The organism is Pseudoalteromonas sp. MMG007 (assembly GCF_018100985.1).
Classification (GTDB): Bacteria; Pseudomonadota; Gammaproteobacteria; order Enterobacterales; family Alteromonadaceae; genus Pseudoalteromonas.
This window is the reverse complement of the sequence record NZ_JAGJEI010000008.1, coordinates 1-115,343: the sequence shown is the minus strand read 5'-3', so window position 1 is coordinate 115,343 and position 115,343 is coordinate 1. Positions and strand designations below refer to the sequence as shown.

The window sequence follows — 115,343 nt, the reverse complement described above, 5'->3', positions numbered from 1 at the left end:
TTAAATGATATTCGTTCTAAAACTTAGAAGGTTTTAGTAGAGTGCTTTCATTGATTGTGTAAATGATAAGAGTTATCATTTTAGTTGTTATCTAATTGCATTCTTCTAGGGACTTTCATGTTTAACCGTACTAATTTGGCGCTCAGTATTGCTGCGTCTCTTTCTGCTTTTTCTAATGTGGCATTTGCTGAACAAAATAACGATATTGAAAAAATAGAAGTAACTGGCCGTGCCCAGCAGTTTTACCTTGAAACCGAAAGTAAAATTGGGACTAAAACGGATTTAGACCTTATTAAATTACCGCAATCTGCACAGGTATTAACCGAGCAACTTATAATTGACCAAGCCGCACGCGATATTACCGATTTATACCGCTCAATAGCAGGGGTGAGTGAGTACAGTTATTCAGGCGTTACTTTTCGTGGTTTTAGAGACGATGCCAATGTATTTTACGACGGTGTACGCGGCGACCCATACTCGGGCTTTGGTGTACCACAATTATTTAATGTAGCACGTGTAGAGGTATTAAAAGGCCCAGCCTCGGCATTATACGGTGGCGGCGAGCCCGGCGGTATGATCAACTACGTAACTAAAAAGCCAAGCTACACACAAAAGCGTGAACTAAAGCTTACTTTGGGTAACTACAACACCCGAGGTGCATCACTTGATATGACCGATGGTTTAAGCGATACAATGGCTTATAGATTAGGTGGTTACTATGAGGAACAAGACAGCTTTCGTAACAATGCAGACTCAAAAAACACCGAGCTAACAGGCGGCTTATTATTTGATTTAAGTGATTCAACAACCTTAACCACAAGTGTTGACTACATTAAACAAGACCTAGGCGGAAATCGCTTACGTGGCGTACCGGTAGACGACAACGGCAATTTTTTAGTTGACCCAAGTTATAACGCTAATGAAGCGGTTGATTATCAAGATATGGAAGCATTGGTGCTTCAAGCCGAGCTAAGTCATTACTTTAGTGATGACTTTTCTGTAAATAGCACACTGCGCTACATGGATAACGAACGTGACCAAGGCTACCATGAGTCACAAAGTTGGGTAGATGTAAACGACGATGGCGTTGCCAATATTGATGACGAAACGATTAAACGCGAATACCGCAAGCAATATCGCGCTAACGAAGAAACAAGCTTAACTACCGACTTTGTTTATAGTTTTGAACATGGCCAATTGGCACACCAAGTACTATTTGGTGGCGACTATCACACCGTTGATACCGAATACGATTATTTGCGAGCGCGTTATGAAGCCGATGGTGTTACTAATTTAAACATATTTGACTTAAATTATGGCGAGACAGACCCAAGCACTTATAACTTTACCGACCTAGACCGTGATGGAATACAAAGCGACCGTTTTGGTATTTACCTGCAAGACGTTTTAAGTATTAACGAGCAGTGGACCGTTATTGCCGGCCTGCGTTACGATCATTTTAAAGAGCTAAATAAAGAAACGGGATTTAGTTATTCAGATAGCGATATAACCCCGCGCGTGGCTCTTACATACCAACCAGCTGATAACACCTCGGTATACATAAATTACTCAGAAAGCTTTAACCCTACCTCCTCAGAGGATCAAGAAGATATAGAGGGCGAGGGGAATTTAACGCCAGAAACCGGAAAACAAACCGAAATTGGCATGAAAAACCAATGGCTGAATGGCAAAATTATGAGCACCTTTGCTGTTTATCAAATTAATAAAGAAAACGTTGTACTAAGTAACCCTAATGACACGGGCGCGGGTGACGGAATTGCTGCACTTATTAATATAGGTGAAGTAGAAAGCCGTGGATTTGAAACAACGCTGGTGGGTGATTTAACAGAGAATTGGACTGTTACCGCTAATTACGCATACAACGACACAATTGTAATAGAAGGAGTCACCGGAGACTCAATTGGAGACACTTACGGTGACGGTACTCGTTTTGCTAATGCCCCACGCCATCAAGCAGGCTTATGGTCGCGTTTTGGCCTTGATAAAATAGACTCTTCGATTGCATTTGGGGTTAACTATGTCAGTGAGCAAGTTAGCCAAGATGGCCAAAAAGTTAAACCATTTACTGTGTTTGATATGAGCTGGACTACCCGCTTTGATGATGTGTTATTAAGTGTAAATATTAATAATGTATTTGACAAAGAATACGCAGTAAGCGGTTTTAGTGAGCGTAATGGTCACTTTCCTGGCAGCCCGCGTGAAATAGTAGGCCAAGTAACCTATAAATTTTAATACTTATTAGCGCGAGATTAATCTCGCGCTTTTTTGAGTATTACCTTATACCTATTTATCACTATTAAAATTAGCAGCTTCTTGTGCAGTGTTAATGGCCGTAATAGGGAAGGGGATCACAATACCTTCTTGGTTATAGCGTTTATGAAGCGCTTTAATAAATGCCGATTTAACCCAAAACCGATTAAAATACTCTTTTGCACGCAGCATTACGGTAAAATTAATGCTTGAGCTATCAAAGGTGTGATACACCACAAAGGTACTGTAATCATCAACGCCCCACTCATGATCAATCAGTACTTGGCGAGCAACTTCAAGCGTTACTTGCTCTACAAATTCTAAGTCTGAGCTGTAATGAACGCTTACATCAACAGGTACACTTAGCTCTTTTTCGAGGTAATAGTAATGAGGGCGTGTTGAACTTTGCGGATTGAAATTTGTTCAATCTAGGGGCGATTAAATCGCGGCGCGAGGTTTGTAACCTAGTGGGCTAAGTAAAAGCCGAGCAACAAAGAGTTTATCGCCCCTAGGCAGAACCCAAAGGGCAGCGCATGTTTGGTATTTATGCTGCGTTATCGCCTATTTATGGGGAATAACCACACTTCATAGGCTCTGCCTTGCCTAAAAACCAAACACGCTGCTGCAAATTCAATCATCAAAGAGCAGCACGCCCTACTAATACGCGATTTAGAAAGCTGACTATTAGGGATAATAATCATATTATTTGGCAGCATTTTAACCCACGTAGAGCGCCAGCCAATTTTTTCTACAAAGCCTTGCTCCTTTGATTCAAGCTCAATAAAATCCCCTACAAGTATGGGTTTATCAATAACAAGTTGTACGCCTGAAAAAAAGTTTTCAAGGGTGGGTTGTAAGGCAAGAGCCACAGCAAGCGAGGTAATACCCAATGAGGCAATAATAGGCGTAATAGAAATACCTAAAGTCCCCATTAAAACTAAAATCCCAACCGATAAAACGCTAACCCTAATAACGCCTTTAATAATACTTTGCGAATTAAAAATCACCGCCGACTCTTTGCTGTAATAATTAATTGTGCCAACAAAAAAGCGATCAAAAAATAAAATAATAGCCACTAAGCCCAGAATAATATTAATGGTCGAAAACGAAATAAAGTGCGGTATAGACTCATTTCTTATTAAAAGGCCTTGCTCTATAATGGTGAGTAGCACAATTATTGTGCAAAGGGTGAGCGGTTTAGAAATTGACTCTATAAATAAACTATCGAATATAAATTTGGTATGAGAGGTCCACTTTTTGAGCCAGTACATTATAAAAAAGCGGATACAAAACAAGGCTATAGTTAACGTAACTAAGCAAATAGCAATAACCACCCAAGGCTGCTCTGTTAGGTTGTAAAACGTATTAACAGACATTACAGATCCCTTTTTTAAAAACTTAAAGGGTAGAGCAGCAAGTTATGTACCTAAACTAATAGTTAGGTTAAGTAACTAAAGAGAGGCTATTTAAATAAGGTTAAACTGGCAAGCTAATACCTGCCAGTTTTAATAAAGGGTAAATCGTTAAGATCATACTTTTTTAGCTATCCACATACCGCCAAGTACGGCTGCAAAAAATAACCAAAACTCCATTTTAAGTGAGGTCAGTTGTACAAGCCCCGGACCTGGGCATATTCCGCTTAAACCCCAGCCCAAACCAAACAATACCGAGCCAGTTATTAGCCGAGGGCTAATATTTTTAACATCACTTAAAGTAAACGTTTCACCAAGTAGTGGTTTATCTTTTTTAGCAACCCAAAACCACGTAAGCATCATTATTCCCATAGCTACCGCCATTACAATAATTAAACTGCCATCCCATTGGTTTTGAAAATTTAAAAAGTTAAGTACTTTGTCAGGATTTGTCATACCACTAATGATAAGCCCTAAACCAAATATAAACCCCAAAATAACATGAATTACTGCTGTCATTTTTTTACCCTACCAGATTTGCTGTAATTATAGCCACGGCCATAAATGTACATGTTGAAACCCAAGAACGGGTAGAAAAGCGCGACATACCACATACGCCATGGCCGCTTGTGCAGCCGTTAGCTAAAGAGGTGCCCATACCAACAAGTAACCCAGCTATAACAATAAGCACCGGTGATAAGTTCAGCTCACTTTCTAATAAAGACGGCGCAAATATACGTACAGCAATACCGGCTAATAATAGCCCTACAATAAAGTATAATTTCCAACGCGACTCAGCCGTTTGCTTATTAAAAACAGATTTAACAATGCCTGATATACCGGCTATTTTTCCGTATAAAACCAGTAATAGTGCGCACGCTATTCCTATTAACGCACCCCCTATAGCTGCCGCTATAGGCGTAAACTCTGTAACCATTTTATATTCCCCAAACAACCGACACACCTAGGCCTGATTGCTCCATTTCAATTGATATTGGTTGATTTGGCGCTAAGCAGTTGGCACCCGATACCTTTTTAGCTGGCGATTAATATCACCGCTTTTAAAACCTACATAGACTCAAGTGTTTTACCACGGGTTTCTGTAATGTATTTAGCCACAAAAAATATGCTAATAAGTGCCGATAACGCGTAAAAGCCGTATGCACCTGCAAGGCCAATATTAGCCAGCATAATAGGGAAGGTCATAGTAATGGCAAAGTTAGCAATCCACTGTGCGCTTGCAGCAACAGCGAGCGCTGCGCCGCGAATACGGTTATTAAACATTTCGCCTAATAACACCCACACAACAGGGCCCCAACTTAAACCAAAAAACACTACAAATAAGTTAGCCATTATGAGCGCAAACGTACCCATGTTATCGCTAAGTGCGAGCTTGCCTGCTTCATCAAGGCCTGCGCTGCCAAATATATAAGTAAGCGTACTTAAGCTAATAAACATGCCAATACTGCCTACTAATAGCAGTGGTTTACGGCCAATTTTGTCAACTAATGCAATCGCAATAAAAGTAGATACAATATTAGTAGTGCCTGCTAATACATTTATAAATAGCGATTGCGACTCGTCAAACCCAGCGGCTTGCCAAAGCTCAGAGCCGTAATAAAACACCACGTTTATACCCACAAATTGCTGAAACACACTCAGCGCAACACCCGCCCATACAATTGGGTGTACTTTTTTACTGCCATCAATAAATAAATCGCGAATACTCGGCTTTTTATCGCTACGCAAAGAGCTTTTAACATCGCTTATTTGCGCATCAACGTTATCGTTCGATATTTTACTAAATACCGTTTTTGCATCGTCCACTTTACCTTGCGCCACTAAATAACGAGGCGACTCAGGAATAAACAACACACCCACTAAAAACAGTATTGCAGGCACAAGCTCAGCCCAAAACATCCAGCGCCAAGCGGCTATATCAAGCATTAAAATATTTTGCGCACTACCTGCTGCATCAGCAATTAAATAGTTACTTAAAAACGCAGCAAATAACCCCAGTACAATAGCGAGTTGCTGTAATGTAGCTAAACGACCACGAAGCGCGGGTGGTGCAACCTCTGCAATATAAGCTGGCGCCAATACCGATGCAGCCCCAATACCTAAACCACCAAATAAGCGGTAAAAAATAAACTCGGCCGAGCTTTCGCTAATGCCCGACCCAAACGCGCTAATAGCAAAAATAATCGCGGTGATGATCATAATTGCACGGCGACCAAACTTATCAGCCAGCGGCCCCGCAGCAAGTGCCCCCACGGCGCAGCCTAATAATACCGAGGCTACGTTAAAGCCCGTAGCCACACTGCTTGAATTGAAGGCATTACCGAGTGCCGACACCGTGCCGTTAATAACGCCCGAGTCAAAACCAAATAAAAAGCCACCAATAGCAGCCACGGCAGAGATAAAAATTACATAAAAAAGAGAGGTGTTTTCAGCTGTGTTGGCTGAGTGGGAAGGCGGTGTGTGCGTTGTCATTGTATGCCCTGAAGTTAAATTGAATATAAAGGAGCATAATATCGTAAAGCGCTATGGCTGAATACATTTGTGCAGGTATAACGATTTAGCGGGGATAAATTAAATTTTTTTTAAAGGCTTTAATTTAAAGGTATTAGTTTAAATGCGTTAGATTCAATACTTTGAAATTAAGTAGCGCCTTTTAAATAACACATGCTAAATTTTGATAAACAATGTGCTTTGTATAGTAAGTGCCTGTTTAGCCAATATTACTGCTCTCACCCTTTTGGTGTGTTTTTGCAATTACATAAACTGATATGAGGTTTAGTAATTGTTTACAAGTGATTATTTGGTGGTTAAGGTGAATGCATTATAAAACGACAAATGTCGTAGATAATTTTGTTAGCAAGCAATTGTACATGGAGTGTAAATGCCTAGAGTTGATAAAAGGGTTCTATTATTAGATTTCTTCAGAGAGAAAGAAAAAGAAGGAAGATCTTTTACTTTTCAAGAAGCAGCTGAAAAAACAGGTTATAGCCCTAAGAGCGTTAATAAATATATATCCGAAAAGTTAAAAGGAAAATTTATATTTAAATCTGAAAAAGGTGGCTGGGTTTCTGAGGGATGTTCTCAGCTATCGAATGACGATTTTGTCCGTTTAATGTCACAAAGTGCCGCTGCAAAAGTACTAACGTCAGATGAGAAAATTTATCAAAAGCTAATAAAACGTAGCCTTGATGCATTTACACTTGCCTTAGAAGTTTATAATCGCCCAAGCTTAAGTAATCGAGTTGAAGCTTTTGCTATTATGATGGTTAATTCTTGGGAGTTATTTTTAAAAGCTGAAGTTTTATATTCATTAGGTCATGAGAAGGTTTTTTATTCCAATGGTAAAAGTATTAGTATCTCAAATGCTTTACCGCTGCGATTACAAAATAATGACCCCGTAAAAAAGAACATTGAAACATTAATTCAGCTAAGAGATCATGCTACTCACCTTCTTATACCTGAGTTACAACCTCAACTATCACGACTTTTCCAAGCTAATGTTTTAAATTACCAAGAACGTTATAAAAATCAAATGGGCAATTCCCCACTATCAGGACAAAGTGTGGGAATGTTGAGTTTAGTCATTGATGGACCAGAACCTGAATTAGGCGTTATAAAAGAATCATATGGTGAATTAACGGCCAAAGAAGTTTTCACTTTTTTAAAACAGTTTGATGAAACTAGTAAAGATGTTGATTCTGATAAATATACAATATCAATCGATTATAAGCTTAAGTTATCTAAAAAAACGGATGAAGCGGATCTCACTTTGAGTACAGGTTTAGACGGGCAACAGGCAGTGATAATCACTACAGCAAAAGATCTGAATGCTACTCACCCGTATACTACTAATTCTGCAATCGAGCAAATCAACCGAGATCAGTCAGAGTTGAAGGTTACGTCTTACTCGTTTCAAGCAGTACTTTTTAAGCATAAAATTAAGGCAAATAACAACTCTGAATATCACAACTACACAGATATCCATCGATATTCTGCTAAATTTGTAAACTGGTTTGTAAATAATCTAGTTAAACAAAACAACTGGTTAAAGAGTGCTGTTGATTCATATAAGAAACGGTGAAGTTACTCGTTTCTCGCTGGCCCCCCAAACTGCGCGGCGATTTAGTTTTGGTGCTTACAAACTATAATCAAATTAGCGCTACGTTTTAGTTGCCCATAAGCGGGCTTTACGTGTTTAGGAGTAAAATTTGACTTTTATATGTATTGGTATAGTTACTTTGATTCTTACTTACTACACTCAAATCAAAGCCGGTGATAAGTGGAACAATTTTTTAGTTTACGTATTTTCTGGTTCAACGTATTTTTGTGCTTATATTTTAATCGACATTGAGGCTAATGTGTTCGACATTGTTTATAGTATTTTTTCGATATTTTTTATATTTTCAACGTTATTTATTACTTTGCTAATAAAACCCGATAAGCCTAGATAAATATTATTGATATAACACATAACAAATAGTTAAGCGTTATCAATCGCTAATCCATAGCTAGCTTAAAAGTATTTTTAGCACTATTCATAGTGCTAAATCTTCCCCAGCCGATGTATTACACCTCAAAGTTATTAAAGTATTCTTTTTGCAATTCTATAGTTAGTGCTTTAGGGCGAATGCCCTGTACTAGGCTGTATACCTCTTCTTTTGTGTAACCTGCCGAATTTAAAATAAGTGCAGCCACCAACCCTGTGCGACCAGTGCCGCCTTTACAATGTATGGCAATGGTTTGTTTTTGCTGTATGGCTTGAAGTATGTCGGTTTTGTGGGTGTTCCAGCTTGATGTAAAAGGCTGTTTGGGTGCTTCGTCGTCATTTATAGGTAAATGAAACCATGTTATACCGTGCTTATTGCACTCACTATTAATTGTTTCTACGTTGTTTTTTTCAAGCTCTTTTTGCGGCATAAGCGAAAGCAGCATGTGAGTGCCAGCCGCCTTTAATGTAGCGATTGAATCCGCTAGGTTTTGCGTTTTTGTGCCTGGGCAAGGGGTAAAAATAATATTTGCGCCGTTATTGAGTGATAAAACATCGTACGGGTGCGCGCTCATGGTAAGTCCTTTATTTTTAATAAATTTACTTTTATATGCTCACTATAGCGTGTTTTAGTTACAAGTTTAAGATTGAATAATAAGCACAAATGCTAGATACTGTTTTTATATACAGTTGTGGCGATGTTATGAAAAAAGAATTACCAGCAAAATACTATTTAGCGCATTTTAGAGAGCTTATTGAGTTTGTAACAAGTAAATGTATGCATTTACTTGAGCCCAAGCACAGCCAATTTATTAGTAAAATTAACCAACTAGATGAGCAAAGCCAATGCATGTTGGCACGCGTGTATTCGCGCAAGCCTTATTTAGTGCAGGCGCAATCGCTCAATTATGAAGAAATAACCTCGCCGCATCAGGCTATTTATACCCTAAAAACAGCGGGTATTTTATATGAGCCAAACGCGCAGCATTACAAGCTACTTATAGCGCATTTAACTAAGCCCATGCTGGTGGAGTTACTCAGTAATTACAGTGAGCAAGTAAGCTTTAAAAAAAGCGCAGCAAAAGGCGAGTTAGTTAGTATTGCGTGCCAATTTTTTAGTGATCGCGCAGATGATCTCGCCCCTTTATATAGCCAGTATGTCATTAATAACCGAGAAGATTATTACGAGTATTTTGAGTTTTTATTTGCAGGGCGCTTAAGTAGTGGCGATGTAAATCATCAAAATCGCTTTGTTATGCGCGATTTAGGGTTAACCGCTACCCGCGAAGGGCACAGCGAGAGCTTGTCGCGCTTTAATACACTCGCTGAGGCGCAATCTAATTATGTTTTAAACCGTTACCGTTTAGCGTTTAAAAACATTGGCAAAACAGCCGGTACTGCAAAAGCTGAAACCTTGGATGACATAACGCCTTACACCGAACTTGCGCATTTAGTTTTAGCGCAACCGGCATATGGCGCACAAGCGCACGATATTAAAAACAAGCTGCTGGTTAGGCTGTATAAACAACTTAAAAATACCGATAGCGAACTTGCCTTTAGCCTACTTGAAGGCTGCACCGATTACGCCGAAGCCCAAGAAATTCAAATAAGAGAGCAATACCGTTTAGGTAATAAAGAGTGGGTAAAAGCGCAGCTAGAGCAAATAATAGAAAATCCGCTCACCGACGACCTACTGTACTTTGCGGACGACTTTTTAATGCGTAAGTTTAATAAACAAACGCGTTCGCGCTTAAGCACTATGCTAGCCGACACCCAATGTGTACTTGAAATTGACGAAATTTACCGAGGGGATGTAGAGCAAGGCGTAAATGAGCATTACACCGCAAAAGGGTTAACGGTTTTTAATACCGAAAACACCTTATGGCAAAGCTTATTTGGTTTAGTATTTTGGCACGAGTTATTTATTGAATCGCCATACCCGCCGTGTAATGAATTTGATATTTACCCGCAAGTTTTGCAGCTTGGTAATTTTTATGAAGCACAAAGCACGCAAATTGACGCACGTTTAAAAAGCTGTAGTACTAATCAGACGCTGCTTAATTTGGTATGTAAACATGCCGCGCAATACTTTGAGCAGCCCAATGGCTTATTTAGATGGCGCAGCAATTTATTAGAGCCACTAGAGGCGCTTATTTTAAACAGCCCGCTTGAGGCGTTAATTGCGCACTTAACGGCCATGAGCAAACAGTATTCACAGCTAAAAGACGGCTACCCCGACTTAATGATTATTAATAATGGCCAAGTACATTTTGAAGAGGTAAAAGCCCCAGGTGATAAGCTTAGGCGCAACCAGCTTACCACCATTGATAATTTAAAAAATGTAGGCTTTACAGTACATATTGCCGCAGTTAAGTGGTTTGTAGACCCTGATCGTGTTTACAGCGTGGTTGATATAGAAACCACGGGCGGCTTAAAAGGTGGTAACCGCATTACCGAAATTGGCATAGTTAAAGTACAGCACGGTAAAGTAATAGATACCTGGACGACTCTTATCAACCCGCAGCGCCATATACCCGGTTTTATTACTAAACTAACCGGCATAAGCGATGGCATGGTTTACAACGCACCTGTATTTGCCGATATAGCACAGCCACTACTAGATAAACTCGCAGGCAGTATTTTTGTAGCCCATAACGTAAACTTTGATTACGGCTTTATTAAAAAAGAGTGCGAGGTTGCAGGGCACTTTTTTAAAATGCCAAAAATATGCACCGTGGTTGAATCGCGCAGAGCGTTTAAAGGGTTAAAGTCGTATTCGCTTGGTAGCCTTAGTGTGCATTTTAATTTAAATTTAACCAGCCATCACCGCGCCTTGGCCGATGCAACGGCTACTGCTGAGCTGTTATTGCTTATTCAGCAATCCTAGAACAATGAATAAACAGTAGTCTTAACGTAAAAAGTAGTATGTACTTTTAAGCACTTAGCTTGTTTTAGCTAAGTGTTTTTTTCGTGGTAAAAACCCAGTAACCAGCATAGTGCCCACAATAACAAATAATGCGCCTAAAAACGTATTTGGCCCTATTTGCTCATCTAAAATCAAATGCCCCCAAAATATGCCAAATAGCGGAACTAAAAACGTAACCGTTAAAGCAGAGGTTGGGCCTATATCGTCAATAAGTTTAAAAAATAAAATATAAGCAAGCGCTGTACACACTACACCAAGGGCTAAAACGCCGAGCATAACGTTGGTGGTTGGCACTTCACGCATTGGCATAAATAAAATAAGGGGCAGTACCATAAAACTCGCTGCCCACATTGAGCCGTGTGCGTTATCGAACGGTGCAAGCTTTGGCGCATTTTTTGTGTAATGGGATGCAATGGCATAACAAAGCGAAGCGCTTAATGCTGCGACTATGGCTATTATTGATTGGCCATTTAATACAAAATGATTTTGCCCAACTAAAATTGCCACGCCTATTAAACCCAACAGCAAGCCTAAAACCATACTCTTAGTAGGCTTGGTTTTACTCCAAATAATACCTACAACTGCGCCCCAAATAGGGGTTGTTGAATTTAAAATAGATAACGTAGATGCGCTAATAGTTTGCGCGGCATAAGCAAAAAGCAAAAAAGGTAGGGCGGAGTTAAGTGCGCCAATTATAAAAAAGTGCTTTGTGTGCTCAGTAAACGCCAAGCGGCGTTTTAAGTACAGCGCCACTATAAATAGTGTGAGTGCCGCAAAGCCCACTCTAAACTCTATTAACACCGCGGGCCCTAAGCTATTCGCGGCCATTCGCATAAATAAAAATGAGGCGCCCCAAATTGCAGCCAGAAAAAATAGCCTAAGTAAACTTGCTAAGCTCATGATAGTATTTTAATTATACAAATTAGATTACAGAATAACAGGCTTTGCAAAGAGTGTAAGCCAGATTCTGTACTTGCATATAAAAATAATAAAGGACTCGTTATGGTTAGGTATTTATCAGTTGCTGCAGTTTTGGCTGTGAGTTTATTAAGTGGGTGTGGGTCGACCCCAGTTAACCTATACAGCGACAATACAATGAAGAAAAAAGAATACAATGGGATTAAAGCGTATAAAAAGGGGCTGTATGAACAAGCTTTTGATGATTTAAAAGAGCCTGCAGCACTTGGGTATAAAAGTGCTCAATATACGCTGGCGTTTATGTTTTTAAAAGGCCAATACTTGGAGCAATCTACTAAACTTGGGATGGGCTGGCTAGGCGTTGCAAAAAAGCGGGGGGTGAAAATTGGTGTGCGCAATACGATGCATTTTACAGTGCAGCGGCTACGCAGTAAAAACAACAAATAGAAGAAACTGTGGCGTTGTATATAACGCAATTTGGCGTTAAAGCGCAAAATATGATCTGTCGTCGTTCAACTTCGCCTAGGCGTACATTTTGCGAAGTTAAAATTGATTTCACTAAGCACGAAGGTAGCGTTACCCAGCACGACATAAAAACAATAGAATAGCGTTATGGCTTTTCTAGCTTTTTTTCAAAGTCGCTTTTTACAATATCGAGTGCTTTTAAAACCTCTTCTGGGGCAACATCATGTTGTTCCAAAAGCATAATTAAATCTACAGCAAGTTTTACATGTGTAGGGGCTTGATCAAGTGGATTGTTCATTTAGATCTTTCTTTTTAGATATTTGACTAATAGCGACATCAATAGCTGTTTGAACGCGCTCTTCCATATGAATTCGCTCACTTTGTGGCAAATAAAAGGCCATATCTACATCGTAGCGAATATAGCGAGGGGGAAGTTGATTGAGCACCGTACAACAAAAGTCGGCCATAACATCTTCTGTGTAAACTTTATCTAGTTTACGTTTGAGGATTTCTTCAACTACTATTTTTTCGTAAAAGTTATGTATGTCTTCATGTAATCGCATCTTACTTCCCTAAACAACCATCGCATTTTATGAGTTTATACTAAGGCTGGGTATAAATCGACTGCAGCTTTAAATAGTTGTTTATGAACATTAACTAGCGAATTTACATTACGCTGATAGCCTCCGCCAAGTGCGCACATGAGCGAAATGTCATTCATTTTACAATAATTGAGTATGTAATAGTCTCGATTGTAAACTCCCTCAAGGGAGACATTAAATAAGCCAAGTTCGTCTTTTTGGTAAATATCTGCCCCTGCGTTATATAAAATAATGTCGGGGTTGTGAATGCGGTCGCAGAATTCGAGTGCTTGTTTAAGGGTGGATAAGTAGTCGGCATCAGTTGTGTTGGCCGGGATTGCAAAGTCGTAATCGGATTGCTGCTTTATGCGCGGAAAGTTTTGTTCACAATGTATAGAGCAAGTGATTATATTATTTTTATTTCGCGTTATTTGTGCGGTGCCGTCGCCTTGATGTACATCGCAATCAAAAATTAAAACCGTATCGGCTTGATTTGTATTTATTAAATGCGCTGCTGCAATAGCAAGGTCGTTAAAAATACAAAAACCGCTGCCATAATCACTGTATGCATGATGATAGCCACCACTTAAATTAGCGCTAAAACCATGCTTTAGCGCGTGTTCGCTACCTTGGATACTTGCACCAACCGATAATAAAGTGCGCTCTACCAATTGATTTGAATAAGGAAAACCCATTTTTTTAATGGCTTTGTTGCTAAGTGACCCGTTTAAAAAGTCATTAATATAAGCTTGATTATGGCTAAGCAAAAGCTGAGCAAGCGTTGCTTTTATAGGCGAAGTAAAGTGATTAGCCGTTAAGCCTAGGTCTTCAATTTCTGCTTTGAGCAGTTGGTATTTTTGAATTGGAAAGCGATGGCGCTCAGGAAGCGTTAAAGCAGAATAAAGCGGGTGGTAAAAAAGCTGCATTAGCGTAGCTGTTGTTTTTCGACTTGTTGAATTTTATCTTCGGTGGCCGAAATTGCTTTACGGCATCTGCCTAATCGAGCATGTGTTGTTAAAATTTCCATATTAAGCTTTTGTGCTTGCGCTGGTGTGGCTTTTTCCATTTGCAGCTTACGCTCTTCAATCATTAATACTAGGCGGCGTTCAAACTCATGGTTTTGTTTAAGTTCGTCGTATAGCTCGTGTGACGATTGCATGATTTTTTGCACCGCTTGTTTATAAACTTTATTTTTTGGACGTGGCTTAAAGTGGCTTTTGTTTTCTTTTGTCCAAATAGGCGTTGATTTAATAACACTAAACACGGCTTGCACTTGATTACCTATTCGCTCAAGAGCGTAAGTATATGCGTGGCGATGTTCGCTGGGTGGTAGGCTTGCTATTTCATCTTCTATTTCTGTTACGTAGTCGGCAAGGTTCATACTTTTAGTACTAAAAACGCCGCGATCAAACAAGCTTGGCTGAGCTTGCATATAACGGTTTTTAGAAAACAATTTAGCTTTATCAAATTGCTCGGCTTGTTGTTTAAGCGTGGCAACTTGTTGGCGTAATTTATCTAACGCGTTTGCTAGCATTTTATAGGTAAGCCTCGTAAATAAGTTTTAATGCTAAAAGTATAACCATAGTATTAAATACCGGGCGTATAAATTTTCCGCCAAAACGGATGGCTGAGTGTGCACCAATCCAAGCGCCGAACATTATAAATAACCCCATAATTAAGCCCAGTAAAAAGTTTACGTGGCCAAGCGCTACAAAGGTTATGAGCGATATAAAGTTAGATACAAAGTTCATTGAGCGAGCTAAGCCACAGTTAAGTAGCAAACTCATTTTATAAAACAGGCTGTTTGATGCAGTCCAAAAGGTCCCAGTTCCTGGGCCTGCTACGCCATCAAAAAAACCTAAAGCTAACCCTTGCAGCCACTGCTTAACTTTTAAAGCGGGGTTTTTTGAAGGTAGTTCGTCGCCTTGCGTGGTACTTAAGCTGCCAAATAAGCTGTAGCATGCCACCATTATAATAATGATAGGTAAAAGCTTGTTTAAAAAATCTATACTTAAGTGATCCACGACCAACGTGCCGATTAGTGCACCTATAGCGGTGGCTAGTATGGAGCTTGCCCAAAACTTAGGACTAAATAGGTTCTTTTTATAATATGTATAGCTGGCCGTTAATGAGCCAAAGCTCGCAGCAAGTTTATTGGTACCAAGTGTTAAGTGTGGTGGTAAACCCGTAGTTAATAGTGCAGGTACTGTAAGTAATCCGCCTCCACCGGCTATTGCATCAATAAAGCCTGCGGCCAGTGCCGCTGCGCACAAAACTGCCAGTGTAGTTGGATCTAAAGCAAGTTCAAACATTAATAATCTATTTGTCTTTTAAAAGGTGGTAAGGTGTCGAGCATGGCTTTACCGTAGCGCTTGGTAATTAAGCGCCTATCGAGAATGGTTATACAGCCTTCATCGCTCTCTTTTCGCAGCAGTCTACCACAGCTTTGTACCAATTTCTTTGCGGCATCGGGCACTGTAATAGACAAAAACGGGTTACCGCCTTTACTTTGTACAAATTCTGCTTGAGCCTCTTCTATGGGTGATGTTGGCACAGCAAACGGAATTTTTGTAATAATTAAATTTTCTAAATATTTGCCAGGTAAATCAAGCCCTTCTGAAAGACTTTGCGTACCAAATAAAATACTGCCTTTACCGTCATCAATATTTTGAGTGTGCTTTTTAAGCAATGCCTCTCGCGACATTTCGCCTTGTACTAATAAGTTAAAACCTTTTGTTCTAAGAAACTTAGCCACATGATCCATTTGCCAGTACGATGCAAACAACACTAGGTTAGCTTTTTTAGTACTTAAATACTCTGGCAGAGTTTGCGCTAAATGGTCGCTAAAGGCTTTATCGGTTGGTTCTATTTTACTAACCGGAATTCTAAGTGTTGCTTGTTTAGGGTAATCAAAAGGAGAGGGGACCTTAATAAACTTAACACCTTCCTCTTTGGCTAAACCACTTTCGTAAGCAAAATGATCAAATGAACCAAGGGCACTTAAAGTAGCAGAGCATAAAACTGCACCTGCGCATTCATTCCACAATTTATCTTTTAGGTAGTAACCTACTTCAATTGGGCAGTCGCTTAATAAATGATCGTGATGGCTTTTATACTCTAGGCGCTTTATCCACCTAGCATGTGGTGCGCCTTCTCCTTTATTTGCATAGCTGTACCAAAGTTTATTTAACTGCTCTAAGCGGTTTATGTATTGCCCGCTTTCGGCTAAGACAGGGTCGGCAACATAGGGTTTTATATCACCATCGCTTACATCTTGGGTGAGGGTGTCGTGCATTTTGTTTAAGCAGCGTAGTGCATCTAGTGTGGCATCGCTTATATCTTTAGCTTTGCTATGCAACGATTTAGGAATTTCGCCATGTTCAAAACGATATGTGTCGTCTTTAGAGTATTCAAAGTCGGCGTTATCGAGAATATCACGTACTACTTTTAAATCTTTATTGGCGTCATTAATGCTGTCGCACAGTTTGAAATTTTGACCAATGGCTTTTTGACCAACGAGTACCTTAGACATTTTGCCACTAAATTTGGTGAGTTTATCTAGCCAGTCTATGGTGCCTTTAATAGTGGCTGCCGCCGATGAAAAGTCACGGGTAATATGCGCTAGGTGATGCGCTTCATCTATTACATAAATAGTATTGTCGGGCTCGGGTAATATTTTACCGCCACCTAAATCTAAATCAGCAAGTAGTAACGAATGATTAATTACCAGTACATCCATTTGCATAAGCTGATTACGAGCCAGCTGAAAAGGACAAGTTTGGTGCGATTTCATTTGGCGCTGACAGGCATGTTTATCGCACGCGATTAAATTCCACACTCTGTCAGGGATGGTGTCGGCCCAGCTGTCCCTGTCGCCTTGCCATTTTTTATTAACGTATGCATCGTATAAATCTTTGAGGCACTTGGTTTCCATATCACTTAATGGTGAGGTAAGTGTTAGCATAAACTCCATTTGCGTTTGGCTATCACCATTAACTGCGTTATGTAGTTTATGGGCGCAAATGTAGCGCTGCCTACCTTTTACCAGGTCAAACTTAAAGTCGAGCCCAGAATGCTTTTTAAAAAAAGGCAGCTCTTTAGCAATTAATTGCTCTTGCAATGCCACGGTAGCCGTAGAAATTACCAGCTTCTTTTTTTGTGCAAGGGCAAGCGGTAAAGCACCTAAACAATAAGCAAGTGATTTACCAGTACCCGTGCCTGCCTCAATTACGCATATACGCTGTTTTTTGTGGTATTCGCCGGCAAGCGTTTTTGCTATTTCGGCGACGAGGTAGTTTTGGCTACTACGCGGGCGATAATCAGTTAGGTTATTAGCCACATGCTGGTGTACTTGCCTAATTGTTTTTTTTAGTGAGTCAGAAAGCATGGGATGATTTGCCTAAACTATGTATATAATTACAGTGCTATGGATTTTAGAGTCATAAGAGTGTAACTACAAGCAACGATGAGATTAAATTAGTAAATAAAGTTTATTAATGTTTATTTAAATTGATTGTATGGCTTATAGAATTTTGAATTAAGTAAAAACTTACATATGTATGTATAAGGTTTATTAATAGTGTATCTAACAGCCGGTTTTATAGTCTCTTCTCACGCTTACGATACTGAAAACGGTATTTGTTACGAGGCGTGGTTTTGCAGCGATAATGGGCCAATTAAAACAGTATCAACAAACGAGAGGGCACTTTTTTTTGTTAAAAGCACAGATGCTGAAAGAGTGAGTGAAATTTTAACGGCTGAATCACTTTATTTTACTATAAAAAACTTACCTCTAAAAAACTTTCAGCAGCAAAGCGTTTCTGCGTGTTATTTTAGTTCACTTAAGCATTTTTACTCAGCAGCTAAAATATTAAAACAATATGGTGTTTTACTGTATGAAGAGGATATTCGCCCGATAGAGCGTTATTTAATGGAGCGTTTTATAAAAGGTGGGGCATGGATAACGGGTAACGCGTTTACTAAAAATGGTTATACGCTAGTAACGGATGCTAAATTAAAAGCGAATAAAGCGTATTCTCCAACTCTTAATAAGCTTTCATTAGATATTGAGTGTAATGAAAGCGGGGTTTTGTTTTCAATAGGACTAGTTGGCTGCGGCTTAGATTGTGTTTTAATGATTGGCGAGCCTAACAATAATGCTGATAAATTAGACTTTGATATTGTTTGGTGTGTAGATGAGGCAGAATTACTCAATAGGCTTGAGCATTATATTCAGCTAAGCGACCCTGATGTAATAGTCGGTTGGAACGTAATAGAGTTTGACTTTGCTGTTATTCATGAAAGAGGGGAAGCCCTCGGTATTAAATTAATGCTAGGAAGAGCAGAGCAACCTTTATATGTAAGAAAAGGGAATTTTACACGGGTGTCCATTCCTGGAAGGTGCGTTATTGATGGCATAGATACTTTAAAAAACGGTACATACAGTTTTGAAAGTTTTTCATTAGCAAACGTTTCAAACGACGTGTTAGGAGAGTCTAAATTAATAGAATCAGCCAATAGCTTACAAGAAATCATCCGGCAATTTAATGAAGATAAACTTTCTTTAGCAAAATATAATCGGCAGGATTGTATTTTGGTAAATAAAATTTTTGATAAATTAAAACTGCTAGATTTTGCTGTTATTCGAACTCAATTAACAGGGCTAGAACTTGAAAAAAAAGGTGGCTCGGTTGCAGCCTTTATAAATATGTATTTACCTTTATTGCATCGCAGCGGCTATATTGCCCCGAATATGGGTGATCACGGTTTAACATTTGAAAGCCCTGGTGGCTATGTAATGGAATCTATTCCTGGGCTTTATAAAAACGTTATTGTTTTGGACTTTAAAAGCCTGTATCCGAGTATTATGCAAACCTTTTATATAGACCCACTTGGGCTTATTGAGGGGCTCAAAGAGCCAAGTGAAAGTGTGCAAGGTTTTAACGACGCTGCTTTTTCACGCGACAAACACCACCTACCGTTACTTATTAAAAGCTTAGCGGCTCAAAGGCAGCTTGCTAAAGATCAGAAAAACTCAATGCTTTCTCAGGCCATTAAAATAATAATGAACAGTTTATATGGTGTATTGGGCTCTAAAGGGTGCCGATTTTACGACCCTAGGTTATCAAGCTCTATTACTCTGCGTGGGCATGAAATAATGCAACAGACCAAAAAGTGGACAGAAGATCTTGGTTACAGTGTTATTTATGGAGATACGGATTCAACATTTGTAAAGTTAAATGATGAACTAACACCAGATGAGTGTAATGAAGTTGGAAAGTTTTTAGCAGAGAAAATAAATACAGCGTGGAAAAACGAGATTAGAAAAACACACAATTTAACAAGCCATTTGGAAATAGAGTTTGAATCTTATTATAGTCCCTTCTTTTTACCTACCATTAGAGGCAAATCTGTCGGATCTAAAAAGCGTTATGTAGGTAAATTAATTAAACCTGACGAATCAAAATTAGTATTTAAAGGGCTAGAAACAGTAAGAAGCGATTGGACCAAATTAGCTCAGCAGTTCCAATTTGACCTATTTACTAGTCTTTTTGATGGAAATCTAAACATAGAGCACTTAATAAAAGATTACACAACGAAATTATTTAAAGGTGAATTTGACGATTTACTTACTTTTAAAAAACGGTTAGGTCAAAACTTAATCGATTATAAGAAAAACATCCCTCCCCATGTGCAAGCAGTCAAAAAGCACCAGAAAAAAAATAGCGAGTTTGTAGTGAATAGAGGCGAATTTGTTACATTCGTTTACACAACTACTGGAGTTGAGCTGTATCAGGGCTCACATAACTATGACTATCAGATTTATATGGAAAAACAGATTGTCCCTCTATTTGAAATGGTGTCTTTTGCATTGAATTTAAATGTTAATATCTTGACTGGATTTCAGGCTAGCCTCCCTATTTAATTTTGTTAATAGCAATTGTTTTATCTGCCCGTTCAGTTTTATAACTAAAATAAAACATTTCCGCCTGTTTTTTGAGCTGAAAGTGTTTTTATTGTAAATTATTAGTAACTTTAACTGGATTCTTTATCAGATTTGTTTATTATTTGTCGTGGTTACTGTTAAATTTATGTAACCTTAAAAATAATTAAATAATAGTCACTACTCATAAGTAGTGACACCAGGGAGAATCAAATGTTAAACAATCAAGTAGCAAAAGCTGTGCGTGTTGCACTCGCTTTTGGAGCAGCTTCAACCGCTGCCTTCTCTGCTAGTGCTATGGCTGCTGAAGGCGCTGAAAAAGTAGAAAGAATTGAAGTAACTGGTTCGCGCATTAAAAGAACTGATATGGAAGGCGCAAATCCAGTACAAATACTATCACGCGATGATTTAGTCGCTTCAGGCATAGGTAATGTTGGTGATATCCTTCAAGAGATCCCTTCAGTTGCTGGTGCTGGTACTAATGCCTCTGTTAACAACGGGGGCTCAGGCGCGGTTCGTGTATCTTTACGTGGTTTAGGTTCATCAAGAACCTTAGTATTATTAAATGGCCGCAGGATGGTTGCGTCGGGTAGTGGTGCTAACTCATCTGTAGATTTAAGCACAATCCCTACCGCAATTATCAAGCGTGTTGAAATCCTAAAGGATGGTGCTTCTGCAATTTATGGTTCAGATGCTATCGGCGGTGTAGTTAACGTGATCACGCGTGACGATTTTGAAGGCTTTGAAGCAACAGCAAGCTATGATGCCTCTACACACGGAGGTGATGGTGAAACAAAAAGCTATGATTTTACAGTGGGTTTAACAAGTGATAAAGGCAGCGTGGTAGCGAGTGCATATTACGTTCAGCAGGGGTCGCAGTCTTCAGGTGATAGAGATTGGTCTAAATTTTCTTTAGATATGGATCACACAGGTGAGCTTACTAAAGGTGGTTCTTCTGCTCCACCATGGGGTCGTTACAACGGTATAGATGGTTCTATTGCTGGCGAAGACTGTTCATCTTTTACTCATGGTGCAGCTAATGGCCCCGGCCAATCTGATCCAAGCGATTTCTCTAACCCAACCGGCTACGACTGTTGGGATTGGGATAAAGACACTTATAATTTCGCACCCGTAAACTTTCACTTAACCCCTGCAGAACGTTACGGTGTGTTTGTTCAAAGCAATTATGAGTTTTCTGACCATGTTCGTTTTTTCTCGGAAGTTAGCTTAAACCGTCGTATCTCAGATACAAAACTTGCCCCTTTACCGCTTGCACCTTTAGCATTTTTTGGTGTAACTGATGCTAATTACTCTGCTGATAACTATTATAATCAGCAATTTGGCCCTAAAGACAGAAATGGTAACTCAGTTGAAATTTCTGATTGGCGCCGTCGTATGGTCGAAACTGGCGGTCGAGATACCCAATTTCGTGTAGATACAGTTCGTGCAGTTGTTGGTTTTGAAGGCGATATCAACGATGATTGGGGCTATGAAGTTTCATATATATTCGGCTCTAGTGATTCTACAACAAAGCGTGAAGGTGGAGTAAATTTTGAAAAAGTGTCACAAGCTGTAGGACCTTCATTTCAAGATGTTGACGGCAGTATTGTTTGTGGGACAGTAGACAACCCAATTCCTGGTTGTACATCATTAAATGTATTTGGTATCCCAGGAACTGATACCCAAGTTACTCAAGAAATGCTGGACTTTATTTCGTTTGAAGCACATGACTTTGGTTCAAATGAGCAGCAAATTATTAGCGGTAGTGTATTTGGTAGTGCATTTGAATTACCAGCAGGTAGTTTAGGTATGGCTTTTGGTCTTGAACACCGCGAAGAAAAAGGTGGTGACTTCCCTGATGCACTAATAGCGCTAGGAATTACATCTGGTTCTAGCCGTCAAGAGACGTCAGGTAGTTATACAGTCGATGAGGCTTATGCTGAGTTTAACGTACCACTACTTTACGATGCGCCTTTTGCTAAGGTTCTTGAGCTAGATCTAGCTATTCGTTATTCTGATTATGATACTTTTGGTGATACTACAAATCATAAAGTAGGTATTAAATGGTCTCCTATGGATGGTCTTATGTTCCGCGGAACTTCGTCTACTGCATTTAGAGCACCATCAACTTCTGACTTGTTCTCTGGTGCATCAGATAATAGTCCTGAAGTTTCAGACCCATGTGCTACAAATCCAACATCGTTCTGTATAGCTGATGGCGTCCCAGCAGCTGGTTTTGAGCCTATCGGTGATCAATTATCTTCTACTTTAGGTGGTAATCCAGATTTACAACCAGAAGAAGCAGATATTTTCACTGTTGGTGTTGTTTATAGCCCAGAGTTCGTTGACGGTTTATCCTTCACAATCGATTACTGGGATATTGAATTAGAAAATGCAATCAGCTCTGTAGGTGAGCAGCTCATTCTAAACAAATGTGCTGAAAGCGGTACTTACTGTGATCAAATCACTCGGTATACATCAGGTATTCTAGCTGGTAACTCAAGTGACATTGATAACAGAAACATAAATGTGGGTGGTGTTGAATCATCAGGGTATGATTTTAACGTTGCGTACGCAACTGATACATCAATCGGTTCATTATCAGCAAGTTTAGATGCAACTTATTATGATGACTATACAATAACCCAAGCTGATGGTTCAACACTTCAAAATGCTGGTTACTACCGAAGAAATAGTGGAGATGGTAACTTCCCTGAGTGGAAAACAAACCTTAATGTTTCTTTAAGTCAAGAAAACTGGTCTGCGACTTATGCTCTGCGTTATATTGGTGAAGTTGAAGAGAACTTTACAAATATTGATCCAGAAGATTTAGCAGATGTTAATTCGTCATTTAGAACAGAGGCCGTGAATATTGGCGGTGTTCTTGATTCTTATGATGTTATTAGAACGGTTGATTCACAAGTAATTCATAATGTACGCTTTAGTTACTTCCTTGATAATTACACAGCTACTGTTGGTATCAATAACTTGCTTGATGAAGATCCTCCGTATGCAGCAACAGGTTTTAATGATAATACTGACCCTCGTACCTACAACACGACTGGTCGTCATATTTTCTTGACTCTTAACGCAAAGTTCTAAATAAAATATAAATAATTTTAAAGCGCTAATACTTTATTAGCGCTTTTATTTTTACGGGAACAAAATGAATAAACTAATTATAATTACTGTCAGCTTACTATTATCATCTGGTTGTAGTTCGCTAAGTGATGACTCTCTGAGTAGTAATGAAAATATGGTATGTGAAAAAAAAGCAGTAACGGGTAGTAATATTAAAAAGCGTACATGCATGTCAAAAGAATTAGCAGAGGAAATACGCAAAAAAAACCAAGAAGCTATGAGGGAAATCAACAAAAGAGGTAACATTTACCAAGATAGAAATTAAGTGATAGAGGGTTTACCTGAGCTTTTAAAGTTTAGATGATTATGAGGTAATCTTAATTGTAAACCCACTTGATTCAAGCAATCAACTTCCCAGCTTTACGCCATACCTAAGGTATTATAATATTATCTCAATGAGTTAGGGCTAACTTTTAGCTTTAATTAACATTAGATATGATCTACTTTTAATCCATTAAAAATAACAACAATACCTTATCTACTAAGCATTACAACTCCTCATTTATGCCGTGCCTAGAATAAAAAATAATAACTTTTATTAATCCAATCGGAAGGTCTTTAGTATACATCAAACCAAGCATTGTTTCACTTACCTGTATATCCATTTAATTTAAAAACTGTAACGTGTTAATTAACTGTTTTTAAGTGATTGTAAATGGATGTATTTATTTGGTTAGCGAGGTGTTGACCTTTTAGTTGTGAGAAATTACTATTCGAGTCGGAATTGTTAATGTGATTAATTATATTACATTACATTTTAAAGTAAAAATAAAAATAGAATTCTAGGGAGAATCACATGTTAAATAATAAGGTTTCAAAAGCTGTTCGCTTAGCGATTGCTTTTGGCGCAGCTTCTACAGTAGCTTTTACAGCAAACACTTTCGCAGCTGAAGATGAGGGCGCTGAAAAAGTTGAACGTATAGAAGTGACTGGTTCGCGTATTAAACGTTTTTCAGAAGTGTCACCTACTCCCGTAACCACAATTACGGGCGAAGAACTATCTAATGCAGGTATTACAAATGTATCTGACTTATTACAAAAATTACCTTCATCGGGTGTAGGCTCAGCACCAACAACGACAACAAACACTATTTTCGGTGCTGGTATAAATACCACTGACTTACGCCAACTTGGAGAAGGTCGTACTCTAGTACTAGTTAACGGTCGTCGATACGTTGGTGCTTCAGTGGATAATCCTGCAGTTGATTTAAATGGTATTCCAACAGAGATGATTGAACGAATGGATATCGTTCATGGTGGCGCCTCTGCGGTGTATGGCTCTGATGCTATAGCGGGTGTAGTTAATATAATCCTGAAAAAGTCGCAGGATACAATTGATTTTAACTACAAAAAATCTATTACCGAGCAAAGCGGCGGTGAAGAAGAGTCTTTTTCATTCACATTTGGTGGTGAAGACGACAAGATTAGTTTCATCACTAGTTTATCATATTCTGAAACTGAGCAATTAGAAGCACAGGATCGTGATTTTTTACGTAACCCAGTTTCTGGAATGCTTAACCCTGACAATGTTTCTGATGACGATGGTATACCACAGAATATTTTAGCTACAGGTGAGTATGCTGGGCTACAAACATTAGGTTATTATGATCGCGCAGGTGATGCTTTTCTTCCTAACGGACATGTTGTATTTGAAGATAATGGTGCATTTAGCCCTGTTACTGTGGGTGGTGTGACAAGGCCTGCCCCGAATAATCAACTAAGATACTTCGGTGATGGCTTTTCAAATGGCTATAAATTTATTGAACATCAAGATTTAGCAACTCCACTAAATCGTTTTAATGTCTTTACAAACGTTGTGAATAATTACGCTGATGATCATTCAATGAACTTTGAAATCTCTTTTTCTAAAGCAAGTGCATACGCAGAAAGCAGCCCAATTTTCCTTGCGGAATCAATTCGCTCTGATAATGCATTTTTACATCCAGATGCTAAAGCACAATTAGATGAGGCAGGTCAAGACTCAGTTACAATTTATAAGTTAGCTTCGGGATTTGGTAATCGTACTTATGAAGATGATCGCACAACGCTAAATACGACACTTTCATTTCAGGGTTTGTTACTTGATGAATTTGATTACGAAGTTTATTTTAGTTATGGACGTAATAAAAACGATACAACATGGAATGGTGAATTCCTATCAGAAAATTTTAATAAGGCAATAGATGCGGTTGAAATTGATGGCGCAATTCGTTGTGCGGATCGTGATTCTGATGGAACACTTGTTGGTGCTCTCGACGGTTGTCAGGCATTAAGCTTGTTTGGTCTAAATGGAGCCTCTCAAGAAGCGCTTGATTATGTAACTACGTCGGCTTCTATTTCGAAAGTTAAGCAACAGCAGGTTATTGGTGGGGTTATTTCAGGTTATGCATTTGATATGCCTGCGGGCGGTGTATCTTTTGCTTTAAGTGCCGAGCATCGTAAAGAAACGGGTTCAAACGAACCTGGTGCGGCTATGCAAAATAACTTAGTATTTGGTAATTTCGTTAAAGCTTGGGATGGTGAGTTTACTGTTGATGAGATTGGTGTAGAAATGTCAGTTCCATTATTAGTTGATGCGCCATTTGTTGACTCACTGAGCTTGGAATTAGCTGCGCGTTACATGGATTATTCTTCGGTAGGTGATAATGTAGCGTGGAAGGTTGGTTTTAACTATGCGATGAATGATCAACTTCGATTCCGTGGTACAAAATCTAAGTCAGTACGTGCTCCATCATTGTCTCAACTATATTCGGCCGGTACCCAGTCGTTTGCATCTTACGGTGACCCATGTGATCAAACGAATATATCTACAGCGACTGATAGTAAGAAAGCAAATTTAATTGCTAACTGTCAAGCTGCCGGTATTCCTAACCCAGGTACTACAGTTGGAGACTGGAGACCATCTGATGATTGGAGAAGTGTTACTCCACCAAGTGTGAATTCAGGGAATCCAAATCTTCAAGAAGAGACGTCTGATGATACTTTGTTTGGTGTTATATACACACCTACAGAAAACATCACTTTAATTGCGGATTACTGGAGCTTTGATGTTGAAGACGCAATTAACTCTCTTGGTGCACAGCGCGTGGTTGATGACTGTTATGAAGCTTCAAGCTTAGATAATAGTGCTTGTGACTTGGTAGACCGAGATCCTATAACCCTTGATATATCTGAAGTCCGAAATGGCCCATATAACTTGGCGTCTTATGCTTTAAAAGGGGTTGATTTAGAAGGTACTTATAAATATGAATCAAGCTACGGATTATTTAATGTTCGTTTACTTGCGAGTTACTTAGAGCACAGAGAGTTTAATACAGATGTTTCAAGTGATGGGTATGAGCCTACACCTACAGTCGGTGAGGTAAGATATCCACGTTGGCAGGGTAATTTAACGCTTGGTTATACTTATGATGATTTATATATTGGTATGATTGGTAAATACCGTCATTCTACAGTTCAAGATAGAGAGTGGACTATTGAAAATAATAATTACAATGATGTTCCTTCTTATACGGAATGGTCATTAAATGGACGTTATAACGTAAGTGAAATGATAGAGGTTAGATTAGGTATTTCTAACTTATTTGATATCACACCGCCAAGAAATCCAGAGACTTATGATGATGGTGAGTTTTTTGATGTATATGGCAGACGCTTTAATTTAGGCTTGAATTTACGTTTTTAAGATTAGCTAACTTTATAAACTAAATTTATAATAAAAAGCCTACTGAACTTCAGTAGGCTTTTTTATTACTATTGTCTCGTCCTGAAATGTTTTTACACATTTCAGGACTTATTTTATGAAAACCACTAAAACTAAAGACGTTAAGCGTACTCAACGCGACTATACATTAGGCTTTAAATTATCCATTGTAGAGCAAGTAGAAAAAGGCGACTTCACGTATAAACAAGTACAAAGTCATTACGGTATTCAAGGTCGTAGTACCGTTCTGGTATGGCTGCGAAAATAGGGTAAATTAGATTGCTCGAAACCAACTTATATAGCCAACATGCCTAAACTGAAAGAAGCCCCAGCACAAATAATTAAACGTTTAGATCGTGAAATAGAAAACTTACGTCTAAAGGATTTAATCAAAGATGAGATGATTAATATAATGGATGAAGAGTACGGAGCAGGCTTACGAAAAAGTACATATCCGAGCTATCACACGCACAAAAGAAAAACAGCAAGTAAAGCTTACTCAGTTATGTCGTGCGTATGGCATAACACGACAAGGTTACTATCAAGCTATGTGTAGAATATATGCTCGCAATAAAGCGTTGAAGTCAGTCAAGGAATTAGTGATATATTGGAGGCTATCCATGCCTCGTATTGGTGGGAAGTCCAAAGCTTTATCGGATGCGCAAGCATCCCAATTTACTAAGAGAATACACGCCTACTGCAGCCGAGGAAGTCTTCGTTAGTGACATTACATACGTACAGTCAGCGCAAGGCGTGCATTACCTATCGTTAGCCAATGATGTTTATAATCGAAAAATAATGGGTTATGGGCTGAGTAATGAAATTAAAGCAACCGATGTAGTCAAAGCATTAGAAATGACGATTAAGCAACGCATATATAAACGTAATGCCATTCATCACTCAGATAGAGGCTTACAGTATTGTTCTGAAGTATATCAAATGCGCAATTAAAAGAGGGGATTAGGCCATCGATGACCGATGGGTATGACTGTTATCAAAACGCATAGCAGAGAATATTAACGGGATATTAAAGCAAGAGTTTTTACTGTATGAATGTCGCAACATGACAGATTTAAAACAGCTCGTTGAAGAATCGATACTTATATACAATGAAATGCGACCGGACTTAACTTTGGATATGAAAACATCAAATCAAGTGCATAAAAAAGACCTGGCGCTTTCGCACCAAGTCTTTCACAAAACCGCCAACCTATTTCAGGACGGGGCATAAAATAGGCAGAGTGAATTTATACAAGTTGATGAAGTATTAATTTTTTTAGTTCAATATAATAAATATGAGAAATTAAACTTATGCTCCACATTATTTCAACACTTTCATTTTGGTTTCAAAGCATTAAATATTTTTTAATATGGTGTGAAATATTAAATTAAATGATAGCTAGCACTTTCTTCTCGTAGCCTATTTTTGAAATTAAGCTTATACTTACAAGGTTATTTAAAATAAGTCTAACCATATAATTTAGCGAGATATAAATGAAAGAAGTCCGATCTTTTGTTAAAACTGCATCGTTAACAGAGCTTGAAAAAGCACAACAATTAATTAGTGATGCAATTGCAAAATATACTGAGCAGCTACAAGCTAAACAGGAAGTGTTGGATCTTTTAAAAGAAAAAGGACTTACGTTAGAAGATTTACAAGATGGCGCAGCCGATAAGCGAACTAAAGTTAAAGCTAAGTATCGCATTGAAGTTGACGGTGAATTCATTGAATGGACTGGCCGTGGGCGCCGTCCAAAAGCATTTGAAGGTGTTGATTTACAAAAGCACTTAGCTTAAAAGTACAAAAGAGATACATTGCTTCTCTTTTGTTTCCTACCGACTGTTATAACTGAACCTTAATAGTTTTAGTCCTTATTTACTGAGTAATCCTCACTCAAATCCAACTTTTCCTATGAGCTATACATTAAGACCTTACCAACAAGAAGCAGTAGAGCGCACTGTTTTACATTTTAGAGCGACAAACGACCCCGCTGTTATTGTACTCCCCACAGGTGCAGGGAAAAGTCTCGTAATAGCTGAACTTGCGCGAATAGCTAAGCAAAAAATATTAGTGCTTGCACACGTTAAAGAGCTAGTAGAGCAAAACTCACAAAAATATAAAAGTTTTGGTTTAGAGGCGAGTATATTCTCAGCAGGCTTAAAAGAGAAATCTTTAAATCATCAAGTAACTTTTGCGAGCGTGCAATCTTTATCAAGAAATTTAAAAAAATTAAATGAGCATTATTCTTTACTCATTATAGATGAATGCCACAGAGTCAATGGTGATAAAAAAAGCCAATACGGTAAAGTTATAAACGCTCTAAAAGAGTATAACCCTCATTTAAAAGTATTGGGTTTAACGGCTACACCTTATAGATTAGGAATGGGGTGGATATATCACCATCATTACCATGGTTTTGTTAAAGGCACGAAAGAAAGCCCATTTAAAAGTTGTATATTTGAGTTGCCGCTCAGGTATATGATCAAACATAATTATTTAACACCGCCAAATGAAGTTGACGCAGCAATTAGTCATTATGATTTTTCGTCTTTAGAGTCTAATGCATTTGGGCAATATACGACTGACGATATGAATGCACTTTTAAAAAATAGTGAACGTGCTACGCAAGCTATATTAAAGCAAGTAATAAAATATAGTGAAGAGCGTGAAGGTGTTATGATTTTTGCGGCTACCGTTATGCACGCCCAAGAGATTTTAAGCTATTTACCTCAAAAGCAAAGTGCGCTAATAACTGGCGATACCCCTAATACTGAACGCGATAAAATTATAAAACAGTTTAAAGCAAAGCAGCTAAAATACTTGGTTAATATATCGGTTTTAACGACTGGGTTTGATGCACCTCATGTCGACTTTATCGCAATTTTAAGACCTACAGAGTCTGTAAGTTTATATCAGCAAATAGTGGGGCGAGGGTTGAGATTATCTGAATCAAAAACCGACTGCCTTGTAATTGACTATGCTGGAAATGGTTTTAATTTATTTCACCCTGAAGTGGGCGATAAAAAAGGCGATAGTGATAACGAGCCTGTACAAGTGCCTTGCCCAGGCTGTGGGTTTGCAAATATTTTTTGGGGAAAAACCGATGCTGATGGCAAAGTAGTTGAGCATTTTGGCAGGCGCTGCCAAGGCCTTCTAGAAGATGATGAAGGTAACAAGGAGCAGTGCGATTATCGTTTTAGATTTAAAGAGTGCGACCAATGCGGCGCTCAAAACGATATAGCAGCCCGTAAATGTCATGATTGCGGAGCAGTAATGGCCGACCCTGACGACAAGCTACGTAACGCACTTAATTTAAAAGACGCGTTAGTACTGCGCTGCAGTGGGTTATCAGTGGTTCAACTTAAAGACGATTTAATTAAGTTAACGTACTTTGATGAAGATGGCGCAAGCTGCGATGAAGTTTATAACCTTGCCAGTAAAGGTGGGCAGTTTGTATTTAATAAGCAATTTGGTATGCGAGTAGGGCAAGGACAAACACCTATAAATTTTAAAAATGCAGAGCAGGTAATCAAAGCGCAGTATGATTTAGTGCCACCCGATTTTGTTATTGCACGCAAAAGTAAAAAATATGGATGGAAAGTGGCTGATAAACTGTTTGACTACAAGGGAGGCTTTAGAAAGGCAAATCAGTTAAACCGTTAAGCTTAACTGATTTTAAAAAGTTAGGCGGCGTCTTCGTCCATTAATCCCCAGCCATCACCATAACCATTATAGCTATTAGCAATACTTTCTAGATATTGCTCAGCTTGCCCTAATAGTGTGTGCTCTGGCACCATTTGAACATGAGTAATTACTTCCCATACGCCAGTATCTTTGCATTTTTCAACATCAGCGCTTTGAACTAATGCATCAGAGATTATTTCTTTAGCAAACTTTTCTGCATCGGCTTGTTGCTCAAATAAAATGAAAAAATCGATTTGGTGCATTTTATTTAAATCAACGCCAGCATCGGCTATTTCGGCTAAAAGTTGGCCGTTATCATCATCAGGGAATTGCATTAAAAACTCGTTTAAAATTAATTTTGTATACGTATACGCTATTGTAACCAAATTATTGTCATTACGCGTACAAATTTTAATTATGCCGATACTTATTCAAAGTTAAATTTACGCGATAGATTGTCACTAAGTTAATGTGTTGCTCATTATGGCTATGCTAATATGCATGTAGTTGACTAGTTATGTATAAGATATTTAAAGTAAGGATATTTACTTGTTTATTAAGTTTTTACGCTGTATGTGTATTGCGGGAGCCTTAATTTCGGCAAACAGCTATGCAGCAGAAAAAGTCATAGAAGATTATGATATTAAAGGTATTAGCGGTGATTTAGAAAATAACGTAGCGCTTTACCTCAAGCAATTAATTGGCGAGAAACCAACGCGTACGCTTCGTCGTTATGCACAAAAACAAGTACAAAATAGTATTAAGGCGCTGGGCTATTATAATCCGTCTGTTGACGTTATATTTGATGACGATGACGGCGAATTAATTGTTGAGGTTGAGCGCGGGCCTGCAACGCGTATTGAAGCAATTAATATTACCTTAAATGGTGAAGGCAAAGACGATACTCAGCTGCAAACGCTAATAAATAACATTAGCTTAAAACAGGGTGATATTTTAAACCACGGGCAATACGACTCCGCACATAAAAAAATTGAATCGATGCTTTTAGAGCTTGGTTATTTTGATGCTAAATGGCCAGTACGAAAATTAGAGGTATCGGTGCAAAAAAATAGTGCCGTTATTATCTTCGTAGTTAATACAGGTGTGCGCTATAAATTTGGCGATATTGAAATTGCGAGTAATACTCCGGCTGAAAAATACATACGTTCTTTGGCTCCATTTGCTCAAAACCAACCCTATAAATCAACACGTATAGCTGATTATAATCTTGATTTATCAAGCACACCTTATTTTGCCAGTGTTCGCGTGTATGCTGATATTGCTGCGCGTAAAAATGGTTTGGTACCAATTAAAGTTGATGTTCTTCCCAAACCAGCAAATAGCTATGAAGTTGGGGGGGGATACAGCACTGATTTAGGTCCAAAAATACGTTTTAAATGGAGCAAGCCCTGGATCACTGAAGATGGCCATTACCTAGAAACGAATTTAAATGTAGCGCAAAAGCAACAAGATATTTCAATGGCTTACACCATTCCTGTTGACGATCCTAATGATGACTTGTGGCGGTTCTCTGTAGGTTACAAATTAGAAGATAAACTCACAAATGATACCTACAGCGAAATACTAACGGGCCAATTACAGCGTCAATGGTTGACCGAAAACAAATGGGTGCGCACAGCTTTTTTGCGCAGAGATCAAGAAACTTACCGTATTGGTGATGAACCTGAAGAAAGTACTGAAATGCTAATGCCGGGTATTAGTTACGCTCGTAAAAAATCAAAAGGCGGGACAACTCCTTATTGGGGAGAGCAGTGGTTGATTTCGGCTGAATTTGGCTTAGATGATGTTCTCTCAAGTACTAATTTAGTAAGAGTACAAATGCAACATGCGTGGCTACGTACTTATTTAGATAAGCATTTGGTGTTTTTAAAAGCAAATGTAGGTGCAATGCTCGTTGATGATATTGAAAACGTACCTTACTCACTTCGCTTTTACGCCGGCGGCGATCAAAGCGTTCGTGGCTTTGCATACCAATCAATTTCGCCAGAAAATGATGATGGCGACCTTATAGGTGGTAAATACTTACTAACCAGTACAATAGAGTACAACTACCAATTTGCTCAAAATTGGCGCGCGGCTTTATTTGTTGATGGCGGTACGGCTACAAATGATTTTTCAGATGATTTTGAGGTAGGTGCTGGTTTTGGTTTTCGTTATTTAACACCTGTTGGCCCTGTACGTATAGACCATGCATGGGGATTAACAAAAGAGAGTAAAAGTACACGCTTGAGTATTACCATAGGGCCAGAAATTTAATGTCAGTATTTAAAAAAATAACAGCCGCCGTAAGTGCTACATTAATCACGCTGCTTGTTAGCGTATTTTGTTTATTATTCACAGCCCCGGGTAATCAATTCATTGCCTACAGTGCAAACAAAGCAGTCGATGGGCTACATATTGAGATTAAAAATGGTCGCTTTATTTATAACGATGCTTTTAATGTTCGTTTTGAAAATAACGGTTTAGATTTTAATGCGCAGCAACTAAAAATAGATTTATTTTGGTGGCAATGTGATGGCATTTGTATTGAAAACTTAAGCGCTAAATCTATAAAATTAACCTTGCCAAAAACAGTCGAGTCGCAGGATGAAGCACCCTCTGAGCCTCTTGAAAAAATCACCTTACCCTTTAATGTTTCATTAAAAAATATAGCGGTGAATGATTTTACATTAAACCATCCTAGTGCAGATGTGAACGTTAATAATTTTAAATTATCAGCTAAAGCTGAAGGTTCAAAACTCACAGTAAAGAGCTTAAATATTCCCAGTATACTTGTTGCTTTAAAAGAGCAAGAACAACCTAATAATGCACAAACGGCTCAAAGCAAAGCCCCACTTACACAATTGCCAGCACTTCCTGATATTGAATTTACATCACCCATTGATTTAGCCATTGAGGCTTTTGATATTGCAAAAGTGACAATTGAGCAGGGCGAAGCACAGCATAATATCGAAAACATTTCTCTGCTATTAAGTGTAGAAGACGCAGCTATTAATTTGCAGGCGCTTTCAGCCACATATGAGCAATGGCAGCTTAATACCCAATTAAATGCAAAGCTTGCAGGTAACTTACCTGTAAAAGGCCAAGTAACTTTGCAAAGTGATGCACACCAAGCAAATTTACAGTTAAACGGTGATTTAGCTGACTTAAATTTAAATTTAGAAACGAGAGGACAGTATCCGCTCACGTTAACCGCGAACGCTAATTTAAAGCAAAAAAATTACCCATTTGAACTAAGCGGAAAAATCAACCAATGGCTTATTGATGCGCAAAGTAACGAACTTAAAGTTAAAAATGTAAGCCTTAACGCAAATGGTAACGCCGATGACTACCAACTCAATTTGCAGGCTAACAGCCAATTAGGTGCTTATCCGGCTGTTGATCTTAATACTCAGCTATCAGGAAGTTTAACTCAAGCCACGCTTAAAACATTAAGTATTAAAGCTAACGAAAGTAGCGCAATCATAAAAGCTAATGTTGATTGGCAACAGGGCATTAAAACGAGTTTTAACGGTACGCTTGCACACTTAAAAGCACAGTATTTCACGGATGCTGCAACCAGTGACATTTCAGGACAGTTTAAGGGGGCATTTACCGCTGAAGCCGGCTCGTGGCAACTAAAAATGGATGATACTAAGTTAAGCGGATTACTAAACGAGGTACCCCTTGAGTTTGCGTCAAACTTTCAGCTTGATGATGCATTAAAAGCCAATATCGATAGCCTTTATTTAAGTAGCGGCACTAATAAATTAGTACTCAGTGGTCAGGTTGATGATACCTGGAAAGTTGACGGTAAAATAACGCTTAAAAGTAATGAAGAGACAAACATGCCATTTATTGCCAACGGCAACGCCAATTTAAAAGTGAGAGGTGAGAGGTTAACGCCTTCAGTTGATTTGGCTTTAATGCTAGATAGTTTTATTTACAATGAAATCAACGTCAATAAATTTAACGTAAAGGGGCAACTAGATACTAGTGCGGATTGGCAAACAAACTTATCCGTGAGTGTTGGCTCTGCGCTGGTGGCTGATCAAAAAATAAATAGCGTAAAAATTGATGCAACTGGAGATAAAACAGATCATCAGCTTATTGCATCGGTAGATGCCGTGCAGGGCAGTGTTGAACTTGAACTAAATGGCAAAATCAATAATGCCACGTGGAATGGTGAGCTTAGTAATGTAACGCTTGGTGATAAAAAGCTCAGTTTTAGCAACACTAAAAATATTGCCGTAATGTTTAACTCTCAAAATGGTGATTTTGATGTAAGTGCACACTGTTGGGCTTCTGAGCAAAGTGAGCTTTGTATAAACACGCTTGCCCAAACTAAAGAGCTTGGCCAGTTAAATGCGACGTTAAATAAGTTAGCGCTTGAAGAGCTTAAACACTTTCTGCCAAAAGATATCCATACTCGTGGTGATTTAACAGGCGACGTGGCACTTAATTGGCAAAGCGGTGCGCTTAAAACACTGCGTACGAATATAAACTCCAAAGATTTAACCGCAATATTAACTTCAGAAGAGGACCGATTTAAATTACCTATAGAAACTCTTAGTGTGAGTGCCTTTTCAGACTCTCAAACAGGGCAGCTCAAAGCTAATTTAGAATCAAGCGTTTTAGGTAAAATTAATGCACAAATTAATATTGATGACATACAAAATACGCAAGCGCTTAATGGTAGTGTTAATATTGAAAAAATATTGCTTTCAGACTTGCAGCCATTTTTAGAAACCCTAGAGGAATTAAAAGGTGATATTAGCGGTAAAGTAGCACTTGCGGGTACGTTACAAGACCCATTATTAAACGGCGAGCTTAACGTAAACGATATCAACCTTGAGGGCGAGCAGCTCCCTATTGCGCTACAAAAATCTAATATAAACATAGTGTTTGATAAAACGACTGCCACAATAGAGGGCAATCTAAACGACAATCAAGGTGGTAAAGTAAAGCTAACTGGCGATGTTGATTGGCAAGGTGAGCAACCAGCAGTAAACGTTGATGTAGCGGGAGAGCAGTTTTTTGTAAGGGCACAACAAGGCGTTACATTTAAAGTATCACCCGACTTAAAAATAGGGTTAGCTAATAATGCACTTAAGCTAGCGGGGGAAGTGGTTGTACCGTATGGTCGTATAATGATTGAAGAGCTTCCAGAGGGAGCGGTACAAGTAAGTGACGATGAAATTATTGTTGACCAACAAACACAAGAGACAGAAAAGGTGCCTTTTGATTACGACATAAACTTAAAAGTGATTGTTAAAAATGACGTAAAAGTAGAGTCGTTCGGGTTAGAGTCTAAAGTGGCAGGGGATTTAGCGATTAAAATGAGCCAAGGTGCGCCTATAATTGCCACCGGCGAACTTAACTTGATAGATGGTACCTATTTAGCATTTGGCCAAGATTTAATAATAAGTACTGGGCAAGTCGGTTTTAGCGGCTCAATTGAGCAGCCATACTTAAATATTAAAGCAATACGTAACCCAGATAACACCGCTAATGATGTAATTGCAGGGGTTACATTAACGGGTAATGTTGAACAACCAACACTTAAAGTGTTTTCTGAGCCCGCGATGGATCAAGCGCAAGCTTTGGCGTATTTACTTAACGGGCAACCATTAGGGGATGGCGAGGGGTCATCTAGTGATGCAATGCTTACACAATTACTGCTTTCTCAAGGTGTTAGCCGAAGTGAAGGCGTGGTCTCTAAAGTGGGCGAAACGTTTGGTCTTTCTGATGTTAGCTTAAGTTCGTCAGGCAGTGGTGATAGTACCAAAGTAGAAATATCAGGCTATATAGCACCAAGCTTACAGGTAAAGTACAGTGTAGGCGTATTTGATTCTTTAAGTGAAGTGGCTGTACGGTATCAATTGCTCTCACAGTTATATATAGAGATAACCAGTGGATTATATCAAAACGTAGATGTGCTATATAAGTTTGACTGGGATTAAGCCTAAACTTTGTATTATAAGGATTATATGAAAGCGTTATATTTAACGGCATGTATTGCAGCATTATCGGGATGTGCTCAGCATGCCAAACCCACTCAAGATGTAGCATTAGCTGTAAGCGCAAGTGATGTATTAAAAAATGCTAAAGCAGACGAATGGCAAACGGTAAGCACACAAAATATTTTAAAAATAACGCTGCCCACAGGCTCAGCTTATATTGAGCTCAATCCTTTACTTGCGCCTAAACATACCGCGCATATAAAACAATTAGCGCGGGAGGGGTTTTATAAAAACACCAGTGTTTATCGTTTCGTTGAAGGTTTTGTAGCGCAGGGCGGCGACGGTTCAGGTAATAAAAAAATACAAACAGCTAATAAAACAGTACCTGCAGAGTTTTATTTAGAAACGATTCAACCTCTTAAAATTACCGCGTTAAAGGGCGATGGTTACGCGCCTGTAACGGGATTTTTAAATGGTTTTGCAGTAGCGCAAAATCAAACACATACACAAACCTGGCAAGTTCATTGTAATGGGGTATTTGCAATGGCGCGCGGGAACGATACCGACAGTGCAAGCACAGAGTTTTTTGTAACCATAGGACAAGGGCCGCGTTACCTCGATAAAAACATTACAGTGTTTGGCCGAGTACTTGAAGGTATGGAGCATTTTAACCGCTTGCAGCGCACACCAACCGATGGTGTTGCATTTAACCCCATAACAAATGTGCAAGTATTGGCTGATGTTAAAAACGATAAAAGTGTATTTAAAGTAATGAAAACAGATTCTGTATCGTTCACACAACTCATTAATGCTCGTAAAAACCGTATTGAGCCATGGTTTGTGCAGTCTTACAATTATGTGGATGTATGTGCGATGCCTATACCAACAAAGCGTATTGATTAGAGTAACACAAACATTAAAAAAGGAGCTTAAGCTCCTTTTTTAATGTTTGTACTTTAGTGTTTAGGGTATTTACTGACGATTAATCTTAACGGCAAACGGTGTATCATTATAGTGCGTTGAACGGTATGGGTTAATGTCTAACCCACCTCGGCGTGTATAACGTGCGTACACTTCAAGTTCTTTAATGTTTAATTGCGTGGTTAAGTCACTATAAATACGCTCTACACATTGCTCATGAAACTCATTATGCGTCCTAAACGATATTAAGTAACGCAGTAGCGATTCACGACATATTTTCTCGCCTGTATATCTAATAATAATGCTCGCCCAATCAGGCTGAGAGGTTATTAAACAATTTGATTTAAGTAAGTGGCTATGAAGTGTTTCTGTAACTACAGTGTCACTTTGTGCTTTTAGAGAGTAAGCGTCAATGTCGTAATTATCTATCTCGATGTCTAAATCATCAATACACTCACCAGGAAGCGCAGTGCAAGGCAGGCAACTGTAATCATCTGGGCTGTATAGCGTTACTTTTACAGGGCTATTAACAGCATTCGATAAATCGTCAATTAAATGCTGCTTAACCACTTCATTACTACTAAAGCGAGTTTGATTAAAGCTATTTAGATAAAGCTTGAACGATTTAGACTCAATAATATGGCTGCTTTGACATTCAAAGGTAAATAAAGCCACTGCAACTTGCGGTTTACCTTTAGCGTTTAACCACGAAAGTTCGTAACCTGTCCAAATATCTTGGCCTTTAAATGGCAGCTCGGCTTCATCAATATTTAGAGCATCACGATTTAGCTTGCGCGCAATAGGGAAAAGCAAGCTTGGCGTATAGTTGTCTACATACTCAGTAGATTGCCCTAATACACTGCCTTTAAGGTCTGGAGAATTGTTGTAATCTGTCATGTTTGCTCTTAAATAGTTACAATAGGAACATTATATCTAATTTAATTGAGTTTCACAGTATGTCTGTTGCATTGCTTTTAGAACAACTTCACCATAAATTTAGCGAAAATACCTTTAAAAAAGCCGCTAAATATCCACTTATAGCGCATGATGAGCAATGGCCGAGCCCCTCTGAGCTTGGAGAGGTTGACGAACAAGGCAATATTCAATGGCAAGGCGTACGCCAGCAGCCAGCAGGCTCATTAAACGATTTAGCTAAGGCATTAGGGCTTGAGTTTCCAAAAGCGCTTAGCGAGCTTTATGGCCATATGTACGGTGGAAGTATTTTGGCAAGTATTGATGGTCATCAAGTTGAGCTATTACAAGCTTGGAATAGTGATGACTTCGACATGCTACAACAAAACATAACAGGTCATGTTTTAATGAAAAGAAAGTTAAAGCAGCCAGAAACAGTGTTTATAGGCTTAACAGATCAAGACGATTTATTAGTCAGTGTTTTAATTCATACTGGGGAAGTTTGTTTAGAGCATGTCGGCAAAAAAACGCACCATGTACTTGCACCAAATTTAGAATCGTTTTTAAAAGCGCTTAAAGTTTAAAATGTAATTAATAAATCAGCTTAGCGTTACCACTAAGCTGATTTTAAAAACGCATTAGTAGTGGCTACTGAAAATCCCACGACACATTAGAGACTAATCCGCACGGCTCACATCTAAAATCAAACAGCCCAAACCAAGGCTCATCTAGTTTCCAATCACTATTACAGCCAGGGCATTTACGTTCAAGTTCAGAGGCTTTATCAACACCGCCAACACGGTATAAGTAATAGTAAACTGGCTTTTTAGTTAAAAAACTAATGCGCTTAGTTATGTCTTTTCCACGACGATATAAATCGCTTTGTGTACTCGATATTTCTTCAAGAGCAGGAAACTCACAGCGTGTTGCGCCATTAATCTGTATTTGATCGCATGCTTGCCAATCTTCTTGCCACTTAATTAGCGTTTTATAATCGCCATTGGCTATAGCGGGTATATTAAATAGTGGCACGGGCAAAAAGTCATCACCACAATAAAGCGGGCTACAGGTGTGCACATAAGTTGTGTACAAGATATAGCTTGATGGCTCCTTACAGCAATCAGCTCCGTTTGAATGAATATCCTGGCCGATAATTTTAACTTTAGGGGCAAGCAAACCAGCAGTATTAAGTAGCTCAATACTGTGTTTTACAAACGGGCTATTATTTAGAGGATGCATGGCATCCTCTGTAGGGCACATTACACGGGTGATGAAGTAACCGTCTTTTAACACGGTTGGGAATTCTTCCCCCATTATTTGGCCATTAAAACGCAGGGCATTTACTAAGCGGTTTATTGCTTGTTCGGCTTGTTCTAGGGTAGTGTCTTGGTAGCAATCAAATGTTAAATCAACAACGAACATTTATACTCTCAAATTATTTTTGCTCTAGCAAAGCGAGTAACCTATCAAGCTTTTGCTCAATTCTATCTAGTTGACTAGTTTTAGGTTCGTTATCGCTGGTTTGCTGTGGGTTCTTCATTAAGTTATGAATAGATTCAGGGTTATTCTTATACTGACTTACTGCGGCAATTATCATAGGCATAGGCACTGATTGTGCTAAACGGCCTTTAGTAAGTGCAACAGTGGGAGTTTTGCCTTCCTCAAGAAGGACTTTAATTGCATCAAATACAACTGAATTCATTAGGTAATAACTCTTTAATATATAAATGCGCAGCACGTAGGCTGCGCGGATGCTATGTTAGCAATAAATAGGGGAGGGCACATTAATTAATGTGCCAAATACGATTAGTTACTTTGTCTAATTCTTACATCAAGCTCATCAATTACTTCGCTCCAGGCACCATCTTCTTCAAGTGACTCCGTTAGGAAGTGCTGCTGTGCTTCATCCCAAAAAGGGGCGTTTTGAAGTAATGTCGTGTCGTCGAGCTTGTGGTTGGCAATAAAATCATCAATTTGCTCTTCAGAATTTGGTAAACCAAGCTGTGCAAATAAGGTGTTTATGTCGTGCTTTGTTGTATCCATAATATAGCTCCATGTAATGATAACAATTTATTAAATGCGCCTTTTAACCAGCCTCAGTAAAAATTGACCTCGTTAAGTCGCTCATAGAATTAATATACTCAATATTAGATTTATCCAACGTTGGAGTACGATTATAAGCTTGGCTAGCTAAACTCTAGCTGAATTGACGCTTTTTTCACTTTAGGTATATAGTTAACTGGTAATTAGGCATATTTAAAAACTTAGCGAAAGAGGAAGTAGGATGACCACAGACACACCAACAGACACTTTTAGCGTACAGCATTTAGCCGCAGAAGATCTAAGTATTGCTGCGAGCCTTATTTACCAGGCTTATCATGACGATCCTATGTTGCAAACGCTGCTTAATTATGACGACAATAACAAATCCGCCTACGAAAAAAAGCTTCGTTCACTTGTTCGCGAAGAGCTTAGTTCCTTTTGGCAAGAAAAACAGCCTTTAATAGGCTTGTACCGTAATGGAAGATTAAAAGCGGTAGCGTGTGTATTTGAGTCTAATAGCCAATTGCAGCCAGAGCGCTATTGGCATTGGCGTTTAAAACTTATGCTCAGTGCTGGTTTTTTGCAAACTAACCAATTAATAGAAAAAGAAAAAACTATACGTGATGCATTAAAAGAGCAGGGTAATTATTACTTTTTAGCATTTATAGCGGTCGATCCACACTTTCATGGCCAAGGACTAGGGCGATATTTATTAAGAGGGTTAGATGACCTTGTAAAGTCAAATTCAACAGCAACAGGCATGGCTGTTTTTGTTACACGTAAAGAGCACTCCAAATTTTTTAAAACCGAGGGCTTTAAAGCACTAAATCAACTTACTTTTAATAAAATCGACGGTGACTTGCTGTTTAAATAATGGTTTAACTGAATAGTTTGTACGATTAATTGAATTTTTAACTATTTATGGTAATTGACTTTCGGATTGAGAATCTCAGTCAGTGGCATCTAGTAGCTTACTTAGTCGTACGTGAGCAGTGAAAAATTGGCTGCCGCTGCGGGTAAGAATTGTTTGCAAAAATCTCATAAAATAGTCCCTGTATGTAACCCTACCAGTGTACTAGTTAGGGTTCGTTTACTACGCAATAACGTCAAACGTAATTGTACGTTCAACTTCATTGCCTCTGTATTAGTAACAAATATGAGCTAGATGAGCAAACTATACTGGAGCTAGAGTAAAAATAGTGGGGGCGTGCATAGAAATAGAGGATCCAAGGCGGGTTTCAGCCTACCGGAAGAATGGTTACCTTCAAGTTGAATTAATTAACCCATTCGACTTCACAAGGAAATACCTAAAATACTGATATTTAAAATAAATCACACATCAACTTGTTATCTTGAAAAAATGTAGAGAAATCAAACCAGTATCATGAAGATTGCAGTTTCCTTATCCAGCTCAAACAACTTTTCAACAATCCACGTAAGTCATAATAGTGCTTTTTTACACTATAGTGTCGGAAATTGTCACTAATAGTGCTTTTTTCCATTATTACGGGTGCCCAATAAATGACCTGTCTAATTGTGCTTTTCTCATTGATGCTGATGATCACCTGAAATTCTAAAAGGCACTCTTTGGAGTTACATATCGGCCACAGAAATAGTGGTTCGATTAATTATTGCCGCAATATCTATTTGCTGATTTTGCGGTATAACTTTTTTAGCAGAGAGTTCAGGAAAAGTGTGAAATATCTGTTTTTTTGTAATGCCAAGAAGTTTAATCGCACTATCAAAAGTAACGATAAATGATTCTATATGTCGATTTGAGCTGGAGGATACTTGTGGTGTTTGGAGAAAGCTAACGTAGCAATTATTTATAGGCCATGCTGCATTGAGGTGTCGTATTAGTAGTGTTAACGGAAAGAATTGAAATTTTTCTGGAAGTTGAGAAAAAGGGCTAATGGCGTCACCTAATCGCTCTATAAATTGGTCATATACTTCTTTGCCACTGAGGAAGTTGAAGCCCTGCTCTAATGCAGTGTTAAAGTCGCTTACCGATGGGTGATGGTAAATGGGTAAAACAGTTGTGTAAGGATTTTGAATAAACAAGCTAGCTAGCAAGCAATCGCAGATTTCATCTATGAATAATTCGTTTATTTGGCTAGATATCGGATAGCTTTTTATTGGGCACAAACACAACTCGTTGGTACAAGTACCTTGTAATAATAAAGGTGACCAAATGAGTTGTTCACCACATTCTTGACAGCTATCGCAGAGCACACAACCGTGCAGCTCACATGATAAATTACCAATGTTTCGCCACTTTTCTTTTAGATATCCTTTGCCCTTTACACAATAGGGACAAATACGAGGCATATCAGTGTGACAATCTAGAAATAGTATGGAGTGCTTTGGTGCTAAGCTTAAGTCGCTAGTGCTCATAGCACAGGGTACGAGTTCACTTAATAGCTGTCGTTGTTTAATGCTAATTGTATTTTTTGTAACCGCACTCCACATTGGTTTATCAAGCCATTCGAGCGGTGAGGTGAACCCATTTCGAAGGCTCAAGCGTAATAGGTAGCTTGCTAGACTTTCATCTGCGATTCGTTTAGGCATTACCGATAACATTAATCAAATTCTCTCGAATCTAAAATCCCAACGATGTCATTATCAGTTAGGGCAAGTGTGTCAAAAGGATTGTAAGCAGATGAATTAACTCCCAACAGGTAAGCATCTTCAAGCTTAGCCAACAGATTCTTACGCTCACTGGTTGAAGCTATAGCAAAAAGCTTCGTTAACAGCCCAATTCTGCCGTCGGTTGCGACATGCAAACGATTAAGTATAGGTTTGTCGTCTAGAGTGAATGGCGGAAATCGAAATTCGGTGGCAAAGTAATTACAGCACAAAAGCCAGCACTCGCAGCGAGAAGGGATTATGTAAAGCTTTTGTTCAGATAGGAAACGGCGGCTCAATTGCTCCTCACCTTTTAATCTGTGCGTTGATTTGCCATATTTAAGCTTCAACAATCGGCTGGCGACTGGCGTTCCCATTAAAATAAGTGAAACTTTTGGGTTGTTATCTAGTAGCGCAGCTATTTGCTTAGCCATTCGCTGACTAGTGATTCCGTCGATATCCGTCAAACATTCCTGTACTTCATCGATAATGATCAGTTGAACGCGATGCGCGGCAAGTAAAACGGCAAGCCTGTCTTGAACGATATGAGCTTTATTGGCATTTTTACCTATGACTGAAGTGAGAGCTTTAACGACCTGTATAAGAAAATCAGTAGCTGTTTTAGTCTCCGTTAACTTTACATAAATGACCGGATAGTGGGTTACTTCGGGAGTACATAAAGTTGGAAAACGTGCTAGATATGTCTTGGCTAAACACGTTTTACCAACACCACTTAGACCTGTTAAAAGTAATCCATAATTTTTACCAAAACTTTGCTGATGAACTTGGTCTATTAGTTCAAGGCACTTGCTCAGACTTGGGTGGCTAAACATTGGCTAGTCCTGCCATAAACCAAGCTGAGCTTCGTTGCGATTAGGGCTTACTTTTCGTTTAATATTTCCTTTATCTGAGGGTGTATTATCCTCTATGGACTTCTTCGACTTTTTGATAGGTTTGTACGCATAACTCTGGTTACTTCGCTCAATGCGCTCTGCCGTAGATAGTCCCTTAGATAAGTTTTCTTTTGCAGTAGCAACTGGCTTGCCACTGCCAAGTGATCTTGTCTTTTGCTTAACTAACTTTGTAATTTTACGACTGAATATATCTCGCCGTTCAGGCGTCCCTGATGTTGTGTTAAGTTCTTCAAATGACAGTGGGTACTCCAATTCACTTCCAGATAGCTTTCGGTTTTCTACAAAATCGAATACTTTAGGGTGGTCATAACATGGGAAGTCTGCGATGACTGTTACCCAACGGCCATCATCTGGGTCAGATTTCACAGTAACCGTCATATCTTGGTTTTTATCGAGAGTTTTTGCATCTAGATAGCATTGCTTTATACGGTCATCCGCAAAAACCTGTTTGTTGACCTGAACTGTACCTCGCTGGCTTAATGAAGGGTTGTGCTCTATATAATGGCAAGCAGCACTGAGCAGTTCTTTATTGACAGGAATGAGAGGCTTTAGAGCAACTGACTCGTTCCATACTTGTTGTGGTGTTTTGTTGTTGAGGCTTGAGTGCTTTGAGTTTACATAGTGAACGAGGTAATCATGCAGTAGCGAGGCAAACTCCTCGACAGGCAAGGAAGCGGCTTTTTTAATGGTTTCTTCAGACGACGGCTTACTTGTTTTGTGGGTGCGTTTGTCTTTATAACCTGGAAGACCTATGGTTATTGTTCCATCAGGTAATTTAAATTCGCCTCCTTTAAAGAATTCTTCCCGCAACGTATTGTTGAAAGACTCAACAAAAGGTTTTCGCCAAGGTTCATTCGATGGAGCTTTGATTAACTCACACCCTAAGCGTTGGGTTATTTGTTTGAACTGCTCAGCTTTATAGCCACTGCCATTATCCACAATAATTTTAAAAGGAATACCACACGCGTTTAGCTGGTCACTGGTTGACTCAAAAATACGCTTAAATGATCGAACAACCCCTTCCGTATCCTCAGAGGTGCCCAGCTCGAATGTAACACTCAGCGGGTAGCGTGAGTGGCAGTCAATGGCAATATAGATGCTGACGTTGCCCGTTGGTTTACCTTCTTCGTCAATAAGAGCCAAGTTAAGTGACATCCGGTCCATTTCTACTCGCTCAAGCACATGAGTGGTTTTTATTTTCTTGGATAATGTACGTAGTGCTTTTTTAACTTCGCTGTAGTTTCCAGAGTTTAAAATGATATTAAATGCATTAAGTCCTTCAATGCGTCTGCTAAACGTTCGTTCGCTAACCTGTTCAATAGCGTCATTTTGCGTCTGAGCTTTTAAAGCTGCTTTAGAATAACTTGAGTAGCCTCTCGCTATGTTTTCAATGTTGCCTTTTACCCAGGTGTCAGTAAAAAATCGGTTGAGGAAGTTTTCCGTGGCCGTATTGGTTCGCTTGGGTTGGCTTTTTCTCGGAGCAATTGACTTTTTGAGATTAAATTCTGCTTCTCGATATTGTTTCCACCAACGTGCAATAGTGCTATTGCCGTGTTTTTCGGTGCCGATGTGGTACTTGTCATGAACAATCTGTTTGAGCTTATCGATGGTCTCGTCAACGGTAGGTTTATAGCCATCATGCACCAATGTTGCTAACTCGGTAATGTAAGGCTCTCGCTTTTTCAGTTCTTTTTTTTGTGATGCTGTCAGCTCGTTATTTTCGTGTGTTATGGCGTATGCTGGTCGTAATTCACCGCTTTCTATTTTCGAGCGAAAGTCATCTTGGGTTAAGTGCAAGCCAGTTTCCGAACCTAACATCGAGTCAGGGTTTAGTAATGCTTGCAGCTCATCATAATATGCTAGATTAAATTTACGCTGTTCAATATCGATGAAGGTGTCACCGACCACAGGTGGCTGATACATTACTTCTTCCTCATCAATGTTGTTTCTGCGTTAAAAGGCTGCGACGTGTCAAAATAAAAGTGTTGTTGTGCGACGAGTGACCAAGCGTGCGCTCGTGAGCCACCAGGCAAATTAGATACTAACTTTTCAAGTCGAGACAGTTTTGTTCTTTTTGGTAAGTTACAGATAACGGGCTGTAAATGATTGACGTCGAGAGTCTTGTAGCCCATGAGTAGTTCGTAGTTTTCAACCTCAATGCTGTCAACATCAAGCTCACTCCTCAGCACCAGTTCAAGCCCTGTTAACATATAAATCACTCGTTTCCTGAGGAAGTGGCGCTCAAAGAATTCATCATTCATATAGTGGGTGTGTTTGATTTCTACATATTCGGCATGGCCGGATTTATATTCCACCAAAAAGTCAGGAGTATAACGTCTTCCATACACACTAAATGATTCTGGTTGGGAAGCATATTGATGGATAGACTCTTCAAATTCGAGCGTTATCCCGTATTTGCGTTCGAGAAACGACTCACACCAGATATGACAACCATTTTTAGCACTGTAAAAGTTAATGGTGTGTTTTGAACGGTGTTTGTTGAATTTTTTTTTACCCTTCATGTTCGCCTCAAAAAAAATTAGTTGAAAATGCCCAAGATTTTTTGGCTAAAAATCAATCTTAGCTATAATTAAAGATTGGGCTTGTATAAATATCAAGTTGATGAATAGATGAAATAGTCATCAAACCTCTCTCTTTTTCAGCACTTTAAAAAAGGTATGAACTACTTGTAAAGCTGTATAGTAAACACTCGAATGTAGTCTTATTTTTATACAGCAACTTTATGTAACTAATTGATAATAAAGAGGGGTAAAAATGAGTTATGTTTTAAAAAGATTTTTTAAATGGTACTCTTTTGTCGTTTTAAATGCTTTTTTTACGGCTTACCTACTTCGCTTTACGAAATAGCGCCGTTTCTTCATGTTTGTTTGAAAACTATTTCAAAATAAATAGTTATAACAACTTTTTACGTCAATTGACGTAAGTGCTGGTATCGATATGTCAGAATCTTCAAGAAAATTTAAAATAAATAGAAAAACTTCAGACAAATACACAGAAATAGCCAATATATTGTGTATTAAACATGCTGACTGGGGGGGCTTTTTAGTGCAACACGAACTTGATTTCTTTAAACGTAACTATTACCAGCTAAGGCCAAACTCACCAATGGTTGCCGCATGGTTTAAGCAGAAAAAGAAAACTTTAGACCAAGAGGGAGTGAACCAGCCTTACTCAATTAGAATGCCGCAGAGTTTAGTTGATGACTTGGGTGGGTGGTGCAAACAATATCGCGTTTCAAAAGAAATGATTGTCGAATACGCCCTTGAAGCCTTTATTCAAAGAGTTGATGTAGGAAGAGCAGCTTATAAAAAGCTTAAACGCCATGAACTGATGCCACTCTTTTTGCTAGAGCATTCTTTTAAAGCTAGGCTTACTGAAACTGAAAAAATTAGCTTTATACGAGAAAACATACTGATACAGGAGCACATGCTGCCAGGTGCTTTTCGCAAAGAGTTTAAAGAATCAAAAAAATAAGCACTGCATGGGCAGTGCTTAATATTTTAATGTGCACGTTATAGGTTTAGCGATTCAAACTTCTGTTTAAATAGCCAATGCTCCAATGCTATGCCAACTAACATCATTGCGCCACCAAATACTAGTGCCAATATTATACGGAAGGTTGATAGCCCTTCTTGATTAACAAATGACAGTATAATTGCTGCGGTTGTCGCAAAGATAAATACGCGACCTAACTCGGTGAGCCAGTGACTGATCACGTGCAGCCCATAACTTACGCCAAATCGGTTTTGTTGAGTGTCTTTCAATTGCTTCTCCTTTTATGATGACCTCAACAATATTTAGAGACCCTGTAAGGGGAATTAATCGCTCTTTGCGGGTTTTAGTTTCACCAACCTCAGACGTTTAGCGAAGTTTTTGCTACCACATATTGCGACGCTAGTTAAAAACGTTTCATCCACATTTTTCTGCTATTTCCTTAAGCTCAAGCTCTTCCATCCGCTGCATAAGTAATGACTTTCCTTCATCAAACCACCCCGATTTTGGAAAGCGCATTACAAACCATAATTTCCAGTCTTCAATATCTTCATTGCCAATCTTTACTGGCAACGCTCTAAGGTGAGGTTCTATGATTTTGGGACAAAACGTTAATGCTCGGCTTTTTAGTTTCTTTAAGGTTGGTTTGTGAGGCTTGCTTTGGATTGCGGCAACGGCTAGCGCTTCTTTTAATAAATTACGAATGTTTTCACCTGATTTATACAGTGAGAACTCTACAGCACTAACATAGTGTTCAAGTGCTTTTTCTATTTCACCACTTAGTAACAGTAATCGTCCCTTGAGCCAGTCTTGATGATATTGCAACTCATCATTCAGGTTATGCTCTTCAATAGATTTTTGTAAGGAAGCTAAGCGTGCTGAATAATCAACAAGGCTGCCCAGAGGTTTAGTTGAAGAGCGTCTTAACAACTTGTGTAGCTTATTACCTTCAGCAGATAGTTTATATAGATTCGCTGAGCTTATCTCATTGATATAAAACTGATGAAATACTTGTCCAAAATCTAATGTAGGCTCTTGATTATGCTGCAACCGCCAAACGACAGCATCTTTTAAATCGTTTACAAATTGATGGTGTGTTTTTCTATGAAATGAATCTATGAACCTTGTCAAAAACAAGGTTTCCTTATCTTCATCAATTGCATCTGAATTTGATAACGATGTCCACTGAGCCAGCAGAGTTAGGTTACCTATATTAGGAAGTTCTTCACCACTTCGCCATTTTCGAACTGTCCTGTCAGTGCCTTCAAAGAATCGCTTTATATCGTTTTCAGGAAGTGTTTGTTGGCTTTCATAAAAAGCGATTAGGGCTTTGATAGGGTAATTATCACAATAAAAGCTAGGCACTGTATTGGTTGGCATTTGATTAACACCTACTTTCCAAATGATACTGGCAAGTGTTTCAACTACTAGGTGCTTATTTAGCATATAAGCAACTTTTTCTTGTGCTACTCCTTCCATTGGCGCACGCTTAATGATCTCGACGTAGTTATTTAACCCCATCCAAATACTGTCGGAGAAAAACTGTGCGAAACTATCTGTAACAACTTTGGAGATTGGTTCATAAAATAAGTGTCGCACTGACTCTCCAATCAGTGTTGGATCTATAGACTTTCTAGATGCTAAGTCTTCTTCCTTGCGAAAACGGCTCTTTCCCTTAGTAGCCAATGACTTGGTGTCGGCAATATCAGCCAGACGATTTAAAACATACCCAATGTTTGGATAAGACTCATTGATAGTCGTCATTAATTTAAACCCTAAAAAATTCCTTTTGAAAGAGGGGCAATGCCCCTCGCCATTATTTACTATTTTTTGCGGCGCTACTAGTTGCTCGTGCCGCAAAACTGCCTTTAGGCACACTGCCGCCATTTGCTCTAGCTGTAGCGCTTTGAATTCGTTGTGCCGCTTGTGGTGTTATTGGTGTTGATGGCTTTGCATTTACTTTTGAAGTCATAATGTTCTCCTAGTTAGTTGTGAATCAACTTCGTAGGCAATAATCGATTAAACCTGAGTTTCGGAACAGGAATCAAGTGGCGCAATTTTTTCAAAATCTAAATATTGAGGTTACACGTTAACCTGTGTGTTAAAAACTTGGCAGTTTTTTAAAGCAAGATCAAATGAATAGTAATTTATTAGTGAATTTTATATCCATTTTATTTATATTAAGACTCTAATTTCTGGAAGTTTTTATGCAGGATGCAAATGAGCGATATAAAGTTATTCCAATTCGACCAAGCAAAAGGAGCTGCACTAGAGCTAATGCGAGCACATGCAAAGCTTGAGAAAGATTTGCAACAACTCGTTGAATCACACATGGAAACCTTCCTGAATGTACAGTTCCTTGCTTCAGAATTTACTACCTCAAACGGTGGCAGAATTGATTCACTTGGTGTAGATGAAAATGGCTGCCCAGTAATCATAGAATACAAACGGCACACCAATGAAAACGTAATTAATCAAGGGCTGTTTTATTACGATTGGCTTATTGATCATAAGGCTGAATTTAAGTTACTCGTAATGGACAAGCTCAGCAGTGAAGCTGCTGACAATCTTGAATGGGAAGGTGCACGTTTAATTTGTATCGCTACTGACTTCACCAAGTATGATGAGCACGCGATAAAACAAATTGATAAGAACATTGAGCTGATGAGATACAAGTATTTCGGAGAAGATTTGTTTTTATTAGAATTGGTAAACAGCCACTCATCTAACCGTTACTTTTCTAACCCCGCAGCTGCCGTACTACAGGAAAAAACAATTCAAGAAACTTCAAAAAAAGAACGGAAGGATTACCATCAGAATCGAATCGCGGCCGCTAGTGAAGACCTTTTAAAGCTTTATGAGCATATTTGTGAATTTGGCTTGTCACTCGGCGATGACGTGCAACGCAAGGAACTAAAGTTCTACACAGCACTGAAGAAAATCAAAAATTTCGCGAGCGTTCAAGTATGGGCACCTTTACAAGATCCTTCATTGAGAATTTATTTAAATTTAAATCCTGAATCGGTAGAGCTTAAAAAAGGTATGGTCAGTGATGTTAGAGGTAAAGGGCATTGGGGGACTGGTGATCTAGAGGTTATAGTCCGAAATATAGAAGAACTGGATATAGCAAAACAATTAATAAAGCTAAGCTTCGAACAAAACTAGGGAGAGTAAAGTTGGTAAATCAAAACGCAGAACAAATAGCGCGCGATAAAATTGATGAGATGCTAAAACTTGCAGGTTGGGCTGTCCAAGATAAAAGCAAAATCAACTTTAACGACGGTATCGGTCAAGCTATTCGTGAATACCAAACAGATGTAGGCCCAGCTGATTATGTTCTTTTTGTTGATAAAAAAGCCGTTGGGGTTATCGAAGCTAAACGGGAAGAAGCAGGTGAGAAAATCACTGCCGTTGAAGACCAAACCGAAGGCTACGCCAACGCAAAGCTTAAATGGGTTAACAATAGTGAGCCACTACCTTTTTTATATGAAAGCACAGGTGTTATCACACGTTTTACAGATGGCAGAGATCCTAAACCTCGCTCTCGTGAAGTTTTTAGTTTTCATCGACCTGAAACGCTAAAAGTATGGGTTGAACAAGGAAACTCTCTTCGTGCTCGTCTTCAAGATATTCCACCGTTAAATCCAGCAAAGCTACCTGCAAAGGACTTAGGGTTGCGTGATTGCCAAGAAACTGCGATAACAAACCTCGAAGAATCACTTCAAAAAGCAAGGCCAAGAGCGCTCATCCAAATGGCAACTGGCGCGGGTAAAACTTATACCGCCATTACATCCATGTATCGCATTCTGAAACATGCCAAAGGTAAGCGTATTCTCTTTTTAGTAGATACTAAAAACTTGGGTGAACAAGCTGAGCAAGAAATGCTTAACTTTACTCCAAGTGATGACAGTCGTAAGTTCACCGAACTACATGTCGTTCAGCGCTTAAAATCAAAGTTTGTGCCTAAAGATGCTGAGGTCTGTATCAGTACGATCCAGCGAATGTATTCAATTTTAAAAGATGAAGAGTTAGACGAAACATTAGAAGAACAAAACCCAGCAGAGCAACTTACCAAACCTAAAGAGCCTGTTCCTGTTGTTTACAACCCTAAAGTACCAATTGAGCATTTTGACTTCATTTTTATCGATGAATGTCATCGTTCAATCTATAACTTATGGCAACAAGTATTAGATTACTTTGATGCTTTCCTGATTGGCTTAACAGCAACCCCCGATAACCGCACTTATGGTTTCTTCAAGCAAAATATTGTCAGTGACTATAGTCACGAAAAAGCCGTTGCTGATGGTGTTAACGTAGGTAATGAAGTTTTTACCATTCAAACCAGAATTACCAAAGAAGGTGAAACGTTACAAGCTAAGCAACAAGTTGAGCATCGTGAACGTGTGACCCGAAGAAAACGCTGGGAACAACAAGATGAAGACGAAAAGTACAGTGCAAAACAGCTTGATAAAGATATCGTAAACCCTAGTCAAATTCGTACAGTCATAAAAACCTTCAAAGAGAGTTTACCTGTCATTTTCCCTGATAGAGAGCATGTGCCTAAAACATTAATTTTTGCAAAAACCGACAGCCATGCCGACGATATTATTCAAACGGTTCGAGAAGAGTTTGACGAAGGTAATTCTTTTTGTAAAAAAATCACCTACCGTGTAAAGAAAGATAAAACAGATAAAGACGGTAATATTATCGAGCAAGGTGAAGATCCTAAATCGGTACTCTCTAGCTTTAGAAATTTATACGAACCTCGCATTGCAGTGACCGTGGATATGATAGCAACAGGTACAGATATAAAACCACTTGAGTGCCTTGTGTTCATGCGTGATGTTAAAAGCCGAAACTATTTCGAGCAAATGAAAGGTCGCGGAACACGCACTTTTGACCATGATGAATTAATCAAGGTAACGCCAGATGCAAAGTCTGCAAAAACGCACTATGTTATTGTTGATGCAATTGGCGTTACTAAATCACTTAAAACAGCGAGTCAGCCTTTAATCACTAAACCATCTGTACCACTCAAAGATTTAGCTATGGGCATTATGATGGGGGCTAGTGATACTGACTCTGTAAGTTCACTTGCTGGCAGGTTAGCACGATTGAACAAGCAGCTAGATGCCGATGATAAGAAGCGAATTGAAAAGGTATCGGGTGGTGTCTCAATTACTCAAATGGTAGTTGATTTATTCTCGGCCATTGATGGCGACAAAGTAGAAGAGCAAGCGTTAATACTGGCAAAACAGCCAAAAGGCACAGACCCAGGCGAAGATAATCGCAACAAAGCTCAGGCTGAGATGGTAAGTAAAGCTGCCAATGTCTTTAACGGCGAGTTAATTGAGCTTATCGATACCATCCGCCGAGACAAAGACCAAAAGATCGATCATGACAACATTGATGAAGTACAAATAGCCGATTGGGAAAAGGCGACCACTGAACAAGCATCAGATATTTGCAAAGAGTTCGTTGAATATCTAGAGCAAAACAAAGATGAGATTACCGCGTTGGAAATATTCTACGACCAACCACATCGTCGTCGTGAAATCACCTTTGATATGGTCAAAGAAGTGCTCGAAAAACTCAAATCAGATAAACCTAAACTAGCCCCACTAAATGTATGGCAAGCGTATGAATTACTCGAAGACCCTGACAATAAAAAAGAACAGGGTAATAAGCCAATTAATGAGTTAACCGCTTTAGTCGCATTAATTCGCCGTGTAGCAGGCATTGATGATAAACTCTCGACCTTTAATACCACCGTCAGCAAGAATTTCCAAACGTGGATCATGAAGCACCACTCAGGTAGCAACCAAAAGTTCACTAAAGAACAAATGGCGTGGCTACATATGATCCGTGAACACTTTGTTAATTCATTCCATTTTGAATTAGATGATCTGGAAATGTCACCATTTGATGCACAAGGTGGTTTAGGCAAGATGTATCAACTCTTTGGTGATGATATGAATAAAATTATAGATGAATTAAATAGTGAGTTAGTAGCTTAGTGAGTGATTTAAATAAAAATAACTTACCTGTTGGTTGGGAGATAGATGACTATGCAAATATAGTTACAACTATTTCTACAAATGGGAAAAAAGTTAATCAGAAACAGTATGAAGTATCAGGGAAATATCCAGTTATAGATCAAGGTAAAGAAGATTGTAGTGGGTATTGTAACGATGAAGAAAAAGTTATAGATGCAAACTTCCCTATCTTGGTTTTTGGAGATCACACTAGGGCTGTTAAATCAATCAATAACCCCTTTGTGGCCGGAGCTGATGGCGTAAAAGTTCTTCAGCCTAGTGGAGCAATTACACCGAAGCTTTTATTTTATTTCACTCAATATCTAGCGATATCAATCAAAGATAAAGGATATGCACGACATTACCAGTGGGTTGCTAAAGAGCTTATTGGCATTCCACCAGAAAATGAACAAATCCGTATTGTTGAAAAAATAGAAGAGCTATTCTCTGAATTAGATAAAGGAATTGAAAGTCTAAAAACCGCTAAGGCACAACTTGCGGTTTATCGCCAAGCGTTGTTAAAACATGCTTTTGAAGGCAAATTAACCGAAGAATGGCGGAAGGATAATGCTGACAAGCTTGAATCGCCGGAACAGCTTCTCCAGCACATTCAACAAGAGCGCGAAGCTCGTTATCAAGAGCAGTTTGACGACTGGGAAAAGGAAGTTGAAAAGTGGCTAGCTAATGGCAAAGAAGGAAAAAAGCCAGCTAAACCGAGAATTCCTAAAAGTATAGTATCTATTGATGGTATAGATATGGCTGGTGCTCCAGGACTTCCAGATGATTGGACATGGGTAACATTGGATATGCTGATTTCTGGATTACCCCGTGCTATGCAAAGTGGCCCCTTTGGCAGCAATCTAAAGCATTCGGAATTCCAAGAAAGTGGTGTTCTAGTTCTTGGTATTGATAATGTTAAAAGCGGAGATTTTTCTCTCGGAAGCCAAAACAGAATATCTGAAACTAAATATAAAGAGCTAGAAAAGTATACCGCTAGACCAGGTGATTTATTAGTAACGGTGATGGCCTCTTTAGGACGTTCTTGTGTTGTTCCACGAGAGCTAGAAAAAGCAATAATTACAAAGCACGTTTATCGTATCTCGATGGAACAAAAACTGTTACTGCCAGAGTTCTACAATCTAATATTGCAGTCTCATACGATCAGTCGTACAAGAATGTTTGAAAATGCACAAGGTCAGACTAGGCCCGGATTAAATAGTACGATCCTTAGAGAGTTACCGATGCCTCTGTGTTGCATAGAAGAACAAAAAGAAATTTTTAATATCTTGGGAGAGAAGCTTTCAATAGTCGCTAAGCTTGAAGAAGAAATCGATTCTAATATTGAGCGTTCTAGCCTTCTAAGGCAGTCTATTTTGAAAAAGGCATTCTCTGGACAACTAGTTTCACAAGATCCTAATGATGAACCAGCTAGCGAGCTACTAAAGAAAATAGAGATTGAAAAAGCTGAACTGGCTGAGAAAGAGAAAGCAGAAAAGGCAGCCGCCCGAAAAAGTAAAAGCAAAGCAAAATCTGCGGCTAAAAAGTAAAAGCATTATATTACGATAGACCACCCTAAGTATGAGTATTCATAAATAGGTGACTATCCCAAAAGAATTAAGTGAAAAAAATGAACGCACAAAGCATAGTATCTAAAGTTTGGAGTTTTTGTACCACCTTACGTGATGATGGTGTTGGATATGGAGATTATCTAACTCAATTAACTTACCTTATCTTCCTTAAAATGGCAGATGAGTATAGTAAACCACCTTATAACCGAGATGTCGGTATACCTGAAGAGTTTAACTGGCAGAGTCTTAAAAATGAAACAGGCTCAGATCTTGAAGTGCACTATGTAACTACACTAAGAGAGCTAGCGAAAAAACCTGGCATGTTAGGGCAGATATTCACCAAGGCCCAAAATTACATTCAAGATCCTTCTAAGTTAAAGCGCCTAGTTGAAATGGTTGATGATGTAAACTGGGTAATGATGGGATCTGATACCAAAGGTACCATTTATGAAGGTTTATTAGAAAAGAACGCTGAAGACACTAAGTCCGGTGCAGGTCAATACTTTACGCCTCGCGATCTCATCAAAACGATAGTTTTATGTATGAGACCAGCGCCAAATCAAACTATAGCTGATCCGGCATGTGGTACGGGCGGATTTTTCTTACATGCGTATGATTTCATTACTGATCCTAATAATTACAAATTAGATAAACAGCAAAAAGCATTTCTTAAAAATGAAACTTTCTTTGGCAACGAAATTGTCGCCAATACTCGCCGCCTATGCTTGATGAACATGTTTTTACATAACATTGGTGAGATTGATGGTGAAAGTCTGGTTAGTGGGGATGACTCGTTAATTTCTCAACCTTCACGTACCGTAGATATGGTTCTTGCTAACCCCCCATTTGGTAAGAAAAGTAGCATGACTTTTACCAATGAAGAAGGTGAACAAGAAAAAGACGACCTAACTTATAACCGTCAGGATTTTTGGGCTACTACTTCAAACAAACAGGTTAACTTCGTTCAGCATATTCGCAGTATGTTAAAAACAACTGGCCGTGCTGCTGTTGTATTGCCTGATAATGTATTGTTTGAAGGTGGAGCAGGTGAAACGGTTCGTAAGAAGTTAATGGAGAGCACTGAGCTTCATACTATTTTGCGTCTGCCAACAGGTATCTTTTACGCAAATGGCGTAAAGGCGAATGTATTATTCTTCGACAACAAACCTGCACAAAAAGACGCATGGACAAAAGACATTTGGTTCTTCGATTATCGTACCAATGTTCATCACACGTTGAAGAAAAAGCCAATGACAATGGCAGACCTTCAAGAGTTTGTTGATTGTTATAACCCTGAGAACAGGCATGAACGAACAGAGACGTGGAACGAAGAAACAAACCCTGAAGGTCGATGGCGCAAATACACTCTCGAAGAAATTTTAGCTCGTGACAAAACTAGCCTAGACATCTTCTGGTTAAAAGATAAATCGCTAACAGACTTAGAAAACCTGCCAGAGCCGGAAGAGTTAGCTGGTGAAATAATTGAAAACATGGAAGCTGGCTTAGACAGCTTTCGCCAAGTATTAGCGTCGTTGAATGCATAGCAGAGAAGCTCTGTTTGATATTTAGGGTGTATTAATGAGATATATTCAAAGGACTGATTATTTTAATCATAGCCAATTAAATTTAGAGAAAGAAAAGTACCTCGAAGAACTAAAAGAATATTTTTCAAAGGAGCAATTTGTCCGTCCTCCAAAATATAAAGGATGGGTTTTAAAAGAGATAAAATATGACCTGTTCAACGAATTTGAACATAAATGTGCATTTTGTGAAACGATAGTAGAAGAAAGCACATCTGTAGTTGAACATTTCCGTCCAATAGGTGGCGCTCGAAGGAAGAATGGACAAGTAGACAATGCTTATTATGCTTGGCTTACACTAGATTGGGAGAACCTTTACCTATCTTGTATTGAGTGCTCAAAATATAAAGGAAATAACTTCTCTGTAGCTAATCCAGGTAAGATTATGATGCCGTTAGAGCGACTGAGGGAAACAGAAAAAGCAGATTTGATTGATCCTTGTTATTTGGATCCATCTCAGCACATTGAGCTTAATGACAAAGGCAAGCTAGAGGGAGTCACAAGAATTGGTCAGGAAACAATTAGAGTTTTGGAGCTTAACCGTCCTAATTTAGTGCGACGCAGATTGAGTAAGATTACTGATTTATTCAATGACGCAAATTTATACGTTTATCAAGGCTCACCAAGATACAAAGCTGAATTGAAAAGTAGAATCGAGGATCTAGTTTCAGCAAAAGGCGAATTCAGTGGTTTGTTAGCTCAATATGCTATGACAAGGCTAAGCGGTGAGCTACGTGACGGTGTTAAATCTTTTCTTAAGTTTCAAGTTTTGCCTCCATCCGTTATTAAAAGAACCCAAAAAAGTTTGGATGAGTCACAGACTTTTAATTCAGTCTACTTTGATTACATACCAATCAGTCAGTTTCACTCAATTTCGCGTATTGAAATTCAAGGCTTTAAAGGAATAAAGAACTTTCGTACTGATGTTCGTATGTTGGAGGGTAAAGGGGCTTGTTATTCTTTTTTAGGCACTAACGGATTAGGAAAAACAACTATTCTACAGGCCATTACATTATCTTTACTAGGAGCTGAGCGGTTAAACAATTTAGATGTGAAATCTAAGAGTCGTCTTGGACTTAATGCAAAAGATATTATTCATCGGAATTATAAAGAAGCTCGGATTAAAGTATCGTTTAGCAATAACGAATTAACGAATGAGCTATTAATCACTAAAAGTGAAAACCAAAGAGTTACCATATTTGGTGACACTGATTTTTCACCTTGTGTACTTAGTTATGGTTCGTATAGGTTAGCAGCGAAATCTCAATTGAAAGATAGCCTCAGTAATGCAATGGGTTTTCGAATTCAATCATTGTTCAATGAAGCTGCTAGACTCAATGGGATTCAAGGTATATTCAAAAGACATAAGAATCGCAAAAGTTTGTTGGCGATAGCTGATATCTTAGGATCAATATTGGGATCAGAGGGTGTCAAGTTCGAAATTAACCAAAAACAAAAGTTACTAATCAAAAGACTGACTAATAATAATGAATTTGAGTACATAAATTTCGACGTTCTAAGTGCTGGTTATAAAACAGTTGTTACTATAGTTTGCGATATATTGGATGTCTTACTTTCTGTTGAGCAAGGAGTAAATTCGCTAGAGTCTACTCAAGCATATGTTTTAATCGATGAACTTGATGCTCATTTACATCCCTCTTGGAGGCTTAAGATACTGCAAGCTTTTAGGGATGCGTTTCCTCTAATTCATTTTTATGTTTCAACTCATGATCCCTTAATATTGAGAAGCTTAAATGGAGGTGAATTATTAATATTAAGGGAAGATCAGGAAGATGGGTTGGTTGCAATCACCGATTATCCATCACTGAAAGGTGCTTCTGTCGATCAGTTACTGACATCTGATATGTTTGGGCTGCAAACAACCCAGGACATTGAAACAGAGAATATCCTTCAAGATTATTATAAAGACCTTGAAAGAGTTGCTAATGAGTCAAGAGATGCTGAACTATCAACCAAAGTAGATAGCTTCGATATACCTAAAGAATTGGAATATATCGGCAATACAGCATTAACAAAGCGAGAGCGAATGTTAATGCGCTTGGTGGATCTTGAAATAGCAAATCACAGAAGAGACCCTAAGTATTCTGAATGGTCACAAGAAACAATAGAATCTCTTTTCGAAAAGGTTAAAGACTTAGGGATGGCTGATGATTTTTAGAGATAGAGCATCGGTTGCAATACCTGCTTCATGCAATGGTCAAGGTTCTGAAGCTGAATTGGAGCTTCAAGAAGCTATAACTTATTATCAAACATATAAGGTTGGTCAAAAGTCATTCTCATTTAAGGTCTACAAAAATGATGATATTAAGGATGCACTTGAAACGCTATTTGAAAAAAAATGTGCATATTGTGAGAGTGAATATTCTCATATCCAACCAATGGAAGTTGAGCACTACAGACCAAAAGGAAGAATAAAAAAAGAAAATATAACAGGGTATATTAGCCCTGGTTATTGGTGGTTAGCAGCTGACTGGGATAATTTGTTACCATCTTGCATTGATTGCAATCGCAAAAGGCAACATAAAACCAAAAATGCTCAAGTTACTCTGGGTAAAGCTGATCACTTTCCGTTGCACCCCGATTCCAATGATTCAAGAACAGAAGCTTCTTTAGTAAATGAAACTCCTTTGCTCATTAACCCATGTAATGAAGATCCGTCACAAAAGTTAATTTTTGCAAATATCAATGATAAGCCTATAGCGATTTCATTAAGTAAAAATGGTTTAAGTAAACTCCAGGTGGATAGTTCAATAAAGTATTATGGCCTAAACAGACCAAACCTGATTGAAGCAAGAGCAAAAACTCATAAAGCATTACTTCGAAGTCTTATGGACATAGAAGAGGATCTTAAGCTGAAAGAAACTGTTGTTTCTCAAAACATACATCGTGCAGCAAAAGACGCAATTCTTGATCCTATTGAAAATCGTCTTAGAGGTAAACTGAAATACATTAAAGATAATTTCTTAGATACTTCAAATCCATATTCATTGTTATCCAATAAAATGTTTAATTATTGGGTAGAGACTTTGAAGTCTAATGTAATTCAAGTGGTTAATAAATAACCGAACTTTTACTGGTTGGGGGGTAAAGAATAGTATGGATTCACTTATAGCCCATTCAAAATAATTACTCAATGAGTTGAACCTTATCATTTCTCTTGGCCCTGCTCAGAACATCAAACGATGGACGGGTAGTTGGGTGATGTTGCAATTGAAAATGCCCACTCTCTTCAGTGCTTAATGAGTATTGGAAACTGTACCTCAGCAATATCGTTATTGAGGCTTCAATTCGACGCATTAACAAGATCTGTATGGCTACTCTGGGGAGTTTTCGAGAAGAAAGTTGAGCGAATTATGCAAGATTTGTCTGTGGATACTGCTAATGCTGATAATGGCCTACCTTCTCATGCTGAAATGATTAAGCAAACTGATGGCAAAGCACCTGCTGAAGCTACTCGAATACTGAGCGAGTTTAGAGATGTCACTTGGAAAGCATCAAGCTCTTATGTTCATGGTGGAATTCATACAATGAAACGACACGACACGACACGGTGAAGGTTACCCTTTACAGTTGTTGGAGCAAATACTGATTAATTCAAATGGATTAGTAATGTTATCAGCAGTCCACCTAGCAACGATGACGAGTAACATGCATGTAGTAAATGACATTAGCCGTATCAGAGAAACTTACCGAAATATCCTACCAAAGCTAAATTTGAAGTAAGAGGTATCTAGGGCCTAGTTCTCAACTGGCTGAGATTCTCATTTCGAATGACAGATACCATTTATGTGTGAGTAATACGCCAAAACGGACATAAGGCCGTGAGATATATCCTACATTGACGTGAGCGTTAATAGATAAAGGCCTGTGATAACAGGTCTTTTTTGGTTTAAGTTACTAATATGTATGGCTTATTTTGTTTTTGCATATTTATTACACTCATTTATTTTTTGTTAAGTGCTATTACCAAACCGAGTTTGCTTTAAACTTTACTTTGTCAAGACGACATAGCTTAACGATTAAGCTACTGCCAAGGATACGGAATAGGCAACATAGCAGGCGCTAGCAGGAAGCACAAAGGACAAGTTAAAACGGATACAAGGATGAATAAGGAAGTGCAAGAGGCACTTAGTAGCTAGGAGTTACTTTAGGATATTCACGGATGAGGCTACAGGAAGTAGCAGGAGCGTTAGTTTACGTAGGATGGCCAAGGCGGCAAGAGGAAAATGCAGGATGCATAAAGTGGCAGAAGCTGCTTAAAAGGATTACTAGGGATGAAGCTACGGTATGTAGCCACGCGTTAGATTACGTCGGTTGACCAGGAAGGTTAAGGATATTGCAGGATGCAATGGGAGGGTAAACAGGGTTGTTTACTCGTTCAGGGGATGATAATACGGATTTATAGATAAAGGATATCTAGCAGGATGCAGTCCAATTGAGGCGTAACTTTAGTTACGCCTTAGTTTTTTGTATTAAATTTGGTTTTAGTATAAAAAAGCGCTTTAAATACTTTTATATTTTATGCAGCGGAACAACCACACTTTTCAAAAACTCATTTTCCATTATAAGCACACCTTGATAAGCATTTTCACCATCGCTTGAAAATTCAAATATAAACTCACTTTTAATACCTGGCTTACCGTTTTTTAAAAAACCAAAACGGCGCTTAGTGCATGCAACACTCATTAGCTGTACTTGCAATTGTTCGCTTTGGCGCTTTGCATGAACGTTCGCTGCTTCAGCAACTTTTCGGTTAAGCCAAAATAAATAAATTACACTACCAATAAGTATGAACGTCCATAAGCTTGCCATTAAGAGAATAACCTTCCAATTGCTCGTGCGAGAGTTTCGCTACGATTTTCTTTTCGTAATAAACCTAATAAATGAGGGCGAATAGTGGGTATTGCAACTAGATCGGCAAACACACTAGGGAACAGCTCCGCTATTGCTTGATGCTGTGCACAATTATCCATAAATATATGTAACCGCTCAGGGTCTTCTAACTGCATAAAACAGCGCCCAGCAATGGTTAAAAGTACATCCGAATCATTACCAAGTGATGAGCTTAATGCTGCATCAACCAGTTGTGTGCTTAGCCCTTGCGCTTGCCCTTTAGACAATGAGCGCAGTGCAGCGGTTAAAGCTATGGTATCGTTATTTTCAATTGCAGCTTGACCATATGTTAATAAAAGCTCACTCAAAGATGTGGGTATTTCAACATGTTCAAGCATTGCGCTAAGTGGTTGTAATACTTCAAGCGGTAAATGCGCCCACGCTTTTTGTAAGTTGTTTAAATTTGCGTCGTTATCTAGGCGTAGTGCAAAATCTGCAATACCTTGAAGTGCAACACTTTGCCAGTTATCAAAGCCAATTTTGCCGCTAAAGTATAATTGTGCGTGTTCGTAATATTGCGAAGCCGGTTGTTTTAATAGCACTTTAAGCTGTGCGTTAAACGCAGCTAACTTATTTGCATTAGGTGTAAAAACATAAGGGTTGTTATCAAGTTTTCCATCAGCCTGCTCACCTGTAATTTCAGTGCCTAAAGCCTCAATAACCATATTAGCAAAATGATCGCGGCTTGCACTTACCAGTTTGCTTTGTTCATCAAGTGGAAACTTTAAAAACCACACGTATGGTTCTTTGCTTGCTTTACTATCCCAAAATTGAATAGCAAGCCATGCATGACCTGCAAGAGGATAAGGGTATGGGATTTGAGCTTGCTCAATGGCTAAAAACTGTTTTTTATCAAGCTTAGTTATATGTCTGCCAATATCAAAAGCACGCCACTGAGTACCTGCACCGTCTAAAAGTTGGCCTAATGTGGCTATGTGTTCGCTCATTGTATTCTCAACTGTTTTTACTGCTAAATTGCCCTAATTATACGCCATAGCGGGCTGTGTGGGAACAGGGTATAATTGCATTACGTATATGAAAGAGGGTGGTTATGTACCAGCAAACCCAAGCTTATTTAAATCAGCTAACAGCTCTTTTAAAAAAGCATCAACTTTGGCAAGCTCAGCCAATAGCCCCTGAGGCATTAAATTCCAGTGTTCCATTTTGTCACGACACGATGGCGTTTGAACAATGGTTACAATTTGTATTTATAGAAAAAGTTCAGTATTTAGTGACTCATCAGCAACCATTGCCTCGTAATTTTGCAATTGCGCCTATGGCACAAATGACCCTTACTAATAAAAACGGTAGTAACGAGATTATTGAATTACTAACCCAGCTTGATGCTTTTTTAGGAGAGCCCAATGAGTGAGCGTCCAGAGCCTGTTGAATACGAAGAATTGGCTATTTTGTATCAAGACGAGAACTACGTAGCCATAAATAAACCTTCGGGTTTATTAGTGCACCGCTCTTTTTTAGATAAGCACGAAACTCAGTTTGCCATGCAAATGTTACGTGATCAGTTAGGGCAACATGTGTTTCCAGTACATAGACTCGATAGACCTACGTCGGGTGTGCTGCTATTTGCTTTAAGCTCCGAAGCCGCGCGTGATATGAATCAGTTATTCATTGAAGGCACTATCGCTAAGCGATATTTAGCGCTAGTGCGCGGGTTTGCCCCTGAATCAGTTTTTTTAGACAAACCGCTAAAAGAAGAGCTGGATAAAATAGCTGACAAGTTTGCTGATCAAGATAAAGCGCCACAAGAGGCGCAAACTCAGTTTAATTGTTTGCACCAAGCTGTATTGCCAATCCCTATTGGCAAATACCCAACCGTGCGCTACTCGTTAGTTGAGTGCTTTCCTAAAACAGGGCGAAAACATCAAATACGTAGGCACCTAAAGCATTTATCGTTACCGATTATAGGTGATGTAAATCACGGTGATAATCAGCATAATCAGTTTTTTAGGGAGCACTTTGCACTTAGGCGTTTGATGTTATTTGCAACGCAGCTTAGTTTTGTGCACCCTTACAGTAATGAATCAATAACAATTAAAGCGCCACTAGGTGAAGACATGCTTAAAATATGCAAGCAGCTAGGTTGGCCAGATCAAGAAAAGGATTATTAATGTCACATATTAGTATTTTTGTGGGCAGTGTTAATGGCGGCGCGGAGCGTTTGAGCGATGAAGTTGCAACCACAATTGAAAAAGCGGGCCATACTGCAAGCGTTATTAGTGAGGCATCTCTTGATGATATTAAAAATGCTTCACATATTTTAGTTGTTACTTCAACCACAGGCCAAGGCGATATACCAAGCAATTTAGCGGGGCTGTACTTTGCTATGAATAGCACGTTTCCTATGCTTACCGATAAACCTTTTGGGGTTATTGCTATGGGTGATAGATGCTATGGTGACACCTTTTGTGGCGCTGGTCGCAGCTTTGATGAGCTATTACGCGACTTACAAGCAAAGCCAGTTGGTAATCGTCTTGAAATAGATGCCTGTGAAGATTTTGAGCCATGGCCCGTTACAGAGCCTTGGTTAAAAGCATGGCTTGAAAAGCTACCTGCTTAATTTAATCCTGAACTTTGAATAGTAAATTTATCTTTAACAGCTATTTTTAGCGTTGAATTTACGTGCAATAGGCCAAATTTATTAAATTTAAAGTATTAAAAAAGGAGCGCATGCGCTCCTTTTTACTTTTATAGCTCTATAAATTAGCTACTTCTTACGTCTACTTTAAGCTTTAACTTTTGGCCAGGTTGTAAATACTTTTGGCCGGCTAAGTTATTCCACTTAATAATCTCGTTAACCGTTAAATTAAACTTAGAAGCAATACGCGCAAGCGAGTCACCACGGCGTACTTTGTAGGTAATGGTACGATTAGTACTTGCGGTTGCTTGTGGTTTACTTGCTGATTTATAGACAGTTAGCTTTTGATTTAATCGCAGTACTGAGTTTTTCTTCAGTTTATTCCACGACGCAAGTTCGTCCATTGTTACATCATACTCGCGGCTTATATCCCAAAGTGTATCGCCACTTTTAACCGTGTGCGATAACTTAGTACGCGTGGCTTTATTTGCTGCTAAACGCATTTGTTTAGGTAAATGTTCGCTATTAATTGCACCATCGGTAAGCGGTACTAACAGTTCTTGGCCTACGCGAATAGTGTTTGATTTTAATTTGTTGAGCGAACGAATTGCACTGCTACTAGTGGTAAACTTTTTAGCAATAACAGAAAGGCTATCGCCACGAGCGACAGTGTATTGTTGCCAGCGTAAGCGATCTTTTACATCAGTAAGTGCAAGTTTTTGGCTAAACTGCTCTGCTTTATCGGTAGGTAATAATAAAAAGTGCGGCCCGTTAGGATCCGTTGCCCAGCGGTTAAAGCCAGGGTTTAACCTGTAAAGCTCAGTAAGTGTCATATCGGCCATATCAGCGGCAAGCGCTAAATCAATCTGAGAGCCTACATCAACCACTTCGACTACTTGTGCATTGATCACCGGTTGCCACTTAACGTCAAACTCATCCGAGCGCTTTAATAAATCGGCAAGCGCTAATAGCTTAGGTACGTACGCTGTGGTTTCGCTTGGTAAATCTAGTGACCAAAAATCGGTTGGTAAATGCTTTTTACGATTCTTTTTAATCGCACGCATCAAACGCCCTTCGCCCGAGTTATACGCTGCAATAGCGTTTAACCAATCGCCTTCAAGGGTTTTATGCAAATACGATAAGTAATCTAGTGCAGCACGTGTCGATTGAACAATGTCGCGACGACCGTCATACCACCAGTTTTGCTTTAAATCAAAACGCTCACCTGTTGCAGGCATAAACTGCCAAATACCTGAAGCGCTTCTATTAGAGTAACCAAATGGGTCAAAGGCACTTTCTACAATGGGTAGTAATGCTATTTCGATTGGCATTTCGCGTTTTTCTACTTCTTCAACAATAAAATGAAGGTAAGGCTCTGCACGTTTAGAAATGCGATCTAAATAAGCTTGATGGCGAGCGTAGTAATTTCGCTCGGTAACAACAGGGCGGTTTTGTGGTACGTCAATAGAAAGCTGGTAACGAATACGTTCCCACACGTCATCAAAAACGGGAGCTTCTTGGTCTTCACTATTAACTTGTTGATATTGTGCGTTTACCATCAATGCATTGTTGATATCGTTAGGGCTTGCGCCTTCAAGCTTTTGGTTTGCTTGAGTAGCGACTTGAGAGTCAGAATCTAAGGTTGTAACCGTTTGACAACCACTTAGCGCAAGCGCCAAGGCAATTAAAAGAGGAGATTTATTCATAAATACCAATACATCGGGTAAAAAACTCGGCGAATACTACCCGTTATGAGTCAACATTGCCACTTAGTGACCACTTTAAACGCGAAGAGAAAATCATGCCCTAATAATAAAGGCATGATTTTAATATAAAATATAGCTAGCTATTAGATTATGCGTTAAAAATTGTCTTTGAACTTTCTCAGACTAGCAAAGTTTTCCCAAGGTTCATTGTTTTTTGTAACTAAAAGGAATTCTTTTGGTAATAATTCAGTAATAGTGGGTAAATCGCTGCGCATAAACGGATTTATTTTAAGCTCTTGCTCAATAGTGCTTGGTAACGTTATTTCATCTTTACTACGAAGTTCATCTACTTTTTTGCTGTACTCGAGTAGCTCAGGGTTACGTGGCTCTACTGCTTTTGCAAACGCTAAGTTAGCCTGTGTATATTCATGAGTGCAATACACCTTACAGCTTTTTGGTAATTCACGCAGTTTATTGAACGAATTCCACATTTGCTCGCTTGTCCCTTCAAATAATCTACCACAGCCACCGCTAAATAAAGTATCGCCAGTAAAAGCGAGTTCGTCGTGGGTATAACAAATATGATCAAGCGTATGCCCAGGCGTGGCTACAATATTAAATGGCACATTAAGTACTTCAATATTATCGCCATCAATTAAAGTATGCGTAATACCATCAAAAGGACTATTGGCGGGGCCGTAAACAGGGATATTTGCAAATTGCTTAACCAGATCTGCTACGCCACCGGTGTGGTCGCTATGATGATGGGTTATTAAAATGCCAGCTAATGATAAGTTATGTTCAGCTAAATACGTAATCACAGGCCTTGCGTCACCTGGATCTACCACCCATGCTTGGTTACTATTATGAGTGGTTAAACACCAAATATAATTATCAGAAAAGGCTTTAATTGCTTTGACTTGCACCATGTTACATTGCTCTATAAAGTGACAGTTAACACATAGTATAACGAGCTCATAAAATGAAACCAGCCCTTAGTTTTCAAGAAGGACCTAAACCGCTGTCATGGCAGCAGTTCCCTCATGGTGACTATTTACGATCTGACATTGAACGCAAAATGGATCAATGGTTACCGCGTATGTTTGGCTATCACATGCTAAAACTAGGTAACTTAAGTGGTGAAATAAATACAAGTGTTAGCACCATTAAGCACCAAGTGTGCGTAGCAGAGCCCGGCCCCTATACAGGTGTTGTGGCCGATATCGACGAATTACCTTTTTACGAGCACAGTGTTGATGCGTGTATTTTAAGCCACTGCTTAGAGTATCATTCAGATCCGCACCATATTTTACGCGAGGCACACCGCACGCTAATACCCGGTGGTTATATTGTTATTACCGGTTTTAACCCCTTTAGCTTATGTGGGCTTGCTCAAATGCTGCCATTTAGTGGTCAAAAACTTCCATGGACAGGGCGCTTTTTTACACCTGCCCGTGTTAAAGATTGGCTTAACTTATTAGGATTTGAAATAGTGAGTGATGAGCGATTTATTTACTCATCGCTAGCAAGAGGTAACAGGTTGTCGCGTTTTGAATTTTGGCGCAGTTTTGCTAAACAATATTTAAAACCTATGGGGAGTGTGTATATGCTGGTGGCACGTAAGCGAGTGGCCCCGCTTACACCTATAAAGCCTAAGTGGCATGCAAGGCCGCAGTTTGCGCCAGTAAAAGGGGCAGGGCTTAGGCAAACCTCAAAGCAGCACTTTAAGCGCTGCGATGAAAAAAATAACAATTAAGGCTGATAACCTACATCTTCAAGTAAATCTTTACTGCCTGCGGCATCACGAGCTAAATCGTCAACTATTTCGTTGTACTTATGGCCACTATGCCCTTTAACCCACTTCCATGTAACATTGTGTTCGCTACAGGCTTTATCTAGACGTTTCCATAAATCTACGTTTTTAACCGGTTTTTTCGCAGAGGTTAACCAACCGCGCTTTTTCCAATTAGCTATCCACGATTCAATGCCTTGCTTAACATATTGGCTATCGGTTGTGAGATTTACCTCGCATTCACGCGTAAGTGATTCTAAGGCTACAATCGCTGCGAGCATTTCCATGCGGTTATTAGTTGTTAATTTATAACCTTGGCTTAATTTTTTTTCGTGACCGTTATAAATCATAAAAATACCATAACCACCAGGGCCCGGATTACCTAAACATGAGCCATCGGTATAAATCTCTACGGTTTTTTGCACTGTTTTACCTTGATATTATGTACAATAAAGTGATTATAGAAAGATACCAGAGTCAGGCTAAATTCGATATGGCACGTAGACAAATAGTTTTAGATACAGAAACCACCGGCATCGACCCTAAACAGGGTCACCGCATTATAGAAATTGGTTGTGTAGAGTTAGTAAACAGGCGCTTAACCGGCAACAATTTTCACGTTTATATAAATCCACAACGTAGTATTGAAGAAGAAGCGATAGATGTTCATGGTATTACCAACGAATTTTTACGTGATAAACCGCTTTACCGTGATATAGCGCAAGAGTTTTTTGACTATATAAAAGGGGCTGAGCTGGTTATTCATAACGCACCGTTCGATGTGGGTCATATGGACAACGAATTTGCGCTGCTTAATCAGGGTTACCCTAATACCCACGATTACTGCCAAGTTCTCGACACCCTTAAAATGGCGCGTGACTTGCATCCTGGTCAAAAGAATAATCTTGATGCTTTGTGCCGTCGCTACGATATAGATAACGCAAAACGTACATTGCACGGCGCTTTACTGGATTCTGAAATTTTAGCCGATGTTTACCTTGCCATGACAGGTGGGCAAACGAAGCTAAACTTAAATCAAAATAAAGACGATGGCAGCGAGCAACAAAAAGGCGGCATAAGACGTTTAAACCCAAATAGGTCACCTTTAGTTGTTTTACGTGCAAATGACGCTGAACAAAGCGCACACGAAGCACGACTCGATCTTGTCAATAAAGAAGGCGGCCAATGTTTATGGCGCGCTGAATAAGGCTACCCAATGAAAACGATATATTTTGTTAGTGCGTTATGCGCCGCCAGTTTGTTCACTGGCAATGCTTATGGCGTTAAGCAAGTAGAAGTGCTCAAACGTGACGGGCATCAAAATGAAATTCCTTTATTAGAAAATCGTTTTCGTATAGATAGTAAAATTGAAGAAATAACTCTGCTGTTTTTTAGAAAGCTTGGCACACCGGCTGTTATTTTAGTTAGGCCGGATGGCAGTAAATACTTTGCAACTGAAGCCGTAAGAAACCCCGACCTCGATTGGTTTGACGAGTTAACCTACGATTTGGTTACAATAAAAAATCCTATGGCTGGTCCATGGCAGGTTATTGGCAGTATTTTGCCTAACAGCCGAATTGTAGTGCTTGGTGAAGTATCTTTAGAGGCGCAGCCACTTCCTCCTATGTTATTTAGAGGGGAGACAATTAAAATTACCGGTAAAATACTTAACGACGGTGAGCCAATAGACGCTGAGCTATTTAGGGATGTAGTAAGCCTTAATGTAGATTTTGTAAGTACCAATAACGAAAACTTTGCTAATTTTGGTTCAGGGATACAAGAAGTCGCCGAATTTAAAGATGACGGGCGCGGATTTGACGAACGCGCTAAAGATGGCATTTTTACCGGAGAGTTTACGTTAGACTTTCCTGCTGGTGAATGGACGCCTGAGCTTTACGTTGCAACGCCTCTATTACAGCGCCGTATTGTACAAGACACAATAGAAGTGCACGAACCTCCTTTTTCCACAAACGTTACCCTAGCAGAGCAAGACACTGACGATCATCAACTTACAATAACGATAGACCCACGCATTGTTAAGCCAGAAACCGTCATTATTCAGGGTAAAATCTATTACCCTAATAACGAAGAGCAAATGTTTACCATAGATGCTGCTCCTAATGACTCGCGCGAACTTAACGTTAAAAATTATGACTGGGGTCGATACAGTGTTGAGTTATCTGTTTTTGGCACAAATATAAACGACCGTGAGTTTATGGCGACGCTACCAACCTATAAATTTGAAATAGAACGTCCTATAGTTGCGGTGCCTGAAATTGATCCGGCAACGATTATTACGCCTGAACAAATGAAAGCGAGTGAGCCTGTAGATGAAAAAATGGCCACTTCAACAATTGTTAGCTTAATAATAGGGTGTAATATTCTTATTTTATTACTCGGCTGGTTAGCAATTCGTGTATTTATTCAGAAAAAACCAATCAAATTTAAAGTTAAACTGCCTTTTTTAAATAAAAAGAAAGCAGCTGATGGTGAAGTTACCGACGCAGAAAAAAATCAAGTTGGCAAAAATGGTTCAAAAAATGATAAATCAGGTGAAATTTTAAACCTTTCGATGTCAGATGACTAAAAAACCTATAAAAAAACAAAAAAGCCCTTGACGAAATAGAGGCTGGTTCGTATTATTCACGCCGCTGTCAGGGGAGACTCAGACAGCAACGAAAATGCGGAGTGGTAGTTCAGTTGGTTAGAATACCGGCCTGTCACGCCGGGGGTCGCGGGTTCGAGTCCCGTCCACTCCGCCAATTTTCGACAATTTGTAAGTACGCGCTGGAGTGGTAGTTCAGTTGGTTAGAATACCGGCCTGTCACGCCGGGGGTCGCGGGTTCGAGTCCCGTCCACTCCGCCAATGCTTACACAACGTATGGTTGTAAAACATATTCTTATTATGGAGTGGTAGTTCAGTTGGTTAGAATACCGGCCTGTCACGCCGGGGGTCGCGGGTTCGAGTCCCGTCCACTCCGCCAATAAGAAAAAATAACAGTTTAAATATGCGCTGGAGTGGTAGTTCAGTTGGTTAGAATACCGGCCTGTCACGCCGGGGGTCGCGGGTTCGAGTCCCGTCCACTCCGCCACTATTTAAACACTGTTATGTTACAAAATTTGTATGCTGGAGTGGTAGTTCAGTTGGTTAGAATACCGGCCTGTCACGCCGGGGGTCGCGGGTTCGAGTCCCGTCCACTCCGCCAACAAATTTAGTAATGACAAGTAATATGATATCTCTGCGGAGTGGTAGTTCAGTTGGTTAGAATACCGGCCTGTCACGCCGGGGGTCGCGGGTTCGAGTCCCGTCCACTCCGCCATTTGATATCGTAATAAAATTAGTAAGTGCATTACCCCATGCACATACCACTGCGGAGTGGTAGTTCAGTTGGTTAGAATACCGGCCTGTCACGCCGGGGGTCGCGGGTTCGAGTCCCGTCCACTCCGCCACTTGTTATTTCCTCAATAGCAAGATTATAAAATTATTTCATATTTATTTTAATAAAATATACTTTGGCTATCAGCTATCAGCTATCAGCTATCAGCTATCAGCTATCAGCTATCAGCTATCAGCTATCAGCTATCAGCTATCAGATCGACTCTTTTATTCTAACCTGCTAATATTCCTTGTTATTCTTTACTATTCAGCTTCATATATCTACATGAATAGCCAAGAATCTAGTCTCACTTTAAAAAAGGAAGAACTAAAATGAGCACACTAGGTCAACAATTAAAGCAGCTAAGAAATAACAAAAAATTGAGTCAACCTGAATTTGCCCAGCAAGTAGGGATAGAACAAAGTTATTTATCAAAACTTGAAAACGATAAATCAATTCCCTCGAATGAAATATTTAGATCTTTATTGATTGCATTAGATCTTTCAATTGATGAGTTTATGAAGCCGCTTGTATCGAGCCATGATAAAGCTAGGCTGATGCAAATACCCGATGTAGAAGTGTGGTTTAAGAGTAAAGCTGTAAAGAGTTCTGCTGCACAGCGAAAAATTATATACCTTGCTATGTTTTTGATTGCTTTTGGCTGTGCATTATTTTACGCAGGACATAAAAACTATCTGTTCAATGAGCGCTTTTACGAATACAAATCACTGGGTGTGATCAAAAAAGATGAACCTCTGAATATTTATACTCATTGGAGCAATTATATTATTGAGTCAAACCGCGAGAAAAGAGAAGAAAAAGGGCGGGAAATACTGGCCAGAAGGGTACCAAGTTTTAAGTTAATGGATAAGTATGTTGGTGAGTCATTTGTCGAAGACGTTGAGGGAGGTAAACGTGTTTATAGTGCAGATGAAATCTCGCGAACAATGCCACATGCAGGCAATAGCTGGCTCGAATTTATCGGCATATTTGCCGCTGTATTTGGTTTGGTGTTTGCTTTACTGGAACCTAGATTAACCAAACAATAAAAAGCCTGCGTACAAGAAAACGCAGCAGGCTTTAATATAAATTGGTCTACAATTACCCTTGTGGGCCAAATGACTCTTTTAAGTAAGTATCTAAAAAGTTTAAATAAGCGTTAGAAGCGCTGATACTGTTTTCTTTTTTAGTAAAACCGTGGCCTTCATCTTCAAACAATACATACTCTACTGGTACGCCATTGGCTTTGACTGCGGCAACGAGTTCATCGCTTTCAACTTGTAAAACGCGCGGATCGTTAGCGCCTTGTATTACCATTAAAGGTTTTGTAATATTTTTAGCATGAAATAATGGCGATATAGCACGATGACGTTCGCCATCAGTTGCAGGGTCGCCCATTTCATCGTACAAGGATTTTTTAACACTCTCCCACCATGGTGGAATGGAGTTAAGTGTTCTTACCCAGTTAGTCACCCCAAAAATATTAATACCTACTTTGAACTCTTCTGGTTCAAAGGCAAGGGCTGCTGCGGTCATAAACCCGCCGTAACTACCTCCAATAATGCCAATTTTTTCGCTATCGACCCAATCTAAACTTTGAAGGTGCTTTTTATCATCCAAATGAAAAAACGTTTTACCGTATCCTGAACTACCCCGGTTATTAACGGCAAAAATAGCATAACCATGATTAACTAAATGTTGTAGCATTGCTCTATAACCAGTACGGCTTTGCCCACCAGGGCCGCCATGCACCCACACCAGCGCAGGTACTTTATTGTTTCTATTGGCTTGTTTTGGTTTATACAACACGCCTGGAACTTCTAAGCCATCAAAGCTTTTAAAGCGAACGATAGTGCTCTCTACTAAATCGCTTTGATCTATATCTTTACTTAGTGTGTTGGTAAGCTGCTTAGCGCTATCATTATCCACTTGCCAAACAAATAAATTACTTGGTGAGGTGTCAGAGTTTAAATAAAACGCCATGGTTTTCTCGTCACTTGAGAAATTTACACTGCTTAAATTTCCATTGGGTAGGGCGGGCATAGCAACTTGTTTACCTGAACGAGTATCTAAAATAGACACTTTAGTACTGGCATCGGTATTGACTCCACTTACTTGGTAGCGGCCAGATTTAGAAAAATAGATAAAGGTTACGTCCCATTCGTCTTCTAAAGCTGGGCTATGTTTCTCTGTCGCTAACTCATAGCTCCACACTTGTGAAAACTCGCCTTTTGCGTCCGTAGAGTAGTATAAATATTTACCATCAGCAGAGAAGGTTTCAGGTGTATATTGTGCGGGATCATCATGCTTAGATATAAGTTGTGGCTTGAGGTTTTTTTTATAAGTGTCGAGAATGTATGTATCACTGTCTTTATTGCTATTATTTTTAGATAAAGCAATAAAGCGTCCATCGGGGCTAATGGCGCCAACATCTAATTCGAGCTCATTTTGATAAACAGAAGACACTTTATAGGTTTCACTATCTACGCGGTATAAATCCATGAATTTGGCATCACGCTGATTACTTTAGATAAAAAACTGGCTGCCATCTTTTGTAAAACCTGAAAAGCCAGCTCGTGTTTCATCGCCAGGGGTTAAATCTTTGATTGAACCGTCAACTTCACGCACGTAGACATGGTACCGTTCGTTACCGCCTGATTCTTTGGTAAACAATACATGCTCATCATTAGGGAAATAGCGCACTGGCTAAGTACTGTCTTCAAAATTAGTTAAGCGGGTTTTACTACCGGTTTTAACATCGACTTCGTATTAGCTTTAAATGCCGCTTTCATCGCTACTAACTAAAACTTTATCACCACTTGGTGAAAAACTACTGCCCATAATAGAGGTGGTGTCAAAAAAAGTTTTTGCGTCGTAGGTTTTTACTTGTTGTGCTTGTTCAGTTTTCACAGTGCTAGAGACTAAACTATTAGATTGATTGCAACCCGCTAATGCAAGAGATACAGCACAGGTAATACAGGCAAGTTTGAGGGCTTTTTTCATAGGTACATTCCTTGGTTTATAGTTATGTTTTCATTTAGAAGTGTTAACCGAACGTTTTTCAAACGCAAGTATTTATGATGTGCAAATAATAAAGTGTTACAAACCATAAATCGTTTTTATATAAGTATTCGCTATAATGATAACTCGTTGAAAAGTGAGTATTTATGATAGAAGTCATTGGGTTACATAAACAGTTTACTGAAAACATATTGTACAATGGTTATAACGTGCGATTCTGTGCACCTAAAATATGCATCGAAGCGCCTAATGGCCAAGGGAAAACAACTCTATTGATGATGTTAGCGGGGCTTGAAACTTATCAAAGTGGTAAGCTTTTGTTTTCTGGAAGCGCATTAATCGAACCACATAAGCAAGTTGCTATAGCCTCAGACTGTATTGCTTTACCCGACTTCTTAACAGCAAAGCAAATAATTAACTTATCCTCAAATACATTTGGCTGTCGTTGGCCGGCAGCTATAGTTGATGGATTTAGTTTTAATGAATTTCTAAATACACGTTTTGACGCCCTTTCATCAGGTAATCAAAAGAAATGTCAGTTAATTTTAGCGCTTATGCGCGATGCACCGTATTTACTGTTAGATGAACCCAGTGCAGCGCTTGATCAAGCGAGTATTGAGTATTTATTAATTTTGCTTGATGAATATTTAGTAAATCAGCCACATGGTCAAATAATTATTACCTGTCACGAGCCAGCTCCTTTTGTAAGACATGGCTTTGAGTGTATGCCTTTATGATTGCAAATTTAAAACAATCAATTGGCCAATACCGCTCTTTTATGGATTATCGTTTTCAGGCATACAAGGTTGAACTTACGCAATTATTTTTACAACTGAAACGCTTCGGGTTTTTATTTTTAGTGATGTTAGGCTCGTCAGTACTGGGTTTAATATTGCTACTATTTTTAGGGCTTGGAAAAATTATTGATAGTAGTGATACACCTCAATATGGTGCGCAGATGGCTTGGCTGTATTTGTTGCTACAAAGTGTAATGTTGAGCGCAATGAAGTCTGCAATAAAAAACTCCGCCCAACGAGCGTTTCAACAGACATTGGTAAAGCGGTATTGGCTTGTTTTGATGGATATAAAGCTTTTGCTGCTAAGTAATGGCTGGTTGATTGCAAGCCTTGTTATCGCGATTGACCTGAGCATAAACCAGTGGCTTAGAGTACCGCATTTTTTGGTGTTTTTACTATTACAATTTACGCTCGGCACTTTATGCTTATACAAACCAATAGCGCTGGTTTATGGATTTTTATTATCCGCAATGTGGCTTATGTTACCGTTTGATGTAAGCCCACTAATTTATCAGTGTGGGTTTGTGCTGTTGTTTGCGTTAAGTACCTTAATGGTACCTTTTAATTTTGCAGCTAAGTTAGAGATGAGCTCACTGACAGGCTTTTGGCTAATGTTTTTTATACACAACAGCTGGACTTTGATTTGGCGAGGTGCTTTATTACTGTCCCTATTTATGGCATTTGAGGTATTACTACAAGAGCGCGCTAATTTAGCAGTTATATTCAGTGTTTTGTCATTTGCTTTTGTGGTGTTGTTTAGTAGTTCATTACAATTTGATTGTAGTCAGTTACATCAAAAATATAGTGTGTTTTTTAAAATGCAGAATAAGCAAACGGCATTTTTTATTGGCCAATTTGTTCCTAGTTTAATCGTGTTCTTACTTTCGCTTATTGTTTTTTTTGCTTTATTTAACCAAGCAAGTGGAGTGCTGCTATTAACTGGTATTATTTGGTGCGTATTCCAACAAGCTATCGCGCAAAAAAAACCAGCGCATTATGCGCTGGTTTGGATGGTTATAACAGGCTTGTTATTAGCTTTGTATTAACTGCTTATAATCAGTTAAGCCGCATCTGCCTTTTTGTCTTCACTTTTACGTGCGGCTTTGCCGGCTAATAAATCAGCTGGGTCAAAGTCATCAACGTTAATTACGTCTAAACGGGCTTTTTCTACAGCAGCTAATTTATCAGCTTCTGCTTGACTTAATATGCCAGCTTCAAGGCCCATTTGCGCTACTTTATCAAGTTGAAAGAATGGCAGTTTAAGCCCTTTCTCTTTACACACTCGCTCAAATAACGGCTCTACAGCCAGTACGTCTTTAAGTGTTTGCTCTTGACGGCCTACTAAATTAAGAGGTTCGTCAGTTAAGTAAACATAGCTTGCTAAACGATTGCGCGTTTCGCTAGGTACTTGTAGTAGTTGTGCTAGTTTATGCTCAAGTTTGTCTGTAGGTTTACGAACCGGGCGACCAAACGGGAATAACAATACTTTTAGTACGCCACGTAGTGGGGCAGATGGCATGTTATTGATTAAATCAGCAAGTGCACGTTGGCAATGGTAAAGGTGATCCTGACAACTCCATTTTACTAGAGCAAAATCTTCTTTTTTACGGCCTTCATCGTTGTAACGCTTAAGCGTTGCAGACACTAAGTAAAGGTAGCTTAGTAAGTCACCTAAACGTGCTGAAATACGTTCTTTACGTTTAAGAGAGCCACCAAATACTGCCATGCTAATGTCAGACATAAGTGCTAAAGAGGCACTAAAGCGAGACGCGATTCGGTAAAACTCAGCGGTTTCATCTTTATAAGGTACACTCGTAAAGCGTGCGCCTGTCAATGCAAGCCACTTAGTACGTACAAGGTTCGACATAGTAAAGCCAATGTGGCCCATTAGCGCTTTATCAAATACGTTAAGCGCTTCTTCGCGGTCTTCAATTTCACATGCACCAAGCTCTGTAAGTACAAATGGGTGACAGCGAATTGCACCTTGACCGTAAATAATCATATTACGGGTCAAGATGTTTGCACCTTCAACGGTAATGGCAATAGGTGCGCCTTGATAGCCACGACCTAAATAGTTATTTGGCCCAAGCATGATGCCCTTACCGCCAAGTACATCCATTGCATGAATGGTTGAGTCGCGCATTTGCTCAGTAAGGTGGTATTTAATAATAGCTGAAACAACCGATGGCTTTTCACCTAAATCAACTGCACCGGTAGACATGCTAACAGCTGCATCTGAGCTGTATGCGTAACCTGCAAGTTTAGCCAAAGACTCTTCAACACCTTCCATTTTACCAATAGGTAAACGAAACTGACGACGAATACGGCTATAAGCACCTGTAGCTAAGGCGATAGTTTTAATGCCACCGGTTGAATTTGACGGCAATGTGATTGCGCGGCCAACCGATAAACACTCAACCAGCATACGCCAGCCTTGACCTGCCATTTCCGGGCCGCCAATAATGTAATCAAGTGGTACAAATATGTCTTTACCGCGAGTTGGGCCATTTTGAAATGGTACGTTAAGCGGAAAGTGACGACGTCCAATTTCTACTCCAGGAGTATCTGTTGGAATAAGTGCACAGGTAATACCCGGCTCTTTAACATCGCTTAATAAACCGTCTGGATCTTGTAGTTTAAATGCAAGACCAAGTACTGTAGCCACGGGGGCAAGTGTAATGTAACGCTTATTCCACGTAAGGCTTACGCCTACAACTTCTTCGCCGTTCCATTGCCCTTTACACACTACACCGTAATCAGGAATTGAGCTTGCATCAGAGCCAGCCTCTGGCGAGGTTAGTGCAAAACAAGGGATTTCTTTACCGCTCGCTAAGCGTGGTAAGTAATGATCTTTTTGCTCTTTTGTACCATAGTGCTGTAACAATTCACCCGGGCCTAAAGAATTTGGTACACCCACAATTGACGAAAGTAGTGTTGATTTACTCGTTAACTTTTGAAGTACACAAGATTGTGCAAACGCAGAGAACTCTAAACCGCCGTATTCCTTTTTGATGATCATGGCAAAAAATTGATTATCTTTTAGGTATTGCCATACATCTTGAGGAAGGTCAGTAAGCTCGTGCGTTGCTTCCCAATCATCTAGCATGCTACATACAACTTCTACAGGGCCATCAATAAAGGCTTGTTCTTCAATAGTAAGTTTAGGGATTGGGTATTGGTGTAGCTTTTTCCAATCTGGGTTACCACAAAATAAATCAGCTTCCCACCACGTAGTACCGGCATCGATTGCTGACTTTTCTGTGTCAGACATGCTTGGCGTTACTTTTTTAAAGGTAGAAAAAATAGGCTTTATTATATATTGCTGACGAATGCCAGTAACAGAAAGAGGCACCGCGATGATCAAAAAGATCAACCAGCTAATTAAACCAAAAGCACCTGCAAAGGTACCAATTAATAAAGTTGCAGCAGAAACACCAAGTGCTGTGTTCCAACTCGCTCTGTGGTAAATCGCGATGCTGAGCAGAGCGATTAAACCGAGTGTAAATATGAGTGTCATTGCTTATTCCTTAATAGAGGTCAGACCACCTCAGTTAGAGTAGCGCTAGTAAGCTTAAGTTTCAAGTACATTACAGTGATAAATTATAGTCGAAATAGACATAATTAATTCACAGCTTCCCTTAAAGAGGAACGAGCATGCATTGCTACTGCGTTTAATTCAGCGATTAGTTATATTAAAGCGCTAAAAATCAGTAAATCAGCTAGCCAAAAAAGGTTTTTTAAGTAAATATGTCTGCTGTAGCGCACTGTAAAACGCAGCGTTATTTATACGTATTTTTTAAGGGTTAGTTTATTAATGTGTGAATTACTTGGCATGTCAGCCAACGTACCTACCGATATTTGTTTTAGTTTTTCAGGGCTTTTAGAGCGCGGTGGCAATACCGGCCCGCATAAAGATGGTTGGGGTATTACCTTTTACGAAGGTAAAGGTTGTAGAACGTTTAAAGATCCTGAGCCAAGTTATCAATCAGAAATTGCAAAGCTCGTTAAAGCGTACCCAATTAAAAGCGTGTCGGTTATTAGCCATATTCGCCAAGGTAATCGTGGGCGAGTGTGCCTTGAGAACACCCATCCGTTTACACGGGAGCTTTGGGGCCGCGAAATTACCTATGCACACAATGGGCAGCTTTCTAATTATCACGATTTAAAACCTGAGTATTATCGCCCTGTAGGCAATACCGACAGCGAGCTGGCATTTTGTTGGTTGCTTGATAAAATTCGTGAAAAGTATCCAAAACGCCCATCCAACATGGCCTCTGTTTTTAGATACGCTGCCAAGCTTTCACACACGTTGCGTGAAAAGGGCGTATTTAATATGTTGCTTACTGATGGCGTGTTTGTATTAGCGTATTGTACTAATAACTTACATTATATAACGCGCCGAGCGCCATTTGGCAAAGCAACCTTAATTGATGCTGATATGGTGGTTGATTTTCAACAAGAAACCACACCAAACGATGTAGTAACCGTAATTGCTACACGGCCACTCACGAACGATGAGCGCTGGCAAAAAATGCAGCCGGGTGAGTTTGCTTTATTTAAAATGGGCGAGTTAATTTAGCGCTAAATTAAAAGCATAAAAAAACGCGATGTAAAATCGCGTTTTTTTATTCAATATACACTTTGACCAATGCGCATAATTAATTATTGCAGATAGGTGTTAAGGCGCCTCTACGCTAGCATCGCTTTTGTCTGTTACAGTTGCAGGAGGTGTAACAGGTTGAGTAACGGTAAACGAGTTCATTTGCACTTCAAACTGCTCCATCCCTTTTTCGCCTTTCCACATACGCACTAGCATGTAATCCATTTCTGGCGCAAACCATGCAAGCGCTTGGCGTTTGTCGTTATCGTATAAGCGTTTAACTTTAATGGATTCTACATTGCCAATCGGCAACGAAATCATTTCAGTGCCTGTTACTTCAAAATTGTAGTCGCGGCGATTACCTTTTTTATCAATAAGCGGAAACGAGAAATTAGTTTCGCCTTTTTTTAGGCCTTCACGTACTTGTACTTGGTACGAAATAGCATCCTGAAATTCGTCAGTCCACTCGCATTTTAGCGGGTATTCGCTAGTGCTACTTGTGACCACTTTATTTTGCGTATCAAAGTCTATTTTGTAATCTTTATCTGGGCCTGTGCCTGTACGCACCATGTTGTAATGATGTGGGGTAACTTTGCCATCTTTGTATGTAAACTTTGAGGTTTCTTCGCGTGAGTCAGAAAAAATCATCCACTCTATATTGCTGTGATAAGTAAGCTCGTAGTTATTATCGCTTAATTTTTTAAGCTCACGTACGGCTTCACCATGATTTTTACCTTTGCGTAAAATATCATAGCTTGCTTGATACTGTGTTAGTTCGCCTGCAATAAGGCTAGTAGGAAGTAAAGCGCCCGCACATAATAGCAAGGCACTTATTTTTTTATTGTGGGTAGTGCGCGCCGTGTGCAGGAAGTTGTTTTTCGTCAAGAACTGCATAATCTGCTTCCATAGTAAGTCTTTGTTCACTGAACCATTTGACCACCAAAGGATAAATTATATGCTCTTGCTCGTGCACGCGCTTTGCTAATGTCTCTGCTGTATCATCCTTGAGTACAGGTATTTGCGCCTGAAGAATAACCGGACCGCCGTCTAATTCTTCAGTAACAAAGTGAACACTTACGCCATGAACATCGTCTTTTGCATCAATTGCTCTTTGGTGGGTATTCAGCCCCTGATACTTAGGCAACAAAGATGGATGAATGTTCAACATTTTTCCAACATATTTTTGCACTAAGCTAGGAGTAAGAATACGCATAAACCCAGCTAATACAACTAGATTCGGCATAAAAGAGTCGATAACGTTCATTAATTGCGCATCATAGGCTTCGCGCGAGTCAAAATCTTTATGACTCAGCACTTTTGTAGCTATGCCAGCTTGTTTAGCACGCTCTAGGCCATAAGCGTCTGCTTTATTGCTAATAACAGCCGCTATATGTCCATTTATCTCGCCACGTTCGCAGGCATCAATGATGGCTTGTAAATTTGAGCCACTACCTGAAATCAAAACTACCAGACGAGTGGGTGCCATTACTTAGCACCACCTACAATTTCTACTTGCTCTTCGCCTGGCGCTGCATTGTGAATTTCACCAAGGTGCCATGCGTTTTCGCCTAAGTCTTTTAAAATAGTTAAGCTTTGTTCAAGTTTGTCTGCAGGAACTACTAATACCATGCCAACACCACAGTTAAATGTACGGTACATCTCGTGTGTAGCAATGTTACCGTTTTCTTGTAGCCAGTTAAAAATACTTGGCCACTGCCAGCTATCGCCTTTAACCACTGCCTTTGCCGACTCTGGTAACACGCGAGGAATATTTTCCCAAAAGCCACCGCCAGTAATGTGCGAAAGGGCATGCACGTCAACTTGCTTAAATAACTCAAGTAAAGGTTTTACGTAAATACGTGTAGGCTCTAATAAATGCTCGCCTAATGTTTTACCGTCAATTACTTGGTTTGTATCAGCGTTTGATACTTCAAGTACTTTACGAATTAAAGAAAAACCGTTTGAGTGAGGACCGCTAGATGCAAGCGCAATAAGCTGATCGCCTGCTGCTACTTTAGTGCCATCAATAATTTTAGATTTTTCTACTACACCGGTACAAAAGCCTGCCATGTCGTAGTCTTCACCATCATACATACCTGGCATTTCTGCTGTTTCGCCACCAATTAGGGCACAACCAGAAATCTCACAACCTTTACCAATACCGGTTACTACATCGGCTGCTGTGTCTATATCTAGTTTACCCGTTGCGTAGTAATCCAGAAAAAACAGGGGTTCAGCGCCTTGTACTATTAAATCGTTTACACACATTGCAACTAAATCAATACCAACAGTGTCGTGCTTTTTTAAATCGATAGCTAAACGAAGTTTAGTACCAACACCATCAGTACCAGCAACTAATACAGGTTGCTTATAACCTTCAGGAATTTCGCAAAGTGCGCCAAAACCACCAATTCCGCCCATAACTTCAGGACGACGAGTTTTTTTCACTACGCCTTTAATACGCTCAACAAGTGCATTACCAGCGTCGATATCTACGCCCGCGTCTTTATAGCTTAGAGACTGTTTTTGTTCGCTCACAGGTTTTCCTCAAAATAGTTGTTTTGGGTTGCTTAGAAACGCGCGTATTTTACAACAATTGCAAGGTCGCGGCTAGCGTAAATGTAATTTTGAAATAATTAACAAGGACACTTGTCCGCTGTTTGTTGTTTAAATAAACAAAAAAACGCCCATAGGCGTTTTTTTAGTATTTAAGGCGTAAATTTAACAGTTATGCTTTGGCGGTTAATATAGCTCTGAGAGGAGCAGGGTAACCTTCAATGGTTTTACTGGTGTCGCTTGGGTCTAAAAAATCAACTAACGATTCGTTTTCCATCCAGTCGGTTTTACGCTGCTCGTCAAGCGTGGTAATTGCACAATCTTTTATTTGCACATCTTTAAAGCCAACGCGCTCCATCCACAGTTTTAATGCAGCAGTACTTGGAATAAACCACACGTTGCGCATTTTTGCGTAGCGGTCGGTAGGCACGAGTACTGTGTTTTCATCGCCTTCAATAACTAAGGTTTCTAGCACTAACTCGCCACCTGGGCGAAGCTGCGCTTTTAACTGCGCTAAAAAATCAATTGGCGAGCGACGATGATAAAGCACTCCCATCGAAAAAACCGTATCAAACGCTTTAAGCTCGGGTAATGCTTCAACGCCTAGTGGCAATAAATGTACGTTTTCGTCTGGGTTGTAGTGTTTAATTGCCTGAAACTGACATAAAAATAAATCAGACGGATCAATACCCACCACAAACTCGGCGCCTTCACCGCGCATTCGCCATAAATGATAGCCAGAGCCACAGCCAATATCTAATACTGTACGGCCTTTTAATGGCTCAATATGAGGAAGGAGGCGATCCCATTTCCAATCACTGCGCCATTCGGTGTTTATTTCAATACCGTGAACACTAAAGGGGCCTTTTCGCCAAGGCATCATTCGCTTTAGTAAATGCGTTGCTTGTTTTTGCTCGCCTTCGCTCATTTCCCCTGGCGCGCCAATTTCTACCTTAGTAGCTATGTCAACATGCGTAGTTTTTACTTCAGGTAAATTTTTAAGTACTTTTTGCCATTTGGGTAAATCACCATGGCTTGCCTCTAACTGCCAATGTTTTAATTGAGCGGGTAGGGTTTCTAGCCAGTGGCTAAGTGGACTTTGTGCAATTGCAGCGTAAAATTGGTTAAACCATTGAGACATAAATTACTCTTTTTATTTAATTGCTACCATTGAGCAAAAATTAAAACATTGATACCACACCTGCGTTTGGCTAAAGCCAATATCGCTTAAACGATTAAAGTGTGTGCTGAGCGTATCGGGACGCATTACGTTTTCAATAGCAGTGCGTTTTTGGCTTATTTCAAGCTCTGAGTAGCCATTGTGACGTTTAAAGTCGTGGTGCAAATCAATTAATAAGTTATCGCATTGCTCGTTTTCGGCTTTAATTTTTTCGCTGAGTAACAATACGCCACCGGGCTTTAAGTTGGCGTATATTTTTTCAAGCACGGCTTGGCGCTGTGCATGAGGTATAAATTGTAGCGTAAAGTTCATTGCCACAACCGATGCGTTTTGAATTTCAAGCTCGTTAATATCGCCTAAAGTAACAGTAACCGGCACGTCCGATTTAAAACCTTGTAAATGCATTTTACAACGCTCAACCATGGCCTGTGAGTTATCTACTGCAATAATGTGGCAGTTATCAGTACGAATATTACGGCGCATACTCAGTGTTACTGCACCTAGCGAGCAACCTAAGTCATAAAGGTTTGAATTGCTTTGTGCGTATTCGCCGGCTAATTTACCCATCGTGCTTACAATAGTGGCATAACCAGGTACAGAGCGCTGAATCATATCAGGAAATACTTCAACCACACTTTGGTCAAAGCTAAAATCTTTTACTTGTTGCTCAGAGGCATAAATACTGTCTTTTATGGTCACGAAGGCAGTCTCTTTAAAAATAATGATGCTATTTTAACATTTTATGCTGGATAGTCAGTGATAAATTCAGTAGCTTGGCTAGAATAATGAATAATAAGTATAAAAGAGAGCGTTAAATGAGCAAAAGTAAGGTAATTAGTACAGACGATATATTAGCAACCCTTTGTCATTCAGTGACGGGAGTCCTTTCATCAGCAAGTGGTAACGAAATAAGCTACTCAGCCATGGTGCAAAAAATAACGCGCACCTGTATGCGACCAGATATAGGTTGCTTCGTATTATTTGACGGTGGCTTTACAGGGCTTGTTGTAACCAATTTTACTGCGCAAGCCGCAATGGAGATTTATGGTGATTACATGCGCAATATGGGCATGCCAGAGGAAGAAATTGCCCATAGCCATTTATCAGACGATGTTTCAAATGTAATGGGCGAGCTGATGAACCAAATTGTTGGCGACTTTACCTCTAAAGTACGCGAGCAATTACATACGTCTATTACACAAAACCAGCCAAAAATGATGGCAATCAACAAACAAGTGCAAATATCGGTAGATACCACCATGGATCGCCCACAAGCACGCCGCGTAACCTTTACTACGCGTAACCAAAATATCTTTTATCTAGAGTTGGCAATGGATAAAACTGAGTTTATTAAACTTCATGATTTTGACATTGTAGAAGCGATAGACCCAGACGATATTATTGAAAACGAAGCTAAACAAAAAGCTGAAAAAGAAAAAGTAAAGTCAAAAGAAGCAGAAAAAGATGATGCCGATGACGACTTTATGGCTGAATTAGGGCTTTAAGTTTATTTATGTAGGTTGGGTTGAGTGAAACGAAACCCAACCCAACACGCTTTTGAGCTGCCAGTTGAAAAGTTACTTAAAAACGCGATTTGATATCGCGTTTTTTGTTTTAGGTAATAATTAATATTATAAGGCAACAAACAGTTTATTTATGAGTTACTTGGTGTGAATTTTGCTTATAGTTATAACTGTGAATATATTAATTCATCAAAAGGGGAAATAGATGCAACTTACTCATAATTTAATGGACCTATACTTTAATTATAACGGCAGAGTTGGTGATGTGAAGGGCGCCCAAGAGGGCATTGAGGAATTTGAACAAATAGCTAAAACGGCTTCAACTGAAGAGGAGAAAATTCGTTATGAGCAGGCTGCAGAGAAGTTAAAAACCGAAATACTCCCAAAAATGCAAAAAGAGATGGAGCAACTAGCTAAAGAGCTAGGGTTAGACTCTAGCGATATTGGTAAAGTAGCGAAAGCAGATTCGAAAGAGTCAGTGACTCTAGCTATACGTCAGCAGCCCCAAGGGAAGCTGCTATTACTAAATTCGTATGAAGTAGGCAACTATTACCACAATAAAATTTAGATGTATGCTGATTCCGTATTGGAAAATACCCTAGCGGCAATTCATTACCGGATAAATAGAAACTATTCTTTGTCTTACTTAAAAGTTCAAAAGCATCTGCAAATTCGAAAGATAAATATGGCTTTGGGATCATCATGAAATTGACCGCCTAATAAGGATTCTCACCCATCGCGACTACCACACAAAAAATCCGTAAATCTAACTCTAACTGGTGATACTGCGGCTCCATGTGACAACACAGTTTATAAAAGCCTTTGTTGTGGTCTTTTTCTTTAAAATGCGCGAGTTCGTGTACGACTAATGCTTTTAGTAGTGGCTCGGGTGCGCGCAGTAAATCGCTGTTTATGGCTAAGTCGTGCTTACGGGTTTTACCTTGCATGCGGTAAGTGTGAGTACCTAATGCATTGGTGACCATATCGCCTTGTTTTTTAAATGCTGCGCGGCCAAACGGTGGGGCGTTTTTTAAATACTGTTTTTTTAAATCAGTGGCATAGCTGTAAAGCAGTTTATCGGTGGTTATGGTGTGCGCTTGCGGGTACTTTTTTAGTAAGTAGTTACTTACTTTTTTGTTTTTAATTAGGCTTAATACCTGCTCAACAATATTGGCTGGGTAGCCGGTAAAATAGCGTGCGTATTCACTCATTTTTATTCTCTATTTAAAAAAGCGTAGGCTGGTGGGCTTCTTTTTCACCGCTGAATGGATTTAATACTGGGTGACTGTACCCTAGGTCTTCACAAAACTGGCGTGCAAGTAGTGGCGATTCACGGTTATCGGCAGTATGAAAAAACACATAGGGTGTTTTACCCTCATCAAGCCATTGTTTTACTTTACTTAGCCACGGCTTATAAAAGGGTTTATAGTCGTTTTGTAAATCGGCTATGACAAAGCGCGTCATAGGCTGCATGCCTGTAGCTATTGCATGTACAGGTAAGTGGGGCTTTTTTTGTTGTGCATCTATTAACGCCTCGGTGGTGGGCTTTATTGCAAAAAGCGCGCGCGTATCCATAGAAATACGGTTTATATTATTTGCCATTAATAGCTGATTTAGGGCAATTTCGGCTTCGCCTTTTTTAAAAAAATCGCTGTGGCGTACTTCTACCCCGTAATTTAGCTCCTTGGGGAGCAAGCTAATAAACTGGGTGAGCTTAGGTAAATCGTTTGGCCCAAACGCTTTGGGTAATTGCAGCATAACTTGCCCTGTTTTTTCTAAAATAGGGGAGAACAAGCTAAGCCAATCGGTAAGTTCTGTTTGAATGTTACTGAGCTGTAGCTCGTGACTAAAACGACGATGAAACTTAAATGTAAACTTAAAGTCATCGGGTACGCTTTGTGCCCAGCGTAATAGAGTGCTTGGCGATGGATCGGCGTAAAAGCTGGTATTGCCTTCAACTGAATTAAAATGCTGTGCGTATTGGCTAAGCATATCGGCGTTTTTACATTGGCTTGAAAATAAATTGCCTTTCCACGCGTTGCTCGACCACTGAGGGCATCCAATATATAACATATAAATAGCTGATAAATTACTTCGTGACGCAAGTGTACCAAATACATTTGGTAGTTGCTGCAAATTAACATTACAAAGCTAAACACACGCCCTAGCATCTTGATACTACTTGGGTATAATGCAGGGCTTAATTTGATTATTTTTAGATTGCTAGCGGCTTTATTTGTATTGTGGTGACCTGTTTTTTAAATCACACGCCTTAAAACAAATAAATTTAACCGTTCAAGCCTTTTATCTGACAGGAAAACTATGCGCTCTATATATTGCGGACAGCTAAATAAAACTCACGTAGATCAAGAAGTTGAACTATGTGGTTGGATCAACAAACGACGTGACCTTGGTGGACTTATCTTTGTCGATTTACGCGATAGAGAAGGTTTAGTACAAGTTGTATTCGATCCAGAAGTTGAAGGACTAATGGATACCGCTAACAAACTTCGTCAAGAATTTTGTGTGCAGTTAAAAGGGGTTGTACGTGCGCGCCCAGACAGCCAAATAAATAAAGATATGGCAACTGGCGAAGTGGAAATTTTAGGTACTGAGCTTACAATCATTAACCGCTCAGAGCCATTACCGCTTGATTTTAACCAAACAAATTCAGAAGAGCGTCGCTTAAAGTACCGTTACTTAGATTTACGTCGCCTTGAAATGAGCGACCGTATTAAATTACGCGCTAAAGCAAGTAGCTTTGTTCGCCGCTTTTTAGATGAAAACGGCTTTTTAGATATCGAAACACCAGTACTTACTAAAGCAACGCCAGAAGGCGCGCGCGATTATTTAGTACCGAGCCGTGTTCACAAAGGTAGTTTTTACGCGTTACCGCAGTCGCCACAGCTGTTTAAGCAATTGTTGATGATGTCGGGTTTTGACCGTTACTACCAAATTGTTAAATGTTTCCGTGATGAAGATTTACGTGCCGATCGCCAACCTGAATTTACCCAAATAGATTTAGAAACCTCGTTCATGAGCTCTGATCAAGTACGTGGTATGACTGAGAAAATGATTCGTGAGATGTGGCAATCATTATTAAACGTTGATTTAGGCGACTTCCCAATTATGCCTTACAGCGAGGCAATGAGCCTGTATGGTTCAGATAAGCCAGATTTACGTAACCCAATGAAATTAGTTGATGTTGCAGATTTAGTTAAAGACGTAGAGTTTAATGTTTTCTCTGGTCCTGCTAATGACGAAAAAGGCCGTGTTGCTGTACTAACTGTACCGGGTGGCGCTAAACTTTCTCGCAAACAACTTGATGATTACACCAAGTTTATTGGTATTTACGGCGCTAAAGGCATGGCGTGGATGAAAGTAAACGACCGCGATGCAGGTGCTGAGGGCGTTCAATCTCCAGTAGCTAAGTTTTTAAACGAAGAGGTAATTACCCAGTTACTTGAGCGTACTAACGCACAAACTGGCGATATTATTTTATTTGGTGCTGATAAACGCAACGTTGTAAACGAAGCAATGGGCGCGCTTCGCTTGAAGATTGGTGTTGATTTAGAAATCACTAATCTAAATAGTTGGGCGCCACTTTGGGTTGTTGACTTCCCAATGTTTGAAGAAGATGATGAAGGTACTCTTCACGCAGTACACCATCCATTCACAGCACCAAAAGATATCAGTGCAAGCGAGCTTGAAGCAAACCCAGCCGCGGCTATTTCAGATGCTTACGATATGGTATTAAACGGCTACGAAGTAGGTGGCGGTTCGGTACGTATTCACAATGCAGATATGCAAGAAGCCGCATTTAGAATTTTAGGTATTGACGCACAAGAGCAACAAGATAAGTTTGGCTTTTTACTTGATGCCCTTAAATACGGCACACCGCCGCATGCAGGTTTAGCCTTTGGTCTTGACCGTTTAGTTATGCTTTTATGTGGTACAGATAACATTCGTGACGTTATTGCTTTCCCTAAAACCACTCAAGCATCGTGCTTATTAACCGATGCACCTAGTAAAGCTAATAGCGACTCTTTAACTGAGCTTGCAATTAGCGTAGTAGAAAAAGCAATTCCTAGCGAAGAGTAATACCACGCACAACACGTGTGATTAGCTAGATTTAAAAACCCTTAGGAGTATGCCTAGGGGTTTTTTATGGTTAAATTTAAAGCAGTTTAAATATTGTACCAATCGGCTTAAATATTTAGCCTTTTTAGCGTGCTAAACAAAGCGTTAACAGTGTTATAAATTTCTCATGCAAAACTATATGTCGATATTTATGCCTTGTTATCACTCTATTTATCTGTCGCTATAAATGACTAGTAACTTAAGCTGATTGGTATTATTCAATAGAGAGGGAGTTCTTATGTCGTTTAATCTCACATTATTTGGTGAATTTTTGGCTTTTTTTATTATGTTTTGCATTCCGATTTTTGCGCTTATTAGCTACAAAATAGGTAAAAGTAAAAGTACCATGCCTGGCGTTTTAGCCTTTGTAGGCGGATGTTTGGCAGTATTTCCGCTGTTTGGCTTAATTTTTATAGCCTTATTAGCGCTTAAACAAGATTTGCCTAAAACGAGCCCTTACGCTCATTAACGAAAATCTAATTATGGATAAGCAGTAACAGTGACAATTTCCAATAATAATCATTATTACGACCAGCAATTTAGTACCTTGCAGTTAGCAGAGCAATTAATTGAAAACGCTGAATTTGAAGCGTGTACGTTTACTGAGTGTGATTTCTCGCAGGCGCACTTTAAAACATGTCGATTTATAGAGTGCAGCTTTAAAAATTGTAATTTGTCGTTACTCAAGTGGGGCTACAGCTCCCTTGAAGATGTAAGCTTTAGTGATTGTAAGCTAAACAGTGTGCAGTGGGGCGATGCTGATTGGGGGGCGCTAAGTATTGATGCACCGGTGAGCTTTAATAGCTGTGAGCTTAGTAACAGCTCTTTTTATGATTTAACTCTAAAATCACTAAAACTAATTCACTGCTTTGCAAAAAACGTTGATTTTAGACATGCCAACTTAAAGCAAAGTAAGTTTACCGGAACAGATTTCCGCGATAGTGAGTTTTTTCATACCAATTTAACTAAGTGTGACTTTGTTGGTGCAACTGAGTTTAATATTGATTTAAATAATAATGTATTAGCGGGGGCTAAATTTGAGCGCTTTGAAGCACTTAATTTGCTTACAAGCCTTGATATAGAGCTCTGTGACTAGTTTACGTTGTTTAGAAGCTACAAAACGCGAGCTTCTAAACAATAAATAACCTACATTGAGATTAATAATAGCTTTAGCTAGTTATTAACAGCTAGGGCCATTTTTGTTACGTGCGCTTGCAAGTGCGCGAGCAATTTCCAGTAACGCAGGGGTAATATCATCAGCACCGTCTTTAACAAGCTTAGTTACATCACCTGATGAATATAAGCTATCGCGCGGCGACTTTATTCCTAACTCACGAACAAAGTCTTTTGTTTTACCTGTGCTGCCGGTTTCAATAAATTTGAAAATAATACGCTCGTTATTACTTTTTGGCTCGGCCTTTAATACGGCAATTTCTTCTTTGTAGGCTTCTATTCGACTTTGCAAAATGTCGATACGTTGTTCAATGGTGGTATATGATTTCATGGGGTACTTTCTAAATTAACTAAAAATAATACCCGTATTATCGCATACATTAGCAATGACGCGCGCTAACCTTTATGGTAAAAGTTATTTTTATTTAAAAACAATAATTTATATAATTTAAAACATGCATAAAGCAATAAAAAAGTTACTAATATTAAGCGCACTTACACTAAGCTCGAGTTTAATGTCACCATTGAGCTTTGCTCAAGACGGTATGATAGTAGATAAAAGCCGCAATCGCACCATTCCTATCAATATCACACTCCCAAATAATAGTAATCAATGCAGCGGGCAGGCAAAGTGCCCTGTAGCATTTGTAAATGCGGGCTACGGCATTAGCCACAATGACTACACGTTTGCGAGTAAGCTATTTAATGCACAAGGCTATTTAAGTATTGCAGTGGCGCATGAGCTTAAAACCGACCCTAAACTCAACCACAATCAGCCCTATTTAACTACCCGTATGGAAAACTGGCACCGCGGTGTAGTAACGCTTAAGTTTTTAGTTAATCAACTAAGTGCGCAATACCCTGAGTATAACTTTTCTCAGCTCACGTTATTTGGCCACTCAAACGGCGGCGATATATCTGCTTTATATGCTTCAATTTATCCAGATGAAGTAAGCCAAGTAATTACACTTGATCACCGCCGTATGTTGATCCCACGTAATAAAAGCATACGCGTACTTACACTTCGTGGTAGTGATTATCCAGCTGATGCAAATGTGCTGTTAAACGATACAGAGCTTAAAGAGTTTCCTGTTAGCCAAATAACGATTGAAAAATCGCGACATAACGATATGTACGATGGCGGGCCAGCGTGGCTGGTAGATAGAATAAGTAAAGAAGTAGTGGCGTTTTTAAATTAATAAAACTTGTAGAGCTTTACTTTATTAGATAGCGCAGCCATGGCTGCGCTATTTAATTTTAGTTACTCAACTAACTCACTGACAACAAGAGGGCTGTTATGCAGGGTTTTATGTACAGGGCATTTGTCGGCTATTTCTAGCAGGCGTTGGCGCTGTGCTTCAGTTAAGTCGCCGCGTAGGGTTATTTTACGGGTAATGGCTTCAAGTGTTTGAGTGCATTCACCGTTGTCGCAATCTTGGTAGTAGTCACGCGTGTGTTCAAGCTCTACTTTTACATGATCAAGCGGCAGCTTTTTTAATGTGGCGTACATACGCAATGTCATTGATGTACACGCGCCTAGGCCTGCGAGTATATGATCGTATGGATCAGGGCCTAAGTTATTACCACCTACTTTTATAGGTTCATCTGCAAGCCATGTATGATCTTTGGTGCTCACATGCTGAGTGAATATATGGTCTTTTTCTTCTACTAAAACTTTTCCACCTTCTAATTTTGCGCTATAGCCAGTTTTATCATATTCAACGTAGCGGTTTGCCCAATTAGCAATAATAGTGGCTGCGTAATCAGCGTCGTCTTTATTAGTTAATAAGTGATCGGCGTTATCTAGGCTTATAAAACTTTTAGGGTGTTTCGCTGATGCGTAAATTTTCTCAGCTTCAGAAATATTTACTGTGGCATCAACAGGGGAGTGCATAACTAATAACGCGCGTTTTAATTTGCCTATGTGGCTACGACCGTATTTTGCTATGTCCTCTACAAATTGCTTTTTAATGGTAAATTCACGCCCGGCTAAGCTTACTTTAGCTTCACCTGCTGCGTTAATTTCATCAAGGTGTGCTTCAAAGTTATGCGCTACATGCTGCGCATCTGACGGTGCGCCAATGGTTGTAATCGCTGATATTTCAGGAATATGCTCTGCGGCAGCAAGCACGGCGGCACCGCCTAAGCTGTGGCCAATTAATAGCTGGGGGGCTTCAAAATTATTTCGTAAGTGATCGGCTGCGGCAACTAAGTCTTGAATATTCGAAGAAAAATTACTATTGGCAAAATCGCCATCACTATTACCAAGGCCAGTAAAATCAAAACGCAGTACGGCAATCCCTTGCTGGGTAAGTGCACGGCTAATACGGGTTGCAGCTGCTATGTCTTTTCCGCAGGTAAAGCAGTGGGCAAAGAGTGCATAAAACTTTATATCGCCAGATGGGCGTTCGAGTTGACCGGCAAGTTCTAAATCGCCGCTTTTAAAAGATACTTTTTGTCGCATGTGGAAGCCTTCGTGTCGCAATTTAATACATTACAATCATAGACCAGATATAGGCATTATTTGTTGCAAATTCAATGTTTATTCTGCTTTGATCTCGATCAAGTGAACTGTTTATTAAATAGCCTTAAGGACATTTGTCCTTATGTTTTTGGGGTGGTTTGTCTATCCTCGCACGGCGCTATAATGAAGGATTTACTACTTTATATTGGCATGTTAGCTATATTTTAAAGCAGTTCACTTCTAACAACCTATTCACTGGAACGTACAATGCAATTACCTACTGTTGATTATAAAGCTCCCGATGCGGCTGCTCACTTTGTTGAATCGTTAAGAAATACTGGTTTTGGTGTATTAAAAAATCACCCAATTCCACAATCTTTAGTTGAGTCTATCTATAAAAATTGGCAAGACTTCTTTAATTCAGAGCAAAAGCACGACTTTTTATTCTCTAAAGAAACGCAAGACGGTTATTTTCCGCCTTCAGTATCTGAAGTAGCTAAAGGCTTTACAGTAAAAGACATTAAAGAGTACTTTCATGTTTACCCTAAAGGCCGAGTACCGGCGCAGCTTGAAGCTGACGTACGTGAGTACTACCGCTTAGCTAACGAATTTGCAGCAACGCTTTTAAGCTGGGTTCAAGCAGAGGCACCAGCGGATGTACGTGCTAAGTTCTCTATTGATTTAAAAGACATGATTGCTGATTCTGAGCAAACATTGTTACGTATTCTACATTACCCGCCAATGACAGGTGACGAAGAGCCAGGTGCTATTCGCGCCGCTGCCCACGGTGACATTAACTTGTTAACTGTATTGCCAGCGTCAAACGAGCCAGGCCTACAAGTTCAAAAAACAGATGGCGGTTGGTTAGACGTACCATGTGATTTTGGCAGCCTTATTATTAATATTGGTGACATGCTACAAGAAGCGTCGGGCGGATATTTTCCATCGACTATTCACCGTGTAATTAACCCTACAGGTAAGGCGTCTACTAAATCACGCATTTCGTTGCCGCTGTTTTTACACCCGCGTCCAGATGTTGTTTTGTCTGAACGTTACACTGCTGACAGTTACCTACAAGAGCGCTTACGCGAGCTAGGTGTTAAATAGCGCTAATAATAAGCGCTATTAGGTATAAACAAAAAACGGCTACTGGCCGTTTTTTGCATTTTTAAGCAATATGATGACTGGTTTAATTTTATTAAGCTATGCTCAATTGCCAACAACGTAAATAATGTCATGCATTCTTAGCCATGACAGGTATAATGCGCGCAACTGGCTAACGTAGCCTTATTTAAAAGAGAGTTTATATGAGTTTTGATGGTTTAGGTTTATCACAGTCTTTAGTTAATGCGGTTTTAGAAAAGGGCTATGAAACGCCAACGCCTATTCAGGCTCAAGCAATTCCTGCAATTATTGAACGTCGCGATGTAATGGCGGCTGCACAAACCGGTACTGGTAAAACAGCTGGTTTTACATTACCACTTATTGAACGTTTATCGTCAGGCCCTAAAGCTAAAAGTAATCACGTACGCGCACTTATTTTAGCGCCAACCCGTGAGCTTGCACTGCAAGTTAGCGAAAACGTTGAGGAATACGCTAAGCATTCGGATGTCAGTTCGTTTGTTGTATACGGTGGCGTTAAAATTAACCCGCAAATGCAGCGCCTTCGCAAAGGGGTTGATATTTTAGTGGCAACGCCTGGGCGTTTAATTGATCTACATAATCAAAATGCAGTTAAGTTTGATAGCGTTGAAGTACTCGTACTTGATGAAGCTGACCGAATGCTTGATATGGGCTTTATTCACGACATTAAACGTCTCATTGCTAAAATGCCACCTAAGCGCCAAAACCTTATGTTTTCGGCAACGTTTTCAGATGATATTCGTGCATTAGCTAAAGGCTTAATAAACGATCCTGTTGAAATTTCAGTTGCAGCAAAAAACACCACGGCTAAAAGTGTAACGCAAAGCGTTTATGCGGTAGATAAAGGGCGTAAAACTGCTTTACTAAGTCATTTAATTCGTAGCAACGATTGGCAGCAAGTTTTAGTATTTAGCCGAACTAAACATGGTGCTAACCGCCTAGTTAAACAACTTGAGCGCGACGACATTGTAGGTGCCGCTATTCATGGTAATAAATCACAAGGCGCGCGCGTAAAAGCACTTGATGGTTTTAAGAGCGGTGAAGTACGTGTACTTGTAGCCACTGATATTGTGGCTCGTGGCCTTGATATTGTTGAGCTCCCGCATGTAGTAAACTACGATTTACCTAATGTATATGAAGATTATGTACATCGTATTGGCCGTACAGGTCGTGCTGGTGCATCGGGCCATGCTATTTCGTTTGTAACAACAGAAGATGCAGTAGATTTATACGGCATTGAGCGCTTTATTGGTGAGCTTATTCCTCGTGCTGAAGAAGAAGGTTTTGAGCCAGTAAACCCAGTAGCTGAGCGTGCACTTGATGCTCGCCCACTGCCAGCTAAAAAGCCTAAGAAAAAGCAGCCTTTTAATAAGCCTAAATCTGATAGCAGTAAGCCTAACAGTAAAAAGCCAAACAATGGCGGTAATGGTACAGGCCCTCGTCGTGGTGGTTCTAAAAAGCCAGCAGCCAAAACAGATGATAATGCACAAAACCCATGGGCAAAACGCCAATCGGTTGGTGGTAATGGTCAGCGCCGTCGTCGCCCAAATAACGATTAATCATTATTAATGATTGTATTGGCCTTTAACTAAACGCTAATACAAAAAACGCGCTACCTTTTTAATAAAAGTAGCGCGTTTTTTATTATCTGTAATTTATACTTAATGTACTGCCTACCTAATCAAATAATTAACGCCTAATCCTACAAACAAAGTAACACTTACGCTTAGTAAGGTGCCCAGCATTACATACTCAGTGAGCTTTTTATCTTTACTGGCACTTAAATCGCCAAACCTAAATATCGACTTTGCAGCTAGCAAAAAGCCAAGCCCGGCAAATTGATCAAGTAGTATAAAGCTCAGCATTAATACGCGCTCTATCATGCCAATGCTTTGCCCAGCCAATAGCAAGCTGCCCTCACTTGAAAAGTTAGCGGTGAGCCTTTCTAGCATCATTCTTATAAATACGGCACTTGGGCTTAATATAATTAAATATCCGCATACAACCCAGAGTACGTTAGGGTTCGTGGCAAGTGCGCTTACGTATGCGATTAAAATTTGGTTATCGGTTATATAAATACACAGCGCTATTATTACAGCTATATGCGCTATTTGGTCGAGTAAAAACGGCACTACTCCTTTATTTGAATACGACTTAGCTATATCAATAAAGTAATGGCTAAGCATAATTACAGCTGTGGCAAGTAACACAGTACTCAGTTGCTGCCAGCCATAGGTATATTCCCAAAAAGCGAGAATAATAGCGCTTGTTATGCCATGTACTAGCACATGTAAATAGAGCTTTCTAGCTTTAAAGTGGCGGGAGTTTCTATCGTTCACCCAGCTCATAGGTTGCCAGTAAAAATCAGCGAGTAAGTGACCAATAATAAGTGCTACCAGCAGTAACGAAAACGCCATTATGCGATTCCTTTTATTATATTTTTTATAACCTGTTCTGCATGCGTAATAAAGCGCTCTATAAGTTGATAGTTAGCTAAATTAAGTAGCTTAGTCACGTTTTCGCGGCTTGTATTGAGCTCTTTAGCAAGTGCTGCGTGGTTGTTATTTTTTTGTGTTAAATACACGTACAAAGCGTTTGCCTGTGCTTTTGTTATTTTACTCAGTAAGGTATCAACAAAAATGAGATTAAGGCTAAAGCTTTCGTCTATGCTTTGCTCGGTTATATTAAATGCAAAGCGTTGGTTGGTTATTTTATCAAGGCCTTGCCCTGAGAGAGTATAAGCTGAGCCTGTGGCTGTTTTTATATCACTGCGCGGGTTATCAATTTGACCAAGTGCCATACTTTGTCGGACCTCGTATCCTGCAGATTTTAAGTGTAAATATATGAGGATGGCAGTTTTAATTAACTGCTCACCTTGGTTAACTTGTAGCTGAAATGCATCACCTCGGTAAATGTTCCAAAGCGTTGATTTATTGCTAATTGCACGCAAACTTTGCTCTAACTGATAAAGCATGGCATCGTATTGTTGCTTAGGTATTTTTTGCGATTTAATTATATCGCCGCTGATCACACCAATCATAAAAATCCAACTTCAAGGTAACTAAAACCAGTTACATTTGGCTAAGTAACCAAATATGGTTACATTTAATTAAGTAACTAATTTAGGTTACTTAAAGGGCAATTGCAAGGAACTAAATTTTTATGGCGCTGCATTTACAAAGCGCCATTAGCATTAATCCTCTTAGGAAAAAAAATGACTTTACATAACGAGCAGCAAAACAGTAAACCGCGTGTAGGTATTTTTGTTGATGTACAAAACATTTATTACACGTGTCGTGAAAGTTATCGTAAAAACTTTGATTACAACGCCTTTTGGGTGCTGATGAAGCAGCAATACACCATTGATTGTGCTTTTGCGTATGCAATTTATCGTGGCGATGAAAAGCAAAATCAATTTCAAAATATTTTGCGCGCCATTGGCTTTGATGTAAAGCTAAAGCCCTTTATTCAGCGTCGCGATGGCAGCGCCAAGGGCGATTGGGATGTAGGCATAACGATAGATATGCTAGAGCAAGGAAAAAATCTTGATAAAGTGATTTTGCTCTCTGGTGATGGTGACTTTGCTTTATTATTAGGGCATTTAAAAAACCAATATAATGTACCGTGTGATGTATATGGTGCCGACAGGCTCACCGCCGAAGTGCTAAAACAAAGTGCAGCACAATTTCATTTAATTGATGACACCTTACTAATGTAAGTTAACAAAATTGATTGATTCCTGCGCAGCTTTGATTCGTGTAACTTGAGAGATTTTAATAGTGAACTAAATAGGGTTGTTTTGTGGCGTGAATAAATTGGGTTTGCTAAAGGGTTATGGTAATTTTAAAACATAACGTGTTACCAAGGATTTAAATGCTTCATTACAGCAACATGCCGCTAGATAGAGGCTCAAACTTTCGTAAAAACCCTAAGTGGTTACAAGCAAAAGTGTCGGCGAAAAGTAAGTGGCTTTTAGTGAATAACAATCACACTTTGTTTTTTAAAGACTCCCCTCAAGTGTGCTATTTAACGCATCAACAAGTTGCACATTTAGATTTATCAAACGCCATTTTTTTAGGTTCTGACGATGATGAAAATGGTGTGTTTGCTCTCGATGTCTCTAAAATACACGACGATGAACTAGCCCCCGTTATTGGGAATGCCCAATTTTTTGATATTCGACAATATGGCCCACAGGTGGATATGCAAGACGGCTCTATTGCCGCACTTGCTCGTGGACTGTGTTATTGGCATGCAACCCATAGTTTTTGCGGGCGCTGCGGTAGCAAAAACAAGTTAGTTGAAGCAGGGCACTCTCGCTTATGTGAAAACGAGCATTGTAAGCATCCTACATTCCCACGTACCGATCCGGCCGTAATAATGGTGGTTACAAAGGTATTTGCTGATGGTGTAGAGCGCTGTTTACTGGGTCGTCAGGCAATATGGCCGCAAGGTATGTATTCGTCACTTGCTGGGTTTGTAGACCCAGGTGAAACACTTGAGCAAGCAGTAGCTCGTGAAGTCAAAGAAGAAGCTGGCATTGAAGTAATGGATGTTAAATATATTGCTTCTCAGCCTTGGCCTTTTCCTTCTTCTATTATGCTTGGCTTTTTTGCAAAGGCGACATCAGAGCAAATTAATGTAGATAAAGACGAACTAGACGATGCAAAATGGTTTAGCCGTGAAGATTTAGCGCAATTTGGTAATTGGCATGATGAAGGGGAGCACTTAAAGCTTCCTCGAACTGATTCTATATCTCGTTATTTAATTGAACACTGGCGCACTCATCCATAAGGAATAACAATGTCGGGTAAAAGTAATAAAAACACTCAACTAGTCTCATCAGGACGCAAAAAGGCCTATACCCATGGTGTGGTAAACCCGGTAGTACAACGAGCTTCTACCATTGTATTTGATACCGTGGCTGATTTAAAAGAAGCCGCTAAAACGCGTGGCGACAAAACTTTATTTTATGGCCGCCGTGGAACTACTACGCATTTTGCCCTGCAAGAAGCAATAACTGAGCTTGAAGGCGGCGAAGGCTGCGCGTTATATCCATGTGGTGCGGCGGCTATTAGCCAAGCGCTGCTGTCGTTTGTAAAAGCGGGCGATCATATTTTGATGGTTGATAATGTGTATGAACCAACGCGCGACTTTTGCGATAAAATTTTAGCTGGACTTGGTGTTACTACCACTTATTACCCACCAACTATTGGCGCGGGTATTAAAGAGTATATAAAGCCAAATACTAAGGTATTGTTTTTAGAGTCTCCGGGCTCTATTACCATGGAAATACAAGATGTACCTGCCATGGTAAAAGTAGCAAACGAGCAAAGTATTATTACTATGCTTGATAACACCTACGGCAATGGCATGCACTACCGCCCATTAGAGCATGGTGTAGATATTAGTATCCAAGCGGCAACAAAATATATTGTGGGTCATTCAGATGTAATGATGGGTGTAGCTGTTGCTAATAAAAAGTATTGGCCAACCCTTCGTGAACACTCCTACCTATTAGGGCAATGCACCAGTGCCGATGATGCGTATTTAGCCCTCAGGGGGTTACGTACAATGGGCGTGCGTTTAAATCAACATGAAAAAGCAGCTATAGAAGTTGCTAAATGGCTAGAGCAACATGAGCTTGTTGATCACATTCGCCACCCAGCATTTGAAACCTGCCCAGGGCATGAGTTCTTTAAACGCGACTTTAATGGCAGCAATGGTTTATTTTCAATAGTAATGAAAACCGGTAACCAAAAAGCAATTGATGCGTTTTTAGATAGCCTTGAGCATATTAAAATGGGCTTTTCGTGGGGCGGTTTCGAAAGTTTAGTAACGGCTAATTTAACCATGAAGGGGCTTCGCTCAAATACCGGCTGGGATTTAGGGCCTGTGATTCGTTTGCATATTGGCCTTGAAGACGTTGATGATTTAATTAACGACTTAAGCCAAGCGCTTGAGATATACCAACAGCATGTATAAAAATGGTTAAATAAAGTATGACCAATTACATTTAAATGGTTTGTTACAAAGCTCACGTAAGGTGAGTTTTTTTTGCTGGTAATTCAAGGTGTTTACACTTAGTGTTGAACAATACTTTAATCATAAAACGTCATTAAGGATAGCCAATGGCAACACCACTACCGATAAATATGAGGCGACTAACGCATATTGCGGGATTTGAGCTTGTGCGCATGTTTTTAACTAAGCGTGGTTTAATCGCGCTGGCTGCATTTGCACTTGTGTGGCTAATAATACTGCGTTACCCAATTGGGCAGGCTGTAAGTATTATAAGTGCGCCAGACTTTGAGCAACTAGCACGTGATATATCAGGCTCTATAGGATTAAGTAAATTATTGGATTGGCCTGAATCTGAGTTTGCTATGTATTGGCTAATAGCATTGTACAGCTTTCCTCTTTTTGCCATATTTATTTGCAGCGACCAGACTGTAGGTGACAGAGAGCGGGGAACGTTAAGGTTTTTATCGCTACGCTCAACACGCTTTGAAATACTTTTTGGTCGTTTTTTAGGTCAATTAGCCGTATTAGCCTGTTTAGTAGGTATTACACTTATAGCCACTTTAGCGGTTTTAGGCTTTAGAGAGCCAAGTTTGCTTGCTGGTGGTTTTTTTCGTGCGTTATCAATATTCTTAACCTTAGTGGTGACACTTAGTCCATTTGTAGCACTAATGAGTTTAATAAATACTATTGCACGCTCATCACGTTTAGCCATTGTACTGGCGATTTTATATTTCGCGGGAGGTGGCATTGTTGTAGGTATACTGGCTTGGCAAATACCAGCTTTAAATGCACTGGATTATTTATTTCCTGGGGTAAACTCTGAATTATTAGCTGGGCAAAACTTACCAATAATGACCGCATTAGGCGTACCGCTGTTACAAAGCGTTGCGCTTATTGCTATTGGGCATCGAATATTTACAAGGAGTTCGCTATGAAATCATTAATAACAGCTAGCGGACTAAGTAAATCATATGGTGGGAAACAAGCACTTAATAATGTTAACTTTGAGATAAAACAAGGTGCACCAGTGGCGTTAGTGGGCCCCAATGGTGCCGGTAAAACCACATTGTTTAGTTTACTTTGTGGGTATATAAACCCAAGTCATGGTGAGCTCTCTATTTTAGGGCACAAGCCTGGTAGTGCAGCACTTTTTAATAAGGTCAGTGCGTTGCCACAAGATGCACAGTTAGATCCTCGTTTTAATATTGATAAGCAACTTGCCTTTTATGGCAAGCTGCAAGGTATGAGTACCAAGCAAAGCCATAATGAGGCACTGCGTGTGCTTGATTTAGTCGGCTTAAAGGAAGTAGCTAAGCAGCGCGCAGGCGATTTATCGCATGGTATGCGAAAGCGTGTGACTATTGCTCAGGCGCTAATTGGCGCGCCACAAATTGTTATGCTTGATGAAGCAACCGCAGGGCTCGATCCTATTCATGCAAGAGAAGTGCGAGAGCTGGTATCTAGCTTAAGTAGTGAGGCTACATTTATTTTAAGCTCTCACGATTTAACCGAGCTTGAGCGCTTATGCTCGCAAGTACTGCATTTAGATAAAGGCATACTAAGTGAGCACCAAACAAAAGAGAATAATACCGATAAACACTTTTACACGTTAATGCTTAACGAGGCTTATCAAAATGTAGAGCAACAACTACAATTGTTAGCAGGTGTAAGCCGTGTTTATATGAGCCAACATAAAGAATATGTGGTTGAGTATCAACCATCAAATGAGCCGCTTGATATTGCTTTACTAAACTTTTGCCATCAACAAAATTGGCAATATAGGCAGTTAGTCAATGGCCACACATTAGAAAATCAAATATTCAAACAGGAGAAAGTATAATGGGTTTACTGAGCGGTTTAATGGGTAACGCAAGTGAAGTGGATGATTCTGATTTAGAAAAAGTACTTGCTAATACGCTTATAGAAGGCGAACAAGTAGAAAAAGCTTACAAGGTTATTCGTGATATGTTTATTTTTACTAATAAGCGCTTAATTTTAATTGATAAGCAAGGTATGACCGGCTCTAAAATGGAAATGGTAAGTATTGCCTATTCTAAAATTACTAAATTTAGTAAAGAAAGTGCAGGGCACTTTGATTTAGATGCAGAGCTTAAAATTTGGATTGGGTCAGACCCTACTCCTATTAGTAAAGAATTTAAGTCGGGCGATAATATTAATGAGGTGTATCGTGTAATTAGTCAACACGCACTATAAATATTGTACATACTTTAAGTAGTTGTTGATTATATGTTGCAACTACTTTAATGTTACAGTTTCTTACACCTCCTTACAATTAACTTAATAAATACAATTAGTTAATTAAGTTTTCGTTCAGTTTCCCAGCGTTAGCATGTGCACACTTTAGTCAAAGAGCTAAAGCATAAAAAGCAATGTACAAAGGGAAGTCTTACAATGAAAAGATTAGCAGTTATTATTTCAAGCATTTTATTATCTAGCACTGCGGCTGCTGCAGACAGCTATAACTCAATTAGTAATTTAAGCTACAAAGATAGCGATAACAACGACACCGTGGCTGTAGATTCTATTTACTACTTATCTCCTAAAAAAACATTAGGCCCGTACGATCAGTTTGAATACATCAACAAGCAAACAAATGTATATGGTGGTTACGCTGATGATGACTTTGGCGATTTAACTAACATTGGTGGCGAATACTTTATCAATGAATTTTTAGTTGGCGCATCATACGAAAACTACGACCCAGATTCAGGCTCTAACGGTGAGCTTTACAAACTAACAGGTGGTTACTTTTTTAACCCTGACTTACTAGCTAAAGTAACACTTGTAGAAAACAAAGATGGCGATGATTACGCTTTATTTGATTTAGCATATAACCATATGCTTAACAGCACCGATTATGTTGGTGTAACTGTGACTGCAGATGACGATTTTGATTACCGTGCAGTTGCAGCTAAGTACTTTATCGACTTACAACAAGGTAACTTTTTAACCTTTGAAGGTAAGTACGAAAGCATTGAGGATGCAGAAAACCAATGGGTAGCTGAAACTAACTACTACTTCTCAAAAGCAACGTCTGTATTTGCTAATTACAACAAGCAAGATACTTACAGCTTTGGTGCTCAGCACTTCATTAATAAAAACATTGGTCTTAAAGTAGGTTACGAGAACAATGCAGATGACTCAGATAACGATGCTTACTTTGCTAACATGCGTTTTCAGTTTTAATTAACTCCCTGACTTGGTTAAACAAGAGTATTAAAAAGCCCGCTAATTAAGCGGGCTTTGTTGTTTTTGGCGTTTGAGTGTTCAACGATGAGTTATTACTAGCCGTATTTACGGCCTTTATTTTTATCAAGCAGATTGAGGGGATGGAAGGTGATAGCTGTAAAATAGTAATTACTAGTGTTCTTTATACTGGTAAGTGATAGCTAGTATAAAAAGCATACAGGAATGCGCAATGATACAAACCTGTTCGAAAACGAAATTTAAGAAATGGTAAAATAAAAATAGTAATTTTTTTAGAAATGAAAAAAATAAAAAGAAGGTAAATTATATTGATGAGGTTTATTGAATAGTTAACTTGCACTCATTTTAGCGGTAGTTTGTACCTTATTTATTACTTATTTAGGCGAAATGATGACATGCTGCTATTTTTACGAATATGCGAGATGCTTTGCATTTACATTTAAGCATTAAATTAACAATTCAACTGCGGTAAAACTGTACTGTCATTCAGAATTCATTCATTTTTTCAGCGTTAGGATGCGCCCCGACTTTAGCTAGACAGCTAGAGCATACAAAGTAACATTTATAGGGAATTTAAGATGAAAAAATTAGCCGTTATCATTTCGAGCATTTTATTATCAGGTGCTGCTACTACTGCAGCGGCAGCCGATAGCTATAATTCAGTTAGCAATTTAGGTTATCAATTTACAGATAGTAATAATGATGACCAATTCAGTATCGATTCTACTTATTACTTTTCTCCTAAAGATACATTAGGTCCTTACGATCAGTTTGAGTACATAAATAAAGAAAGTAACGTTTTTGGTGCTTACACAGATAACGACGCAAGCGATTTAACATTAATCGGTGGCGAATACTTTTATAAAGACGTCGTTTTTGGCGCTTCATATGAAAACAGCGATTTTGGTTCTAACAATGAATCTTTTGCGTTCACAGCAGGTTATTTTTTCAGCCCTGACTTACTAGCAAAAGCCAAATTTGTTGACAATGATGATGGCGAAGATTACGCATTATTTTCTTTAGCCTATAACTATATGCTAAATGGCACTGATTATGTTGGTGTAACTGTTCAATCAGATGATGATTTCGATTACCGCTCGGTAGCAGCTAAGTACTTTGTTGATTTGCAAGAAGGTAACTTTTTAACTGTTGAAGGTACATTTGAAAGTCTTGAAGAAGCTGATGATCAGTGGAATTTAGAAACTAATTACTACTTTAGTAAGGCTACGTCAGTGTTTGCCTCTTATAATAAAGAAGATGCTTATACTTTTGGCGCCCAACACTTCTTTAATCCAAACCTTGGATTAAAAGTAGGTTACGGTAATAACGCAGATGACTCAGATAACGATGCTTACTTTGCTAACATGCGTTACCAGTTTTAATTAACTTCCTGACTTAGTTAAAACAAGAGTATTAAAAAGCCCGCTAATTAAGCGGGCTTTGTTGTTTTTGACGTTTGAGTATTTAACGATGAGTTATTACCAGCCGCAATTACGGCCTTTATTCTGCTCATCTAAATAGCGTTGTAGTGGTGCAAAGTAGTCAAGCATGGCTGTAGCGTCCATTTGTGGTTTACCCGTTACGGTTTCAAGTGCTTCTTGCCATGGACGAGAGGAGCCCATTTCTAGCATTGCGTTAAGCTTCGCGCCTGCCTCTTTTGAGTTATAAATAGAGCAGCGATGAATCGCTTTATCGTTACCGGCAATTTCACATAAGCTACGATGAAATTCAAATTGTAAAATATGCGCTAAAAAGTAACGTGTATAAGGTGTATTACCTGGGACGTGGTACTTAGCACCCGGATCAAAGTCGTCTTCGCTACGAGCGATAGGCGCTTGCACACCTTGGTACTTTTCGCGAAGTTCCCACCATGCTTTATTGTAATCTTGCGGCTTTACTTGCCCTGAAAATACCTGCCAACGCCATTGATCAACCATTAAGCTAAAGGGCACAAAAGCCACTTTATCAAGCGCCATTTTCATTAATAGGCCAATGTCTTTTGATTCATCAGGTACTTGCTTTAATAAGCCAATTTCTTTTAAGTAGCCTGGTGTAACCGAAAGGGCAATGGTGTCGCCAATGGCTTCATGGAAACCATCGTTTGCACTTTCTTGATAAAATAAAGGCTGCTTGTTGTAAGCGCGCTGATAAAAATTGTGGCCTAGCTCATGGTGAATAACAGAAAACTCTTCACCTGTGCGTTGAATACACATTTTAATGCGTAAGTCGTCTTTGCTATCTATATTCCAAGCAGATGCATGACACTGCACATCTCTGCCTTTTGGTTTTATAAACAACGAACGCTCGTAAAAGGTCTCTGGTAGTGGCTCAAATCCCATTGAGGTAAAAAAGGTTTCAGCCCCTTTTACCATTTTAAGTTCGTCGTAATTATTTTTAGCTAATAGCTCGGTAACATCGTAACCCGGATCGGCATTTTCTGGCGCGACTACATCGTAAATGTTACCCCACGCTTGCGCCCACATGTTCCCTAGTAAATGTGCAGGGATTGGCTCATCTTGGGCTACTTTATCGGTGCCGTATTTTTCGCCTAATTTAGCACGAACATGACAGTGAAGAGCGTTGTATAACGGTTTTACTTGCCCCCAAATGCGGTCAAGCTCTTTGGTAAAGTCATCAGCTGGCATATCGTATTTACTGCGCCACATTGCCCCTGTATCAGCATAGCCAAGCTCTTTAGCACCTTCGTTGGTAAGTGTAACTTGCTGCTCGTAAAGTGGGCGCATTGGTTTTGATATTTGTCGCCAGCCTTGCCACAAATCAAGTAGTTCGTTGTAATCTCGGCTGGTGGCCATTTTTGCCGTCATGTCGCCAAGGCTTAAGCAGCTGCCATCGTCTTTACAATATTTACCTTTACCGTATAACCCCCCAAGCTCTGCCACAATAGTTGAAAGCTGAGCTGTTTTTTCGGCGTCTTGCGGGGCTGGTAGGGTAAGCGCTAGTTTAAGCTTATTAAGTTTGCGGCGCGCGTCATAATCAAGTTCGAGCTCATCAAACTGTGCAGCTTGATTGGCTAAGCGCACAACGGTTTCGGTCATTTTACGATTAACTTCAGCAGAAAGTGCTGAGGTATCATGAGTAATAAAGTTCGCGTATATCCACTCTGCACGGCTCGATTCTAAATAAAGCGCACTTAACTCTTGTTCTGTTTTTGCTATAAATGCGTTTGCATCTTTTGCGGTTACTGTTTTGGTAGCTTGTGATGAATCGCTGGTGTCTAGTGTTACTTGTGCATCGCAAGCTGATAAAGCTAGTGTGCTGGCAACCACAAGCGCGCTCATGCTGAGTTTAAAGCGTGGTGTATTCATGATATCCCTTTAATTTATTGTTATTAAGGCGTTGATAATAGCAGCGATGTTTAAAACAATGAAATGAATACATCAAGCTAAACTGCTCGTCGTGCAATGATTGTATTTAAATTAAGATGGGTCATAATTAAGTTACTATTTTCATTCAATGTGTAAGGAATGTACGCATGTCAGTATTTATAATATTGCTGGTTGTTGTGGTGGTTATTTTTGCTGTTAAAGATATTCGCCTCAACCTGATCAGTCGTCCTACGTTCAAAATGTTTAAAAAGGTACTTCCACCGCTTTCGCAAACAGAGCGAGAAGCAATGGAAGCAGGTGATGTTTGGTGGGACGGTGAGCTTTTTAGCGGTAACCCTGACTGGCAAAAACTACATCGTTTTCCTAAGCCTGAGCTGAGTGATAAAGAAAATGCCTTTATGGATAGCCAAGTAGAAACGCTATTAGCGATGCTTGATGATTACCAAATAGTGCAAAAAGACAAAGACCTACCAAAAGAAGTATGGGATTACTTAAAAACAGAAGGCTTTTTTGCGCTGATCATTCCTGAAAAGTTTGGCGGGCGAGAGTTCTCAGCTATTGCAAACTCTACCATAGTGTCAAAAATTGCGACCAAAAGCTTAACTGCGGCGGTAACGGTTATGGTGCCTAATAGCTTGGGCCCGGGTGAATTATTACTGCATTATGGTACAAAAGAGCAGCAAGATCGTTGGCTACCAACGCTTGCAAGTGGTGAAGACGTACCGTGTTTTGCCCTTACCGGCCCAGAAGCGGGCTCTGATGCGGGCAGCATTCCTGACTCAGGCGTTGTATGTAAAGGGCTGCATAATGGTGAAGAAGTTATAGGCCTGCGTTTAAATTGGTCTAAGCGCTATATTACGCTTGCGCCAGTGGCAACGGTGCTTGGCCTTGCATTTAAAATGTACGACCCTGATGGACTACTTGGTGATGAAAAAGAACTCGGTATTACCTGTGCACTTATTCCTACCGACCATGAAGGCGTAGAAACAGGCGAGCGTCATTATCCGTTAAATATGGCGTTTATGAACGGGACGACTTACGGTAAAGACGTATTTATCCCATTAGATTGGATTATTGGTGGTGAGCAAGGGGCAGGGCGCGGCTGGCGTATGCTCGTTGAATGTTTAAGTGCCGGGCGTGGTATTTCGCTGCCAGCACTAAGTACAGCCACAGGACATTTAGCGTCTAAAATGACCTCAGCTTACGCAATGGTGCGCCAGCAGTTTGGTGTATCTATTGGTCAATTTGAAGGTGTGCAAGAGGCATTAGCACGTATTGGTGGTTTAACGTATGCACTTGAGTCGTGTAGGTTGATGACTGCAGGCGCGATAGACTTAAAACTAAGCCCGTCGGTTGTTACGGCTATTGCTAAATATCATATGACCGAAATGGGTCGTACTGTGATGAACGATGCTATGGATATTCATTCAGGCAAAGGTATTCAAGTGGGACCTAATAACTATTTAGCCCATGGCTATATGGGTATTCCGGTATCAATTACGGTTGAAGGCGCTAATATTTTAACGCGTAATTTAATGATATTTGGCCAAGGCGCTACGCGCTGTCATCCGTTTGTGTTAAAAGAAATGGAAGCGGCGGCAATGGAAGATGATGACGCCGCACTTGATCAATTTGATGGTTTGCTAATGAACCACATACTTTTTGCTGCAAGCAATGCGGGTATGGCATTTGTACATGGCTTAACTCGTAGCTGTTTTGCCAAAGCACCTGTGTGCGGTGCCACCGCTGTTTACTACAAGCAATTAAGCCGAATGAGCCGTGGTCTTGCCTTTACCACCGATGTTGCCATGTTAGTACTGGGTGGCGAGCTTAAACGAAAAGAAATGATTTCGGCGCGCTTAGGTGATGTACTAAGTCATTTGTATTTAGCTTCTACAGTGTTAAAGCGCTTTGAAGACGAAGGTCGCCAACAAGCTGACTTACCGTTTGTTAAATACGCTATTGAAAACTCATTGTATGAAATTGGCCAAGCGTTTGATGGCTTTTTCAAAAACTTTTCAAATCCTGTGATTAACTTTTTACTTAAACGCATTGTATTTCCGCTTGGCAATCACTATCACAAACCAAGTGATGAAACAGCACAAAGTATTTGCGAGCACATGACCCAGCCTGGTGTATTTAGAAACCGCTTAACACATTTATGTTATGTGGATGAAAATGCCGGTACCGGTGTAATGGAGAATGCGTTTTTAGCTATGCATGATATGCAAGCGCAGTTTAAAGACTTAAAACAATGGCAACGAAAAGGTAAGGTACCTGCCACGCTTGATATAGAAGGCGCAATTAGTTACTCGTTGGAGCAGGGCTTTATAGAGCAAGCTGATGCAGATGCAATGCACCATACAAATAAACTAAGAAAACAAGCAATTGCGGTTGATAACTTCAAGCCCGGTGAGCTTTAGTCATTTATATGTTTTAATTTATAGTTAAAATGCAAAAGGCCTTACAGATGTAAGGCCTTTTTTGTTAGTGGTTATCGAGCGTAAGGGTCGGCCACTATTTTATCTATATACCATTTACCCTTTTTTTGGAGCATTTTAACGCTTCTGAAATCGTCAATTTTATCGCCATTAAAATAACCTGTAAAAATCAGGTTTATTTTAGCGTTATCGCCGTATTGTTCACGTACGCTCATGTTGGTCATGTCAACTTCAATAACGACTTCGTCGTACTGCATATTAACTAAATTACGTGAAAACTGCTTAGCTGTCCCATAAGACTTCATTATGCGGGTAAGGTTAGGTGTTGCCATAGTACTGGCTTTTTGTAAGTCTTGTTGATTATAAAGGGCATCAAAGTAAGCGGTAGCTGTATCGCCAGGGGTATCGCCAAGCGTTTTTGCGTCATCCCCACATGCACTAATAAATAGGCATACAACTAAACTTAGTAAACTCGAGATTTTTTTCATGTTAATTATTATTAGTTAGTTTTTTTAAAGTGTGTGGCTAATTAAAGAAGATGTAAAGCGGTGGCGGGTAATTAATAGAAAATTGCATAATAAATAATAAAAAAGGATGCCATAAGCATCCTTTTTAGTATCTCAAGGAGAGAAAATTACTGTACTAATTCTTGCTCGCTAAATTCTTCAGCAAACATTGGGCTAGATAAGTAACGCTCAGTTGCACTTGGTAAAATTACCACAATGTTTTTGTCAGCATTTTCTGGTTTTTCAGCAATACGTTTAGCAGCAATTACCGCCGCACCTGATGAAATACCTACTAATATACCTTCTTTTTTCATTAACTCGTGAGCCATTGCAATAGCATCTTCATTAGATACTTGCTCTGCACCATCGATAACACTTAAATCTAAGTTACCAGGGATAAAGCCCGCGCCAATGCCTTGAATTTTATGAGGGCCTGGTTTTATTTCTTCCCCAGCAAGCGTTTGGCTAATCACTGGCGAGCTTGTTGGTTCAACAGCTATTGATTTAACATCTAAACCTTTTTCGTTTTTAAGGTAGCGGCTAACGCCTGTAATTGTGCCACCAGTACCAACACCGGCTACAAAAAAGTCTACTTTACCGTCAAGCGCGTCAAAAATTTCAGGGCCTGTTGTTTCAAAGTGGATTTTAGGGTTAGCTGGATTTTCGAACTGTTGTAATAGAATAAACTTTTCAGGGTCTGTTGCTTGAATTTCTTTCGCTTTTTCAATTGCGCCGTTCATGCCCTTAGCACCATCGGTAAGTACTAAGTTTGCACCTAATGCTTTTAATAGTTTACGACGCTCTAAACTCATCGTATTTGGCATAGTTAGTGTCAGTTTGTAACCACGTGCAGCAGCAACAAATGCAAGTGCAATACCTGTGTTCCCTGAGGTTGGTTCAATAAGTTCTTTGCCTTCAACAAGCTGACCTGATTTTTCAGCTTCCCAAATCATTGATGCACCAATACGACATTTAATACTAAAGCTAGGGTTACGAGATTCAACTTTAGCGTATACATTCCCACCCGTAACACGGTTAAGTTTTACCAGTGGCGTATTACCAATACTTAGTGAGTTATCTTCAAAAATAGTAGACATAATGTTCCTTTGGATACAATCTGATCAATGTGTTAATAGCTTTTGCTACTAACTATATAAATACACTTTACTGTGAGTTTAAAAAAACTAAAGTAAAGTTTGGCTATAACATATATTTATTGGGCTTATAACCAGTCGAAATAAAAATTAATTATTAATGGTGCTTTAGTTATTAAAGGTGCGGGCTTAATTTTAAATTTAAAGTGCAAAGGTTTAGTTTAGTTAAAAAACACGCAAATTAGCCTGTTATTAATATAGATTTGTTTGATATTTGTGCACATGAATTTAACTTGAATAGTTTTATCACACAACGGGTCCAAAACATGTTAAAAACACGGTATCTAAATTCAACTAAGCAATCACAATGAACTTAATATTAAAATTAATTGCCGGTATTGTGGCCGGTATTTTGGTCGGGCTCTATGTGCCTTTAACAGGTGTTGAGCTTTTATTTACTGTTAAAGAACTAATTGGCCAACTCATTTCCTTTACTATACCTTTAATTATTTTGTTTTTTATTGCCTCAGGCATTGCTGGTTTACCAAAGGGCTCAGGCCATTTATTAGGTAAGACTGTAGGGTTTGCTTATAGCTCTACTATTATTGCGGGCACGCTTGCATTTTTGCTAGTAAGTGCTGTTATTCCTCTTTTAAGTGGTGGTATTACATTCGAAGCAGAAGTAGCTACTGAAATAGGCAGTTTTATTGATTTAGAAATTCCACCACTAATGAGCGTAATGACGGCATTAGTTACTGCGTTTGTATTTGGTATAGGTATGAGCCAACTGCAATTAGAAACACTTAAAAAAGTTTCTGACCAGGGGCGTGATGTAATAGATGGCCTTTTATCAAAAGTGATTATTCCAGCTTTACCATTTTACATTGCAGGTGTATTTGCAGAAATGACAGTGGCAGGTACTGTGGTCGATACACTACAAACTTTTGGTGTTGTGCTTATTGCAGCCCTAGTTATGCATTGGCTGTGGTTAACCGTGTTGTATGTATCTACAGGTTTACTGCTTAAACGTAATCCGATAGAGCTGGTTAAAAATATGCTACCCGCGTATTTTACAGCACTCGGTACAATGTCCAGTGCAGCTACTATTCCTGTGTCTTTACAATCGAGTAAAGCAAATAACGTAAAAGAAGATGTAGCAAACTTTACTGTACCACTGTGTGCAACCATACATTTATCAGGTTCTACAATCACGATTGTAACGTGCGCAATGGCTGTTATGTTTTTATCGCCAAATATGGAAGTACCTTCATTAGTGGGAATGCTGCCATTTATTATGATGCTAGGCGTAGTAATGATTGCAGCGCCAGGTGCCCCAGGCGGCGCCGTTATGTCGGCACTTGGCTTATTAACAAGTATGCTTGGCTTTAATGAAGGGGCGGTTGCATTAATGATTGCACTTTATTTAGCTCAAGACAGCTTTGGTACCGCATGTAATGTTACCGGTGATGGTATTATTGCACTATGGGTTGATCGCTTTAGCGAAAAAGCATCATCTTAAATTATTAAGGCGAGCCAATAATACTAGTTATTGTTTCGCTTTATATATGGTACTGTAACGAATTAATTTTATTAAATCGCATGTTGTTAGGTAAGTGAGGATGTTCCATTGATTAATGTACTTTTAGTTGATGACCATGAGCTGGTTCGCACTGGTATAAAACGTATATTAGATGACGTACGTGGTTTTAAAGTGGTTGGCGAGGCTAAAGATGGCGAAGCAGCCGTACAGTTTTGTCGTCAACACGCGCCAAACATAGTATTAATGGATATGAATATGCCTGGCATGGGTGGACTTGAAGCGACGAAGAAAATTTGTCGCTACTGCCCAGATGTAAAAATTATTGTATTAACGGTTAATTGCGAAGACCCGTTTCCAAGCAAAGTAATGCAAATTGGCGCACATGGGTTTTTAACTAAAGGCGCGGGATCTGATGAGATGGTACGTGCTATTCGATCAGTTCATGCTGGCCAACGTTATATTGCCCCTGAAATTGCACAACAAATTGCACTAGCTCAAGTAACAGGGCGCACTGATGAAAACCCTTTTCAGAGCTTATCTGAGCGTGAACTGCAAATTATGCTAATGATCACTAAAGGTGAAAAAGCACAAGACATAGCAGAGCGCTTAAATTTAAGCTCTAAAACGGTTAATAGTTATCGCTACCGTATGTTTGAAAAACTAAATGTAGGTGGCGATGTTGAGCTAACACATTTAGCGATTCGCCATAAAATGATTGATATAGACGTATCGCACTAGTTACATATGCCTGAATTTGATCATGTACATTTTTTAAAATCGTTATCGAGCGAGCCTGGTGTTTACCGTATGCTCGATAGCGACCAACAAGTCATTTATGTTGGTAAGGCTAAAAATCTAAAAAAACGCGTAACAAGTTATTTTCGTAGTAATATAACCGATAGTAAAACTCGGGTTTTAGTAAGCAATATTTGTGATATTGAAGTCACGCTTACCAACACCGAAACCGAAGCACTTCTGCTTGAAAACAACCTCATTAAAAAATATCAGCCGCGCTATAACATATTACTGCGTGATGATAAGTCATACCCATATATTTTACTTACGAGCCATAAACACCCGCGTTTAGCGTTTCATCGTGGAAGCCGTAAAGTAAAAGGCGAATACTTTGGGCCTTTCCCAAGTGCCGGGGCAGTGTCTGAAAGTTTGCGCTTAATGCAAAAAATATTTCCGGTTCGTCAATGTGAAGACGCTTATTATCGAGCAAGAAGTCGCCCGTGTTTGCAGTATCAGCTAAAGCGCTGCTCTGCACCATGTGTTAACAAAGTGTCTGAGGACGAATATTCAGAACAGGTTGACTATGTTCGTAAGTTTTTAACGGGTAAGTCACACGAAGTTATCGCCGATTTAATAAAAAAAATGGAAACCGCTAGCGCACAACTTAACTTTGAACTTGCGGCGAAGGTTCGCGATCAAATTATGCTATTGCGTAAAATGCAGGAGCAGCAGTCTATCTCGGGCAACTTTGCTGAAATGGATGTGGTTGGTTTTGCACATTTAAATGGCTTAAACGGGATTCATTTATTGATGATCCGCGACCATAAAGTGCTCGGCAGTAAAACTTATTTCCCTAAAGTACCAAAAGACTCTGGCCAAGAAGAAATCCTTACTTCGTTTTTAGGTCAATACTACTTAGCACCTGGAGCAACAGGGCGCATAGCAAAAGAAATTATTTTACCGTTCGAAATTGCAGAAAGTGAAGTGTTAGGTGAAGCCCTAACTCAAATCAGTGAGCGCAAAGTAACACTTAAAGTAGTGACTCGTGGAGAGCGGGCGCAGTACTTACAACTTGCGAATAAAAATGCATTAAATAGCATTACTGTTAAGCAAAGCACTCAAGACTCTATAAATAAACGTTATGCTCAGTTAAAGGCGACTTTACGCCTTGATGATATAACGAGAATGGAGTGTTTTGATATAAGCCATACTATGGGTGAAAATACGGTTGCAAGTTGTGTGGTTTTTGACTCCCAAGGGCCAAATACCAAAGAGTACAGACGCTACAACGTAACCGGTATTACCGGGGGCGATGATTATGCGGCGATGGAATTTGCACTTAACAAGCGTTATAACAAAGTGGTAGACGAAGAAAAAATACCTGATGTAATATTTATTGACGGCGGTAAAGGGCAATTAGGTCGAGCAGAACAATATTTTGCAAACTGGCCTCATGCTAAAATGCCATTGTTAGTCGGTGTTGCTAAAGGTACCAGCCGTAAGCCTGGCCTTGAAACTTTATTAATTGACGGCGGGCGCAAAACTATTCCTATGGATTCGGATGCGCCTGCGCTTCATTTAATTCAACACATTCGCGATGAATCACACCGTTTTGCAATTGCAGGGCATCGTAATAAGCGCCAAAAACAGCGTACTCAATCCTTATTAGAAGAAATAAATGGTGTAGGCTCTAAGCGCCGCCAAACATTATTAAAATATTTAGGGGGCATGCAGGGAGTAAAAGCTGCTAATATAGAACAGTTAAAGAAAGTTCCTGGGATCAGCCCTGACATGGCTGAGAAGATATTTAACCATTTGCATGACAAGGGCTAGCCCTTCGTGCGAATATAGAAAAAAAGACATATCCAAGTAGTTATGTGGAATATTCCAAACACACTCACAACCTTTAGACTTTTTCTTATCCCCATTTTTTTGGTGATATTTTACTTGCCTTATAGCTGGGCTTTTTTTGTTGCCGCTTTTATATTTTGGCTTGCATCGATTACCGATATTCTTGATGGCTATTTAGCACGTAAGCTTGAGCAATCAACGCCTTTTGGTGCCTTTTTAGACCCTGTAGCAGATAAAGTAATGGTATGTGCAGCGCTTGTTGCACTATCTGATCATTATCAGTCTATGTATATGACAATACCTGCATTAATTATTATATGTCGTGAAATTGTTATTTCAGCTCTGCGTGAGTGGATGGCTGAACAGGGCAAGCGCGGTAATGTGGCCGTATCAAATATGGGTAAAATTAAAACCGCTGCGCAAATGTTAGCCATTATTGGTTTGATTTGGCAATATGCACCCTGGATGAACTATTTAAGTTTTGCACTACTGTATGTAGCAACCTTTTTAACCTTAAGTTCGATGATGCAATATTTACGTGCAGCATGGGGTGAATTGACTAAAAATTAGCTCTAAATGTCTAATAACGCACCGTTTTAGATAAAAAGTAATCAAACAGTTCAAAACTAGCATTTTTTGTATTGACGCGTTTAATAATCTCTGTAGAATGCGTCCGTGTTGAGAGGGCATAGCCCCCGAGATAAACGAAACGGTAATTAATTAGTTATCCGAATGTTGACTCAAAACATCGTGTTGAAATTCAAAAGCTAATAAATTAAATGCGGTACTAGCTCAGTTGGTAGAGCGCGACCTTGCCAAGGTCGAGGTCACGAGTTCGAGCCTCGTGTACCGCTCCAAGTTTATCTTAAGGTTAATACCCCGTACTGGGGCGGAATGGCAGAGTGGCCATGCACCGGATTGCAAATCCGTCTACCTCGGTTCGACTCCGGGTTCCGCCTCCATTTCAAC

Annotated in this window: 97 protein-coding genes, 9 tRNA genes and 4 pseudogenes; 64 read left to right on the top strand and 46 right to left on the bottom strand. The window is 39.5% G+C overall.

Annotation, left to right across the window (positions count from 1 at the left end; translation table 11 throughout):
- Window positions 1-117: 117 nt before the first annotated feature.
- Entirely contained in the window at window positions 118-2,253 is a 2,136-nt protein-coding gene (locus J8L71_RS11420; RefSeq protein ID WP_211000639.1) for a TonB-dependent siderophore receptor, read from the top strand.
- A 51-nt stretch (window positions 2,254-2,304) separates the two neighbouring features.
- Here J8L71_RS11420 and J8L71_RS11415 read toward each other — a convergent pair.
- The 5 genes and pseudogenes from J8L71_RS11415 to J8L71_RS11395 all read right to left on the bottom strand — a co-directional run.
- Window positions 2,305-2,661 (bottom strand): annotated as a pseudogene (locus tag J8L71_RS11415) (mechanosensitive ion channel family protein); the annotation flags it as partial.
- Window positions 2,662-2,825: 164 nt separating this feature from the next.
- Window positions 2,826-3,647 (bottom strand): mechanosensitive ion channel domain-containing protein, encoded by an 822-nt coding sequence (locus tag J8L71_RS11410; protein WP_247655279.1) that lies wholly within the window; start codon window positions 3,645-3,647, stop codon window positions 2,826-2,828.
- 153 nt (window positions 3,648-3,800) lie between these two features.
- Window positions 3,801-4,202: a DUF6691 family protein gene (locus J8L71_RS11405; RefSeq protein ID WP_211000638.1), complete on the bottom strand. Its 402-nt coding sequence runs from the start codon at window positions 4,200-4,202 to the stop codon at window positions 3,801-3,803.
- A gap of 4 nt (window positions 4,203-4,206) precedes the next feature.
- A complete protein-coding gene (locus J8L71_RS11400; protein WP_211000637.1) occupies window positions 4,207-4,620 on the bottom strand; it encodes a YeeE/YedE thiosulfate transporter family protein in 414 nt (137 codons plus the stop codon).
- A 131-nt stretch (window positions 4,621-4,751) separates the two neighbouring features.
- Window positions 4,752-6,176, bottom strand: a complete 1,425-nt coding sequence (locus J8L71_RS11395; RefSeq protein WP_211000636.1) for a sugar porter family MFS transporter — start codon at window positions 6,174-6,176, stop codon at window positions 4,752-4,754.
- Window positions 6,177-6,585: 409 nt separating this feature from the next.
- Here J8L71_RS11395 and J8L71_RS11390 point away from each other — a divergent pair, with 409 nt between their 5' ends.
- Window positions 6,586-7,785 (top strand): DUF3644 domain-containing protein, encoded by a 1,200-nt coding sequence (locus J8L71_RS11390; RefSeq protein WP_211000635.1) that lies wholly within the window; start codon window positions 6,586-6,588, stop codon window positions 7,783-7,785.
- Window positions 7,786-8,270: 485 nt separating this feature from the next.
- On the opposite strand, the gene J8L71_RS11385 is transcribed toward J8L71_RS11390, so the two are convergent.
- On the bottom strand, window positions 8,271-8,765 hold the full coding sequence (locus J8L71_RS11385) for a dual specificity protein phosphatase family protein (protein ID WP_211000634.1): 495 nt from the start codon (window positions 8,763-8,765) through the stop codon (window positions 8,271-8,273).
- 89 nt (window positions 8,766-8,854) lie between these two features.
- Here J8L71_RS11385 and J8L71_RS11380 point away from each other — a divergent pair, with 89 nt between their 5' ends.
- Window positions 8,855-11,077 carry an exonuclease domain-containing protein gene (locus J8L71_RS11380; protein WP_211000633.1) on the top strand — a complete coding sequence of 741 codons (2,223 nt, stop codon included), beginning with the start codon at window positions 8,855-8,857 and terminating at the stop codon, window positions 11,075-11,077.
- A 54-nt stretch (window positions 11,078-11,131) separates the two neighbouring features.
- Here the strand turns inward: J8L71_RS11380 and J8L71_RS11375 are convergent, their stop codons facing one another.
- On the bottom strand, window positions 11,132-12,016 hold the full coding sequence (locus tag J8L71_RS11375; RefSeq protein ID WP_211000632.1) for a DMT family transporter: 885 nt from the start codon (window positions 12,014-12,016) through the stop codon (window positions 11,132-11,134).
- Window positions 12,017-12,118: 102 nt separating this feature from the next.
- On the opposite strand from J8L71_RS11375, the pseudogene J8L71_RS18640 reads away from it, so the two are divergent.
- Window positions 12,119-12,642 (top strand): annotated as a pseudogene (locus tag J8L71_RS18640) (sel1 repeat family protein).
- Between the two features lie 2 nt (window positions 12,643-12,644).
- On the opposite strand, the gene rsmS reads toward J8L71_RS18640, so the two are convergent.
- The 6 genes from rsmS to dinG are packed head-to-tail and all read right to left on the bottom strand — an operon-like array spanning window position 12,645 to window position 17,467.
- A complete protein-coding gene (gene rsmS / locus J8L71_RS11365) occupies window positions 12,645-12,797 on the bottom strand; it encodes a pleiotropic regulatory protein RsmS (RefSeq protein ID WP_082660570.1) in 153 nt (50 codons plus the stop codon).
- On the bottom strand, window positions 12,781-13,062 hold the full coding sequence (locus J8L71_RS11360; RefSeq protein WP_211000631.1) for a late competence development ComFB family protein: 282 nt from the start codon (window positions 13,060-13,062) through the stop codon (window positions 12,781-12,783). Before J8L71_RS11360 ends, rsmS begins: the two co-directional genes overlap by 17 nt.
- 35 nt (window positions 13,063-13,097) lie before the next feature.
- On the bottom strand, window positions 13,098-14,006 hold the full coding sequence (locus J8L71_RS11355; RefSeq protein ID WP_211000630.1) for a histone deacetylase: 909 nt from the start codon (window positions 14,004-14,006) through the stop codon (window positions 13,098-13,100).
- Window positions 14,006-14,614 carry a primosomal replication protein gene (locus J8L71_RS11350; RefSeq protein WP_058548335.1) on the bottom strand — a complete coding sequence of 203 codons (609 nt, stop codon included), beginning with the start codon at window positions 14,612-14,614 and terminating at the stop codon, window positions 14,006-14,008. Before J8L71_RS11350 ends, J8L71_RS11355 begins: the two co-directional genes overlap by 1 nt.
- Before the next feature lies 1 nt (window position 14,615).
- The gene (locus J8L71_RS11345; RefSeq protein WP_211000629.1) at window positions 14,616-15,392 is read right to left on the bottom strand and encodes a TSUP family transporter; all 777 of its coding nucleotides are present in this window, start codon (window positions 15,390-15,392) and stop codon (window positions 14,616-14,618) included.
- A complete protein-coding gene (gene dinG, locus J8L71_RS11340) occupies window positions 15,392-17,467 on the bottom strand; it encodes an ATP-dependent DNA helicase DinG (protein ID WP_211000628.1) in 2,076 nt (691 codons plus the stop codon). The genes J8L71_RS11345 and dinG overlap by 1 nt, the downstream gene beginning before the upstream one ends.
- 192 nt (window positions 17,468-17,659) lie before the next feature.
- On the opposite strand from dinG, the gene J8L71_RS11335 reads away from it, so the two are divergent.
- The 7 genes and pseudogenes from J8L71_RS11335 (at window position 17,660) to J8L71_RS11305 (ending at window position 30,531) form a co-directional block, all read left to right on the top strand.
- Entirely contained in the window at window positions 17,660-20,005 is a 2,346-nt protein-coding gene (locus J8L71_RS11335; protein ID WP_211000627.1) for a DNA polymerase II, read from the top strand.
- A gap of 231 nt (window positions 20,006-20,236) precedes the next feature.
- Window positions 20,237-23,125: a TonB-dependent receptor gene (locus tag J8L71_RS11330; RefSeq protein WP_211000626.1), complete on the top strand. Its 2,889-nt coding sequence runs from the start codon at window positions 20,237-20,239 to the stop codon at window positions 23,123-23,125.
- A 64-nt stretch (window positions 23,126-23,189) separates the two neighbouring features.
- On the top strand, window positions 23,190-23,429 hold the full coding sequence (locus tag J8L71_RS11325) for a hypothetical protein (protein WP_211000625.1): 240 nt from the start codon (window positions 23,190-23,192) through the stop codon (window positions 23,427-23,429).
- Between the two features lie 531 nt (window positions 23,430-23,960).
- Complete coding sequence (locus J8L71_RS11320; protein WP_211000624.1) at window positions 23,961-26,849, top strand: TonB-dependent receptor; 2,889 nt, start codon at window positions 23,961-23,963, stop codon at window positions 26,847-26,849.
- A 115-nt stretch (window positions 26,850-26,964) separates the two neighbouring features.
- Window positions 26,965-28,098 (top strand): annotated as a pseudogene (locus J8L71_RS11315) (IS3 family transposase).
- Between the two features lie 263 nt (window positions 28,099-28,361).
- Entirely contained in the window at window positions 28,362-28,664 is a 303-nt protein-coding gene (locus J8L71_RS11310; protein ID WP_211000623.1) for an H-NS histone family protein, read from the top strand.
- 115 nt (window positions 28,665-28,779) lie between these two features.
- Window positions 28,780-30,531 carry a DEAD/DEAH box helicase gene (locus J8L71_RS11305; RefSeq protein WP_211000622.1) on the top strand — a complete coding sequence of 584 codons (1,752 nt, stop codon included), beginning with the start codon at window positions 28,780-28,782 and terminating at the stop codon, window positions 30,529-30,531.
- Between the two features lie 20 nt (window positions 30,532-30,551).
- Here the strand turns inward: J8L71_RS11305 and J8L71_RS11300 are convergent, their stop codons facing one another.
- Window positions 30,552-30,887: a ribonuclease E inhibitor RraB gene (locus J8L71_RS11300; protein WP_211000621.1), complete on the bottom strand. Its 336-nt coding sequence runs from the start codon at window positions 30,885-30,887 to the stop codon at window positions 30,552-30,554.
- 214 nt (window positions 30,888-31,101) lie between these two features.
- Between J8L71_RS11300 and J8L71_RS11295 the strand changes: the two genes are divergently transcribed.
- From J8L71_RS11295 to J8L71_RS11285, 3 genes are read left to right on the top strand one after another with little or no spacing between them, the layout of a single operon-like run.
- Complete coding sequence (locus tag J8L71_RS11295; protein WP_211000620.1) at window positions 31,102-32,829, top strand: autotransporter assembly complex family protein; 1,728 nt, start codon at window positions 31,102-31,104, stop codon at window positions 32,827-32,829.
- On the top strand, window positions 32,829-36,515 hold the full coding sequence (locus J8L71_RS11290) for a translocation/assembly module TamB domain-containing protein (RefSeq protein WP_211000619.1): 3,687 nt from the start codon (window positions 32,829-32,831) through the stop codon (window positions 36,513-36,515). The genes J8L71_RS11295 and J8L71_RS11290 overlap by 1 nt, the downstream gene beginning before the upstream one ends.
- Before the next feature lie 27 nt (window positions 36,516-36,542).
- Window positions 36,543-37,418: a peptidylprolyl isomerase gene (locus J8L71_RS11285; RefSeq protein WP_211000618.1), complete on the top strand. Its 876-nt coding sequence runs from the start codon at window positions 36,543-36,545 to the stop codon at window positions 37,416-37,418.
- Between the two features lie 69 nt (window positions 37,419-37,487).
- Here J8L71_RS11285 and queF read toward each other — a convergent pair whose 3' ends face one another.
- Window positions 37,488-38,333, bottom strand: coding sequence for an NADPH-dependent 7-cyano-7-deazaguanine reductase QueF (queF, locus tag J8L71_RS11280; RefSeq protein WP_211000617.1), 846 nt, complete (start codon window positions 38,331-38,333; stop codon window positions 37,488-37,490).
- Window positions 38,334-38,392: 59 nt separating this feature from the next.
- On the opposite strand from queF, the gene syd reads away from it, so the two are divergent.
- Window positions 38,393-38,932 carry a SecY-interacting protein gene (gene syd, locus J8L71_RS11275; RefSeq protein ID WP_211000616.1) on the top strand — a complete coding sequence of 180 codons (540 nt, stop codon included), beginning with the start codon at window positions 38,393-38,395 and terminating at the stop codon, window positions 38,930-38,932.
- A 64-nt stretch (window positions 38,933-38,996) separates the two neighbouring features.
- On the opposite strand, the gene J8L71_RS11270 is transcribed toward syd, so the two are convergent.
- From J8L71_RS11270 to J8L71_RS11260, 3 genes are all read right to left on the bottom strand, one after another.
- Window positions 38,997-39,770, bottom strand: coding sequence for a Zn-ribbon-containing protein (locus J8L71_RS11270; protein WP_211000615.1), 774 nt, complete (start codon window positions 39,768-39,770; stop codon window positions 38,997-38,999).
- A 13-nt stretch (window positions 39,771-39,783) separates the two neighbouring features.
- Entirely contained in the window at window positions 39,784-40,050 is a 267-nt protein-coding gene (locus J8L71_RS11265; protein ID WP_211000614.1) for a hypothetical protein, read from the bottom strand.
- Window positions 40,051-40,154: 104 nt separating this feature from the next.
- Entirely contained in the window at window positions 40,155-40,391 is a 237-nt protein-coding gene (locus J8L71_RS11260) for a DUF2789 domain-containing protein (RefSeq protein WP_211000613.1), read from the bottom strand.
- Window positions 40,392-40,632: 241 nt separating this feature from the next.
- Here J8L71_RS11260 and J8L71_RS11255 point away from each other — a divergent pair, with 241 nt between their 5' ends.
- A complete protein-coding gene (locus tag J8L71_RS11255; RefSeq protein WP_211000612.1) occupies window positions 40,633-41,265 on the top strand; it encodes a GNAT family N-acetyltransferase in 633 nt (210 codons plus the stop codon).
- 719 nt (window positions 41,266-41,984) lie between these two features.
- Here the strand turns inward: J8L71_RS11255 and J8L71_RS11250 are convergent.
- The 4 genes from J8L71_RS11250 to J8L71_RS11235 are packed head-to-tail and all read right to left on the bottom strand — an operon-like array spanning window position 41,985 to window position 46,452.
- Window positions 41,985-42,959 (bottom strand): TniQ family protein, encoded by a 975-nt coding sequence (locus J8L71_RS11250; protein WP_211000611.1) that lies wholly within the window; start codon window positions 42,957-42,959, stop codon window positions 41,985-41,987.
- Between the two features lie 11 nt (window positions 42,960-42,970).
- On the bottom strand, window positions 42,971-43,849 hold the full coding sequence (locus J8L71_RS11245) for an ATP-binding protein (protein ID WP_211000610.1): 879 nt from the start codon (window positions 43,847-43,849) through the stop codon (window positions 42,971-42,973).
- Window positions 43,850-43,852: 3 nt separating this feature from the next.
- Entirely contained in the window at window positions 43,853-45,853 is a 2,001-nt protein-coding gene (locus J8L71_RS11240) for a DDE-type integrase/transposase/recombinase (protein WP_211000609.1), read from the bottom strand.
- Window positions 45,853-46,452, bottom strand: coding sequence for a hypothetical protein (locus J8L71_RS11235; RefSeq protein WP_211000608.1), 600 nt, complete (start codon window positions 46,450-46,452; stop codon window positions 45,853-45,855). Before J8L71_RS11235 ends, J8L71_RS11240 begins: the two co-directional genes overlap by 1 nt.
- 436 nt (window positions 46,453-46,888) lie before the next feature.
- Here J8L71_RS11235 and J8L71_RS11230 point away from each other — a divergent pair, with 436 nt between their 5' ends.
- Window positions 46,889-47,425 carry a hypothetical protein gene (locus J8L71_RS11230; RefSeq protein ID WP_211000607.1) on the top strand — a complete coding sequence of 179 codons (537 nt, stop codon included), beginning with the start codon at window positions 46,889-46,891 and terminating at the stop codon, window positions 47,423-47,425.
- Window positions 47,426-47,463: 38 nt separating this feature from the next.
- Here J8L71_RS11230 and J8L71_RS11225 read toward each other — a convergent pair whose 3' ends face one another.
- From J8L71_RS11225 to J8L71_RS11215, 3 genes are all read right to left on the bottom strand, one after another.
- Window positions 47,464-47,715, bottom strand: a complete 252-nt coding sequence (locus tag J8L71_RS11225; protein ID WP_048690588.1) for a hypothetical protein — start codon at window positions 47,713-47,715, stop codon at window positions 47,464-47,466.
- 145 nt (window positions 47,716-47,860) lie between these two features.
- Window positions 47,861-49,207, bottom strand: a complete 1,347-nt coding sequence (locus tag J8L71_RS11220) for a hypothetical protein (protein WP_211000606.1) — start codon at window positions 49,205-49,207, stop codon at window positions 47,861-47,863.
- Window positions 49,208-49,259: 52 nt separating this feature from the next.
- Window positions 49,260-49,415: a hypothetical protein gene (locus tag J8L71_RS11215; protein WP_077066488.1), complete on the bottom strand. Its 156-nt coding sequence runs from the start codon at window positions 49,413-49,415 to the stop codon at window positions 49,260-49,262.
- A gap of 248 nt (window positions 49,416-49,663) precedes the next feature.
- On the opposite strand from J8L71_RS11215, the gene J8L71_RS11210 reads away from it, so the two are divergent.
- The 7 genes from J8L71_RS11210 (at window position 49,664) to J8L71_RS11180 (ending at window position 60,201) form a co-directional block, all read left to right on the top strand.
- Window positions 49,664-50,608, top strand: a complete 945-nt coding sequence (locus J8L71_RS11210) for a DUF5655 domain-containing protein (RefSeq protein WP_211000605.1) — start codon at window positions 49,664-49,666, stop codon at window positions 50,606-50,608.
- A gap of 11 nt (window positions 50,609-50,619) precedes the next feature.
- The gene (locus tag J8L71_RS11205) at window positions 50,620-53,460 is read left to right on the top strand and encodes a DEAD/DEAH box helicase family protein (RefSeq protein WP_247655276.1); all 2,841 of its coding nucleotides are present in this window, start codon (window positions 50,620-50,622) and stop codon (window positions 53,458-53,460) included.
- Window positions 53,460-55,025: a restriction endonuclease subunit S gene (locus tag J8L71_RS18635; protein WP_211000604.1), complete on the top strand. Its 1,566-nt coding sequence runs from the start codon at window positions 53,460-53,462 to the stop codon at window positions 55,023-55,025. Before J8L71_RS11205 ends, J8L71_RS18635 begins: the two co-directional genes overlap by 1 nt.
- An 80-nt stretch (window positions 55,026-55,105) precedes the next feature.
- Window positions 55,106-56,590 (top strand): class I SAM-dependent DNA methyltransferase, encoded by a 1,485-nt coding sequence (locus J8L71_RS11195; RefSeq protein WP_211000603.1) that lies wholly within the window; start codon window positions 55,106-55,108, stop codon window positions 56,588-56,590.
- A 34-nt stretch (window positions 56,591-56,624) separates the two neighbouring features.
- Window positions 56,625-58,805, top strand: a complete 2,181-nt coding sequence (locus tag J8L71_RS11190) for an AAA family ATPase (RefSeq protein ID WP_211000602.1) — start codon at window positions 56,625-56,627, stop codon at window positions 58,803-58,805.
- The gene (locus tag J8L71_RS11185) at window positions 58,795-59,709 is read left to right on the top strand and encodes a hypothetical protein (RefSeq protein ID WP_211000601.1); all 915 of its coding nucleotides are present in this window, start codon (window positions 58,795-58,797) and stop codon (window positions 59,707-59,709) included. Before J8L71_RS11190 ends, J8L71_RS11185 begins: the two co-directional genes overlap by 11 nt.
- A gap of 291 nt (window positions 59,710-60,000) precedes the next feature.
- Complete coding sequence (locus J8L71_RS11180) at window positions 60,001-60,201, top strand: hypothetical protein (protein ID WP_211000600.1); 201 nt, start codon at window positions 60,001-60,003, stop codon at window positions 60,199-60,201.
- Between the two features lie 958 nt (window positions 60,202-61,159).
- Here the strand turns inward: J8L71_RS11180 and J8L71_RS11175 are convergent.
- Window positions 61,160-61,459, bottom strand: coding sequence for a DUF3301 domain-containing protein (locus tag J8L71_RS11175; RefSeq protein WP_211000599.1), 300 nt, complete (start codon window positions 61,457-61,459; stop codon window positions 61,160-61,162).
- Window positions 61,459-62,487, bottom strand: coding sequence for a DUF3549 family protein (locus J8L71_RS11170; RefSeq protein ID WP_211000598.1), 1,029 nt, complete (start codon window positions 62,485-62,487; stop codon window positions 61,459-61,461). The genes J8L71_RS11175 and J8L71_RS11170 overlap by 1 nt, the downstream gene beginning before the upstream one ends.
- A 104-nt stretch (window positions 62,488-62,591) precedes the next feature.
- Between J8L71_RS11170 and J8L71_RS11165 the strand changes: the two genes are divergently transcribed.
- The 3 genes from J8L71_RS11165 to J8L71_RS11155 are packed head-to-tail and all read left to right on the top strand — an operon-like array spanning window position 62,592 to window position 64,118.
- Window positions 62,592-62,912, top strand: coding sequence for a YqcC family protein (locus J8L71_RS11165; RefSeq protein ID WP_211000597.1), 321 nt, complete (start codon window positions 62,592-62,594; stop codon window positions 62,910-62,912).
- Window positions 62,905-63,669, top strand: coding sequence for a tRNA pseudouridine(65) synthase TruC (gene truC / locus J8L71_RS11160; RefSeq protein ID WP_211000596.1), 765 nt, complete (start codon window positions 62,905-62,907; stop codon window positions 63,667-63,669). The genes J8L71_RS11165 and truC overlap by 8 nt, the downstream gene beginning before the upstream one ends.
- Window positions 63,669-64,118 (top strand): flavodoxin, encoded by a 450-nt coding sequence (locus J8L71_RS11155; protein ID WP_211000595.1) that lies wholly within the window; start codon window positions 63,669-63,671, stop codon window positions 64,116-64,118. The genes truC and J8L71_RS11155 overlap by 1 nt, the downstream gene beginning before the upstream one ends.
- 143 nt (window positions 64,119-64,261) lie before the next feature.
- On the opposite strand, the gene J8L71_RS11150 is transcribed toward J8L71_RS11155, so the two are convergent.
- Window positions 64,262-65,842 carry a LysM peptidoglycan-binding domain-containing protein gene (locus J8L71_RS11150; protein WP_211000594.1) on the bottom strand — a complete coding sequence of 527 codons (1,581 nt, stop codon included), beginning with the start codon at window positions 65,840-65,842 and terminating at the stop codon, window positions 64,262-64,264.
- 155 nt (window positions 65,843-65,997) lie between these two features.
- Window positions 65,998-66,771: a hydroxyacylglutathione hydrolase gene (gene gloB / locus J8L71_RS11145; protein WP_211000593.1), complete on the bottom strand. Its 774-nt coding sequence runs from the start codon at window positions 66,769-66,771 to the stop codon at window positions 65,998-66,000.
- A 53-nt stretch (window positions 66,772-66,824) separates the two neighbouring features.
- Between gloB and J8L71_RS11140 the strand changes: the two genes are divergently transcribed.
- The gene (locus J8L71_RS11140) at window positions 66,825-67,598 is read left to right on the top strand and encodes a class I SAM-dependent methyltransferase (protein WP_058548306.1); all 774 of its coding nucleotides are present in this window, start codon (window positions 66,825-66,827) and stop codon (window positions 67,596-67,598) included.
- On the opposite strand, the gene rnhA is transcribed toward J8L71_RS11140, so the two are convergent.
- A complete protein-coding gene (rnhA, locus tag J8L71_RS11135) occupies window positions 67,595-68,059 on the bottom strand; it encodes a ribonuclease HI (RefSeq protein ID WP_058548305.1) in 465 nt (154 codons plus the stop codon). The genes J8L71_RS11140 and rnhA overlap by 4 nt on opposite strands.
- A 68-nt stretch (window positions 68,060-68,127) precedes the next feature.
- Here rnhA and dnaQ point away from each other — a divergent pair, with 68 nt between their 5' ends.
- The 10 genes from dnaQ to J8L71_RS11085 all read left to right on the top strand — a co-directional run bounded on the left by dnaQ (window position 68,128) and on the right by J8L71_RS11085 (window position 72,060).
- Complete coding sequence (gene dnaQ, locus J8L71_RS11130) at window positions 68,128-68,841, top strand: DNA polymerase III subunit epsilon (RefSeq protein WP_211000592.1); 714 nt, start codon at window positions 68,128-68,130, stop codon at window positions 68,839-68,841.
- A 9-nt stretch (window positions 68,842-68,850) separates the two neighbouring features.
- Window positions 68,851-70,221 carry a TIGR03503 family protein gene (locus J8L71_RS11125; protein WP_211000591.1) on the top strand — a complete coding sequence of 457 codons (1,371 nt, stop codon included), beginning with the start codon at window positions 68,851-68,853 and terminating at the stop codon, window positions 70,219-70,221.
- Between the two features lie 98 nt (window positions 70,222-70,319).
- A tRNA-Asp gene (locus tag J8L71_RS11120) sits at window positions 70,320-70,396 on the top strand.
- A gap of 27 nt (window positions 70,397-70,423) precedes the next feature.
- Window positions 70,424-70,500, top strand: a tRNA-Asp gene (locus J8L71_RS11115).
- Window positions 70,501-70,541: 41 nt separating this feature from the next.
- Window positions 70,542-70,618, top strand: a tRNA-Asp gene (locus tag J8L71_RS11110).
- 31 nt (window positions 70,619-70,649) lie between these two features.
- Window positions 70,650-70,726 (top strand) — tRNA-Asp (locus tag J8L71_RS11105).
- Window positions 70,727-70,763: 37 nt separating this feature from the next.
- A tRNA-Asp gene (locus J8L71_RS11100) sits at window positions 70,764-70,840 on the top strand.
- Between the two features lie 37 nt (window positions 70,841-70,877).
- Window positions 70,878-70,954 (top strand) — tRNA-Asp (locus J8L71_RS11095).
- 53 nt (window positions 70,955-71,007) lie between these two features.
- Window positions 71,008-71,084, top strand: a tRNA-Asp gene (locus tag J8L71_RS11090).
- A 259-nt stretch (window positions 71,085-71,343) separates the two neighbouring features.
- On the top strand, window positions 71,344-72,060 hold the full coding sequence (locus tag J8L71_RS11085; protein ID WP_211000590.1) for a helix-turn-helix transcriptional regulator: 717 nt from the start codon (window positions 71,344-71,346) through the stop codon (window positions 72,058-72,060).
- A 52-nt stretch (window positions 72,061-72,112) separates the two neighbouring features.
- Here J8L71_RS11085 and J8L71_RS11080 read toward each other — a convergent pair.
- Window positions 72,113-74,014, bottom strand: a pseudogene (locus J8L71_RS11080) (alpha/beta fold hydrolase).
- Window positions 74,015-74,178: 164 nt separating this feature from the next.
- Here J8L71_RS11080 and J8L71_RS11075 point away from each other — a divergent pair.
- Entirely contained in the window at window positions 74,179-74,769 is a 591-nt protein-coding gene (locus J8L71_RS11075; protein ID WP_211000589.1) for an ATP-binding cassette domain-containing protein, read from the top strand.
- A complete protein-coding gene (locus J8L71_RS11070; protein WP_211000588.1) occupies window positions 74,766-75,875 on the top strand; it encodes a DUF6136 family protein in 1,110 nt (369 codons plus the stop codon). Before J8L71_RS11075 ends, J8L71_RS11070 begins: the two co-directional genes overlap by 4 nt.
- Window positions 75,876-75,889: 14 nt before the next feature.
- Here the strand turns inward: J8L71_RS11070 and fadE are convergent, their stop codons facing one another.
- Complete coding sequence (gene fadE / locus J8L71_RS11065; protein ID WP_211000587.1) at window positions 75,890-78,346, bottom strand: acyl-CoA dehydrogenase FadE; 2,457 nt, start codon at window positions 78,344-78,346, stop codon at window positions 75,890-75,892.
- A gap of 297 nt (window positions 78,347-78,643) precedes the next feature.
- On the opposite strand from fadE, the gene J8L71_RS11060 reads away from it, so the two are divergent.
- Window positions 78,644-79,408 (top strand): class II glutamine amidotransferase, encoded by a 765-nt coding sequence (locus J8L71_RS11060; protein WP_211000586.1) that lies wholly within the window; start codon window positions 78,644-78,646, stop codon window positions 79,406-79,408.
- Window positions 79,409-79,507: 99 nt separating this feature from the next.
- Here the strand turns inward: J8L71_RS11060 and J8L71_RS11055 are convergent, their stop codons facing one another.
- The 5 genes from J8L71_RS11055 to cmoA form a co-directional block, all read right to left on the bottom strand.
- Window positions 79,508-80,323, bottom strand: a complete 816-nt coding sequence (locus J8L71_RS11055; RefSeq protein ID WP_247655275.1) for a DUF3108 domain-containing protein — start codon at window positions 80,321-80,323, stop codon at window positions 79,508-79,510.
- A complete protein-coding gene (gene purN / locus J8L71_RS11050; RefSeq protein WP_058548297.1) occupies window positions 80,268-80,915 on the bottom strand; it encodes a phosphoribosylglycinamide formyltransferase in 648 nt (215 codons plus the stop codon). Before purN ends, J8L71_RS11055 begins: the two co-directional genes overlap by 56 nt.
- Window positions 80,915-81,967, bottom strand: coding sequence for a phosphoribosylformylglycinamidine cyclo-ligase (gene purM / locus J8L71_RS11045; protein ID WP_211000585.1), 1,053 nt, complete (start codon window positions 81,965-81,967; stop codon window positions 80,915-80,917). The genes purN and purM overlap by 1 nt, the downstream gene beginning before the upstream one ends.
- 190 nt (window positions 81,968-82,157) lie before the next feature.
- Entirely contained in the window at window positions 82,158-83,126 is a 969-nt protein-coding gene (cmoB, locus tag J8L71_RS11040; RefSeq protein WP_211000584.1) for a tRNA 5-methoxyuridine(34)/uridine 5-oxyacetic acid(34) synthase CmoB, read from the bottom strand.
- Window positions 83,127-83,138: 12 nt separating this feature from the next.
- Complete coding sequence (cmoA, locus tag J8L71_RS11035; protein ID WP_211000583.1) at window positions 83,139-83,864, bottom strand: carboxy-S-adenosyl-L-methionine synthase CmoA; 726 nt, start codon at window positions 83,862-83,864, stop codon at window positions 83,139-83,141.
- A 116-nt stretch (window positions 83,865-83,980) separates the two neighbouring features.
- Between cmoA and J8L71_RS11030 the strand changes: the two genes are divergently transcribed.
- Both J8L71_RS11030 and J8L71_RS11025 read left to right on the top strand, forming a co-directional pair.
- A complete protein-coding gene (locus J8L71_RS11030) occupies window positions 83,981-84,670 on the top strand; it encodes a DUF3334 family protein (RefSeq protein ID WP_211000582.1) in 690 nt (229 codons plus the stop codon).
- A 223-nt stretch (window positions 84,671-84,893) separates the two neighbouring features.
- Complete coding sequence (locus J8L71_RS11025) at window positions 84,894-85,256, top strand: hypothetical protein (protein ID WP_211000581.1); 363 nt, start codon at window positions 84,894-84,896, stop codon at window positions 85,254-85,256.
- A 148-nt stretch (window positions 85,257-85,404) separates the two neighbouring features.
- Here J8L71_RS11025 and J8L71_RS11020 read toward each other — a convergent pair whose 3' ends face one another.
- A complete protein-coding gene (locus tag J8L71_RS11020; protein WP_211000580.1) occupies window positions 85,405-85,899 on the bottom strand; it encodes a YgjP-like metallopeptidase domain-containing protein in 495 nt (164 codons plus the stop codon).
- 13 nt (window positions 85,900-85,912) lie between these two features.
- Complete coding sequence (locus J8L71_RS11015) at window positions 85,913-86,761, bottom strand: DUF72 domain-containing protein (protein ID WP_211000671.1); 849 nt, start codon at window positions 86,759-86,761, stop codon at window positions 85,913-85,915.
- 249 nt (window positions 86,762-87,010) lie between these two features.
- On the opposite strand from J8L71_RS11015, the gene aspS reads away from it, so the two are divergent.
- From aspS to J8L71_RS11000, 3 genes are all read left to right on the top strand, one after another.
- Window positions 87,011-88,789: an aspartate--tRNA ligase gene (aspS, locus tag J8L71_RS11010; protein WP_211000579.1), complete on the top strand. Its 1,779-nt coding sequence runs from the start codon at window positions 87,011-87,013 to the stop codon at window positions 88,787-88,789.
- 277 nt (window positions 88,790-89,066) lie between these two features.
- Window positions 89,067-89,297, top strand: coding sequence for a hypothetical protein (locus tag J8L71_RS11005; protein WP_211000578.1), 231 nt, complete (start codon window positions 89,067-89,069; stop codon window positions 89,295-89,297).
- 30 nt (window positions 89,298-89,327) lie between these two features.
- Window positions 89,328-89,924 (top strand): pentapeptide repeat-containing protein, encoded by a 597-nt coding sequence (locus J8L71_RS11000; RefSeq protein WP_211000577.1) that lies wholly within the window; start codon window positions 89,328-89,330, stop codon window positions 89,922-89,924.
- A gap of 84 nt (window positions 89,925-90,008) precedes the next feature.
- Here J8L71_RS11000 and J8L71_RS10995 read toward each other — a convergent pair whose 3' ends face one another.
- On the bottom strand, window positions 90,009-90,332 hold the full coding sequence (locus J8L71_RS10995; RefSeq protein WP_211000576.1) for a hypothetical protein: 324 nt from the start codon (window positions 90,330-90,332) through the stop codon (window positions 90,009-90,011).
- A gap of 124 nt (window positions 90,333-90,456) precedes the next feature.
- Between J8L71_RS10995 and J8L71_RS10990 the strand changes: the two genes are divergently transcribed.
- Complete coding sequence (locus J8L71_RS10990; RefSeq protein ID WP_211000575.1) at window positions 90,457-91,200, top strand: alpha/beta hydrolase; 744 nt, start codon at window positions 90,457-90,459, stop codon at window positions 91,198-91,200.
- Between the two features lie 62 nt (window positions 91,201-91,262).
- Here J8L71_RS10990 and J8L71_RS10985 read toward each other — a convergent pair whose 3' ends face one another.
- The gene (locus tag J8L71_RS10985; protein ID WP_211000574.1) at window positions 91,263-92,465 is read right to left on the bottom strand and encodes a bifunctional alpha/beta hydrolase/OsmC family protein; all 1,203 of its coding nucleotides are present in this window, start codon (window positions 92,463-92,465) and stop codon (window positions 91,263-91,265) included.
- Between the two features lie 267 nt (window positions 92,466-92,732).
- On the opposite strand from J8L71_RS10985, the gene J8L71_RS10980 reads away from it, so the two are divergent.
- Together J8L71_RS10980 and J8L71_RS10975 are read left to right on the top strand one after the other, a co-directional pair.
- The gene (locus J8L71_RS10980; RefSeq protein WP_138681410.1) at window positions 92,733-93,572 is read left to right on the top strand and encodes a 2OG-Fe(II) oxygenase family protein; all 840 of its coding nucleotides are present in this window, start codon (window positions 92,733-92,735) and stop codon (window positions 93,570-93,572) included.
- 200 nt (window positions 93,573-93,772) lie between these two features.
- On the top strand, window positions 93,773-95,167 hold the full coding sequence (locus tag J8L71_RS10975) for a DEAD/DEAH box helicase (protein ID WP_211000573.1): 1,395 nt from the start codon (window positions 93,773-93,775) through the stop codon (window positions 95,165-95,167).
- 114 nt (window positions 95,168-95,281) lie between these two features.
- Here the strand turns inward: J8L71_RS10975 and J8L71_RS10970 are convergent, their stop codons facing one another.
- Window positions 95,282-96,025: a DUF3307 domain-containing protein gene (locus tag J8L71_RS10970; RefSeq protein WP_211000572.1), complete on the bottom strand. Its 744-nt coding sequence runs from the start codon at window positions 96,023-96,025 to the stop codon at window positions 95,282-95,284.
- Window positions 96,025-96,648, bottom strand: coding sequence for a hypothetical protein (locus J8L71_RS10965; RefSeq protein WP_211000571.1), 624 nt, complete (start codon window positions 96,646-96,648; stop codon window positions 96,025-96,027). Before J8L71_RS10965 ends, J8L71_RS10970 begins: the two co-directional genes overlap by 1 nt.
- 174 nt (window positions 96,649-96,822) lie before the next feature.
- Between J8L71_RS10965 and J8L71_RS10960 the strand changes: the two genes are divergently transcribed.
- The 8 genes from J8L71_RS10960 (at window position 96,823) to J8L71_RS10925 (ending at window position 104,242) form a co-directional block, all read left to right on the top strand.
- Window positions 96,823-97,326, top strand: coding sequence for an NYN domain-containing protein (locus J8L71_RS10960; protein WP_211000570.1), 504 nt, complete (start codon window positions 96,823-96,825; stop codon window positions 97,324-97,326).
- Window positions 97,327-97,481: 155 nt separating this feature from the next.
- Complete coding sequence (gene nudC, locus J8L71_RS10955; protein WP_211000569.1) at window positions 97,482-98,402, top strand: NAD(+) diphosphatase; 921 nt, start codon at window positions 97,482-97,484, stop codon at window positions 98,400-98,402.
- 9 nt (window positions 98,403-98,411) lie between these two features.
- Entirely contained in the window at window positions 98,412-99,593 is a 1,182-nt protein-coding gene (locus J8L71_RS10950) for a cystathionine beta-lyase (protein WP_211000568.1), read from the top strand.
- A gap of 146 nt (window positions 99,594-99,739) precedes the next feature.
- Window positions 99,740-100,567 carry an ABC transporter permease subunit gene (locus J8L71_RS10945; RefSeq protein ID WP_211000567.1) on the top strand — a complete coding sequence of 276 codons (828 nt, stop codon included), beginning with the start codon at window positions 99,740-99,742 and terminating at the stop codon, window positions 100,565-100,567.
- Window positions 100,564-101,472, top strand: a complete 909-nt coding sequence (locus J8L71_RS10940; protein ID WP_211000566.1) for an ABC transporter ATP-binding protein — start codon at window positions 100,564-100,566, stop codon at window positions 101,470-101,472. The genes J8L71_RS10945 and J8L71_RS10940 overlap by 4 nt, the downstream gene beginning before the upstream one ends.
- Complete coding sequence (locus tag J8L71_RS10935; RefSeq protein ID WP_089347283.1) at window positions 101,472-101,846, top strand: PH domain-containing protein; 375 nt, start codon at window positions 101,472-101,474, stop codon at window positions 101,844-101,846. The genes J8L71_RS10940 and J8L71_RS10935 overlap by 1 nt, the downstream gene beginning before the upstream one ends.
- 198 nt (window positions 101,847-102,044) lie before the next feature.
- Complete coding sequence (locus J8L71_RS10930) at window positions 102,045-102,839, top strand: putative porin (RefSeq protein WP_211000565.1); 795 nt, start codon at window positions 102,045-102,047, stop codon at window positions 102,837-102,839.
- A 599-nt stretch (window positions 102,840-103,438) separates the two neighbouring features.
- The gene (locus tag J8L71_RS10925; protein WP_211000564.1) at window positions 103,439-104,242 is read left to right on the top strand and encodes a putative porin; all 804 of its coding nucleotides are present in this window, start codon (window positions 103,439-103,441) and stop codon (window positions 104,240-104,242) included.
- 96 nt (window positions 104,243-104,338) lie between these two features.
- Here J8L71_RS10925 and J8L71_RS10920 read toward each other — a convergent pair whose 3' ends face one another.
- A complete protein-coding gene (locus J8L71_RS10920; RefSeq protein WP_211000563.1) occupies window positions 104,339-106,186 on the bottom strand; it encodes a M2 family metallopeptidase in 1,848 nt (615 codons plus the stop codon).
- A 167-nt stretch (window positions 106,187-106,353) separates the two neighbouring features.
- Here J8L71_RS10920 and J8L71_RS10915 point away from each other — a divergent pair, with 167 nt between their 5' ends.
- Entirely contained in the window at window positions 106,354-108,630 is a 2,277-nt protein-coding gene (locus J8L71_RS10915; RefSeq protein WP_211000562.1) for an acyl-CoA dehydrogenase, read from the top strand.
- 71 nt (window positions 108,631-108,701) lie between these two features.
- On the opposite strand, the gene J8L71_RS10910 is transcribed toward J8L71_RS10915, so the two are convergent.
- A complete protein-coding gene (locus J8L71_RS10910) occupies window positions 108,702-109,136 on the bottom strand; it encodes a hypothetical protein (RefSeq protein WP_211000561.1) in 435 nt (144 codons plus the stop codon).
- A gap of 146 nt (window positions 109,137-109,282) precedes the next feature.
- Window positions 109,283-110,251, bottom strand: a complete 969-nt coding sequence (gene cysK / locus J8L71_RS10905; protein ID WP_058548272.1) for a cysteine synthase A — start codon at window positions 110,249-110,251, stop codon at window positions 109,283-109,285.
- Window positions 110,252-110,615: 364 nt separating this feature from the next.
- On the opposite strand from cysK, the gene J8L71_RS10900 reads away from it, so the two are divergent.
- The 6 genes from J8L71_RS10900 (at window position 110,616) to J8L71_RS10875 (ending at window position 115,336) form a co-directional block, all read left to right on the top strand.
- On the top strand, window positions 110,616-111,767 hold the full coding sequence (locus J8L71_RS10900; RefSeq protein WP_211000560.1) for a dicarboxylate/amino acid:cation symporter: 1,152 nt from the start codon (window positions 110,616-110,618) through the stop codon (window positions 111,765-111,767).
- A gap of 108 nt (window positions 111,768-111,875) precedes the next feature.
- Window positions 111,876-112,526: a UvrY/SirA/GacA family response regulator transcription factor gene (gene uvrY, locus J8L71_RS10895; RefSeq protein WP_004589511.1), complete on the top strand. Its 651-nt coding sequence runs from the start codon at window positions 111,876-111,878 to the stop codon at window positions 112,524-112,526.
- Between the two features lie 6 nt (window positions 112,527-112,532).
- Window positions 112,533-114,356 carry an excinuclease ABC subunit UvrC gene (gene uvrC / locus J8L71_RS10890; protein WP_211000559.1) on the top strand — a complete coding sequence of 608 codons (1,824 nt, stop codon included), beginning with the start codon at window positions 112,533-112,535 and terminating at the stop codon, window positions 114,354-114,356.
- 42 nt (window positions 114,357-114,398) lie between these two features.
- Window positions 114,399-114,944: a CDP-diacylglycerol--glycerol-3-phosphate 3-phosphatidyltransferase gene (gene pgsA / locus J8L71_RS10885; protein WP_211000558.1), complete on the top strand. Its 546-nt coding sequence runs from the start codon at window positions 114,399-114,401 to the stop codon at window positions 114,942-114,944.
- 211 nt (window positions 114,945-115,155) lie between these two features.
- Window positions 115,156-115,231 (top strand) — tRNA-Gly (locus tag J8L71_RS10880).
- A 31-nt stretch (window positions 115,232-115,262) separates the two neighbouring features.
- Window positions 115,263-115,336, top strand: a tRNA-Cys gene (locus J8L71_RS10875).
- Window positions 115,337-115,343: the final 7 nt, after the last annotated feature.

What these genes read in the sequence shown, in the direction of transcription:
- J8L71_RS11210 (WP_211000605.1), top strand. Translation starts at nt 49,664, where the DNA reads ATGAGCGATATAAAGTTATTCCAATTCGACCAAGCAAAAGGAGCTGCA.
- J8L71_RS11320 (WP_211000624.1), top strand. Translation starts at nt 23,961, where the DNA reads ATGTTAAATAATAAGGTTTCAAAAGCTGTTCGCTTAGCGATTGCTTTT.
- J8L71_RS10930 (WP_211000565.1), top strand. Translation starts at nt 102,045, where the DNA reads ATGAAAAGATTAGCAGTTATTATTTCAAGCATTTTATTATCTAGCACT.
- J8L71_RS11310 (WP_211000623.1), top strand. Translation starts at nt 28,362, where the DNA reads ATGAAAGAAGTCCGATCTTTTGTTAAAACTGCATCGTTAACAGAGCTT.
- J8L71_RS11330 (WP_211000626.1), top strand. Translation starts at nt 20,237, where the DNA reads ATGTTAAACAATCAAGTAGCAAAAGCTGTGCGTGTTGCACTCGCTTTT.
- J8L71_RS11085 (WP_211000590.1), top strand. Translation starts at nt 71,344, where the DNA reads ATGAGCACACTAGGTCAACAATTAAAGCAGCTAAGAAATAACAAAAAA.
- J8L71_RS10985 (WP_211000574.1), bottom strand. Translation starts at nt 92,465, where the DNA reads ATGCGACAAAAAGTATCTTTTAAAAGCGGCGATTTAGAACTTGCCGGT.
- uvrC (WP_211000559.1), top strand. Translation starts at nt 112,533, where the DNA reads ATGCCTGAATTTGATCATGTACATTTTTTAAAATCGTTATCGAGCGAG.
- J8L71_RS10910 (WP_211000561.1), bottom strand. Translation starts at nt 109,136, where the DNA reads ATGAAAAAAATCTCGAGTTTACTAAGTTTAGTTGTATGCCTATTTATT.
- J8L71_RS10990 (WP_211000575.1), top strand. Translation starts at nt 90,457, where the DNA reads ATGCATAAAGCAATAAAAAAGTTACTAATATTAAGCGCACTTACACTA.
- gloB (WP_211000593.1), bottom strand. Translation starts at nt 66,771, where the DNA reads ATGGTGCAAGTCAAAGCAATTAAAGCCTTTTCTGATAATTATATTTGG.
- J8L71_RS11305 (WP_211000622.1), top strand. Translation starts at nt 28,780, where the DNA reads ATGAGCTATACATTAAGACCTTACCAACAAGAAGCAGTAGAGCGCACT.
- J8L71_RS11285 (WP_211000618.1), top strand. Translation starts at nt 36,543, where the DNA reads ATGAAAGCGTTATATTTAACGGCATGTATTGCAGCATTATCGGGATGT.
- nudC (WP_211000569.1), top strand. Translation starts at nt 97,482, where the DNA reads ATGCTTCATTACAGCAACATGCCGCTAGATAGAGGCTCAAACTTTCGT.
- truC (WP_211000596.1), top strand. Translation starts at nt 62,905, where the DNA reads ATGAGTGAGCGTCCAGAGCCTGTTGAATACGAAGAATTGGCTATTTTG.
- J8L71_RS11360 (WP_211000631.1), bottom strand. Translation starts at nt 13,062, where the DNA reads ATGCGATTACATGAAGACATACATAACTTTTACGAAAAAATAGTAGTT.
- J8L71_RS11170 (WP_211000598.1), bottom strand. Translation starts at nt 62,487, where the DNA reads ATGAGCGAACACATAGCCACATTAGGCCAACTTTTAGACGGTGCAGGT.
- J8L71_RS11385 (WP_211000634.1), bottom strand. Translation starts at nt 8,765, where the DNA reads ATGAGCGCGCACCCGTACGATGTTTTATCACTCAATAACGGCGCAAAT.
- J8L71_RS11235 (WP_211000608.1), bottom strand. Translation starts at nt 46,452, where the DNA reads ATGAAGGGTAAAAAAAAATTCAACAAACACCGTTCAAAACACACCATT.
- J8L71_RS11165 (WP_211000597.1), top strand. Translation starts at nt 62,592, where the DNA reads ATGTACCAGCAAACCCAAGCTTATTTAAATCAGCTAACAGCTCTTTTA.
- queF (WP_211000617.1), bottom strand. Translation starts at nt 38,333, where the DNA reads ATGACAGATTACAACAATTCTCCAGACCTTAAAGGCAGTGTATTAGGG.
- J8L71_RS11270 (WP_211000615.1), bottom strand. Translation starts at nt 39,770, where the DNA reads ATGTTCGTTGTTGATTTAACATTTGATTGCTACCAAGACACTACCCTA.
- J8L71_RS11380 (WP_211000633.1), top strand. Translation starts at nt 8,855, where the DNA reads ATGCTAGATACTGTTTTTATATACAGTTGTGGCGATGTTATGAAAAAA.
- J8L71_RS10935 (WP_089347283.1), top strand. Translation starts at nt 101,472, where the DNA reads ATGGGTTTACTGAGCGGTTTAATGGGTAACGCAAGTGAAGTGGATGAT.
- J8L71_RS11185 (WP_211000601.1), top strand. Translation starts at nt 58,795, where the DNA reads ATGATTTTTAGAGATAGAGCATCGGTTGCAATACCTGCTTCATGCAAT.
- J8L71_RS11075 (WP_211000589.1), top strand. Translation starts at nt 74,179, where the DNA reads ATGATAGAAGTCATTGGGTTACATAAACAGTTTACTGAAAACATATTG.
- J8L71_RS10900 (WP_211000560.1), top strand. Translation starts at nt 110,616, where the DNA reads ATGAACTTAATATTAAAATTAATTGCCGGTATTGTGGCCGGTATTTTG.
- J8L71_RS11025 (WP_211000581.1), top strand. Translation starts at nt 84,894, where the DNA reads ATGCAACTTACTCATAATTTAATGGACCTATACTTTAATTATAACGGC.
- J8L71_RS11230 (WP_211000607.1), top strand. Translation starts at nt 46,889, where the DNA reads ATGTCAGAATCTTCAAGAAAATTTAAAATAAATAGAAAAACTTCAGAC.
- J8L71_RS11180 (WP_211000600.1), top strand. Translation starts at nt 60,001, where the DNA reads ATGCAAGATTTGTCTGTGGATACTGCTAATGCTGATAATGGCCTACCT.
- J8L71_RS11060 (WP_211000586.1), top strand. Translation starts at nt 78,644, where the DNA reads ATGTGTGAATTACTTGGCATGTCAGCCAACGTACCTACCGATATTTGT.
- J8L71_RS11420 (WP_211000639.1), top strand. Translation starts at nt 118, where the DNA reads ATGTTTAACCGTACTAATTTGGCGCTCAGTATTGCTGCGTCTCTTTCT.
- J8L71_RS10915 (WP_211000562.1), top strand. Translation starts at nt 106,354, where the DNA reads ATGTCAGTATTTATAATATTGCTGGTTGTTGTGGTGGTTATTTTTGCT.
- J8L71_RS11245 (WP_211000610.1), bottom strand. Translation starts at nt 43,849, where the DNA reads ATGTTTAGCCACCCAAGTCTGAGCAAGTGCCTTGAACTAATAGACCAA.
- fadE (WP_211000587.1), bottom strand. Translation starts at nt 78,346, where the DNA reads ATGACACTCATATTTACACTCGGTTTAATCGCTCTGCTCAGCATCGCG.
- purN (WP_058548297.1), bottom strand. Translation starts at nt 80,915, where the DNA reads ATGGCACCCACTCGTCTGGTAGTTTTGATTTCAGGTAGTGGCTCAAAT.
- cysK (WP_058548272.1), bottom strand. Translation starts at nt 110,251, where the DNA reads ATGTCTACTATTTTTGAAGATAACTCACTAAGTATTGGTAATACGCCA.
- dnaQ (WP_211000592.1), top strand. Translation starts at nt 68,128, where the DNA reads ATGGCACGTAGACAAATAGTTTTAGATACAGAAACCACCGGCATCGAC.
- J8L71_RS10920 (WP_211000563.1), bottom strand. Translation starts at nt 106,186, where the DNA reads ATGAATACACCACGCTTTAAACTCAGCATGAGCGCGCTTGTGGTTGCC.
- J8L71_RS11070 (WP_211000588.1), top strand. Translation starts at nt 74,766, where the DNA reads ATGATTGCAAATTTAAAACAATCAATTGGCCAATACCGCTCTTTTATG.
- J8L71_RS11400 (WP_211000637.1), bottom strand. Translation starts at nt 4,620, where the DNA reads ATGGTTACAGAGTTTACGCCTATAGCGGCAGCTATAGGGGGTGCGTTA.
- J8L71_RS11300 (WP_211000621.1), bottom strand. Translation starts at nt 30,887, where the DNA reads ATGCAATTCCCTGATGATGATAACGGCCAACTTTTAGCCGAAATAGCC.
- J8L71_RS10995 (WP_211000576.1), bottom strand. Translation starts at nt 90,332, where the DNA reads ATGAAATCATATACCACCATTGAACAACGTATCGACATTTTGCAAAGT.
- J8L71_RS10960 (WP_211000570.1), top strand. Translation starts at nt 96,823, where the DNA reads ATGACTTTACATAACGAGCAGCAAAACAGTAAACCGCGTGTAGGTATT.
- J8L71_RS11405 (WP_211000638.1), bottom strand. Translation starts at nt 4,202, where the DNA reads ATGACAGCAGTAATTCATGTTATTTTGGGGTTTATATTTGGTTTAGGG.
- J8L71_RS11015 (WP_211000671.1), bottom strand. Translation starts at nt 86,761, where the DNA reads ATGTTATATATTGGATGCCCTCAGTGGTCGAGCAACGCGTGGAAAGGC.
- J8L71_RS10965 (WP_211000571.1), bottom strand. Translation starts at nt 96,648, where the DNA reads ATGATTGGTGTGATCAGCGGCGATATAATTAAATCGCAAAAAATACCT.
- J8L71_RS11020 (WP_211000580.1), bottom strand. Translation starts at nt 85,899, where the DNA reads ATGAGTGAATACGCACGCTATTTTACCGGCTACCCAGCCAATATTGTT.
- J8L71_RS11195 (WP_211000603.1), top strand. Translation starts at nt 55,106, where the DNA reads ATGAACGCACAAAGCATAGTATCTAAAGTTTGGAGTTTTTGTACCACC.
- J8L71_RS11125 (WP_211000591.1), top strand. Translation starts at nt 68,851, where the DNA reads ATGAAAACGATATATTTTGTTAGTGCGTTATGCGCCGCCAGTTTGTTC.
- rsmS (WP_082660570.1), bottom strand. Translation starts at nt 12,797, where the DNA reads ATGAACAATCCACTTGATCAAGCCCCTACACATGTAAAACTTGCTGTA.
- J8L71_RS10975 (WP_211000573.1), top strand. Translation starts at nt 93,773, where the DNA reads ATGAGTTTTGATGGTTTAGGTTTATCACAGTCTTTAGTTAATGCGGTT.
- J8L71_RS11240 (WP_211000609.1), bottom strand. Translation starts at nt 45,853, where the DNA reads ATGTATCAGCCACCTGTGGTCGGTGACACCTTCATCGATATTGAACAG.
- J8L71_RS11030 (WP_211000582.1), top strand. Translation starts at nt 83,981, where the DNA reads ATGAGCAAAAGTAAGGTAATTAGTACAGACGATATATTAGCAACCCTT.
- J8L71_RS11255 (WP_211000612.1), top strand. Translation starts at nt 40,633, where the DNA reads ATGACCACAGACACACCAACAGACACTTTTAGCGTACAGCATTTAGCC.
- J8L71_RS11350 (WP_058548335.1), bottom strand. Translation starts at nt 14,614, where the DNA reads ATGCTAGCAAACGCGTTAGATAAATTACGCCAACAAGTTGCCACGCTT.
- J8L71_RS11325 (WP_211000625.1), top strand. Translation starts at nt 23,190, where the DNA reads ATGAATAAACTAATTATAATTACTGTCAGCTTACTATTATCATCTGGT.
- J8L71_RS11150 (WP_211000594.1), bottom strand. Translation starts at nt 65,842, where the DNA reads ATGAATAAATCTCCTCTTTTAATTGCCTTGGCGCTTGCGCTAAGTGGT.
- J8L71_RS11260 (WP_211000613.1), bottom strand. Translation starts at nt 40,391, where the DNA reads ATGGATACAACAAAGCACGACATAAACACCTTATTTGCACAGCTTGGT.
- J8L71_RS11005 (WP_211000578.1), top strand. Translation starts at nt 89,067, where the DNA reads ATGTCGTTTAATCTCACATTATTTGGTGAATTTTTGGCTTTTTTTATT.
- J8L71_RS10940 (WP_211000566.1), top strand. Translation starts at nt 100,564, where the DNA reads ATGAAATCATTAATAACAGCTAGCGGACTAAGTAAATCATATGGTGGG.
- J8L71_RS11375 (WP_211000632.1), bottom strand. Translation starts at nt 12,016, where the DNA reads ATGAGCTTAGCAAGTTTACTTAGGCTATTTTTTCTGGCTGCAATTTGG.
- J8L71_RS11190 (WP_211000602.1), top strand. Translation starts at nt 56,625, where the DNA reads ATGAGATATATTCAAAGGACTGATTATTTTAATCATAGCCAATTAAAT.
- J8L71_RS10950 (WP_211000568.1), top strand. Translation starts at nt 98,412, where the DNA reads ATGTCGGGTAAAAGTAATAAAAACACTCAACTAGTCTCATCAGGACGC.
- J8L71_RS10925 (WP_211000564.1), top strand. Translation starts at nt 103,439, where the DNA reads ATGAAAAAATTAGCCGTTATCATTTCGAGCATTTTATTATCAGGTGCT.
- pgsA (WP_211000558.1), top strand. Translation starts at nt 114,399, where the DNA reads ATGTGGAATATTCCAAACACACTCACAACCTTTAGACTTTTTCTTATC.
- J8L71_RS11395 (WP_211000636.1), bottom strand. Translation starts at nt 6,176, where the DNA reads ATGACAACGCACACACCGCCTTCCCACTCAGCCAACACAGCTGAAAAC.
- J8L71_RS11155 (WP_211000595.1), top strand. Translation starts at nt 63,669, where the DNA reads ATGTCACATATTAGTATTTTTGTGGGCAGTGTTAATGGCGGCGCGGAG.
- J8L71_RS11250 (WP_211000611.1), bottom strand. Translation starts at nt 42,959, where the DNA reads ATGCCTAAACGAATCGCAGATGAAAGTCTAGCAAGCTACCTATTACGC.
- J8L71_RS11345 (WP_211000629.1), bottom strand. Translation starts at nt 15,392, where the DNA reads ATGTTTGAACTTGCTTTAGATCCAACTACACTGGCAGTTTTGTGCGCA.
- J8L71_RS11055 (WP_247655275.1), bottom strand. Translation starts at nt 80,323, where the DNA reads ATGCAGTTCTTGACGAAAAACAACTTCCTGCACACGGCGCGCACTACC.
- J8L71_RS11390 (WP_211000635.1), top strand. Translation starts at nt 6,586, where the DNA reads ATGCCTAGAGTTGATAAAAGGGTTCTATTATTAGATTTCTTCAGAGAG.
- J8L71_RS10980 (WP_138681410.1), top strand. Translation starts at nt 92,733, where the DNA reads ATGCAATTACCTACTGTTGATTATAAAGCTCCCGATGCGGCTGCTCAC.
- J8L71_RS11215 (WP_077066488.1), bottom strand. Translation starts at nt 49,415, where the DNA reads ATGACTTCAAAAGTAAATGCAAAGCCATCAACACCAATAACACCACAA.
- J8L71_RS11175 (WP_211000599.1), bottom strand. Translation starts at nt 61,459, where the DNA reads ATGGCAAGCTTATGGACGTTCATACTTATTGGTAGTGTAATTTATTTA.
- J8L71_RS11220 (WP_211000606.1), bottom strand. Translation starts at nt 49,207, where the DNA reads ATGACGACTATCAATGAGTCTTATCCAAACATTGGGTATGTTTTAAAT.
- syd (WP_211000616.1), top strand. Translation starts at nt 38,393, where the DNA reads ATGTCTGTTGCATTGCTTTTAGAACAACTTCACCATAAATTTAGCGAA.
- aspS (WP_211000579.1), top strand. Translation starts at nt 87,011, where the DNA reads ATGCGCTCTATATATTGCGGACAGCTAAATAAAACTCACGTAGATCAA.
- cmoB (WP_211000584.1), bottom strand. Translation starts at nt 83,126, where the DNA reads ATGTCTCAATGGTTTAACCAATTTTACGCTGCAATTGCACAAAGTCCA.
- dinG (WP_211000628.1), bottom strand. Translation starts at nt 17,467, where the DNA reads ATGCTTTCTGACTCACTAAAAAAAACAATTAGGCAAGTACACCAGCAT.
- J8L71_RS10970 (WP_211000572.1), bottom strand. Translation starts at nt 96,025, where the DNA reads ATGGCGTTTTCGTTACTGCTGGTAGCACTTATTATTGGTCACTTACTC.
- J8L71_RS11355 (WP_211000630.1), bottom strand. Translation starts at nt 14,006, where the DNA reads ATGCAGCTTTTTTACCACCCGCTTTATTCTGCTTTAACGCTTCCTGAG.
- J8L71_RS10945 (WP_211000567.1), top strand. Translation starts at nt 99,740, where the DNA reads ATGGCAACACCACTACCGATAAATATGAGGCGACTAACGCATATTGCG.
- J8L71_RS11265 (WP_211000614.1), bottom strand. Translation starts at nt 40,050, where the DNA reads ATGAATTCAGTTGTATTTGATGCAATTAAAGTCCTTCTTGAGGAAGGC.
- J8L71_RS11140 (WP_058548306.1), top strand. Translation starts at nt 66,825, where the DNA reads ATGAAACCAGCCCTTAGTTTTCAAGAAGGACCTAAACCGCTGTCATGG.
- J8L71_RS11290 (WP_211000619.1), top strand. Translation starts at nt 32,829, where the DNA reads ATGTCAGTATTTAAAAAAATAACAGCCGCCGTAAGTGCTACATTAATC.
- J8L71_RS11410 (WP_247655279.1), bottom strand. Translation starts at nt 3,647, where the DNA reads ATGTCTGTTAATACGTTTTACAACCTAACAGAGCAGCCTTGGGTGGTT.